Genomic DNA, 114,631 nt, shown 5'->3' on the forward strand with positions numbered 1-114,631 from the left:
GGCGGAGGCAACAGCGCCGGAGGCGGCGGAGGCAACAGAAGCGCGGGTGGTGGAAGCGCGGAAGCAGGGGAAGTGGAGGCGGCGATGGCGGTGAGGGCTCAGCGACTTGGTTAGGCGGGCTCGGTTACAGCCAACGCACCCTGATCAGCTTGCGAGGGCTGGGCGAGGGTTTGCGTCCTCCTCGAGGGCGCCGGCTCGGTTGAGGACCTCGGCCGCCCAGCGCCAGCGCTTGCAGGGCCAGGGCGGCGCCGAGGGGCCCACCGCGCAGGTGAGGTACGTGCACTCGCCCCGATGATCGGGCCGGTGCAGCTCCCGGAAGAGCCGCGCCGTCTCGATCTGCTCATCGGTCGGATTCTCGGGCAGAGAAAAGCCAGCACTATCCATGCCGCCGATCATACGACAGGTCATACCCACGTGTCGACGAGATGTCGTAGAAACGACTGCCGATACCGTCCGCCGCATGATCGATCCGCACGGCGACCGGGCCGTCTACCGTCAGCTGGCCGATCAGCTGCGCGCGGACATCAACAGCGGCGAGTACGGGCCGGGGGCCGCGATCCCGTCCGAAGCCACGTTGATGCAGCGCTACGGCGTCGCCCGCAACACCGTGCGGCTGGCGATGGTGATGCTCCGCGAGGAGGGCCTGGTGGTCACCCACCACGGCCGCGGTACGTTCGTCCGCGAATCGCTCCCGATCCGCACGATCTCCTCCGACCGGTACCGGGCGGCGCTGGCGTCACCGGAGCTCGGCGAGTACCGCACCGAGGTCACCCACCAGGAAGTCCCGGCCACCGCCCAGGTCGCGGCCCTGCTCGGCGTCGCAGTCGGCACGCCGGTGCTGGAGCGGCGGATTCTCTTCCTCGACGGCAGCCTGCCGCAGCAGTTGAGCACCTCGTACATCCCGGCGGAGCTGGTGGCCGGCACGCCGGTGGCCGATCCGCAGCGCGAGCCGTGGGCCGGCGGCACGATCGGCGCGCTGGCCGGCATCGACGTGCGGGTCACGTCGGTGCGCGAGGTGGTCCGCGCCCGGATGCCGCTGCCCGACGAGACGCGTTCGCTCGCGGTCGCGGTCGGCACGCCGATGCTCACGGTCACCCGCACGATGTTCGCGGGCGACCGGCCGGTCGAGGCCGCGGTGGACATCGTCGTGCCTGGTGACCGGGGCGAGTTGGAGTACCGAATCGACCTCGACGGTTGAATTTCCGGCGAACGGGCAGTGTCGCTGGCATGACCGCCGATCAGCTCACCGACCGGGACCTGGGTGACCCTCCGCGCAACGAGTCGGAGGCCCAGCGGCTCGACCGCAACCTGAACGAACTGCTGCAGGAACTGCGGGTGGCGCAGACCGGCGTGCAGATCCTGTTCGCGTTCTTACTCACGCTGGCGTTCCAGCAGCGTTTCACCGAGGTCGACGCGTTCGGCCGATCGGTCTACATCGGCGCACTCGGCTGCGCCTTACTCTCCAGCGGTTTCCTGATCGCGCCGGTCGGCTACCACCGGCTCGTGTTCCGGCGCGCGATGAAGGGTGAGGTCGTCCGCACCGCGAACGTGTTCGCGCTGATCGGGCTGGCGTTCCTGTCCGTCGCGCTGGGCGGCGCGCTGACCGTCATCCTCGACGTGATGTTCAGCAAGGAGACCGCGATGGTCGGCGGGGTCGTCGCCCTGGTGTTCCTGGCCATCCTGTGGTTCGCGGTCCCGTGGATCCGGGTGCGCGCCAAACGCGGCGACTCGGGCGCCGAAGGCCACTAGTCCTCGGGCGGAGTCTCGATCTCGCCGCGTTCGTCGGCGGCTAAGACGGCCACGGCCCAGCGGTGGCGGGCGCACGGCCACAGCGCGGGTGTGTAGTGCGTGGCGCTGGCGCAGTACGAGCGATCGTGGGCGTCCGGCGCCGAGGGCTGGTGCATCGTCAGCAGCCGGTGTGCAGTTTCGACGTCCTCCTGCACCAGTGGCCGGTGGTAATGCACTACCCCTCCCCTTCGCACGCGATCTCGCGGACCATGACACATTTCCACGTCCATTGAGAACGCATTCGTCGCCGCCGTCCACCCTTTGGGGTCAGATTCTGACGGATCGGTGGGCTGCCTCGCGTCCGCTGTGTCCCAAGCGTCCCTCCTCGTAAATCAACGAACGCCGGTCACCTCCCGACGGAGGCGACCGGCGTTCGGCGGACGGTCAGGACCGGCGCAGCTTGATCCGCGTCCGGTACTGCGCGGCCAGCACCAGGAACAGCGCCAGGAAGAACATGATCGAGCCGATCACGTTGATCTGCGGCGGCACCCCACGCTGGTTGGCTCCGAACACGAACATCGGGAACGTCACGAGGTTGCCCGAGTTGAAGTTCGTGACGATGAAGTCGTCGAAGCTCAACGAGAACGACAGCAGCGCGGCCGCGACGATGCCCGGCAGCACCAGCGGCAGCGTCACCCGCCGGAACACCTGGTACGGCGTCGCGTAGAGGTCGGCCGCGGCCTGTTCCAGCCGCGGGTCCATGCCCTGCAACCGCGCCTTCACGGTGACGACGACGAAGCTCATGCAGAACAGCACGTGCGAGATGAACAGCGTGGTGAACCCGCGGTCGACGCCGCCCTGCACGAACAGCGCGAGCAGCGAGGAGCCCATGACCACCTCGGGGGTGGCCATCGGGAGGAACACCAGCAGGTTCGTCGGCTGGCGTCCACGGAAGCGGTGACGGACCAGCGCGAACGCCAGCAGCGTCCCGAGCACGACGGCGCCGAGCGTCGCGACCAGCGCGAGCCGGATCGAGAGCCAGAGGCTGTCGCACATGCCGCCGATGCCGCAGACGTCGGTCCACGCGTCGAGCGAGAACTCGTGCCAGGCGAAGTTGAAGCGCCCGGCCGGCTTGTTGAACGAGAAGACGAACACGACCAGGACGGGCAGCAGCAGGTAGCCCAGCGCGGCGAGCCCGGCGAACGTCACCAGGTGCTCGCGCACCCAGCTCAGCGCGGCCGAGCCCCGGGACCGCGGCGGTGCGGCGCGGTGGCCGCCCCGGTTCTGCGTGAGGGTCGCCATCAGACCAGCTCCTCCGTCCCGGCCCGGCGCACGTAGACGAGCACCATGGAGATGATCACGACCATCAGGATCACCGAGAGCGCGGCCGCGCCCGGGTAGTCCAGCGAAACCAGGAACTTGCTCTGGACGACGTTGCCGATCATCGACGTCTGCGGTGTTCCGAGGAACTCCACGTTGACGTAGTCGCCGGCCGCCGGGATGAACGTCAGCAGCGTTCCGCCGACCACGCCCGGCAGCGACAGCGGGAACGTCACCTTGCGGAACGTCGTGAACGAGTTCGCGTAGAGGTCACCGGCCGCCTCGAGCAACCGGCCGTCGAGGCGCTCCAGGCTGGTGTAGAGCGGGAGCGTCATGAACGGCAGGAAGTTGTAGGTCAGACCACAGACCACCGCGATCGGCGTGGCGAGCAGCCGGTCGTCGGTGAAGCTGAGCAGGCCGACCGCACGCAGCACGTCGGCGACCCAGCCCTCGTCGGCCAGGATGATCTTCCAGGCCAGCGTCCGCACCAGGAAGCTGGTGAAGAACGGCGCGACGACCAGGATCAGCAGCACGTTGCGCCAGCGCCCGGCCTTGAACGCGATCGTGTACGCCAGCGGGTACGCGATGATCAGCGCGGCGAGCGTCGCCAGGCCGGCGTAGACCAGCGAGCGCAGGAACTGGGGCGCGTAGTCGCTGATCACCTGGCCGTAGATGCCGAAGTTCCAGGTCAGCGAGTAGCCGAGCTCGAGCGAGCCCTCCTGGAGCGACTGGCTGATCAGCGTGATCGTCGGGACGACGAAGAACACGGCCAGCCAGAGCAGCCCCGGCAGCACCAGCAGGTACGCCGTCGACTTCTTCGACGTCATGACACGGATCCCGCGGGCACCCCGCCCAGCTCGGGGTCGATGATCTCGCCGGCGTGGATGTCCTGGCTGCCGTCCAGCCCGAACGCGGACGCCGGGTCCCAGTGGATCTGCACCTCGTGGCCCGGCCGCGGGCCGAGGTCGGAGGTGAGGTTCTGCGCGAAGACCGAGAGCGTCTGCCCCCAGCGGGTGCGCACCTGGTACTGCGTGCTCACGCCGATGAAGCTGGAGTCGACGACCTGGACGTCGATGCGGTTGTGCCGGTCGGGCACCGGTGCCCCGTTCGGGCTCAGGTGCAGCTTCTCCGGGCGCACCCCGACGTAGAGCCGGCTCGCGTTGGACGCCGACCGGTTCGCCGGCAGCGCCACCCGGTAGCCGGAGACGTCGAGCAGGAGGTCGCCGCCCGACCGGCCGTTGACCGTGCCGGCGAGCAGGTTGGACTGACCGAGGAAGTTGGCGACGAACACCGTGGCCGGCGTCTCGTAGAGCTCGACCGGGCCGCCGAGCTGCTCGACCCGGCCCTTGTTCATCACCGCGATCGTGTCGGCCATCGACATGGCCTCTTCCTGGTCGTGCGTGACGTGCACGAACGTCGACCGGACGCCGGTCTGGATCTGCTTGAGCTCGAGCTGCATCTGGCGGCGCAGCTTGAGGTCGAGCGCGCCGAGCGGCTCGTCGAGCAGCAGCACCTGCGGGCGGTTGACCAGTGCGCGGGCCAGCGCGACACGCTGCTGCTGGCCACCGGAGAGCTGGGTGGGCTTGCGCTGGGCCAGGTCGCCCAGCTCCACCATCGCCAGCGCCTCGCTGACCTTGTTCCGCACGTCGGACTGGCGGCGCCGGCGCAGGCCGAACGCGACGTTCTCGAAGATCGTCAGGTGCGGGAAGAGCGCGTAGCTCTGGAACACCGTGTTGACCGGCCGCTGGTACGGCTTCTTCGTCGTGATGTCGTCCTGGCCGAGCAGGATCCGGCCCTCGGTGGGCTCCTCGAGCCCGCCGATCATCCGCAGCGTGGTCGTCTTCCCGCAGCCCGACGGGCCGAGCAGCGCGAAGAACGACCCCTCCGGGATCGTCAGCGACAGGTTGTCGACCGCCGTCATCGGCCCGAAGCGCTTCGAGACCTCGAGCAGCCGGAGGTCCCGCCCCGTCCCCGGCGCGGTCACGCTCCGATGACCTTCGCGAACTTGTCCGCGAACGAACGCTCGGTGGCGTCGTCCAACGCCTTGAACGTGTGCAGTTTGGACAGCGTGGCTTCGGTCGGGAAGATCAGCTCGTTCTTCGCCAGCTCGGGCTGGGTCTGCTCGACGATCTCCTTCGCGCCGACGACCGGGCAGATGTAGTTGACGTAAGCGGCGAGCTCGGCCGCGACCTTGGGGTCGTAGTAGTAGTTCATCAGCAGCTCGGCGTTCTTCTTGTGAGCCGCTTTGTTCGGGATCATCATGTTGTCGTTCGCCCTGGTCGCACCGGCGTCGGGCGTCACGAACTTGATCTTCGGGTTGTCGGCCTGGAGCTGGACGATGTCGCCCGACCACGCGACGCAGGCCGCGACGTTCCCGGCCGCCAGGTCCTGGGTGTAGTCGTTACCGGTGAAGCGGCGGATCTGGCCGCTCTTCACGGCGGCTTCCAGCGTCGCCAGCGCCTCGTCGAACTGGGCCTCGGTGACCGACGCCGGGTCGGCCCCGTTCTCCAGCAGGATCAGCCCCATCGTGTCGCGCATCTCGGTGAGCGCGGTGACCTTGCCCTTGAGCTCGGGCTTGGTGAGCAGCTCGGTGATCGAGTTGACCGGCGCCGTGACGTCGGTGTTGTACGCGATGCCGGCCATGACGCCGGCCCAGGGCAGCGAGTACTCGCGGGCGGAGTCGAACTCGACCTCGGTGAGCGAGGGCTGGATGTTCTTCTTGTTCGGGACGTTCGCGGCGTCCATCTTCTGGACCCACTTGAGCCGGATGAGGCGGGCGGCCATCCAGTCGGTGAGCACCATGACGTCGCGCTTGATGTCGTTGCCGGCCGCGAGGTCGGCGCGGACCTTCCCGAAGAACTGGTCGTTGTCGTTGATGTCCTCGACGTAGTTGACCTTGATGCCGGTCTGCTTGGTGAACGCGTCGAGGGTCGGGTGGACCTTCTCGTCGTTCTCCGCGACGTCGATGTACAGCGGCCAGTTGGAGAAGTTGACGATCTTGTCCTTGTCGGACAGGTCGGCGGCGGCGGCCTGGTCGGCCTCGGTCTTCTGGGCACCCTTCGTGCCGCACGCCGCGAGCAGCGGTCCGCCGGCAGCCAGTAAGCCGGCGGCACCGGCGCTACGGAGCACCGACCGACGCGACAGCAGCTGGCGCAGCGACCGCATTACGTCCGGGTCGACATCCGTCATCGGAGCTGCTCCTTCAGATACTTCTGGGGCCGCCGGTAGCGGACCGTGATTAGTTGAGTGTGCCGGGTTAATGCTGCCGCTAACGGTGCGGCTGTGGCCAGCGGGTCGGAAAATTACGCATCCCGGAACACGGTCCGGTGCCACGGTTTGGCCGCTTTTGCCGTCAAGTCGTACATGACGTGCTTGACGGCGGTGTATTCCTCGAACGAATACGTCGACATGTCCTTACCGAAGCCGGACGCTTTGACGCCGCCGTGCGGCATCTCGCTGATGATCGGGATGTGGTCGTTGACCCAGACGCAGCCGGAGCGGATCGCGCGGGTCGCGTGCAGGGCACGGTGGACATCCCGGGTCCAGACCGAAGCGGCCAGACCGTAGGGCGTGTCGTTGGCAAGCGCGATCGCCTCGTCCAGGTCGGAGTCGTCTCCACCCTGGTGGGCCGAACCACCCCCGAACGGCACGGCGACCAGAACCGGACCGAAAATCTCCTTCTGAACTATCTCCGAGTCTTGCTCGACATCGACGATCAGCGTCGGCGCATAGTACGAACCTCTGATCAGATCGTCGGTCTTCGGGATCTCACCGCCGACGACGACGCGCGCGCCGTATCCGCGGGCCCGGTCGACGAAGCCCGCGACCCGCTCCTGCTGGGCGCGGTGGATGAGCGGACCCTGGTCGGTCGCGGGGTCGAGCGGCGCGCCCAGCCGGACCGCGGACATCAGCGCGGCGACCCGGTCGACGAACTCGGCGAAGCGGGAGCGGTGGACGTACGCGCGGGTGGCGGCGGTGCAGTCCTGGCCGGTGTTGATCAGCGCGCCGGCCACGGCACCGTGCGCGGCGGCCTCGAGGTCGGCGTCGTCGAGCACGACGAACGGCGCCTTGCCGCCGAGCTCGAGGTGGATGCGCTTGGGCCCCGCGCTCGCCAGCTCCATCACCCGGCGGCCGACCGCCGACGAGCCGGTGAACGACACCATGCTCACGTCCGTGTGGGAGATGAGCGCCTCGCCCGCCTCCCGCCCGACCCCCGTGATCACGTTGACGACCCCCGCCGGTGCACCCGCCTCGGTGGCCAGTTCCGCGAGGCGCAGTGACGTCAGCGGCGTGTTCTCGGCCGGCTTGAGGACGATCGTGTTGCCGGCGGCGATGGCGGGCAGGATCTTCCAGGCCGCCATCTGCAGCGGGTAGTTCCACGGGGCGATCGAGCCGACGACGCCGATCGGTTCCCGGCGCACCATCGAGGTGTGGTCGGGCGAGTACTCGGCGGCGGCCTTGCCGGCCAGTTCGCGGGCGGCGCCGGCGAAGAACGCGGTGTTGTCGACAGTGCCCGGCACGTCAAACTCGGTCGAGAGCCGGATCGGCTTGCCGGTCTGCCTGCTCTCGAGCTCGGCGATCTCGGCGGCTTCGGCGTCCAGCAGGGTGGCCAGCTTGGTGAGCACGGCCGACCGCTCGCCGGGGGTGGCCCGCGACCACTCCTCGAACGCGACCCCGGCCGCCGCGACGGCCCGATCGACGTCGTCGGCGTTCGCGAGCTCCACCGACTCGACGGTCTCCCCCGTGGCGGGGTCGATCACGTCGTAGGGGGTTCCGCTCGAACCGCGTGCCCGTTTCCCGGCGATGTACTGGTGCACCCGTTAGACCGTCCTCTTCTCGCGCCGCGAGATTACAACCGATCCAGGCCCTGGAAACGGTCGGATGGGCTGAGAATGACAGGCACGGCCGTAATCGGGCAAGGAATCCGTGAAACAATACGGTCTCAGATGATGAATCCGTTGTGGAACCTCGGAAACGTCTTGGTAACCGGGGTTCACGAAGGTCCGTTTTAGGGGTATCCGCATGGCCGAATCAGCTCTCAGCCTCTGGCTCGACGGGCGGACGCCCGCACCGGCGGACCGCCGGGCCGGGTTGGCGGGCGATCTGGACGTCGACGTCGTGATCGTCGGCGCCGGCTTCACCGGCCTGTGGACGGCCTACTACCTGGCCGCCGCCGATCCCGCGCTGCGCATCGCGGTGTTGGAGGCCGAGTTCGCCGGATTCGGCGCCTCCGGACGCAACGGCGGTTGGTGCTCGGCGCTGTTCCCGGCGTCCACCGCGCGGGTCGCCCGCGACCACGGCCGGGACGCGGCGATCGCGCTGCGCCGCGCGCTGTTCGACACGGTCGACGAGGTGGGGCGCGTCGCCGTGGCCGAGAACCTGGACATCGACTGGGCCAAGGGCGGCACGCTGACGCTCGCGGCCGGCGCGGCCCAGGAGTCCCGGCTGCGTGCGGAACTCGAGGACGAGCGGCAGTGGGGCTTCGGTGACGCCGACTACCGCTGGCTGAACGCCGACGAGGCGCGGGCGCGGGTGGAGGTCGCGACCGACGTCCGCGGCGCGCTGTACACGCCGCACTGCGCGGCGATCCATCCGGCGAAGCTCGCCCGGGGGCTGGCCGCGCTCGTCGTCGCCCGGGGCGTGCAGCTGTTCGAGGGCACCCGGGTCACCCGCCTGGAGGCGCGGCGTGCGGTGACGGACGCCGGCACGGTCACGGCCGACGTGGTGATCCGGGCGACCGAGGGTTACACGCCGTCGTTGCCGGGCCACCGGCGCGCGGTGGCGCCGCTGTACTCGCTGATGATCGCCACCGAGCCGCTGCCGGCCTGGTTCTTCGACAGCGTCGGCTGGCGGTCGCGCGAGACCCTCACCGACGGCAGGCACCTGATCATCTACGCGCAGCGCACCGCCGACGACCGGATCGCGCTGGGCGGGCGGGGCGCGCCGTACCCGTACGGGTCTCGCCTGCGGCCCGAGGCCGAGCGGGACCAGGAGGTCTTCTCGGCGCTGCACCGGACGCTGCTGGAGATGTTCCCGGGGGCCAGCGGGGCCTCGATCACCCATACCTGGGGCGGGCCGCTCGGGGTGCCGCGTGACTGGCACGCGTCGGTGGGGCTCGACCGTTCCACCGGCATCGGCTGGGCCGGCGGGTACGTCGGGGACGGCGTCGCGACGACGAACCTCGCCGGGCGCACGCTCACCGACCTGGTGCTCCAGCGGGACACCGACCTGACCCGCCTGCCCTGGGTGGGCCACCGGTCACCCCGCTGGGAACCGGAGCCACTCCGCTGGCTCGGCATGAGCGGCGGCCTGTGGGCCATGACCAGTGCGGACCGCGTCGAGGCCCGCACCGGCCAACCCGCCCGCCGAGCGTCGCTCATGCAAGGGCTGTTAGGCGGTTAAGGCGGCGCAGCCGCCGTTGTAGTGACCTGGAGCCCGCCCAGGGCAACGCTGCCAGTCGAGCGCGAATCCGCCGCGTATAGCTGATACTCAAGGGTTCGCGCTCGCCTGGCAGCGTTGTTCTGGGCGGGCCGCCCCCTAGCCTTCGATGTTGGACATGACGTGCTTGACGCGGGTGTAGTCCTCGAGGCCGTACATGGAGAGGTCCTTGCCGTAGCCGGAGTGTTTGAAGCCCCCGTGCGGCATCTCGGCGACCAGCGGGATGTGCGTGTTGATCCACACGCACCCGAAGTCGAGCTTCTTGGCCATCCGCATCGCCCGGCCGTGGTCCTTCGTCCAGACGCTGCTGGCCAGCCCGTACTTGACGCCGTTGGCCCAGCGCAGCGCCTCGGCCTCGTCGGAGAACTTCTGCACGGTGATGACCGGACCGAACACCTCGTTCTGCACGATCTCGTCGTCCTGGTTGAGGCCGGACACGACGGTGGGCGCGTAGAAGAAGCCGCGGTCACCGACGCGGGCGCCGCCGGCGTCGAGCGACGCGTGGTCGGGCAGCCGGTCGATGAAGCCGGTGACCTTCTCCAGCTGCGCGGCGGAGTTCACCGGCCCGTAGAGCGCGTCTTCGTTCGACGGCGCGCCGGTGACCGTGCCCCGCGCCTGCTCGGCGAGCGCGGCGACGAAGTCGTTGTGCAGGTGCGGCGCGACGAGCACCCGGGTGGCCGCGGTGCAGTCCTGCCCGGCGTTGAAGTACCCGGCGACCGCGATCGCCTCGGCCGCCGCCTCGAGGTCGGCGTCGTCGAACACGATGACCGGCGCTTTGCCGCCCAGCTCGAGGTGGACCCGCTTGAGGTCCTTGGCCGCGCTCCCCGCGACCTCCATGCCGGCACGCACGCTTCCGGTGATCGAGACCATGTCGACGTCCGGGTGGTCGACGAGCGCGCGGCCGGTGTCGCGGTCGCCGGTGATCACGTTGAACACACCCTCGGGCAGGAACTCGGCCGCGATCTCGGCCAGCAGCAGCGTCGACGCCGGCGTGGTGTCCGACGGCTTCAGCACCACGGTGTTGCCCGCCGCGATCGCCGGCGCGAACTTCCACACGGCCATCATCATCGGGTAGTTCCACGGCGCGACCTGCCCGCAGACGCCGACCGGCTCACGACGGATGAACGAGGTGTGCCCGGCCATGTACTCACCGGCCGACTTGCCCTCCAGCACCCGCGCCGCCCCGGCGAAGAACCGGATCTGGTCGACCATCGGCGGGATTTCTTCCTCGGCCGTCAACTGGAGCGGCTTGCCGGTGTTCTCCGACTCGACCTTCACCAGTTCGTCGGCGCGCGCCTCGATCGCGTCGGCGATCTTCAGCAGGGCCTTCTGCCGTTCGCTGGGGGTCGAGTCGCGCCACGACTCGAACGCGGCCCGCGCGGTCTTGACGGCCGTGTCCACGTCCGCCGCACCGGAGAGCGGGGCGCTCGTGTACACCTCGCCCGTGCTCGGGTCCACCACGTCCGTCGTCCGTCCGTCGGTGGCGGCCGTCTGCTTGCCACCGACGAAGTTCTGCAGCGTCATCGTCTCTCCGTAAGTTCGACTGAGCATGCACCTCCTATCTCATTGCATCCGTAACGGAATCCGCAAGAAGAAGGCGAAGATTCAACGGATTCACTTGCCTCAGGCAGTGGGTCTCAGCAACCATGAGCAGGTGCAGCCCACCTCCTCGAGCCGCTCCGCCGGCCCGCCCGTCGTCCTGGACGACATCGCGAAACGGATCATCGAGCAGCTCCAGAAGGACGGCCGACGTTCCTACGCGGCGATCGCGAAGGACGTCGGGCTCTCCGAAGCCGCCGTTCGCCAGCGGATCCAGCGCCTCCTCGAGGCCGGGGTCATGCAGATCGTCGCGGTGACCGACCCGTTGATGCTGGGGTTCCGGCGTCAGGCGATGGTCGGGGTCCGCGCCGAGGGTGACCTGCGTGAGGTGGCCGAGCGGCTCGGCAAGTTGGACGAGATCGATTACGTCGTGCTGACCGCCGGGTCGTACGACGTACTGCTCGAAGTGGTCGCCGAGGACGACGACCACCTGCTGCGCGTCGTCAATGAGCTGATCCGGCAGGTACCGGGTGTGCGGAGCACCGAGATCTTCATGTACCTGCGCCTGGTGAAGCAGACCTATTCCTGGGGGACCAGATGACCACCACCCCGATCGAGACCGCCGGGGCAGGCGGGAACGACAAACTCTCCCGAACCGCGTACGACCACTTGTGGATGCACTTCACCCGCATGTCGACGTACCGGGACGAGCCCGTCCCGACGATCGCTCGCGGCGACGGCATGTACATCTACGACACCAACGGCAAGAAGTACCTCGACGGGCTGGCCGGCCTGTTCGTGGTGCAGGCCGGCCACGGCCGCGTCGAGCTGGCCGAGGCGGCCTACAAGCAGGCGCAGGAGCTCGCGTTCTTCCCGCTCTGGGGGCACGCGCACCCGGCCGCGATCGAGCTGGCCGAGCGGCTGGCGCACTACGCGCCCGGCGACCTGAACCGGGTGTTCTTCACGACCGGCGGCGGCGAGGCCGTCGAGACCGCGTGGAAGGCCGCGAAGCAGTACTTCAAGCTGACCGGCAAGCCGTTAAAGCACAAGGTCATCAGCCGCTCGATCGCGTACCACGGCACCCCGCAGGGCGCGCTGTCGATCACCGGCATCCCGGACGCCAAGAAGTACTTCGAGCCGCTGGTACCGGGCGCGTTCAAGGCCCCGAACACGAACTTCTACCGCGCCCCCGAGCACGGTGACGACATCGAGGCGTTCGGGCGCTGGGCCGCCGACCAGATCGAGCAGGCCATCGTCATGGAGGGCCCCGACACCGTCGCCGCGGTGTTCGTCGAGCCCGTGCAGAACTCCGGCGGCTGTTTCCCGCCGCCGCCCGGGTACTTCCAGCGGCTGCGCGAGATCTGCGACCGCCACGACGTGCTGCTCGTCTCCGACGAGGTGATCTGCGCGTTCGGCCGGCTCGGGACGATGTTCGCCTGCGACAAGTTCGACTACGTGCCCGACATCATCACCTGCGCGAAGGGCATGACGTCCGGCTACTCGCCGATCGGCGCGGCGATCTTCTCCGACCGCCTGATGGAGCCGTTCCTCGAGGGCGCGAACTACTTCCCGCACGGCTACACGTTCGGCGGGCACCCGGTGTCGGCGCGCGTCGGCCTGGCCAACCTCGACCTGTTCGAGCGGGAGAACCTCAACGGCCACGTGCTGGCCAACGAGGACGCGTTCCGCGCGACCCTGGAGAAGCTCCACGACCTGCCGATCGTCGGTGACGTGCGCGGGAACGGGTACTTCTACGGCATCGAGATGGTCAAGGACAAGACCACCAAGGAAACGTTCGACGCCGACGAGAGCGAGCGGCTGCTGCGCGGGTTCCTGTCCAAGGCGCTCTTCGACGCCGGCCTGTACTGCCGGGCCGACGACCGGGGCGACCCGGTGATCCAGCTGTCGCCGCCGCTGATCGCCGACCAGTCGCACTTCGACGAGATGGAGCAGATCCTGCGCTCGGTTCTCACCGAGGCGTGGTCGCGGATCTAAGTTCTACAGCGTGTGGAAGAATGCGGCTCAACGAGGCCGGACGAGGAGGAAACCGTGGCCGAGGACGAGCCGGTAATCGCACCTGACCAGCTCAGGGAGGGGCACCCGAAGCTCTGGCGTGGGCTGGCGATCGCTTCGCTCATCTCGTTGCTGATCATGATCGTCGGCAACCACGAGGGACACGTCGAGGACCTGTTCCTGGCCGGTTTCGCGGTACTCATCGCGGTCGCGCTGGCCTGGGACGCCATCCAGCGGCGCTACGGCGTCAAGCGCTGAGTTCTCACGCACGAAAAAGCCCCCGGTCTCCCGGGGGCTTTTTCGTGCGAACGACTAGCCGACGCGGCGGCTGTAGAGGCCGCGGACCTGGCGCAGGGCCTCGTCCACGTCGTCCTCGAAGTACCCGCCCTGCACGAGGCCGAACTGGCCGGGCATCAGGTCGCTGTCGGAGACCTGGCCGCCGCTGCGGCCCTCCATCATCGCCTGGATGGCGTCGAACAAACGCTCGACCTGGCCCGGGTCGTACCCGGAGCCGAACCGACGCGGCCGGAAGCTCGACCGGAGCTCCGCGACGACGGCCTTGTCCTCGTTGGTGAACGGGGAGACGAGGCCGGGAACGGCGCCCATCTCCATCGTCATCTCCTTGCCGTACCGGCCCGCGTACTCCGGCTCGGCACCGCCCCGACCGGCCGGGAGCTCCCGGAAGCCGGACTCCTGACCGAACTGGCGACCACCCCGGGGCGGCGGCACCGACCCGGAGACCGGCACCCCGGACACCACCGGGTGCGGACCGGTGCCCTCGGGCTCCGGGTAGCCGCCCCGACCGGCGGTGCGGTACTCGCCGGTGTTGCCACCGCGGTACCCACCGGCGAACTCGCGCGCCGGCACGTCACCGTAGGACGGCTGCTCCTGGTACGGCTCCGGGTACCCGCCGCCGTTACGCGGACGCGGGCCACCGCCGCCGTAGGGACCACCGGAGTACGGCTGGTTCTCGGAGTAGGACGGGCCTTCGCGGTACGGCGCGCCCTCGGCGTACGAGGGGCCCTCGCGGTACCCGCCGGCCGACCCGTAGGGCGGGATCTCGGCGTAGGCCGTCTGGTCCATGTACTGCGACTGGTCGGCGTAGGGAGCCTGCTCCGCGTAGGACGGGCCCTCCTGGTACCGGCCGTTGCGGTCCGCGTAGGCGGCCTGGTCGGCGTATTGCGCGCCCTCCGCGTACGACGGCTGCTCGACGTACGGCGGCGCGTTGTCGTAGCGGTCGTTGCCGCCGCGGTAGCCACCGCCGTACGAGGGCTCCTCGCGGTACCGGTCGCCGCCGGGGCCGCCGCCGTAGGGCGCCTGCTCCGGGTACGGGGCGTTGTCGCGGTACCGGTCGTCGCCACGGTACGGGTCGTTCGGCTCGTTCCAGCCGCCGCCGCTGACCGGCGCGCCCCGGTACTCGTTGGGCTCACGCATCTGCGCGGCCTCACGCATCGGGCCGGGCTGGTGGATGGTCGGGGCCTCGCCGGGGGCGCCGCGGTAGCCACCGCCGTAGGACGGCTCCTCGCGGTAACCGCCACCGCCACCGCCGTAGACGCCCGGCTGCTCGCGGTAGTCGGGCTCGTCGCGGTACGGGGCCTGGCCACCGTAGGACGGCTCCTCACGGAAGCCAGGACGGCCGTAGGTGCCCGACGGCTCGTTGCGGAAACCGCCGCCGTAGGTGGCCGGCTCGGGCTGCATGCCCGGCGACCCCATCGCGCCGTACGACGGCACCTCTTCGCGGTCCTGGTAGGCCGAGGGACCGGCCTCCAGCGCGCGGAAGCCGTTGGAGCCGCGCGGCGGCAGGCCCGAGGCCAGCTCGTCGAGCTCCTTCTCGAGCCGGTCGAGGTGGAGGTCCACCTGCCACTCGTCGTAACCGCCGAAGCGCGTGCGGAACACCACGTCGCGGATGTCCGCGGCGGTCAGCGGGTCACCGATCGGCCGCCGCGCCAGCGTCGCCTCGGCCCGGTCGAGGAACTCGTCGACCTCGTCGACCTTGTAGCCCCGCTTCAGTGCCTTCCGGCGAAACCTGTCGCCCTGAGCCATTGTCCTCATACCTCCGCTGCCGCGAGCTGGCCGCATGCGCCGTCGATCTCTCGACCGCGTGTGTCCCGGACCGTCGTCGGGACGCCAGCGGCCCGCAACCGGTGCACGAACTCCCGCTCCACTGCCTTCGGGCTGGCGTCCCAATCACTGCCCGGAGTGGGGTTGAGCGGTATCAGGTTCACGTGCGCAAGCCTCCCGGCCAGCAGCCGACCCAGCAGGTCTGCTCGCCACGGCTGGTCGTTCACGTCCTTGATCATGGCGTACTCGATGGAAACGCGTCGCCCGGTTCGCTCGGCGTACTGCCATGCGGCCCCGAGCACCTCAGCGACCTTCCATCGGGAGTTCACCGGCACCAACGTGTCTCGTAGTTCGTCGTCAGGCGCGTGCAGGGACACCGCGAGAGTGGCGTTAATGCCCTCGGCTGTCAACCGGTTGATGGCAGGTACGAGACCAACGGTGGAAATGGTGACCGAACGTTGGGAGAGACCCAGTCCGTCCGGTGCAGCATCGGTGATCCGGCGGAACGACGAGAGCACCCGCTTGTAATTCGCGAGCGGCTCACCCATGCCCATGAAGACGACGTTGGACAACCGGTCCCCCGTCTTCGCCATCTCCCGCGCCGCAACCATCACCTGCTCGACGATCTCCGCGGTCGAGAGGTTCCGCTTGAGGCCGCCCTGTCCGGTGGCGCAGAACGGGCACGCCATTCCGCAGCCGGCCTGACTGGAGATGCAGACCGTCGCCCGGTCGGGGTAACGCATCAACACGCTCTCGACCAGAGAACCGTCGAACGTGCGCCAGAGCCATTTCCGGGTCTCGCCGTCGTCCGTGGTCACCGAGCGGACCGAGGTCAGCAGCGTCGGCAGGAACGCCTCGGCGAGCGCCTCACGGTCGGCGGCGGGCAGGTCGGTCATCGCGTCCGGATCGGTCGTCAGCCGCCCGAAGTAATGGGTCGAGAGCTGCTTGGCCCGGAAGGCGGGACGACCGAGGGCGGACACGGCTTCGCGGCGCTCCGCCGGGTCGAGATCCGCCAGATGGCGGGGCGGGGCGGTCCGGCGGGGCGCGTCAAGCACCAGAGGGAGTGTCGTCGTCATCGCTTGTTCATTGTCACACGCCGCAGCGGGCCTGCGGCCGGTCTCGGACAGAGGCGTCCGCCACGAAGACGTCTCTCACAGTGATATTCCACCGATTTACTGCCGTGGGTGATCGGACGAACACCTGACGTGATTTGTTCGCACCATTTCTCGACGTCAGGCCGGGGGTGCGAACGCCGTCAACAGGAGGTACGCCACTGGCGCCGCGAACAGCAACGAGTCCAGCCGGTCCATCAGTCCGCCGTGCCCGGGCAGCAGCGAACTCATGTCCTTGACCCCGAGATCACGTTTGATCATCGATTCGGTGAGATCCCCGAGCGTGGCCGCGACCGCGATCGCGAGGCCGTAGATCACGCCCTCCCACCACGCTCCGTTGTCGAAGCCCAGTTCCAGGAACGCCGCGCCCCCGATCGCGCACGCGATCAGCGAGCCGGCCATGCCCTCCCAGGACTTCTTCGGGCTCACCGTCGGGGCCATCGGATGCCGTCCGGCCAGCACGCCCGCCGCGTAGCCGCCGATGTCGCTGCAGGCCACGGTCGCGATGAACGCGATGATCCGCATCACGCCGTCGTCGGCGACCTCGAGCAGCACCGCGAAGCCGCCCAGGAACGGCACGTAGGTGGCCACCAGCACGGCCGCGGTGACGTCACGCTGGAAGCCGACCGGCCCGTCGGGGATGCGCCAGATCACCACCGCGACGACCGTCAGCAGCAACCCGAGCAGGAGCGCTTCGGGACCGCTGACGTACGTGATGGCGATCGTGCCGACGCCGCCGACCACCAGCGGGATCATCGGCGGGCGCGCCTCGACCGGCCGGATCGCCCGCACCAGTTCCCAGATTCCGACGCCCATCGCGGCCGCGATCACGGCGGCGAACGCGATCTTCGACGTGAACAGCGTCACCAGAACGAGCGCGGCGAGCCCGACCCCCACACCGATCGCCGCCGGCAGGTTGCGCCCGGCGCGACCGGCTCGGGCAGCGCTCGCCACTGCTGCCCCCAGCGGTGGCCCGACGACTTCTCCGGGTGCTTGCCCGGCGTCGCCAGAAGCGTTGTTCTCCACCGGCGGCGCGTCCTCACTCATGCCCGTGTCGGGCCCTCCCGGCGGGTGCGCCGGGAGGGCAGTTGTCGTTCAGACTTCGAGGAGCTCGGCTTCCTTGTGCTTCATCAGCTCGTCGACCTGGTGGACGTACTTGCCGGTGGTGTCGTCGAGTTCCTTCTCGGCGCGACGCACGTCGTCCTCGCCGGCCTCGCCGTCCTTGCCGATCTTGTCCAGCGCTTCCTTGGCCCGCCGCCGGATGTTGCGGATCGAGACCTTGGCGTCCTCACCCTTGGAGCGGGCGACCTTCACCAGGTCGCGCCGGCGCTCCTCGGTGAGCTGCGGGAAGATCACGCGGATGATCGAGCCGTCGTTGCTCGGGTTGACGCCGAGGTCGGAGTCGCGGATCGCGCGCTCGAGCGCGCCCAGCTGGGAGGCGTCGTAGGGCTTGATGACCGCCATCCGCGCCTCCGGGATCGTGATGGAGGCGAGCTGGGGCAGCGGCGTCATCGCGCCGTAGTAGTCGACGAAGATCTTGCCGAACATCGCCGGAGCCGCCCGGCCGGTGCGCACCGAGCCGAAGTCCTCCTTGGCGACCTCGACGGCTTTCTCCATCTTCTCTTCGGCTTCGAAGAGAGTTTCGTCGATCACTGGTGTCGCCTCCTGGGCTCGGTCTCTTGCCGGCGTGCAGATTATTTCAGTCCGTCGAAGCCGTGGTGACCGCCTCCGTGGTCACCAACGTTCCAATCCGGTCACCGCGCACCGCACGCGTGATGTTGCCGGGAACGAGCAGGTCGAAGACGACCAGCGGGAGATCGTTCTCCATGCAGAGACTAATCGCGGCGGCGTCGGCCACGCCGAGGCCGCGGGTGAGCACCTCGGTGTAGCTGATCCGGTCGAACCGGACGGCCGCCGGGTTCTTCTTCGGGTCGTCGTCGTAGACGCCGTCGACCTGGGTGGCCTTGAGCAGCACGTCCGCGCCGATCTCCAGCGCACGCTGCGCGGCGACGGTGTCGGTGGTGAAGTACGGCATGCCCGCGCCGGCGCCGAAGATCACGACGCGGCCCTTCTCCAGGTGACGCATCGCGCGCCGCGGGATGTACGGCTCGGCGACCTGCGCCATGTTGATGGCGGTCTGGACGCGGGTGTCGATGCCCTGCTTCTCCAGGAAGTCCTGCAGCGCGAGGCAGTTCATCACCGTGCCGAGCATGCCCATGTAGTCCGAGCGCGCCCGGTCCATGCCGCGCTGCTGCAACTCGGCGCCACGGAAGTAGTTGCCGCCACCGACGACGACCGCGACCTGCAGCCCCTGGCGGACGACGTCGGCGATCTGGACGGCGATCGCCTGGACGACATCGGGATCGACACCGAACTGGCGGCCGCCGCCGAACACCTCACCCGAGAGCTTGAGCATCACGCGTGACCACGGACGGTCGCGGCCGACCGGCTTCGTGTCAGGGACTGGTTGGGTCTGCAGTGTCATCGCTGGCCTCCTGGATGATCATGCGAAAGCCGCCGGTGGCGGGTATGCCACCGGCGGCTTTCGTGCGTCGTCTGGACACGCGAGCCGGCCCCGGTGGGCCGGCCTCGTCAGGCCTGTCCGACCTCGAACCGGACGAACCGGCTCACCGAGACACCGGCTCCGTCGAGCTGGGCCTTCACGGTCTTCTTGCTGTCCTGCACCGAGGACTGCTCGAGCAGCACGTTCTCCTTGAAGAAGCCGTTCACCCGGCCCTCGACGATCTTCGGGAGCGCCTGCTCCGGCTTGCCCTCTTCGCGGGCCGTGGCCTCGGCGATACGACGCTCGTTCTCGACGACGTCGCTGGGAACCTCGTCGCGGGTGACGTACTGCGGGCGCATCGCGGCGACCTGCATCGCGGCACCGCGGGCGACCTCGACGTCCCCACCGCTGAACTCGACGAGCACGCCGACCTGCGGCGGCAGCGACGGGTCCTTGCGGTGCATGTAGGTGGCGACCTGGCCGTCGAGCACCGCGACGCGGCGGAGCTCCAGCTTCTCGCCGATCTTGATCGAGGCGGCCTCGATGTTCTCGGCGACGGTCTTGCCGTCCTTGAGCTTCTCGGCGAGCAGCGCGTCCAGGTCGCTCACCTTCGCCGCGGCGGCGTGCGCCACGATGTCGGCGGCGAGAGTCTGGAACTCGTCGTTCTTGGCGACGAAGTCCGTCTCGGAGTTGAGCTCGATGATCGCGCCCTCGGCGGCGGCGATGAGGCCGTTCGCCGCGGTGCGCTCGCCACCGCGCTTGGCGGCCTTGGCCGCACCCTTGATGCGCAGCACCTCGACGGCCTTGTCGAAGTCGCCATCGGCCTCGGTGAGCGCCTTCTTGGCGTCCATCATGCCCGCGCCCGTCTGGTCGCGGAGCTTCTTCACGTCGGCGGCGGAAATGTTCGCCATTGTCCGTTCTCTCAGATCCGTAGTCTGTGGCCCGGCGTTGGGCCTGGGGTGTTCGCGGGCTCCGGCGGTTCCCCGCTGGGCGTCTTGACCGACGCGCGGCGTTCGGGGCGGTTCACCGACGGAACCGATGCGCGGGGGCCGGGCGGGTTGCCGTCCGGACCCGAGGCTCGGATCCGGGCGGGTAGCCGCCCGGATCCGCGCGTGATCAGGACTCGGTGCTGGCCGGAGCCGGCTCGGCGGCGACCGGGGCCTCAGCGGCCTCGGCGGCCGGAGCCTCGGCGGCCGCGGGCTCCTCGGTCTTCGACTCGAGCAGCTCGCGCTCCCACTCGGGCAGCGGCTCGTTCTCGGCCGGGGCGTCCGGCTTCGCGTCGGCCTTGCTGCCACCGGCGCGGGCGATCAGACCCTCGGCGACGGCGTCGGCGACGACCCGGGTGAGCAGAGCGGCGCTACGGATCGCGTCGTCGTTGCCCGGGATCTTGTAGTCGACCTCGTCCGGGTCGCAGTTGGTGTCGAGGATCGCGACGATCGGGATGTGCAGCTTGCGCGACTCGTCGACCGCGATGTGCTCCTTCTTGGTGTCGACGATCCACACCGCGGAAGGCACCTTCTGCATGTCGCGAAGACCGCCGAGCGTGCGCTCGAGCTTGTCCTTCTCGCGCTTGAGGACGAGGGCTTCCTTCTTCGTGAGCACGTTGTCGCCACCGGTCTGCTCGATGATCTCGAGCTCCTTGAGGCGCTGCAGGCGCTTGTACACGGTCTGGAAGTTCGTGAGCATGCCACCCAGCCAGCGCTGGTTGACGTACGGCATGCCGACCCGGCGGGCCTGCTCGGCGATGGCCTCCTGGGCCTGCTTCTTGGTGCCGATGAACAGGATCGTTCCGCCGTGCGCGACCGTCTGCTTGACGAACTCGTACGCGTTGTCGATGTACGTGAGCGTCTGCTGCAGGTCGATGATGTAGATGCCGTTGCGCTCCGTCAGGATGAAGCGCTTCATCTTCGGGTTCCAGCGTCGGGTCTGGTGCCCGAAGTGCACGCCGCTCTCGAGGAGCTGGCGCATTCCGACGACGGCCATGAGTGTGGCGCGTCCTTCCGTTTGTAGGCGGCGCACGTGTTCGGCGCACCGCGGTTTCCTCGGTTGTCGCTCCGGGGTGCTGCGCTGCGGCAGACCCGGCGCCCTGGTGCCCCACGGTCGATGGCCCCCAGCAGGGGACCGAGGAGACCGCCGCGCGTTCGTCACCTCCTCGCCGGAGCGGGAAGGCCGCCCTGCCGCCGGAGCGGAGGAGCAGGACGCGCAGTGGGCACGCGAAGTCGACCCGCTGATGCGGGTCGCCGCCCAGAAGTCTACGCGGAGTAGGGGCCGAACGCCGAACCCGGTCGTCGACGCGGGTCAGCGGGGGTGTCGTGGGGGTGGGTCCGGTTGCGAGCCGTGGGGGTGGCCGGCGCTCCGGGACCGGGTGTCCGAGGAGTGCTGGGCGGGTCAGCCGACGGCGATGGCCGCGCAGAGCAGAACGGCGATGCCGACGATCACGGAAAGCGCACCGGGCCGGGCCAGAAGAGCGGGCAGCGACTGGGTGCTCCCGGCGACACCCGACCGCGCACCCTTGAGCACACCGACAGCCAGCAGCACCAGCCCGACCACCCCGAGACCACCGCCGAGCGCACCCCCGGCATCCGGCACCTCCGCCAACGCCGAGCGCCAGCTCACCACCGCCGCCGGCACCGCGGTAGCCACCACCATCACCAGCACGAGCGCAGTACGCGCACCCGACCGCCACTGCGCAGGCGTCGGCCGCCGCCGCGGCGCCTTCTTCGCGGGGACGGAGCGGGAGGTCGAATCGACCGGCGCGGGCGCGGATCCACCCGGGTAGGGCCGCGCGGCAGCCACCTCGAGCGGCACCGGCCCCCCAGCACCGGAGATCTCACCCTGCGTGCCGCGGTCTCCTGCCTCCGGGAGGGCTGATTCGCTCATCTCGGACCCCACCTGCGTGTTCACGAGCTCCGAACCGGTCGAACCATCTCCGGGGGCGTCCTCCGCCCGCTCCACCGTCCGCCCGACCGCCCGCGCGGGCAGGAACCGCCGCACAGCCTCCCGAGACGGAAGCATCGCCACCAACCGCGCCCCGAACGAGGGCGTAGCTGCCGCCGAGTCCGACACCTCCGGCCCAGGCCCGAGCGGCCCGGGCGGCGACATCCGCTGCGTGTCGTCCCCCGACTTCACCCGAGCCCGCGTGCGAGCGACGAGCGCATCGAACGTCGGAACCGGCTCCGCGATCGTGATCGGATGCGGCACCGACCCGATCGGAAACGCCCCACCCGGTTCGTCGTCGGGGTCGGCCGCCTCACCCGCCTCGACCGGCCGAGAAGCCTCCAAGACGCGCCCGTCCTTGTCGACCAGCCCGAGCCGGACCAGGACCGACTCGGTCTCCGGCCAGTGCGAACGCCCCTCAACTCCACCCGAGGCCAGGTCGACTCCACCCGCAGTCACGTCGTCCGTCACTTCCTCTGCGCCGTCCATGCTCGAGCGCGCGCTATTTTCGGCCGAGGTCGCACCGTTCCCGTGCGAGGTCGCACCATTCCCGCCCGAGCGCGCACCGTTCCCGTCCGAGCGCGCACCGACCCCGTCCCAGGACGCACCCCGTCCGCTCGGGTCGACCTGAGGTTCCTCCAACTGGATCGGCGCCAACGAAACAGTTGTCGCTTCCCCGGCCTTCACTCCCCCGTCGGCGCTGGCGATCTCCCCGACCGACTTTCCGGCCCCATCCGTCGGAGCACTGGACCGCGCACCCGCCGCAGCCTTCGAGGACGCGTCCACAGAAGCCGCATCACCCGAAGCAGCGTCCCTGGGGGCAATGCTTCGCGGCGCAACGCTGGCCGGGGCCGTATTCGCCGGCGCAACATTCGCCGAGGTCCCTATCGCCGGGGCAGCACTCACTGGGGCAGCGTCCGAGCCGACCCGCGATGCATCCGCCGAAGCCACAGGCCCGGCACCTCCCACCGCCGACCCACCCTCAACGGCCGCCGAGCCACTCCCCGCTAGCGCCCCCTCCCCAGCCGATGCCCCCGAGACCGCGCTAGCCGCCGCAGAGCTCACCTCGGTAGAGACGTCCCCAGCCCGCGCGCCCTCGCCGACCGCCGCAGACGCAGCAGGACTACCAGGCGCGCCACCAGCCGCCTTGGCCTTCGCCGCAATGGCCTTGGGCACCGCCAGCGTCCGATAAGCCTGAATCAACTCCAACGCAGCCGGATGCTGAACCCCACCACCCGACGCGCCATCCGTCCCCGACCCACCCTCGGCCTCTCCACCGACCGAGCCGCCCACCGTCGAGGCCCCTCGACTGCCCGAGCCACCCCGACCCTCGGAGCCACCCCGACCCTCCGAGCCACCAGGTCGCGCCGAGCCCTCGGGAAGCTCCGAGCCCTCGGGAAGCTCCGAGCCCTCAGGAAGCTCCGAACCATCAAGCCGCTCCGAGCCGACCCGCGACTCCGACAAGCGCTCACCCGGAGCACCCGACGCATCCACCGATCCCCGCTCACCAGCGGAGGCCGCTAGACGGCGCTCACCCGAGACCGAACCCGTATCCGCCGAGCCACGCTCACCAGAAGCTGCCCCCGCACCCGACGAACGACGCCTACCCGGGACACCCGGCTCATCCGATGAACCACCAGCACCAGCGGCCCCGGCAGAAGCCCCCGACAACGAACTCCGAGCCGCTCGCGGCCTCCGCGCCGGAGGAACCGCAGGCGCCTCCTTCGAGGCCTCCGCCTCAGCAGCCCCAGCCCCACCCCGAGACCGCCCCGGCGCCGCCTTCCGCACGGCCTTCCGAGGCTCCGCCGACGCCGTACTCACACTCCGCCGCGCAGGCCGAGCCGCCGCAGCCGAAGCCCGCGCCCCACGCCCCGCCGCTTTCCCGTCCCCACCCTCACCGCGCGGGGCCACCCCATCTGACCCCTCGGAAGCCCGAGCGGCACTCTCAGCGCCAATTCCCGAAGCCCCCGGCGCGTCACCCCGGTCCCCCGGCCCGGGCACCCGGGAAGACCCCCGATCCGACTCGTCCGCCAACGACGGGTTCTCGACCATCGGAGCTCCTCCCGCTGCGACGCGACCCGCGATTCGCGCCTTAGCAGACGTTACCGAGGTGACAGCCACAACCCGATGACCGACCCGGCGTCCCCGAAAAGCCCCACCACCAACCAGCCATACGGTTCGTCCGATTAACACCTTTCATGATGGCCGATTCCTGCTTTAGGAGGACCTTAAGTCAAGATATGGTGGGCCAAAAACCCCGCCCGATGTGCTGAACAGGAAAGACAGCGCCTATGGTCTGGGGTCATGACCCCTGCCGGCAACGCTGGTTCCGAACTCACGTCGCACAGTGAGGCTTCCCGCTCGCAGGAGACCCGTCGCGGCATCGCACGCATGCGCGGCTTCGGCACCACGATCTTCACCGAAATGACGTCGCTCGCCGTCCGCACCGGCGCGATCAACCTCGGCCAGGGCTTCCCCGACACCGACGGCCCCGGAGCGATGCTGCGCGCCGCCGTCAAGGCGATCCAGTCCGGGCAGAACCAGTACGCGCCGGGCTCCGGAACCCCCGACCTGCGCAGCGCGATCGCCCGCCACCAGGGCGACTGGTACGGCCTCGACTACAACCCCGACACCGAAGTGCTGGTCACCGCCGGTGCCACCGAGGCGATCGCCGCCACCCTGCTCGGCCTCTGCGAGCCCGGCGACGAGGTGCTCTGCGTCGAGCCGTACTACGACTCCTACGCCGCCGTCATCGCGCTCGCCGGCGCCGTCCGCCGCCCGGTGACCCTCCGCCCGCCGGACTACCGCCTCGACACCGCCGCGCTCGCCGCCTCGATCACGCCGCGCACCCGCGTCATCCTGATCAACTCGCCGCACAACCCCACCGGCGCGGTGTTCGACCGCGAGGAGCTCACCGAGGTCGCACGCCTCTGCGTGGAGCACGACCTGATCGCGGTCACCGACGAGGTCTACGAGCACATCGTCTTTCACGGTGAGCACGTCCCCCTGGCCACGCTGCCGGGCATGCGCGACCGCACCGTGACGATCTCGTCCGCCGGCAAGACGTTCAGCGCCACCGGCTGGAAGGTCGGCTGGATCTGCGCATCACCCGATCTGGTCGCCGCCGTCGCCCGGGTGAAGCAGTTCCTCACCTTCACCAACGCCGCCCCGTTCCAACCTGCCGTCGCCACCGCGCTCTCCCTCCCCCGCGACTACTTCTCGGCCCTCGCCGCCGACCTGCGCGCCAAGCGGGACCTACTCTGCCAGGGTCTGGTGGCCGCCGGTTTCGATGTCCACATCCCTGCCGGCACCTACTTCGTCACCGCCGACGCGGCTCCGCTGGGCGGCGTCGACGGCATCGCGTTCTGCCGCGCGCTCCCCGAACGGGCCGGTGTGGTGGCCGTTCCGGTCGGCGTCTTCTACGACCAAGAGGCCCACGACGTGGTCCCCGGCGCGTCCCTGGTGCGCTTCGCGTTCTGCAAGCAGGACGACGTCCTCCACGAGGCCGTCCGCCGCCTCGAGCGGCTCCGCGACGGCGGCCCGGTCGTCGAACCGGCTCCGCGACGCATGCCCGGCACCGCCGAACAGCCCGGCGCCTGGGCGCGCTGACCGGGTTTTCCACAGGCTGCCGACGGCAGCTGGCGAGGGCGGGCGAAAGCGACCACCCTCGCCTTCATGCCTTATCAGATCGACGCCGACCCAGCCGGCCGCCGCCCGCATGATGTCCTCCCCGTGGCATCCCTGCTCGCGTGCCTGCTCCTAGCCGCCACCTTGATCGCCCCCACGTCCACGCGGCCCCTCACACCCACCAGCGCGATATCCGCACGAGCCGCCCCCCAGCACCATCCACCAACTGCCCACCAGCCGTCACGAGCCGCACCCACCCTCCTCTCGGCGGCAGCGAGAGCAGCGGCACCCGAGCACCGCCAGGCCGCACTGGCGGCCGCACCTGACACCGAGGTCAGTTGGCGCTGGCCCCTGGACGGACCGGTGCGGGTCGTCCGCCGATTCGACCCTCCAGCCGGCCCGTACGCAGCTGGCCACCGCGGCGTGGACCTGGCCGCGAACCCCGGAGCCCTGGTGCGCGCCGCCGGTCCGGGCGTGGTCCGTTTCGCAGGCCCAGTGGGCGGCCGGGGTGTCGTAAGCATCACGCACGACGCCGGCCACCGCACGACCTACGAGCCGGTACGCGCCTCCGTCCACCCAGGCGATCGAGTGGCCCCCGGAGCTCCCCTAGGGCGACTGGACGGAACCCACCTGGCCTGCCCCGCCGAGTCATGCCTGCACTGGGGCCTGATCCTCGCCGACCAGTACGTCGATCCCCTGACCCTCCTCCGCCCCACCGCCGTACGCCTCTACCCCGACCCCTGACCGACCGCCGCGCATCGGCATGACGCTCCCGCGCCGGGCGGAACGCGATGCCAGGTCGAACGGGGTGTCAGCCCGTGATGATCTGGTCAGTGCTCAGCGGGGCGTAGCGGGCCTGGGAGCCGGTGCTGTAGGCCCAGTACCGCTCGCCGAACGACCAGTGCCACCACTCGGTCGGGTAGTTCACCAGCCCGGCGCGGGTCAAGGCGTCCACGAGTAGGCGTCGGTTCGCCGCCGCCTCGGCCGGGATGTCGGGCGCACCCGTGTAGCAGCGGTTCGCACTGGCGACCGGACTCGCGTTCACCTCGGTACCCATGTCGAGCTCGACACCGTCGTCCGAACACAGCGTCAGGTCGATCGCCCCGCCGGTGCAGTGCGGAGCCACCTCGGGCGGCGAGATGAAGCGCGACGCCTCGCGCCGGAGCAACTCGGCCGTCCAGTCGGGGTGACGCCCACGCAGAACGTCGACGTAGGCCATGAACTGCTGCAGCTGCACCGCAGGCGGCCGATACCCCTCCACGAGCAACAGGCGCACACCGTTCGGCAGGCCCTCCTCGGCGCGCAGCAGGCGCTCGTACAGCCCGGAGCGGACAAAATGCAGAAGCGGGTTGTACCGCGCCTCGCGCCGGTCGACACGAAGCCCGGCAGCGTCGACCGCGGGTTCGCCGCACTCGGAGGTCTCGACCGCCGCGATCACCGGGTCGCTCAGCAGCACGAAGTCACTGGTCACGCCCCCACACTAATCCGACCCTCGCAGCCCTCACCGCACGAGGGCCAGGCCCCGCGCACATCCACCCGACCCATAGCCAACCCCGCCTCGCAGCCAACTCTTTTTCAGCCCGGTCGGTCTCACAGCTCAGGGCCTGACCCCACAGCACAGGCCAACCCGCCCAACACGCCAGCCACAGAGGCAGCCCGCCTCAAAATCCAGCCACCGCATAGCCCAGTCCGGTCACCGGCCAACCCCGCCCCTCGAACCGCCCCCTCGCCGGGCAAGCCACCACGGAGGTCGACTGCCTCGTGCCCGGCCGAGCCGGAAGAGCTAGCTGCCTCCCGGACACGCCACAAAGGCCAGGGCGGCACCGCCGCGCCACCCGCCCTCAACGCCGCCCCCTCCGAGCACGGTCAGGCCCCGCAGCATGAGCCCACACTGCGGCAAGGGCACGACGCACAGCGCCGGAGTGCTTCGCGGGATGGAGGGCGCTACGCGCGGGGGTGGGCCTGGCGGTAGGCGGTGCGTAGGCGGTCGACGGTGACGTGGGTGTAGATCTGGGTGGTCGCGAGGGTGGCGTGGCCGAGTAGTTCCTGGACGGTGCGGAGGTCGGCGCCGCCGGCGAGGAGGTGTGTGGCCGCGGTGTGGCGGAGGCCGTGCGGGCCCAGGTCGGGTGCGCCGGGCACGTCGCGAAGGCGGTCGTGGACGATCTGGCGTGCGGTGCGGGGGTCCAGGCGCCCGCCGCGGACTCCGAGGAGCAGGGCGGGGCCACTTCGGGGGGTGGCGAGTGCTGGTCGGCCGTGTGCGAGCCAGGTCGAGATCGCTCGTTCGGCCGGGACTCCGTACGGGACGGTGCGTTCCCGGTTGCCCTTGCCGACGACGCGGAGCAGGCGACGTTCGCGGTCGATGTCGTCCACATCGAGTCCGCAGAGCTCGCTGACTCGCACGCCGGTGGCGTAGAGCAACTCGAGCACTACCGCGTCTCGGATCAGTGCGGCATCCACCTTGGTCTCGGTCGCACCCTTGGTTCCGGCGGGGCCGATGGGGTTCGAGAGAGCAGAGGTACCCGCGGGACCGATGGGGTCGGAGAAAGCTGCTGCGTCCGCAGTGCCGGTGGAGTCCAGAAGGGCGGCGTGCGCAGGGTCGGTGGCGCCCGCATCCCCGGGGCCAGAGGAGTCCGAGTTCGCAGAGCCCACGGAGCCCGAGTTCGCAGAGCCCGAGTTCGCAGAGCCCGAGTTCGCACGGCGCGCAGAGCCCACGTCCGCACGGCCCGCGGAGCCCGCGTTCGCACGGCCCGTGGAAGCCGCGGTTGCAGCGCTCGTGGAAGCCGCGGTCGCAGCGCTCATGGAAGCCGCGGTCGCAGCGCTCATGGAAGCCGCGGTCGCAGCGCCCGTGGAAGCCGCGGTCGCAGCGCCCGTGGAAGCCGCGGTCGCAGCGCTCGTGGAAGTTGCACCCGCGAGACCGCTGGGACCTGCGTCTGCAGGGCCGGTGGGGCTCGCGTTCGCCGGGTCTGTTGAGCCGGTTCGGGCGGCGGATTGATCGGGGGTGGCTCGGTCTAGGAGGGCGGCGGCTTGGGCTACGTCCAGGACTCGGGGTAGGTGGGCCGGGAGTTTGGGGCTGGCTAGGTCGCGGCCGGGGTCGTCGGGGCGGCGGCCGGTGCGTTGGGCCCAGGCGGTGAGGGCTCTGGCGGCGGCTGCGCGACGGGCGAGGGTGCGGGGCGCGGCGCCGGTGCTGCGCTGGCGGGCCAGCCAGCTGCGGAGTAACGAGAGGTCGAGTGCGTCGAAGCGGTCGTGGCCCGAGCGGGTCAGGTGGTCCAGGAGGAGTACCGCGTCGGCTACGTAGGCCCGCAGGGTGGTGGGTGGGTGGCTCCGCTCGTGCTCCAAGTAGGTCTCGAACGCGTCGACCGTTTCTGCCAGCGCGGGTGGGAGGGCTGTGCGGAGTGCCGCTACCCGCGGTCGGGATCGAGCCACGCTTCGACCGTGCCCGCTCGGGTGCTGCGGGGCAAGCCGCCCCGCCGTGCCTTGGCCGGCTTTCGCCCCGGCCGAGCGACCCACCCAACCAAGCCCCTCGAACGAGCCCACCCGACCAAGCCCCTCGAACGAGCCCGCTGACCGGCGCTACTGCGCCCAGCGGGCGCCACTACCAAAGCCAACCAGCGTCACCACGACCAAGTGCGCTATCCCAACCAAGTGCGCACCCCAACCAAGTGCGCACCCCAACCAAGTGCGCACCCCAACCAAGTGCGCACCCCAACTAGGCCCACCTCCCGATCGGACCCACCGGCATCACTCCCGCCAGGCACCCACCCGATCGGCATCACCTAACCGACCGCCCCAACCAACCGGCACAATCCCAACCATCCAGCCGGCCCAACCATCCAGCCCGCCCAACCAGCGCCGCCCGCCCAACCAGCGCAACCAGCGCACCCAGGCCCACCTAGCGGCGCCAGGCCCAATTGGCGGCCCTCGACCCAACCAGCGTCCTCACGCCCACTGGCGGCCCTCCTCAGCCCAACTAACGGTTCCAGCCCAACTAGCGCCTGCCCACCCGGTGCCACCCCAACCCGACCAGCGCCTGCCCATCGACCGGCGCGGCTCCACAACCCGGCGTTACCTCACCGACCGGGCGCGGCCCCACCACCCACCCAACGTCACCGGGACTGGCGGCACCGAGCCGATGCGCTTGGAGGTCAGGTGAAGCCTGGTGGTGCCGGATCGATGAATGTGGGGACATCCTCCGGGTGGTGGAGGTCGGCGAACGTCGGTGGGCCCAGGCCGGCCTCGGTGAGGCGGTATCCGCCCTCCACCGCTCGGACGAAACCGCGCATTCGCAGGTCGGGTAGGGCGCGTCTGACCTCCGTCGGGGGTAGGCGGGCGGCTAGGGCGACGTCCTCGATCGTGACCACGCGGCCGGCTGGGACGGCCTCCAGCACCGATCGCAGCGCGGTCGGGAGCGCCTCCCGGCTCGGGTGGTCGCTCCCGCCGGGCAGCGACGCATCCCACTCCGCCGGGTCCCGGCCGGCCCGGTACCCGCCGGCGGCCAGGGCCTGCACGGCCGAGGGACTCACGCCGATCGGGCCGATCGTTTCGAGGACGTCGTCGGCGCTGGTGGCCAGCGTCGCGCCGAAGTCGCGGATCAGCCGGTGCGTGCCCACGGAGAGGGCGGACGTCACCGGGCCGGGTACGGCCAGCAGGGGCCGGTCGAGCTGGTGCGCGCGCTCGGCGGTGACGCTGGTGCCGGACCGGGCGCCGGCCTCCACCACCACCAGGCCGGCGCCGAGCGCCGCGATCAGCCGGTTGCGTGAGAGGAAGCGGTGCCGTTGCGGCGACTCGCCCAGCGGGACCTCGCTGACCAGCAGACCCTCCTCGGCGATGCGGTCGAGGAGCCCGGCGTGGGCGAGCGGGTAGGGCACGTCGACGCCGCCGGCCACGACCGCGACCGTCGGCCCGCCGCCGGCCAGAGCCCCGCGGTGGGCCGCGCCGTCGATGCCGTGGGCGCCGCCGGACACCACGACCCACCCGCGTTCGGCCAGCCCGTAGCCGATCTCGCCGGCGACGTGCTTGCCGTACGACGTCGCCGCCCGCGCCCCGACGATCGACACCGCGTGGGCGGCCGCGTGCGTCAACGCCAGTGGCCCCCGCAACCAGAGGCACGGCGGCGGGGCCACGTCGATGCGCTCGGCCTCGGCCAGCGGCGCGAGCCCGGCGAACGCCTCGGTCGGCCACTCGGCGTCCACCGGGGTGACGGCCCTCGCTCCGGCGCGCGCGGCCGCGGCGAGGTCGGCCTCGGCGCGCTCCCACGGATCGACGCCGGCCAGCCGCTGGCGGATGCTCCGGTGCACCGGGCCGGGCGCACCGGCGAGCACCTTCTCCAGCAGGGCCCGCGCGCCCTCGGTGATCGCCGCCAGCACCGAGCGACGACCCGGTTCGACGAGGCGCCCCAGCGCCACCCAGGCGAGCCGCTCGGCGGCGATCCACTCGGTGTCGTCGCTCATACCGTCACCAGCCCACGACGCAGCTCCAGGGCCTCGTTGACGTCGCCGTGGTCGGGCGCGGACCGGCCGGCCAGGTCGGCCAGCGTCCAGGCGATGCGCAGCACGCGGTCGTAGCCGCGGGCGGAGAGCTCGCCGGTGTCGATGGCGCGGGCCGCGGCCGCGGTGACCGGCCGGGGCAGCCGCCACTCGGGCGCGCGGAGCGTCGAGCCGGGCACGGTGGCGTTCGACGACCACCCGACCGTGCCCCAGCGCTCGACCGCGGCGGTGCGGGCCGCAACGACCCGCTGGGCGACGACCGCGGTGGAGTCGGGCTGGTCGTGGGAGGCGTACAGCGCGGCCGACGCGACGGGCAGCAACACGACACGCAGGTCGATGCGGTCGAGCAGCGGGCCGGAGATCCGGCCGAGGTACCGGCGACGCGCGCTCGGGGTGCAGGTGCAGGCGCGATCGCCGGCCGCCGAGGCACAAGGGCACGGGTTCGCCGCGAGGACGAGCTGGACCCGGGCCGGGTAGCGGACGGCACCGCCGGTGCGCGCCAGCAGCACCTCGCCGCGCTCCACCGGCTGGCGCAGCGCGTCCAGGGCTCGTGGGGAGAACTCCGGGCTCTCGTCGAGGAAGAGGACCCCGTGGTGGGCGAGCGAGATCGCGCCCGGCCGGGCCAGGCCGGTGCCCCCGCCGACCAGCGCGGCCACGGTGGCGGTGTGGTGCGGCGCCTGGTACGGGGCCCGGCGCACCAGCCCGGTGCCGACCGGGAGCACACCGGCCACCGAGTGAACGGCGGTCACCTCCACCGCCGACCGATCGTCGAGCGGCGGCAGGACGCCCGGCAGCCGCTCCGCGAGCATCGTCTTGCCCGCGCCGGGCGGCCCGAACAGCGCCAGGTGGTGGCCGCCGGCGGCGGCGACCTCGACCGCGCGCCGCCCGATCTCCTGCCCGACCACCTCGGCCAGATCACCCTCGGAGTCACCGGGTGTCACCGCCGCGCGCGGTGGTGGTGGCGCGGACGCCGCGTCGTCGATCGGGGGTTCCTCGCCACGCAGCAGCGCGATGACCCCGCGCAGCGTGCGGCGCCCGACGACCTCGGCGCCGGGCGCCAGCGCGGCCTCCGACCAGTTGCCGGCCGGCACCACGTACCGGCGCAACCCGCTCTTCGTCCCGGCCACCACCGACGGGAAGATGCCGCGCACCGGACGGAGCCCCCCGTCGAGGCCCAGCTCGCCGATCAGCACCAGCCCCTCGAGCGCGACTCTCGGCGTGGCCCCGGCCGCGGTGAGGATCGCCGCGGCGACCGCCAGATCGAAGCTCGTGCCGTGTTTGGGCAGCCAGGCCGGCCCGAGGCCGACCGTGATCCGCTGGTCGGGCCACCGCTGGCCGGAGTTGAGCACGGCGGCGCGCACCCGGTCGCGCGCCTGGGTGACGGCGGCGTCGGGCAGGCCGGTGATGACCAGGCCGGGCAGGCCTTGGGCGAGATGGGCCTCGACCTCCACGACACGCCCGTGGACGCCCTGCAGACCGACGGCCAGCGCCCGTGCGAACCCCGCCATCAGAACGCCCCGCGCAGATGGTCGACCCGAGCGGGGCCGGAGCGCTGCGGCCGGACGCTCACCACGTCGAACCGCACCGTGGCCGGGTGGACGCCGCTCGCTTGGATCCAGTGCATGGCCAGCCGGCGTAATCGCGCGGCCTTGGCCGCGATCACCGCCTCGGCCGGGGTTCCGTGCCGTTCGCCGCGCCGGGTCTTGACCTCGCAGACGACGAGCGCGTCGCCCTCGCGGGCGACGATGTCGAGCTCGCCGGCGGCGCACCGCCAGTTCCGGTCGAGCACGACCAGGCCGGCCTGCTCGAGGTAACGCAGGGCGACCCGTTCGCCGTACGCACCGACCGCTTGTTTCGCGCTCATCCGCCGCCTCCTGATCGCCAGGTGAGGAGGCCAGAATGGCGCGGGAGTCGGACGCCGAACCGCCGGAAAACGCGGCGCTGGGGACAACCCGACGACCTGTGGACGACGGCACGCCACCCCGGGCGGTGGTACGGACACCGAACATACAGATCCGACTTATTACTCTTACCGACTATGACGGACGAATGGGTCTCACTCGGCACCGTCGCCGGGGTGTGCCTCCTGGTGGCAGTGCTAGGTGCGGCGACCGCGATCGGTATCGCACGCCGTGGCCATCGTCAGATCTCGGAGGTGATCACCGCCGGGCACCGGCAGGCCGTGCTGCTGGCCCGCGAGGACGAACGGCGCGACGCCTACACCGCCGCGCTGGAGTACGCCGACTCGGCCCGGCTGGAGTACGGCAAGGTCGGCCGAGGGGAGAACGCGGAGTTCCTGCCGCCGGACATCGAACGCTCGGCGCCGCTGCTGGCCGCCGTGTCGGCCCACGGCGGCCCCGAAGCCTCCCGGCGGCTCTCCGACCTGCTCATGCACGTGCCGACGGTGAACTACTACGCGGCGCGGCTCTCGCGCGCGCCGCGTGACTCCGAGCGCGAACAGGAGTTCGTCTCCGCGCTGCTCCGGTTCGAAGAGCTGTACGAGTCGTTCGCCACGTACGCCCACGCCGACCTGGCGACCCCGCTGGAGATGCCGGCGGACTGAATCAGCGCGCGGCCTCCGGCCGCTGGGTCAGCGGCGGGGAGTCGGTGTCGAACTGCTCCCCGCCGGGCCCGACGTCCGGCGTGTGCACGCCGTCCACCGGCGCCATCGACTCGGACGTGCCCAGTGCGGGCTCGACCTCCGGCGCGGTGCCGGCCGGCACGCCGCCCTCGCCGGAGGCCGGGTAGTCCTCCGGCGCCGGCTTCTCGTCGCACCCGGTGCGGGCCTCCGCGGGCATCGTCGGCGGAAGATCCCCGACCCGCACACGCGCGGCCGGGTCCAGCGGATCCGCCACCGGGTTGCGGTCGGGCACGTTCTCGTCCGGAGCCTGCCGGTCCGTACTCGAATGATCCATGGGCCAGACCTACCCCGGACGACCCGTCACGAACCGAACGAGCCGTTCCCGGGCAGCGAGATGTCGGGCTTGTCGAGCTCCTCGACGTTGACGTCCTTGAACGTCACGACCCGGACGTTCTTCACGAACCGGGCCGGCCGGTACATGTCCCAGACCCACGCGTCGGACATCGCGACCTCGAAGTACACCTCGCCGTCGGCGTTGCGGACCTGCAGGTCGACCGAGTTCGCCAGGTAGAAGCGACGCTCGGTCTCCACGACGTAGGAGAACTGCCGGACGATGTCCCGGTACTCGCGATAGAGCTGCAGCTCCATCTCGGTCTCGTACTTTTCGAGATCCTCAGCGCTCATACCTCGTCCTCCACCTGACCATTGTGGCTCACCGCCACCGGCACCAAGGCCTCAGCCCCACTTCGGGGCGCCACCGCCGCCGCCACGTTCGCGTACGACATCCGGTGCTCCGGGCAGGGACCGTGCGCGGCCAGCGCCTCGGCGTGCGCCGCGGTCACATATCCCTTGTGCTGGGCGAAGTCGTAACACGGATAAGTTTCGTGCAGGGTGGTCATGATCCGGTCCCTGGTGACTTTCGCCAATACCGAGGCGGCCGCGATGCACGCCGCCACCCGGTCTCCCTTCCAGACCGCCAGTCCGGGCAGGCCCAGGCCGGCGACACCGAAACCGTCGGTGAGCATGTAATCCGGTCGTACCGTCAGCTGCTCGAGGGCCCGGCGCATCGCGTCGACGTTGCTGCGGTGCAGTCCGCGGGCGTCCACCTCGGCCGCCGGCACGATCACCACCGAGTACGCCTCGGCCCGCTTGATCACCTCGTCGTAGACGCGGTCGCGGGCGGCCGCGGTGAGCAGCTTGGAGTCGGCCAGGCCGGGTACCTCACCGCGCGGACTCGCCGGCAGCACGGCCGCCGCGACCACGAGCGGACCGGCGCAGGCACCGCGTCCGGCCTCGTCGGCGCCGGCGACACGCGCGAAACCGCGGCGGCGCAGCGTCCGTTCGAGGGCGTACAGACCACCGTCGCGGCGGACCACCGCGCGCGGGGGGACGAGCACGTCACGCCTCCTTCACGAGGTCGTCGAGCAGGTCGGCAAGGTTCGGAGGGTAGACCGTCTCGGTCGCGGCGCGCAGTTCCGTGCTGCTCCACCACCGCGCCTCCCCCATGAACTGCCGTTCCCAGTCGGTCTGGGCGTGGCGGTCGATCTCGAACCCGCCCCGCCGGAGCACCAGGTACTGCTGGGTCTGACGCTGGGTGCCGGTCGAGGTGGGGTACTCGACCACTTCCTCGAAGACCGGACCCTCGAAGTCGGCCGGGGCCACGACCAGACCGGTCTCCTCGGCGAGTTCGCGCACCGCGCCGGCACGCAGGTCCTCGTCGGCCTCCAGGCCACCGCCCGGCGTGATCCACCAGGGCCCGTCCTCGGGACGGTGTGCGCTGCTGCAGCGGAACAACAGCACCGTGCTGCCGTCGAGTACCAGAACCCGGGCGGCCCGCCGTGCGCTCACTTCAGTCATCGGTTGCCGAGCGTATCCGCTGCCGGCGCTTCCCTGCGGCCGAGGCCTCAGCACCAGACCGCGAAGCCGGTGTCGACGTGGTCTCCGGCCCGCAGACGAGGCAGCGTCTGGGCGAGTCCGTCAGGAAATGTCCGCGGAAGCTGGTCCAGCTCCGAGACCGGGATCCAGTCGGCCCCGAGGAACGTGGCGCCCTCGTCGGGCGTGTACTCGAGTTCGGCGACCACGTCCGGCGTGACCGTCGGGCAGGCGAGGTGGACCGCCTGGCGCGACCAGCGCCGCTGCCCGAGCCACAGGTACGTCACTTCCGACCACCACACCGCGGCCGGGACCACGGCCGACCCCGCGACCACCACACCGGTCTCTTCGCGCACCTCGCGCAACGCCGCCGCGACCGTGTCCTCGCCCGGGTCGACACCGCCGCCCGGAACCTCCCACCACTCCCCGAGCTCCGGGTACTCCGGATCCCGGGCGCGGATGAGCAGCAGCCGGTCGGCGGGGTCGAGGACCAGCAGCCGCCCGGAGAGCCGCCACGGACGCGGTGGCGCACCGGGCGGTTCCTCACGGCCCGGCGCGAGCGGCGACTCCCAGGAGGCGTCAGCCACCCGACGACGGCGCCGGGATCGCCTCGTACCCCTTCGGCACCGACAGCGTTCCGACGTGACTGAACGGCCAGAAGATCACGAAGGCCCGGCCGACGACGGCGTCGACGGGGATCGTGCCGAACTGGTAGTCGGTGTGGTACCGCGAGTCCGCGGACGACGACCGGTGGTCGCCCATCACGAACAGCCGGCCGGTGGGGACGGAGACGTCGAACGGCTGCGCGGACGGGACGTCGTCCTCGAAGAGGTAGTCCTCCTCCAGCACCTTGCCGTTGATCGTGATCCGCCCGGCGGAGTCGCAGCAGACGACGTTGTCGCCACCCACACCGACGACGCGCTTGATGTAGTCGTCCTTGGCCGGGCCGGCGTCCCACTGCTTGGGCGGCACGAAGACGACCACCTCGCCCCGGCGTGGCTCCCGGAAGCGATAGACCATCTTGTTGACCAGCACGCGGTCGTTGATGAGGAGCGTGGTCTCCATCGACCCGGACGGGATGTAGAACGTCTGTACCAGGAACGTCCGAACCAGCACGGCGACGATGACCGCTACGAGGAGGAGGATCGGGAGCTCGACCCAGAAGGATCGCTGTTTCCGACGGGAGGTCTCGGGCATCACCAGCGCAGCCTACGGCGTCGACGCGAATCTGGGCGCAACAGCCACCTGGGGGCACGTCGGGACCAGAGCAACCCGAAGGGCCCGAACAGGACGGGAAGCACCACAATCGCGGTCGCCCCGGCCGGGCTCGCCCGGATGTGGGGTTTCTCACCCAATGCAGTCGGCACGTTGCTGAACGTATCCGGTTCCGGCAGCAGACCCCATCGCGACACCGGCCACGCCGTCGCGTAGGCCTGGCCGATCACGGCCTCGACCGGGATGGTTCCCCGCCACTGGTCGTTGAGGTACACCCGCGAGTCCGCCGACCGGGACCGGTGGTCGCCCATCATGAACAGGCGACCCTCGGGCACCGTCACCGGGCCGAACGGGCGCTCGTTGATCGGGTCGTCCTCGAAGATGTACGGCTCGACGAGCGGCGTGCCGTTGACCTCGACCCGGCCGTCCTTGTCGCAGCACTGCACCACGTCACCGCCGACGCCGATGATGCGCTTGACGAAGTCCTTCTCGTCCGGCGGAGCGGCGCCGATCAGGCCGCCGAGCATCCGGCCGGCGGTGGCGAGCGTGCCGGTGTTCTGCTGGACGCCGTTCTCGGGGACCCACGAGTCGGTGCCGCGGAAGACCACGACCTCGCCGCGGCGGGGGTCACGCGTGTCGTAGACGAACTTGTTGACCAGGACGCGGTCACTGACCAGCAGCGTCTGTTCCATCGACCCGGAGGGGATGTAGAACGCCTGGACGACGAAGGTCTTGATCACGGTCGCGAGGACGAACGCGATGATCAGCAGGAGGGGGATCTCCTGCCAGAGGGGCAGGGTGCGGCGGCGCGAGCTGGTGGAGGCGCGTGCGTAGGGGCGGGCGCCGGCGCGGTGGCGGCCGGCGGAGCGGTCGGTGCTCGACGCCCGGTCGCTGCCGTAGGTCTTGCGGTAGTAGGCCGAGTCGTCCTCGGCGGCGTAGCGCTGTTCCTCGGCGTACCGCGTTCCGGGGTCGCCGTAGGCGTCGCGGGGATCCGCGCTCCGGGGGTCGACCGACCGTGGGCCCACGGTCCGCGGATCGGCGTAACCGCCCTCGGCGTACCGGGAGTCGCCGTACGGCGCCCGAGCCTCCGCCGCACGCATCTCCGCCGCACGCAACTCAGCCGCACGCAACTCAGCCGCACGCAACTCAGCCGCACGAGCCTGTGCCGCACGCATCTCCGCCGCACGGGCCTTGGCCGCACGCGCCTCGGCCGCGCGCATCTCCGCCGCACGCATCTCAGCCGCGCGCAACTCAGCCGCGCGAGCCTCCGCCGCCCGGATATCCGCGGCGCGAATCTCCCCCGCCCGAGTCTCCGCAGCACGCGGATCGACAAAGCGCGGTTCGGCGAACCGGGGATCAGCAGAACGCGGATCGCGGCGCTCCCCCGCCGGAGGGCGCGGCTCCCCGTCCGTCGGGAGCAACCGACCCCGAACCGGCCGACCGTAACGGTCGACGGGTACCTGTTCGACGCCACCCATTCGTGCCACACCGGAATCACGGCCCGAACCGTCGTAAAGTTCGCCGCTCTCCGCGCCGCCGTCCGCGGGAGGACGCGCAGACGGCACTGGACGGCCGGGCAGGATGAGCGAGCCCGAGCCGTCCAGAGGTGAAGCAGATGCCGACGCCGGATCAGCGCGCTGCCGACGTGCGAGCCGGCGACGCGCCAACTCGTCGAGACCCGTCGGTTCAGCCGCTCCCTGATCGGAGCGACCGAACCTCTCGGGTGCTGTCACGCGCTAAGCGTAGACGCAGCCGGCTCAGCCGGCCGTGGTCTCACGCTTCTCCTTGATCTTGGCGGCCTTGCCGCGCAGACCACGGAGGTAGTAGAGCTTGGCGCGACGCACGTCACCGCGGGTCACGACCTCGATCTTCTCGATCACCGGCGTGTGCACCGGGAACGTCCGCTCGACGCCGACGCCGAAGCTCACCTTGCGGACCGTGAAGGTCTCGCGGGAGCCGGTGCCCTGCCGACGGATGACCGCACCCTGGAAGACCTGGATGCGGGACCGGTTGCCCTCGACGACCCGGACGTGCACCTTCAGGGTGTCGCCGGGCCGGAAGGCCGGGATGTCGGAACGCAGGCTAGCGGCGTCCAGCTCATCCAGGGTGTTCATCGCGGTCTTCACTTTCCTCGTCGTCGGACCGCCTGCCTGCACCCGCGTGGCGGGAACGTAGGCGGTAAGAAATCAGGCACGCTGAACACGTCAGCGGCAACTCTCCTACTGTGCCACATCTTTCGGAGTAACCGGAAACCCGGCCTCCGCGAGCACCTTCGCATCGGCCTTGTCCAGCGCCACCGTGGAAAGCAATTCCGGACGCCGGGCCAGCGTGCGGCGCAGCGACTCGTCCCGCCGCCACCGCGCGATCGCCGCGTGGTGCCCGGACAGCAGGACGTCGGGCACCGGACGGTCCCGCCACACCTCCGGACGCGTGTAGGCCGGACCCTCCAGCAGGCCGTCGGAGAACGAGTCCTGCTCGTGCGAGGCCACGTTCCCGAGCACGCCCGGCAGCAGCCGGCCGACCGCTTCCACGATCACCAGCACGGCCACCTCGCCGCCGGCCAGCACGTAGTCGCCGAGGCTGACCTCGTCGACCACCATCCGGTCGGCCGCGTCGTCGACGACCCGCGAATCGATGCCCTCGTAGCGTCCGCACGCGAACATCAACCACGGCTCACGAGCGAGCTCGTGCGCGAGCGCCTGCGTGAACGGGCGCCCGGCCGGGGTCGGCACCACCAGCCGCGGCTGGGCCCCGGACGCCGGCGCCAACGTGTCCAGCGCCTGCCCCCACGGTTCCGGCCGCATGAGCATGCCCGGGCCACCCCCGTACGGGGAGTCGTCCACCGTGCGGTGGACGTCGTGCGTCCACTGCCGCAGGTCGTGCACACCGAGCTCGATGAGACCCCGGTCGACGGCCTTGCCGATCAGCGACTCGCGCAGCGGGGCGAGGTAGGCCGGGAAGATCGAAACCACGTCGATCCTCACAGCTCGAACAGCCCCTCCGGCGGATCGATGACGACCCGGCCACCGGCCACGTCGACGGTCGGCACGAACTCACGGACGAACGGCACCAGCCGCTCGGCGCCCTGGTACTTGAACACCAGGAGCTCTCCGGCGGCGGAGTGCACCACGTCGACCACCGACCCGAACGACGCCCCGTCCGTGCCGACCACCGCCAGCCCCACGAGCTCGTAGTCGTGAAACTCGTCGGGATCGTCGGACGGCGGGAGGTCGTCGGAGTCGACGACGAGCAGCAACCCGCGCAGCTTCTCGGCGTCGTTGCGGTCCTGGACCGACGCGAAGCGGACGACGAGCTTGCCGGAGTGCCAGCGCGCGTCGTCCACCGTGAGCGGACCGGCGTCGGCAGGGTCGGTGACCAGCACCGACCCCACCGCGAACCGCTCGTCCGGCTCGTCCGTCCGTACCTCGACCAGGACGTCCCCACGGATGCCGTGGGCACGCCCGATCCGCCCCACTACGAGCTGCATGGTGTCAGCGCACGTCGGTTTCGACCACGTCGACCCGGACGCCGCGGCCACCGATACCGGTGACCACCTGACGCAGGGCCTTCGCGGTGCGGCCGCCCCGGCCGATCACCTTGCCGAGATCCTCCGGGTGGACCCGGACCTCGAGCACCTTGCCGCGACGGCCGTGCACCAGGTCGACCCGGACGTCGTCCGGGTTGTCCACGATGCCGCGGACGAGGTGTTCCAGCGCTGCGGGCAAGACCACGTCAGGACTCCGACGCGGCCGGGGCCTCGGTGGCGTCGGCCTTCTTCGCGGCCTTCTTCTTCGGGGTGGTCGCGTCCGCGACCGGCGCACCGTCGGCGGAGGCGCGAGCAACCTCGTTGAAGAGCTCCTTCTTGTCGCGCTTGGGCGCCGCGACCTTCATGGGAGGCGGAGCCGGCTCGCCCTTGTGCTTCTGCCAGTCACCGGTGACGCGGAGGATCGCCGCGACCGCCTCGGTGGGCTGGGCGCCGACGCCGAGCCAGTACTGCGCCCGCTCGCCGTCGACCTCGATGAAGCTCGGGTCTTCCTTCGGGTGGTACTTGCCGATCGTCTCGATGACGCGCCCGTCACGCTTGGTGCGGGCGTCGGCGACGACGATGCGGTAGTGCGGCGCGCGAATCTTGCCGAGACGCAGCAACTTGATCTTGGTGGCCACTGGTGTGGATGCTCCTGGGTTTCGGTACGAAGTGGGCCGCCGACGCCACGTGGGGACGATGGTGCGCCGACCCGGCGGACCGAACACCGTGGGTGGGATAGAGGGCCCACACGGTGGTCAGTTCAGCCGCCTATTCTGCCAGACCCGACGCCGAAGCTACTAACTGCGGGTCAGCAACGACTCGGCCGGGGTGGAGACGACAGGCGCGTCCCATTCGTCCAGGAGCGTCGGAAGCGCCCAGGACGGGTGGGGAACGAAGTCCGTGAGCCGGCCGTCGAACGGCGGCCGGCCCGCCGTGGCGGCGTCGATCGCCTTCGCCGCCTCCAGCCGGGTGCGGTCGGCCACCCGCGTCGGGATGTCACCGGCCTCGACCGCCGCTTCGAGCTCGTCCTCGTCCTTCAGCACGCACGAACGGTCCGGCGCGATGACGACGTCGAGCTCCAGGTCGTCGGAGTCGAACCCCGACGACCAGCGCACCGGGGGCGTCTCCACGTTCACGTACCAGTTGCGGAACCGCCCGGCGCCGTCGAAGAACCAGTACACGGTGTGCCAGGGCGCGCCCGGCGGGATCCACTCCAGCGCGCTGGTGCCGGTCCAGACGCCCGGGCCGGTGTGCCAGGGCGCGGTGAACCGCTCGGCCAGCGGCACGTCGCGTACCGGCCGGTCGTCGGCGAACAGCGACACCCGGGTCGGGGTGTTCCGCGGCAGCCACAACAGGGTTCCGGACGCGTCGTCGGAGACCACGACCGACGGCCGGACGCCCTGCACGATGCCACCACGACAGTGCCGGACCAGCGCGGTCCGGCCGGTCTCGAAGTACATCAGTACGACCGGCCGACGATCGCGATCACACCGGGCTCGTCGTCGGACTCCGGCACCGACCCGTCGGGGCGGATCAGGCAGCGCACGGTGACCGCGTCCTGGGCCAGCCGGGCCTCGCCGCCGTCGACCAGCGACGCCCACGGGATGCGTGCCCACCCGGTCGCGGCCGCGGCGAGCGCGTCCTCGATCGTGGTCACGTCGGTGGTGCGCGACTCGCGGCGGGCCAGCGCCTCGTCGTGGAGGGCCTGCTGGTCCTCGACCAGCGCGGTGGTGACCGCAGCGGCGGCAGCGCCGAGCGCCGTCGGGGTCTTCGTCCCGACGATCCGGCGGACGACGGTCACGTTGCCCTCGGCCAGGTCGCGCGGGCCCAGCTCGACCCGGACCGGGATGCCCTTGAGCTCGGCGTCGATCGCGCGGCGGCCGAACGGGGTGTCGGTGCGGTCGTCCAGGACCACCCGGACGCCGGCTCCGCGCAGTTCCGCGACGAGCTTCGCGGCCGCCTCCCCGACGCCCTCGCCGTCCTTCACGACCATGACGAGCGCCTGGGTGGGCGCCAGCCGGGGCGGCAGCCGCAGCCCGTTGTCGTCGCCGTGGCCCATGATCAGGCCGCCGACCATGCGGGTCGAGACGCCCCAGGACGTCTGCCAGACGTACTCCCGCTGCCCCTCGGCCGACAGGTACTGGACGTCGAACGCCTTGGCGAAGTTCTGGCCCAGCTCGTGGCTGGTGCCCATCTGCAGCGCCTTGCCGTCACGCATCATGCCCTCGAGCGTCAGCGTGTTGATCGCGCCGGCGAACCGCTCCTTCGGGCTCTTGCGGCCGACGACGACCGGCATCGCCAGCACGTTGACCATGAAGTCCTCGTACGCCTCGTGCAGGATCTGCCGCGCGTAGGAGCGGGCGTCGGCCTGGGTGGCGTGGCAGGTGTGGCCCTCCTGCCAGAGGAACTCGGTGGTGCGCAGGAACACCCGCGGGCGCATCTCCCAGCGCACGACGTTCGCCCAGGCGTTCACGAGCAGGGGCAGGTCACGGTAGGACTGCACCCACTTGGAGAACGAGGCGTTGATGATCGTCTCGGACGTGGGGCGGACCACGACCGGCTCCTCGAGCTGCTTGCCGCCCGCGTGCGTGACGACGGCCAGCTCGGGGCTGAAGCCCTCGACGTGCTCGGCCTCCTTGCGGAGGTAGGACTCCGGGATGAACAGCGGGAAGTACGCGTTCTGCGCGCCGGCGACCTTGATCCGGTCGTCCATCTCGCGCTGCATCCGCTCCCACAGCGCGTACCCGGTCGGTCGGATCACCATCGTGCCGCGGACCGGCCCGTTGTCGGCCAGCTCGGCCTTGGCGATCACGTCCTGGTACCAGCGGGGAAAGTCCTCAGCCTGCGGCGTGAGAACAGGAGCCTTTGCCATGGCCGTTGATCTTAGAGCGTGGCGCCACCCGGTATTTCAGGCGATGACCCGGCCGCGCAGCACGATGCGGCTGGGCGCTTTCAGGACACGCAGGTCCTCGCGGGGGTCGGCCCCGTAGACCGTGACGTCGGCGAGGGCGCCCTCTTCGAGGCCGGGCAGACCCAGCCACCGGCGGGCACCCCAGGAACCGGCGGCGAGGACGTCGCCCGGCGCCATCCCGGCGTCGGCGAGCAGCAGCATCTCCCCCGCAGCCAGGCCGTGCTCCACTCCCCCGCCCGCGTCGGTGCCGACGTAGATCGGCACCCCGGCCTCGTACGCGGCCCGCACGACCGCGGGGAAGCCGGCCTGGAGGCGACGCATGTGGTCGGCGTAGCCCGGGAACTTCGGCTCGGCTTTCTCGGCGATGCCGCCGAACGTCAGGATGTTCGTCATCGTCGGGACCAGGGCGGTGCCGGCACGCGCCATCGTGTCGATCAGGTCGAGCGACAGGCCGGTGCCGTGTTCGATCGAGTCGACGCCGGCCGCGATCAGCCCGGGCAGCGCGTCCTCGCTGAACGTGTGCACGGCCACCCGGGCGCCCGCGTCGTGGGCGGCGGCGACCGCGGCGGCGAACGTCGCGTCGTCGTAGGTGGGGCCCAGGTCACCGGCGCCGCGGTCGATCCAGTCGCCGACCAGCTTGATCCAGCCGTTCCCGGCCTTGGCCTGCACGGCCGCCTGGGTGACGAACTCCTCGGGCGTGCACTCGATCGCGAGCCCCGGTATGTACCGGCGCGGCGGCGCGAGGTGACGCCCGGCACGGATCAGCCGCGGCATGTCCGGGTCGTCGTCGAGTTCGCGGTAGTCGATCGGCGAGCCCGCGTCGCGGATCGTCAGCACGCCGGCGTCCCGGTCGATCAGCGCGAGGCGCCTGGCCTCGGCGACCTCGGTGACCGCCCCGTCGGGCGCGATCCCCGGGTGGCAGTGCGCGTCGACCAGGCCCGGCAGCAGGAAGCCGCCGGTCGAGACCGTCGTCGCGTCCGCGACCGGCTCGAACGTCAGCCGGTCCCCGACGATCCAGACGTCCCGCTCGACGTCGTCCGGAAGTACCACGCCCCGCAGATGAAGTGCCACGGCAGTGATTCTGCCCGCCCGCCCTCCGCCGCCGAAGGGCTACCGGTTGACCATCGCCGACAGCAGGACCGCGCCGATGTCCGCCGGATCGCGGGAGACGAACGTGCGACCGCCGGTCACCTCGGTCACCCGCTGCAGTGCCTGCACGTCGGCGCCCGAGCCGTAGGCGATCGCCAGCACCGTCACCGGCTTGGCCGGGTTCTTCGCGGCACGCAGCCGGCCGAGGAGCTCGTCCAGGCCGAACCCGTCCTCGTCCTCGTTCCGGCCGTCGGTCATGACGACCAGGATGTTCTGCTGGTCGGCGCGCCAGATGCCCTGCACGGCGCGGTAGGCGGCGTCGATGGTGTCGTACAGGCCGGTCGCGGAGTGCGGGCGTAACCGGTTGGTGGCCGCGATGATCGTCTCCCGCTGCGAGACCGGCCCGACCTGGTCGGCCATCGTCCGGACCGGCACCACCACCCGGTAGTCACGGCTACCGGAGAGGTCCGAGGAGAACTCCCAGAGCCCCAGGCGCGACCGGTCGTTGAACAGCCGGACCGCCTGGATGCCGGCCTGGCGGAACGCCGCCAGCTTGGAGATCGGCAGCCCCGGCACCTTCTCGGTCATCGAGCCGGACGTGTCGACCGCGGCGATGACGTTCGCCGGGCGGCGCAGCGCACGCCAGCGCACCAGCACCTCGGTGAGCGCCGCCGTGCCCGGCAGCGGCCGGCCCCGGTACGCGGCGTCGAGCGCTCCGCTGGCCGACGTCAGCCCGGCGAGCGTCCCGTCCCGGTCGCGGAAACCGGCCGCGGCGTAGGCCGTGCGCCCGGCGGTGCCGAGGACGACGTCCAGGAACGCGGTGGCGACGGCGCGCTGCCGGGCGGAGACCCAGCCGGCGTTCAGGACGTAGTACGGGTGATCGGCCGGTGCCACGCCCTCGGCCGGGTAGAGCGGGACGAGCGGCGGGGCGTCACCGCTCGCGGAGAGCCGCAGCACCTCCTGCTCGGTGGCCGGGAACAGCGAGACCCGCGCGCCGGGAGCGCTGCCCGCGGAGTCACCCGGGCTCATCTGCGCCGCCAGCACGTCGACGCTCCCGGCGTACACGCGGGCCGTGCGCTCCAACGCGAGCGGGCCGGCGATCTCGGCCGCGGTGGGCTTGCCGTCGCCGTCGGTGTCGGCGAGCGACATCAGCGTCAGCAACGCCGCTGTCGACGCGGTGGGGTCGGTCGTGCCCAGCACCAGCGGCGCTCGGCCGGTGGCGATCTGGCGGAGCACGTCGGGCCAGGTGATGCGTCCCTCCAACGCACCGGCCCGGTCCGGCGTCGTGGCCATCACGATCGGCGTGAGCGCGACGCTGGGCGCGCCGGGTGCCAGCAGCGACGCGGCTTCCGGGCGGGTACCGGCGAGCCCGGCCCAGGCGCGGGAGTCCGGCGCCCACACCGTCGGCCGCCTCGACGCGTCCGAGACCGCGCTGGCCGCGGCGGCGGCCGACTCCGACGGTGACAGCGGCGCCGTCGGCGAGATGGACGGAGCCGCCGAGCCACCGGCTGCCCGAGCGTCACCGAGGTTGGCGGCCACGTCGGCCGACCGGGCGGCGACGATCCGGATGTCCGGGCAGCGCCCGTCGACTCTCGGGTCGGTACGCAGCCACCCGTCGGCGATCGTCTGCAGTACCGGGGCGTGGTCGAGCGAGGCCGCGATCGTGATCGTGGTGCGTTCGCACCCCGACCCCGGATCGGAACCGCGCACCGACCAGATCACGCCGGCTCCGGCGACGAGCGCCAGGCCCGTCGCACCGGCGATCCACGGCCGCCAACTCCTGGTCACGCGTGCGCCTCCGTTCGCGTCGCGAGACGAACCGGATGCCCCGGCCGGAGACAAGTTACCCATGGGTCACGAAGACTCCCCGCAGTGGGGTGACCGCTGACGGCGACATCGGCCACCGGTCGCCGGCCGTTGCGCCGGCCGTCGTCCGCGGTTCACGTCCGGGGCACCGACCGTGGTCCGAGGACGTCGGCACCGAGAGCGGTGACCCGGTCGCGCAGGGCCCGGTCGGCGGTGACCACCCAGACCGGTGGCTCCGCCGCGGCGACGACCTCGACGATCGTGTCGTCACCGCTGCCCGGGGCGGACACCACCTCGACGCCGGCGACGCTCGGCACACCCCGCGCGGCGCCCTCGACGACGAGCACGACACGCACCGGCCCGGCGATCGCGTCCGGACCGGCGGCGGCGACCCCGACGAGCGCGTCGCGGAGCCGCTCGGCCGCTCCGCGACGGTCCTTCCACCAGCCGTCCGGCACCGACCCGACGACGTTCGCGCCGTCGACGACCAGCGTGGGCAAGACCTACTTCTTCGGCAGCTTCGAGAAGTCGATCTTCGGCATCTCGAAACCGCCCGGCAGCGCGTCGGGCTGCTGCTGCGGGGCCTCCTGCGGCGCGCCGGGGAACCCCGGCGGCAGCGCGGGCATGCCCCCGGGGAGCTGCTGCCGCGGCCGGCCACCGCCGCCGCCACCCTTGCGCCCCTTCTTGCCCTTGCCCTTCTTGTTGTTCGAACGACGCATCCCGCCGCCGCCGAACCCGAACCGGCTCGACATCTGGCGCATCATCTTGCGCGCCTCGAAGAATCGCTCGACCAGCTGGTTCACGTCGGTGACGGTCGTTCCCGAACCGTTGGCGATACGCAGCCGGCGGGACCCGTTGATGAGCTTGGGATCCTGACGCTCGAGCGGGGTCATCGACCGGATGACCGCGGTGATGCGGTCGAAGTGCTTGTCGTCGAGCTGGTCGAGCTGGCCCTTCATCTGGTTCATGCCGGGCAGCATCCCGAGCACGTTCTGGATCGGGCCCATCTTCTTGACCGCGAGCATCTGCTCGAGGAAGTCGTCGAGCGTGAAATCACCCTCGCCGAGCATCTTGTCGGTCATCCGAGCCTGCTGCTCGGCGTCGAAGACGGTCTCGGCCTGCTCGATCAGCGTGAGCATGTCGCCCATGCCGAGGATGCGCGACGCCATCCGGTCGGGGTGGAAGACGTCGAAGTCCTCGAGCTTCTCGCCCGAGGAGGCGAACATGATCGGCTCGCCGGTGATGTGGCGCACCGAGAGCGCGGCACCACCGCGGGCGTCACCGTCCAGCTTGGTCAGCACGACGCCGTCGAAACCGACGCCGTCCTTGAAGGCCTGGGCCGTGGTGACCGCGTCCTGACCGATCATGGCGTCGACGACGAACAGGATCTCGTCCGGGTTGACCGCGTCCCGGATGGCCGCGGCCTGGGCCATCATGTCCGCGTCGATACCGAGGCGACCGGCGGTGTCGACCACGACGATGTCGTGCTGCTGGCGCTTCGCGAACTCGATCGAGTCACGCGCGACCTTCACCGGGTCACCGACGCCGCTGCCGGGCTCGGGCGCGAACACCTCGACGCCGGCCCGCTGGCCGACGACCTGCAGCTGCTGCACGGCGTTGGGGCGCTGGAGGTCGGCGGCGACGAGCATCGGCGTGTGGCCCTGCTTGCGCAGCCACAGCGCGAGCTTGCCGGCGAGCGTCGTCTTACCGGCACCCTGCAGACCCGCGAGCAGGATGACCGTCGGCGGGTTCTTGGCGAACCGCAGCCGACGCGTCTCGCCGCCGAGGATGCCGATGAGCTCCTCGTTGACGATCTTGATGATCTGCTGGGCCGGGTTGAGCGCCTGGTGCACCTCGGACCCGCGCGCCCGGTTCTTGACCGACTGGGTGAACGCCTTCACGACCGTCAGCGCGACGTCCGCCTCGAGCAGCGCCACGCGGATCTCCCGCATGGACTTGTCGAGATCGGCGTCGGTGAGACGCCCCTTCGACCGGAGCGAAGTGAAGACGGCGGAGAGCCGGTCGGAAAGCGTGTCGAACATCGGTCCTCACGAGGGTCAACTAGCGGCGGCCAGTGAAGGCACAGTCCCCTTGAGCGTAGCCGCCCGACTACCCCGGCCGACGCCGACCGACAGGGTCGCGGCGAGAAGGCACAGCGCGCCGGCCGCGTACCAGGCCGGGGTGTAGGTGCCGAACGTGTCGCGGATCCAGCCGGCACCGGTCGCCATCAGGGCCGCGCCGAGCTGGTGGGAGGCGAACACCCAGCCGAACACGACCGGCGCGCGGTCGCCGAACGCCTGCCGGCAGAGCGCGACGGTCGGCGGCACGGTGGCCACCCAGTCCAACCCGTAGAACACGATGAACACCAGCATCGAGGGCCCCACGCCGTGCCCGAGCGACGGCAGCAGCGCCGGGAGCAGCAGCAGCGACGCACCGCGCAGCCCGTAGTAGGCCAGCAGGAGCAGCCGCGGGTCGTAGCGGTCGGTGAGCCAGCCCGACGCGATCGTCCCGACGATGTCGAAGATGCCGATCACGGCCAGCAGGCCCGCCGCGGCCGTGGTGGGCAGCCCGTGGTCGTGCGCGGCCGGCACGAGGTGGGTGCCGACCAACCCGTTGGACGACGCGCCGCAGATCGCGAACCCCCCCACCAACAGCCAGAACGTGCCGCTGCGGACGCCGAGCGCGAGACCGCTGAACGCGGAGCGGGCCGCCCCTCCGGCCGGACGGGCCGGGCTGGGTTCGTCGGTGCCGTACCGGGTGAGCCCGACGTCCTCGGGCTGGTCGCGCAGGAACAGGATGACCAGGGGCACCACCGCGAGGGCACAGGCGGCGACCGCCAGGGAGGCCACCCGCCAGCCCTGGGAGTCGGCCAGCGCGGCCACCGGCGGCAGGAAGATCAGCTGGCCGGTGGCGCTGCCCGCGGTGAGGATGCCCACCACCAGGCCGCGGCGGGCGACGAACCAGCGGTCGGCGACCGACGCGGCGAACACCAGCGCCATCGACCCGGTGCCGAGCCCGACGAGCACACCCCAGCAGAGCACCAGCTGCCAGCGGGCGGTCATCCCCACGGTGGCCGCGGCACCGGCCGCGACCAGCAGCAACGCGGCCGTGGTGACCCAGCGCAGGCCGAGGCGCTGGATGAGCGCGGCGGCGAACGGGGCGGTGAGGCCGAAGAGCACCAGGTTCACCGTGACGGCGAGCGAGATGTCGGCCGTCGACCAGCCGAACTCCTCCTGCAGGGGCAGGATCAGGACGCTCGGGGCCGCGCGGAACGCGGCCGCGCCGACCAGTGCGACGAACGCGACGCCGGCGACGATCCAGGCGCGATGGAGCCGTCGCTTCGACGGCACAGCAGTGTTGACCACGGCAACCAGCTTCGCCGACGGTCCGCGCCCGAACCAGTGGCTCGAAGGACACCATGTGCAAAAATCCGGCCATGCCTTTCGCTGATTCGGGCCGTCACCGCATCGCCGTCCTCGCCCTCGACGACGCGGTCCCGTTCGACGTCGGGATCCCGGGCCAGGTGTTCGGCGCGGCCGAGCGCGACGGCGGGAAGCTGTACAGCGTCCACGTGTGCTCACCCGGCGGGGCGCCGGTGGAGACGACCGCCGGGTACGCGATCGCGCCGAAGTACGGGCTCGAGGAGCTCGAGACCGCGGACACCGTGCTCGTCCCGGGTATCCGCGGGCTCACCGCCGGCACGCGGGAGTTCCCGGCCGAGGTGCTCGGCGCGATCCGGGCCGCCGCCGCACGCGGCGCGCGCGTGGCGTCGATCTGTACCGGCGCCTTCGTCGTGGCCGCCACCGGGCTGCTCGACGGGCGGCGGGCCACCACGCACTGGATGTGGGCGGACTCGTTCCGCGCGCGGTACCCCGAGGTCACGCTCGACCCGGACGTCCTGTTCATCGACGAGGGGCCGATCGCGTCGTCGGCCGGGGTCGCCGCCGGGATCGACCTGTGCCTGCACCTGGTCCGGCGCGACTTCGGCAGCGAGGTCGCGAACCGGGCCGCCCGGCGCTGCGTGGCGCCGCCGTGGCGCGACGGCGGCCAGGCGCAGTTCGTCGAGCGGCCGATGCCCGCGGTCTCCGACGCCTCGACCGGCCCCACCCGGGCCTGGGCGCTCGAGCACCTGGACGAGCCGCTCGACCTGGCGACGATGGCCGCGCACGCCGGCATGAGCGTGCGGACGTTCACCCGGCGGTTCCGCCAGGAGACCGGCCGGGCGCCGGGGCCGTGGCTCACCGCGCACCGGCTCGAGCGGGCCCGGCACCTGCTCGAGGAGACCGACCTGCCGGTCGAGCGGGTGGCCGTCCGCGCCGGGTTCGGCACCACCGCGTCGCTGCGTCAGCACTTCGCGACGTCGGTGGGCACGTCCCCCGGCGCGTACCGCCGCACGTTCCGGGCTAGCTGACCGCCGCGGCCAGCACCGCCTTGCCGATCGCGTCCTGGGCCAGGTCGCTCCCGGTCAGGTAGAACGCGTCGACCACGGCGGAGCCGAACGTGCTGATCCGGGCACCGCGCACGGACGCGCCGGACTCCTCCAGCGCCGCCGTGACGTCGTGCAGCAGACCGCGCCGGTCCTCGGCCCGCAGTTCGAGCACCGTCGCGTCGGTCGAGGCGTCCGGGAGCCAGCTGACCTGCGGCGGCGCCGGGTCCCGGCCCTCGCGGGCCTCGGCCTCCCGCTTGGCCAGCGCACCGGACACGTCGTAGTTGCCGGCCACGGCCCGGCGCAGGTCGGCGGTGAGCAGCGCCGGATCCGGCAGGCGGCCGAACCGCGGCGCGGCACGCACCACGACGACCGGGTGGCCGTCGAACGTGCCCGCGTCGGCGGCGTAGACGTCGAGCCGGTGCAGCGCGCAGATGCCGGCCGTACGGCTGAGCAAATGCTGCACGTCGACGCCGCCGACGACCGCCACCTCGTCCCCGTGCACGCTGACCGTGCACCCGGTGGGGTCCGGTAGCGGCGACGTGGCCGCGAACACCTCCGCCGGGCGCGGACGCGCCACCGGGGCCGCTCCCTGCCCGATCAGCACGTGCACGCGCTTCACCAGGTCGCTGACCAGCCCGGCCTTCCAGCTGCTCCAGGCCGCCGGGCCGGTCGCCGAGGCGTCGGACTCGGTGAGCGCGTGGAGCACGTCGAGCAGGACGCCGTCGTACCCGACCGCGTCGGCCACCACCTCGAGCGTCGCCGGGTCGTCCAGGTCGCGCCGGGTCGCGGTGTCGGGGAGCAGCAGGTGGTGGCGCACCAGCCGGACCAGCCGGTCGGTGTCCTCGGCCGACAGCCCGAGCCGCACCGCGATGCCACCGGCGATCTCGGCGCCCACCTCGGAGTGGTCACCCGGCAGCCCCTTGCCGATGTCGTGCAGGAGCGCGCCGATCAGCAGCAGGTCCGGACGCGCGACCCGCCGGGCCAGCGGTGCGGCCGCGACGGCCGCGGCCACCAGGTGCCGGTCGACGGTGTAGCGGTGCAGGGCGTTGCGCTGCGGCAGCGAGCGGACCCGCCCCCACTCGGGCAGCCACTTCTCGACCAGGCCGTGCCGGTCGCACGCCTCCCAGACGTTGATCGCCGGTTCGCCCGCACCCAGCAGCGCGACCAGCGCCTGCAGCGCGGACTCCGGCCACACGTCGGGCAGCGGTGGTGCCGCGGACGCGAGCCGTTCCAACGCCGACCGGGCCGGCGGGATGTTCGCGACCGCCGACGACGCCGCGAACCGCAGCGGGAGCACGGCGTCCAGCGCCGGGTCGACGCCCCTGGCCAGCACGACCTCGCCGTTCTGCTCGACGACGCCGTCGGCCAGCGGACGCCGGTTGACCGTGTTGCGACGACGGATCGGCCACCGCCGCCGTTTGCTCAACAGCCCGTCGACCTGACGCCAGGCCGTGTCACCGGCGTAGGCGACGGTGCGCGCCGCGTCCGCGACGGCGTGCAGCAGGGCGTCGGCGTCGGCGTAGTTCAAGGCCGCCGCGACCGTGTCCTGCTCGGCCAGCAGCAGCCGGTCGAGCGCACGGTCGGCCGAGCGGTGCAGCGCGTCGCGGGTGTCCAGCAGCAGCCGGTAGGCGTCGCGCACGCTGCCCCGGGGCGCGTCGACCAGCTGCGCGTAGGCCAGCGCGCGGAGCGTCACCGCGTCGCGGATGCCGCCGCGGGCTTCCTTCAGATCGGGCTCGAGGAGGAACGCGAGTTCGCCCGCGGTGTGCCAGCGGGCCTCGGTGAGGTCGCGCAGTTCGCCCAGCCACCCGGCCGGACTGGCCCGCCAGGCCGCACGCACGGTGGCCGCCAGCTCGTCGGCAAGTGCACGGTCCCCCGCCACGTACCTGGCGTCGAGCAGGCCCAGCGCCGCTTTGACGTCGCTGCGTGCCACCGCGACCGCCTCGTCGACGGTGCGGACGGCGTGATCGAGGCCGACCGGTGAATCCCAGATCGGGTACCAGACCGACTCCGCGATCTCGGCGATCCGCGGGTGTCCGGTGTGGAGCAGAACGAGGTCGACGTCGCTGTGCGCGACGACCTCGCGGCGCCCCAGGCTGCCGACGGCAACCAGGGCCACCCCCGCGACCGGCGGCAGCAGGCCGGCCAGCCAGCGGTCGAGCGCGTCGGGGAGCTGGGTTCGGGACGGGGGCCCGGCGGGCCCCCACGGAGCCGGACGGCCGGCCGGGTCGTGCGACCCGGCCGGACCGTTCAGATTCCCAGCGTGCCGGTCAGAGGGCATCGAGTCCGCGCTCGCCGGTACGGACCCGGATCACCTCGTCGACCGAGGTGACCCACACTTTGCCGTCACCGATCTTGCCGGTGCGGGCGGCCGCGACCAGCGAGTCGACGACCTTGGCGGCGTCGATGTCGTCGACCAGGACCTCGATGCGCACCTTCGGCACGAAGTCGACCTGGTACTCGGCGCCACGGTAGACCTCGGTGTGGCCTTTCTGCCGCCCGTAGCCCTGGACCTCGGAGACCGTGAGGCCGGCGATGCCCAGCGCGGAGAGGGCGCCCTTGACGTCCTCCAGCTTGAACGGCTTGATGACTGCGGTGACCAGCTTGGCCATCGGGCTCTACTCCTTACCGGCCGGGGCCGCTTCGCGGACGCTCTGGTCGTTGATACCAGCCGGAGCCGGACCACCGACCGCGCTCGAGCGGATGCTGCTACCCGAGACGAAGTCGTACGCGGACTCGGCGTGAACGGCCGTGTCGATGCCGGTGACCTCCGCTTCCTCGTCCACCCGGAAGCCCATCGTCTTGTTGATGATGAAGCCGATGATGTACGTGAGGATGAAGGAGTAGGCCAGCACCGCGAAGGAGGCGACGAACTGCTTACCGAGCAGTCCGAGGCCGCCGCCGTAGAAGAGGCCGTTGGTGTCGGCCACGACGGTGTCGGTGGCGAGCAGACCGATCAGGAGCGAACCGGCCAGACCGCCGACCAGGTGCACCCCGACGACGTCGAGCGAGTCGTCGAAGCCGAGGCGGTACTTGAGACCGACGGCGAGGGCACAGACCGCACCGGCGAGCAGACCGACGATCAGCGCGCCCACCGGGTTGACCGAGCCACAGGCGGGGGTGATGGCGACCAGACCGGCCACCGCACCCGACGCCGCACCCAGCGTGGTGGCGTGCTTGTCGCGGACCTTCTCCACGACCAGCCAGGACAGCACCGCGGCGGCGGTGGCGACCTGCGTGTTGATGAACGCGATGCCCGCGGTGTTGTTGGCGGCGACGGCCGAACCGGCGTTGAAGCCGAACCAGCCGAACCACAGCATGCCCGCGCCGAGCAGCACCAACGGCAGGTTGTGGGGCTTGAAGCTCTCCCGCGGCCAGCCCTTGCGCTTGCCGAGCACCAGCGCGAGCGCCAGGCCGGCGGCACCGGCGTTGATGTGGACCGCGGTTCCACCGGCGAAGTCCAGCGCGCCGAGCTGGTTGGCGATCCAGCCGCCCTTGGTGGTGTCGCTGTCGAACGCGAACACCCAGTGCGCGACCGGGAAGTAGACCAGCGTGGCCCACACGCCGGCGAACACCATCCAGGCGCCGAACTTCGCCCGGTCCGCGATGGCACCCGAGACCAGCGCGACGGTGATGACGGCGAACATCAGCTGGAAGGAGGCGAACACGGTCTCCGGCAGCGTGCCGGAGACCCCGGTCAGCGTGCCCTTCAGGCCGATCTTGCCCAGGCCGCCGACCAGGCCGCCGAAGGCGTCGTCGTCGAACGCGAGGGAGTACCCGTAGAGCATCCACAGGACCGAGACGAGCCCGAGCGCACCGAAGCTCATCATCATCATGTTGAGCACGCTCTTCGCGCGGGTCATCCCGCCGTAGAAGAGCGCAAGACCCGGCGTCATGAGCAGGACGAGGGCGCTGCTGGCGAGGATCCAGGCGGTATCGCCGGAGTTGATTTCCATGCCCCTCCTTCCGAGGAACAAAGATGTGGGGGGTCACCGCGCGGCGGTGAGGGCCGGGTAACCCTTCGCCGTGCGTCGGGGCCAGCGTGCTGCGATGACGTTTCGACGGCCGTTCAGACGAGTTTCTGGTTCGTGACGCTGTGTTTCTTCGCAGTTAACTCTTCCTCATGCCGATTTCACGCCGCGGCACGCTGACCTGCAGAAATCCGTACCATCCCGGGCATGACGCCCACTGTTCCCAGGTAGGGGTCCCCTCGATGAGCCAGCCGGCGTCAGCCCGCTCACACCCTCCGATCGTCCTCGTCGGGTCCGACGCGCTGGCCGCCCGGCTGGTCGGGGAACTCGCCAAACTGGACGACGTCGACACCGGGAGCGTGGCCCGGCGCACGCGGCGTCCGCCGGGGAACCCGTCGTCCTGGGTGACGGTCGTCGTGCCCGACCTGGACGGCCCGTTCGTGCCGCACCTGAAGCGCTCCGGCGCCGCCGTGCACATCGGCTCCGGGCGCGACAAGACGGTGCTCGAGGCGGCCGGCGTCGCCACCGCGTCCGCGCTGGTGCTGCTCACCGACGACGACGTCGCCAACCTGCACGCCGCGCTGGCCGCCCGTGAGCTGCAGCCCGGTATCCGGTTGGTGATCCGGATGTTCGACGAGAAGCTCGCCGCCCGCGTCGAGGAACTGTTCGGGCGCGACTGCACGGTGCTCTCGTCGTCGTTGATCGCCGCGCCGTCGTTCGTCGACGCCGCGCTCGGCGACGGCCAGCAGCTGATCGAGATCGGCGGCCGGACGCTCAACGCCGGCCCACCCGCGACGATCGCCGGCCACCCGCTCGTCGTCCTCGCCCGGGCCGACGCGCGCCGGCCCGACGGCACCGTGCTGCTCCCCGCCCGCGGCGCACCCGACGCGGAGCTGGTACTCGGCGAACCCGCGGTGCCGGTCCCCGGCGCGGGCCTCCGCCGGCGACGGATGCGCTGGCCCGGAGGGGTCACCCGGTGGGCGAGCGCGCGCCTGCGCTGGACGCTCGCCGGCCTCTCGGCGCTGGTCGCGGTCGGCTCGATCGTGCTGCGTCAGGACCTGGGGCTGAGCTGGCTCGACTCGTTCTACGGCATGGTGTCGACGCTCACCACCGGCGCACCCGACGGCATCGAGCGGGCCGGCACCGCGGTGACCTTGTTCGTGGCCGGTTCGATGCTGGCCGGCGTCGTCCTGATCGCACTGATCACCGCGTTCGCGGTCGACGACCTGTTGGGCAGCCGCCTGTCCGGCGTGCTCGGCCCCTCGGTCGGGCGCACGTCGGACCACGTCGTGGTGTGCGGGCTGGGCACGGTCGGCCTGCGCATGGTGGAGCAGCTGCGTGCCGCCGACATCCCGGTCGTGGGCATCGACACCGACCCGGACGCCGCGGTGGCCGCGGTCGCCCGCCGGCTCGGCGTCCCCGTGCTGCGTGGCGACGCCAGCGACGAGCACACGCTGCGTGCCGCCCGCGCCCACCGGGCCCGCAGCGTCGTCGCCGCGACCGACGACGACGTGGCGAACGTCGAGGTGGGCCTCGCGGTCTGGGCGATGGACCAGAACCTGCGGATCGTGCTGCGGCTGTTCGACCAGGACCTGTCCGACCGCATCACCGGCGCGCTGCCGCAGGCGGTCTCGCTGTCGGTCTCGGCGGCGGCCGCGCCGGTGTTCCTCGCCGCGATCCTCGGGCGCGAGGTGAAGGCCGCGATCGGGCACGGCCGCAACGTGCTGCTGGTCGCCGAGGTGCCGGTCGGGCCCGGTAGCCCGGCCGCGGAGCAGCCACTGGGCGAGCTCGAGCAGGCCGGTCGGGTGCGGGTGTTCGGGCACGTCCGGGAGGGCGCGGGCCGGCGGGTCCGCACGTGGAACCCGGACCTGGACGACGCGGTGCGGGCCGGCGACACGCTCCTGCTGGTCGCCACGCGCTCCGGCCTCGCCGACGTCCTGCTGCGCACCGGCGCCACCAGCGACGTGCCGGTGAGCCCCGGCGTCCGGCCCGGGCTCCGCGGTGCGCCGGCCCGGCGTCGCTTCGGTCCGGTGGCGGCTCCGCGGGCCGGTCGGTGGAACACCGGGCACGTCGCGGTGCCGACATGGTGGAACGGCTTGTCGGCGCTGCGTGCGATCCTCGACCGCCGAGGCGTGGAGCTCCGCGACAAGGATGATCGCCGCTGGTGACACCGGGGGTGTGCCCGCCCCCGTTTCGCCGGGGCCTGGTGGCCGCGGCCCGGGACGCGCCGCGGACCCCGCGTTCGCGGCGGACGCCGGCGTCGGCGTGTTCGCGCGGGTCGGGCTGCGGCGGCTGACGGCTGTCAATACCGCGACACGGACGCGCGGATTGTCGGTGGGGCCTGCGATTCTCAGGATCGAGACGGACGAGGAGGTGCCCGATGCGCGGTATCGCTGCCCCTGGTGACACTTGGGGCATTCCTGGCCCGACGTTCCTGATCGGATACGTCGTGCTCGCCGGTGTGGTGATCTGGATGACGATCCTGCTGCGCCGCGGTGTGGCGCGCGGTCCGGCCACCGAGAACCTGCTGCCGCAGTCCGACCCGTTCGCGCTGGCGTTGCTCGCCGGCGGCCCGCAGCTGGTCGTGCAGTCGGCGATCGCCGGGCTCCGCTCGCGGCACCTGGTCACCGCGGCGTCCGGCGGCGGCGTCAAGGCGAACGGCGCCACGGCCAAGGGCCTGCACCCGGTGGAGAACGCGGTGTTCCGCACGATCACCGGCCGCAAGCGCCACGTGTACCAGATCGCGGCCGACCGTCGCGTGAAGGCCGCGCTCACCGACGTCCGCAAAGGCCTCCAGCGCGACGGGCTGATGCTCGACGAGGCGCAGCGCACGCTCTACCGGCTGCTGGGCCTGCTGCCCGTCACGGTGATCGCGCTCGGCTCGGCGCGGTGGTGGAACGGCGTCGAGAACAACCGGCCGGTCGGGTACCTCACGCTGTTGCTGATCGTGCTGGTCGTCGTCCAGATCGTGTTCGCGGTGCGGAGCGCGCCGCAGAAGTCCGGTGCGGGCAAGCTCGCGCTGCAGCAGGAGATCACGCGTCACGACCACCTCAAGCCCGAGTACAGCCCGTCCTGGGGCGCGTACGGCGCGGGTGGCGCGGCGATGGGCGTCGCGTTGTTCGGGGTGGCGTCGCTGTACGCGGCCGACCCGGCGTTCGCGGCCGAGGCCGAGCTGCGCCGCCAGGCGGCCGCGTCGTCCGGGGGTGGCGGCGACAGTTCGTCCACGTCGTCGTCGTGCAGCAGTTCCTCGTCGTGCAGCAGTTCGTCGTCGTGCGGCGGCGGTTCGTCGTGCGGTGGCGGTGGTGGGTGCGGCGGATGATCGGTTCCGGGGCTGATGACGTCGGCGCACGGCCGTCGCCCGGCGCGGTGGTAGCGGTGGGGCGTGGTGGGTTGCCCGAGTTGGGGGTCGGGGTCGGGTGGCGGCCGGAGATCGCCGGGGTGGTCGCGGACGTGCCGGGGTTGCGGTTCTGCGAGGTCGTAGCGGAAGGCATCCACACGCACGTGCCGCTGTCCGGCCCGCTGGCGGTCCTGCGCGAGCGTGGCGTGACGCTGGTGCCGCACGGGGTCCGGCTCTCGCTCGGCGGCGCCGAACCGGTGGAGGCCGCGCGCGTGGCCCACCTCGCCGCGTGCGCGGAACTGCTCGACGCGCCGCTGGTCAGCGAACACATCGCGTTCGTCCGGGCCGGCGACGTGGAGGCCGGGCACCTCCTGCCGGTGCCCCGCACCCGCGCGGCGGTGAACGCGCTGGCCGCGAACTACCGTCGCACGATCGACGGACTCGGCGGCGTGCCGCTGGCCCTGGAACCGATCGCGGCGCTCTTCGACTGGCCCGACGACGAGTACGACGAGGCCGACTTCCTCAACGCCGTACTCGACCGCACCGGCGCGATGCTGCTGCTCGACGTCGCGAACGTCTACGCGAACGCACGCAACCGGGGGCAGGACCCGGTCGCGCTGCTCGACCGGTTGCCGCTCGACCGGGTCGCGTACGTGCACGTCGCGGGCGGACGGGAACACGAAGGGCTCTACCACGACACCCACACGGACGCCGTGCCGCAGCCGGTGCTCGACCTGGTGACGGCGCTGGCCGAGCGCGCGACCCCCGCCGGTTGGCTCCTGGAACGCGACGGCGACTATCCCCCGGCCGAGGTCCTGCGCGCCGAACTGGCGTCCATCACCGCCGCGGTCGAGGCCGGCACGAGAGCGGCCAGCCTCCGATGACCGAGGGGTCGGGTCTTCCCGCGGCCGTCGCCGGGGTTGCCGGCGAGCAGGGTTTGGTGGCCGCAGGTGTCCCGAGGGCCGCAGCAGATCTTTCGGCCGCTCCAGGCCCGCGTGGCATGCCGGCAGCAGAGGTAGCACCGACGGCGGAGGCCACTCCCTCTGCGGAGGCGGTGGTTCCGGTGACCCCGTCGGTTCCAGGCGCGTTGGTTCTGGGCGCCGTGTCAGCCGCTGGCTCGGCGGGCCCGGCTATGCGGGTTTCGGCAGTGCGAGCTGACGCCGCGGCGACTACGGACGCTGCGATGGACCTGGCGCGGGGTGCACCGGCTCCCCCGGAGGCCACGGAGGCCACGGAGGCCTCAGACAACCCGGAGGCTGCAGAGAGCCCGGAAGCTGCAGAGAGCCCGGAAGCTGCGGCGCTGGCTGAGGCCGGGGCGGCTGCGGAGCTGGCTGACACCGAGGCGGCTGCAGTGCTGGCTGACGCCGAGGCGGCTGCGGAGCTGAGGGCTCGGCAAGCTGCCTTGGTGGCGGCGCTGGTGGCGGGTGGGGAGTTGCCGGCCGGGTTCGACAGTGAGCGGGTGGGTGCGACCCGGCGGGCGCTGCTGCGCAAGCGGGCGGGTGAGGTGGCCAAGGCTTGGCCGCTTCTAGCTGCCTCCCTGGGGGCGAAGTTCACGCCGCTATTCGTGCAGTGGGCTGCCGGTCGCCCACCGGCTGGATCCCGCGCGGACGGGTTGGCGTTCGCCCGGCACCTTCGCGACTCGGGTGAGCTTCCCCCGCTCGCCGCGCAGGAACTGGCCGCCCACGAGCCCACACCCAAGCGCCGCTGGTTCCGCCGCACCTGAGTCCGCACGCGCATCGCCACCCAAACGCCGCCAGTCCCGGCGCACCCGAACCCACACCTGCACCGCCACCCAAACGCCGCCGGTCCCAGCGCGCGCTTGAACCCGCGCGCCGCCTATCAAGCGCTGTTGGGTTCGCCGGACCTGAATCCGCCTGTGCATCGGCACCCGAGCGCCGCTAGTCCCGCCGCACCTGGACCCGCGCGCACCGCCAGCGGAAGGCCGCTGGCTCGGACGCCCCCACACCCACCGAACGACCGGATGTGCGCCGCTCAAGCCGGCACGCTGAGCTCAACAGGAACCATCGGCCGAGCGCGGGCTTCGGGTTCCTGGATCGGGCACGACTTACCGACCTAGGGGTGCGGGTTCGGTCCAGCGGGGCCTGATGCCAACCACTGGTCGAGGGCCCCCTTCCGGCGCGCGCCGCGCATCCTGCCCCGCCAGCGGGAAAACGCTGCTGGTTCGGCGCCACCGATCGTGCGCCGCTGGTTCCAGCGCCCCTGGTTCGGCACAGCCCAAGGAGCGCAATTCCAGCGCCGAGCCCGCCACCAATCAGCACTCCAACGGCCCTGAACCCGACAGCAGCCCCAGGACCCCAGCGCCCCCGGCCACCCCGGCCACCCCGGCCACCTCAGCGTTCCCGGCCACCCCCGCCACCTCAGCACTCCCGGCCACCCCGGCCGCCGAAGCCGAGCACCGAGCACCGAGCACCGAGCACCGAGCACCGAGCACCGAGCACCGAGCACCGAGCACCGAGCCACCATTTCAGCGCTGCGCGCCGACGCCGAAACCATCCGCCCCGCGCTCCGGCCGACACGACGCCGAGGAAGACCGACGCCGAGAAAGACCGACGCCAACCAAAGACTCAGCGCAGGGCGTGCTCCAGCAGATGGCGCTCGTGGTCGATCAAGCGCAGATCACGCACCGGGCGCTTCAAATGCCCCTTCTGCACGATCCGAACGAACGCCGGTTCGCCGGCCTCGGCCATGCGGCGGATGCCCTCGATGTGGTCGACGATCCGGGTGCGGATGGTACGCACCAGACGAGCCCGGTCGCGGGGGGTCAGGCCGTACGCGTCGGCGAACAGGCGTAGCCGGCGGGGGCGGTCGGGGTGGCGCCAGCCGAGCGTGCGCGAGTCCCGGTCGGAGAAGAGCGGCACCCACGTCCACGCCGAGTACGCCACGTCGTAGATGCGCGCTCCGGGCGACGACAGGTCGAAGTCGATCATCGCGAGCGTGCCGTCGGGCCGCCAGACCACGTTGTGGGGGGCGGCGTCGTGGTGGCAGATGACCTCGGTGTCGGGCGGCGGCGGGCCGAACGACCGCCAGCGGGTGCCCGGCGGTGGCACGAAACCGGCCTGGGCGTCGTGGAACAGCCGCAGCATGGTGGCTACGGTGACCAGCGCCTCGTCCGTGGTCCAGTGCGGTTTGAGAGGGTACTCGCCGGTCTCGCCGTCGAGGTACGAGAGGACCTCGCGCCCCTTCTCGTCGATGCCGAACGCGCGGGGTGCACCGGTGAACCCCACCGCCTCGAGGTGACGCAGCAGCGCGTGCACGGCCGGTGTCCACGGCCCGGCCGTGCGGCGGACGGTGTCACCGACCCGCACGACCGTGCTGACGCTGCCGCCCTCGAGCGGGATCTCCTGTTGGGTCACGCCGCCTCGCCGAGTAGCGCGTCGACGAACGCCGCCGGCTCGAACGGAGCCAGGTCGTCCGGGCCCTCACCGAGGCCGATGAGCTTCACCGGGATGCCGAGTTCGCGCTGGACGGCGATGACGATGCCGCCCTTGGCGGTGCCGTCGAGCTTGGTGAGCACCACCCCGGTGACGTCGACGACCTCGGTGAACACCCGGGCCTGTATCAGGCCGTTCTGACCGGTCGTGGCGTCGAGGACGAGCAGGGTCTCGTCGACCGGCCCGTTCTTCTCGATCACCCGCTTGACCTTGCCGAGCTCATCCATGAGGCCCACCTTGTTCTGCAACCGGCCAGCGGTGTCTACCAGCACGGTATCCACCTTCGACGCAATTCCCTGCCGAACGGCGTCGAACGCCACCGAAGCGGGGTCGGCTCCCTCCGGCCCCCGCACGGTTTCCGCACCGACCCGCTCGCCCCAGGTCTGCAGCTGGTCGGCGGCGGCGGCGCGGAACGTGTCGGCCGCGCCGAGCAGCACCGTCCGGCCGTCGGCGACCAGGACGCGAGCGACCTTTCCGCAGGTCGTGGTCTTTCCGACGCCGTTGACGCCGACCATCATGACGACGGCGGGGCGGTCGTCGTGGGGCAGCGTGCGCAGCGAGCGGTCGACGTCGGCCCCGATCGCGGCCACCAGCTCCTCGGAGAGGAGTTTGCGCAGGTCGTCGGGGGTGCGCGTGCCCAGTACCCGGGTACGTTCACGCAGCCGCTCGACGATCTCGGTGGTGGCCGCCACCCCGACGTCGGCGGTGATCAGCGCGTCCTCGACCTCTTCCCAGTCGTCCTCGTCGAGGTGGTCGCGGGAGAGCAGCGTCAGCAGGCCGCGCCCGAGCGCGTTCGAGCGGGCCAGGCGCCCCCGCAACCGCACCAGCCGCCCGGCGGTCGGCTCCGGCACGTCGAGCGCCGGTGCCGCCGGTTCGACGACCTGCGGTTGCGCCGGCTCGGGTGGGGCCAGCGTGTCGGTGCCGCCCCGCGCCTCGTCGGCCACCTCACCGGCGACCTGGCCCGGGGTCACCGGCGGCAGATCGATCCGGCCACGGCGGCGGGGAACGAGCAACCCGACGCCCGCGCCGATGAGCACGACGAGCAGGATCGCTCCGAGGATCAGGTACTCCATGACACGAATCCTGTCAGACCCGTGCTTCCCGCGGCATCGTGGCTCCACAGCAAGGCCGTGTCCGGCTCCCGGCGGGCACCGTCTTGGTACGCGTGCGGACGTTCGAGATGATGGACTAGAGGGGAATGTCAGAGCCTGCACGCTGCATCGACGACAGGATTGACACACATGGCTGAGCTCGTACTGGGCCCCGTCCTCCGGCACGTCACCGAAACGAGCGTCACCCTGTGGGTGGAGACCGATGTGGCCTGCGAGGTGGACGTCCTGGGCCGCACCGCCCGGACGTTCTGCGTCCATGGGCACCACTACGCCCTGGTGGTCGTCGACGGCCTCGAGCCCGGTTCGCAGCAGCAGTACGAGGTCAGACTCGACGACACCGTGGTGTGGCCGGAGCGGGAGTCGGTCTACCCGCCGTCCCTGCTCCGCACGCTGGCGCCCGACCGTCCGCAGCGGCTGATCTTCGGTTCCTGCCGTCACGCGACGCCGAACGCGCTGGAGAAGCTCGGGTACGAGCCCGACGCGCTCGACACGTACGCGCAGCGGATGGCCACCGAGGAGCCCTCCCGGTGGCCGGACGCCGTCCTGCTGCTCGGTGACCAGGTGTACGCCGACGACACGTCGCCCAAGACGCAGGAATTCATCCGCGACCGCCGGCCGGTCGACGCTCCGCCGTTCCTCGAGGTCGCCGACTTCGAGGAGTACACGGTGCTCTACCACGAGTCGTGGAGCGACCCGGACATCCGCTGGCTGCTGGCCAACGTGCCGAGCGCGATGATCTTCGACGACCACGACGTTCGTGACGACTGGAACACCTCGTACGAGTGGCGGCGAGACATCGAGCAGACGTCGTGGTGGCGTTCACGCATCATCGGCGGGCTCACCAGCTACTGGGTCTACCAACACTTAGGGAATCTCGCCCCGGACGATCTGGTGACCGACTCGATGTGGCTGGCGGTCCGCGCGGCCGGCGACGCCGGGGTGGACGCGGGCCCGCTGCTGGAACGGCTGGCCGCGACGGCGGACGCCGAGGTGGACGGCGATCAGGACGCCGCCGGCATGCGGTGGAGCTACAAGATCGACTACGGACGCACCCGGGTCCTGGTCGTCGACACCCGCTGCGGGCGGATCCTCACCGAGACCGAGCGGGCGATGATCAGCGACGCCGAGTTCGACTGGCTCGCCGAGCAGCTCGACGGGGACTACGACCACCTGCTCATCGCGTCGTCGTTGCCGTGGTTGTTGCCGTGGGCGATCCACCACGTGGAGAACTGGAACGAGGCGCTGTGCGCGGGCTCGCGCGGACCGCGGCTGGCGAAGTTCGGCGAGGTGGTGCGGCGGGCCGCCGACCTGGAGCACTGGGCCGCGTTCTCCGACTCGTTCGAGCGGCTCGGGAAGCTGCTGGCGTCGGTGTCGCGGGGTGAGCGCGGGCCGAAACCCGCGAGCATCAGCGTGCTCTCCGGCGACGTGCACCACGCGTACGTCGCGAAGGCGTCGTTCGATCCGCCGGGGTCGGTGCCGGTGTACCAGCTCGTGGTGTCGCCGGTGCACCAGACCGTGCCGGGCGCGATCAAGATCGGGTTCACCGTGGGGTGGAGCCGCACGGCGGCGGCGATCGCACGGCCGCTGGCGCGGTGGGCGAAGGTGCCGAAGTCGCCGGTGCGGTGGGAGCGCCTGGCCGGTCCGTTCTACGGCAACGAGCTCGGCACGCTGGTGATCGACGGGCGGGTGGCCCGGTTCAGCCTCGAACGCGCACTCCGGACGCCGGGCAGCGCACCGCGGCTGGCCACGGTGAACCAGACCCCGCTCTCCTGGCGCGACGACACCACCGCCGACCCGGTGGCCCCGTTCCCGGCACGGGCGCAATTGAGCTGAGTCCCGCGCGCAGCTGAGCTAACACTTCGGGCGTCCGGAACGCGAATGACCCCGCCGCGCGGCGGGGTCATTCTGGGTTCACCGACGAACCGAGGAGGAAGTCATGAGCTACGGAACCGAAAGCTACGAGGAGTCCGGCTCGGCCGGCACCGACTACTACTGCTACGAGAACGGCTACTACTACCGCGCCTCGCGCTAAGCCGTCACCTGGTCCTTGAGGCGCTGGCTGATCACCTGGGTGATCCCGTCACCGCGCATGCTGACGCCGTACAGCGCGTCCGCGATCTCCATCGTGCGCTTCTGGTGCGTGATGATGATCAGCTGGCTGGACTCCTGCAACTGCTCCAGCAACGTGATCAGACGCCCGAGGTTGGTGTCGTCCAGCGCGGCCTCGACCTCGTCCATGACGTAGAACGGCGACGGCCGCGCCCGGAAGATCGCCACCAGCAGTGCCACCGCGGTCAGCGACCGCTCGCCCCCGGAGAGCAGCGACAGGCGCTTGACCTTCTTGCCCGGTGGCCGCGCCTCCACCTCGACGCCGGTCGTCAGCAGGTCGTCCGGATCGGTGAGGAAGATCCGGCCCTCCCCGCCCGGGAACAGCGTGCGGAACACCACCTCGAACTCGCGCTGGGTGTCCTCGAAGGCGCTCTTGAACACCTCGTGGATCCGGTCGTCGACCTCCTTCACCACGGTCAGCAGGTCGCGCCGGGTGTCCTTGAGGTCCTCGAGCTGGGTCGAGAGGAACTTGAACCGCTCCTCGAGCGCCGCGAACTCCTCCAGCGCCAGCGGGTTGACCTTGCCGAGCAGCTGCAGGTCCCGTTCGGCCTTCGCGGCCCGCTTCTCCTGCGTCGGCCGGTGGTAGGGCAGCGCGGGTGGCGGTGGCTCGCCGTTCTTCTCGGCCTCGGCGATCTCGGCCTGCGTCGGCGGCACCGGCATCTGCGGCCCGTACTCGTTGGCCAGCGTCTCGACGTCGATCGCGAAGTCGTCGGCCGCCTTGGACTCCAGCTGCTCGATGCGCATCCGCTGTTCGGCCCGGGCCACCTCGTCGCGGTGCATCGCGTCGGTGAGGCGGTCCATCTCGCCGGCCAGCTCACGCACCCGGGCCCGGACGCCGGTGAGCTCGGCCTCCCGCGCGACCCGGGCCTCGGCCACGGCGTCGCGCTCGTCGGCCGCCGCCACCAGCGACGTCTCGATGCGGGTCAGCGCCGTCCGGGCGCCCTGCGAGACCGCGCGGGCCACCGCGGCGCCCCGGGCCCTGGCCGCGCGTGCGGCTTTGGCCCGTGCCTGCGCGGCCCGCTCCGACGCCGCCGCCCGTTCCAGCGACTCGGCCCGGCCGGCCAGTGAACGCACCCGCTCCTCGGCGGTGCGGACCGCGAGCCGCACCTCCATCTCGTTCTGCCGGGCCTGGCTCGCCAGCGCGTTGAACTCGTCGCGCTCGTCGGTGGACGGCTCGTCGTCGAGCGGCGTCTCCTCGGCGGCGACGAGACGCTCCTCGAGCGCCGCCAGCCCCTCCAGGTCCTTGTCGCGGGCCGCCTCGGCGCGCTGGCGGCCCTGGGCGAGCCGGTCGGCCTCACCGCGGGCCGAGCGGGCCGCGGCCGACAGCTCGGCGATCCGCCGGGCGGCCTGGTGCCGGGCACCCTCGGCCTCCTTCTGGGCCGCGGCGACGACACGCACGGTCTCCTTGCGGGTGTCGACCTCGGCGCGGGCGGCCTCGAGCTGCGCGCGGAGCCGTTCACCGCGACGCTCGGCCTCGGCGCGGTGGTCGCGGGCGTCGTCGACGGCGGCCTGGATCTCCAGCGTGCTCTGGGCCTTGGCACCACCGCCGGCGGCCTCGGTCGCGCCGAGGACGTCGCCCTCCGGGGTGATGGCCCGGACGCCCGGCTCCCGCGACACCAGCGCGCGCCCGGCCTCGACCGAGGGCACGAACGCGACCTGGTGCAGCGCGCGGCGCACCGCCGGACGCAGGTCGTCGCCGACCTTCACCAGGTCGATGGCCCACCGGACGCCGTCCGGCAGCACCGGCCACGGCCCGTCGGAACCGTCGGAACCACCGGCGACGAACAGTGTGGCGCGGCCCGCGTCGGCCGAGCGGAGCCAGCCGATCGCGTCGGCCGCGCTGCCCACCGACGCCACCGCGACCGCGTCGGCCAGCCCGCCGAGCGCCGCGGCCAGCGCCGCTTCGTACCCGGCCTCGACCGACAGCAGCCCGGCGACGCTCCCGAGCAGCCCCGGCACCTGGTCGCCCGCGGCCAGCAGCGCGCCGGCACCGTCCTTACGCGACAGACCGAGCGCCAGCGCCTCCTGGCGTGCCTTCCACTCCGAGGCCTCGCGCTCGGCGACCCGCTCGGACTGCGTCAGTTCGCGCACCCGCGCCTCGGCGGCCTCGAGTTCCTCGCGGGCGGCGGCGTGCCGGGCGAACAGATCGGTGTCGCCCTCGTCGAGGCCCTCGGCGGCCTCCTGGGCGACGTCGAGCTCGCCCTGCGCCTCGTCGGCGCGGCCACGGGCCTCGGCCAGCGACGCGGAGAGGCGGGCGATCTCGTCCTCGGCCGCGGTCGCCCGGGTGCGCAGCGCGTTGACCTGGCCGGTGAGCCGGGCCAGCCCTTCACGGCGGTCGGCGACGGCCTTCATCGCGGCGACGTGGGCGCGCTCGGCGTCGTAGGCGCGGCGCTCGTACTCGGTGCGCGCCTCGGTGGCCTCGGCCAGCCGGTCCTGATCGGCTTCGAGCGCCTCGGTGAGCGCCTCGTGCTGCTCGCGGACGACGGCGGCCTCACGCTCGAGGGCTTCGGGGTCGCGGCTGGGGCGGCTGTCCTCCGGCTCGGCCGAGAGGTAACGCAGCCGCTCGTCGGCGAGCTGCGCCAGGCCGCGGAGACGTTCCTGCAACGCGGACAGGCGGTACCAGGTGTCCTGGGCGCGGGCCAGCACCGGGGCGTCGGCCGCCATCTCGGTGTCGAGCTGGGCCTCGCGGGCCCGGGACGCTTCGAGGTCGGTCTCGACCTGCGCGCGGCGGGTACGGACCGCGGCCTCGTCGGCGACGTCCTGCTCCAGCGCGGTGCGCAGCGTGACCAGGTCGTCGGCGAGCAGGCGCAGCCGGGAGTCACGCAGCGCGGACTGCACGCCGGCCGCACGCCGGGCCACCTCGGCCTGGCGCCCCAGCGGCTTGAGCTGGCGACGCAGCTCGGTGGTGAGGTCGGTGAGGCGCGTGAGGTTCGCCTGCATGGCGTCGAGCTTGCGCAGCGCTTTTTCTTTGCGCTTGCGGTGCTTCAGGACGCCGGCGGCTTCCTCGATGAAACCGCGGCGGTCTTCCGGGCGCGACTGCAGGACGCTGTCGAGCTGACCCTGACCGACGATGACGTGCATCTCGCGCCCGATACCGGAATCCGAGAGGAGTTCCTGGATATCGAGAAGACGGCACGGGTCACCGTTGATCTCGTACTCGGAGTCACCGGTACGAAACAACCGCCGAGTGATCGACACCTCGGCGTACTCGATCGGCAACGCACCATCGTGGTTGTCGATCGTCAGAGTTACTTCCGCGCGACCGAGCGGCGCACGCCCCGCTGTCCCGGCGAAGATGACGTCTTCCATCTTGCCGCCACGCAGCGCCTTGGCCCCCTGCTCACCGAGCACCCACGAGATGCCGTCGACGACGTTCGACTTACCCGATCCGTTGGGACCCACCACGCAGGTGATGCCCGGTTCGAACCGCAGGGTCGTCGACGACGCGAAGGACTTGAAGCCCCTCAGCGTGAGGCTCTTCAGATGCACGGGACTCTGCCTGGGTGGGGGAAGGTGTCTTCAGACCATACCTTCCCCACCAGCGACGATCTGCGCAGACGGGGCCGTGTCGGAGCGGGCCGGTGCGGCGGCCCGGCTCGGGACCCGGGTGCCTCAGACGGGCTGGTGCTCCAGCTCGGCCACCCGGCTCAGCTCCGTGTCGCGGTCGGCCAGTTCGGCAGCGAGCCGGTCGTTCTCGGCGCGGAGTCGAGCCACCTCGAACTCCAACGTCCGTACCGTCCCGCGCAGCCGCACAACCTCGTCGCGCAGTCGACCGTCGGCAACGTTGCCGACATGGCCGAAGAGGGCCTTCGCCATTGGTGTCTCCTCGTATGGGCGTTCGAACGCCGTGGTTATGTGACCCATGGACGCGCGAAACACCGACCCCTGACGCGATGCCGACCCGAACGATCAGGCAGGGCATCGCAGGGCCGGTGCGTGTAGGGCGGCCGTTAACCCCTGGTCACGCAGTCCACTGAAATGGTCCGCTATACAGCTTACGGGGTCAGGCGTCCAAGGTCACGCCAGGCGTGGGGATGGGCTCCGCCACATTCGCCCATACCCTCGTCAGCGCTCGGAAAAACCCGTCAGTCCACCCTTCGCCGGACTGAATCGCTCAGCGACGTGATCAACCCGTCCGGGCGTACCACCTCCGCGCAGCAGGTTGAGGAGTACCTCACACTCCGCCCTGGTGCCCTCGGCCACCACTTCCACGCGTCCGTCGGCGGTGTTTCTGGCCCAGCCGACCAGGTCGTGCTCCAGTGCCCGACTCCGCGTCCACCACCGGAACCCGACGCCCTGCACCCGTCCACGAACCCACGCGGTCAGTCGAACCGGATCCGACGGCGGCGCGTCTAGGGGTTGACGAGTCTCCGAAGGGGTCACTTGACGAGGTACGCCATCCTCGGAGAGTTCACCCGCGTTCACGGCTGCCAACTGTAACCGTGCATTAAACCGACCTTGTGGTTGCGACGTGGGTCTGGTGTGCCGGTCTCACGCATTCCTAATGTTGCCGCCGATGGAGCACCAACGGAGTAGTTACCGACCCCGCCACCGGCAGGCCGACAAAGTCGGCCCGGCCCCGTGGCGATCCGCCGGGGGACGCGGCCGAACGCGTCAACGAGCCGGATTCAGCACCCGCAGCGTTCTGACCCTCGTGGTGCTCGCGTCGGTAGCCGTCGGGGCCTGGCTCCCCTTCTATCTGGGACGCGCCGGCGCCGACACGCTCGAGACCGCCGGAGGCGCGCCGGTCTCCGTCGACACCACCGAGACCGAGCCGGTCGAGGCCGCGAGCACCGAGGCGAACTCGTCCAGCGGGCAGGCCGCGAGCCGATCGAAGCGTCCCGCCGCGGCCGCGCCGAGCGCGGCGTCCGAATCGCCGTCGGCGTCACCCGCGGAGTCGGACGCGTCGCCGAGCGGCGAGGCCTCCGCGCCGAGCGAGTCCGAGGACACCGGCGAGCAGTCCGCGACGACGCTCTCGGCCCCGAACGAGACCGAAGAGGTCGTCGCGCTGGTCAACACCGCGCGCGCCCAGGCCGGGTGCGACCCGGTGCACGCCGACCCGAAGCTGACCTCGGCCTCGCTGCTGCACAGCCAGGACATGATCGCCCGCGGGTACTTCTCCCACAACACGCCGGACGGGGCGTCACCGTGGGACCGGGCCAAGGAAGCCGGCTACGAGGTGCCGACCGGCGAGAACATCGCGCAAGGCCAGAAGACGGCCGACGCCGTGATGGACGCGTGGATGAACAGCGAGGGCCACCGCGCGAACATCCTGAACTGCTCGTCCAAGGCGATCGGTGTCGGCGTGGCCGTCGACTCCGGCGGCACCGTCTACTGGACCCAGATGTTCGGCGCCGAGTAGTGGGCGGCCCGCTCAGAACGACGCTGACAGGCGAGCGGGCCTCCTTGAGACGCTAGGCAAATGTCGCGGCGTCGGCCCGCTCGACTGCCAGCGCCGCCCTGAGCGGGCTCCAGGTCAGAACAAATGCGCTCGGCGCTTCAGGCGTCTGCTAGGCGGGTGAGGTTGAGGGCCGCTACCGCGTAGGCGGTGCGGCGGTCGGTCGAGCCGGCGCGGCCCAGTTCCTCGAGCGCGGTGCGGCTGACCGGACCCAGCGCCAGCAGCGCCAGTGCGGCGGCGTCGGCCACCGCGAGCATCGGGTCACCGAGCAGGAGAACCAGCGTCGGCACCGCCCGGGCCGAGCCGAGCTCCCCCAGCGCCGTCGTCGCCACCGAGCGCAGCGCGGCCGGCTGGCCCCGGCCCACCGCGGTGACCAACGGCCCCAGCGCCGCCGGATGGCCCAGCAGCCCCAGCGTTCGCGCGGCACGCACGCGGACGTCGACCCGCTGGTCGGTCGCGAGCATGCGGATCAGCCGCCGGATCCCCTCGTCGCGCACCGCGGTTCAGGCCCGGGCCCGGCTGAGCATCGCGGTCACCCGGCTCTGCAGCTCACGCGGGCTGAACGGCTTGACGAGATAGTCGTCGGCCCCGACGTCGAAGCCGGCCTCGACATCGGACTCCTGACCCCTGGCGGTGAGCAGGACGACCGGGATCGCACTGGTCACCGGATCGGCCCGCAGCTCACGGCACACGTCCAACCCGGACATCCCCGGCATCGCCACGTCGAGCACGATGACGTCGGGCACCGCGCGCCGCGCCTCGGTGAGCGCCGTCGCGCCGTCGGTCACCGTGATCAGCTCGTGCCCCGCCGCACTCAGCTTGAAAGCGACCAGATCGAGGATGTCACGGTCGTCGTCCGCGACCAGGATCGTGCTCATGGGGGCATAGTCGCATACGAAATGTGACTTATGCCTCGATTACCACCGGGCGCGGCGAGGCTTCGGCTGACACGTCGGGCAGCTGTACGACGAGCGGTTCATGAACGCGTCGCGCCGGATCGGCGTACCGCACCGCGGGCACGCCTTGTCCTCCTGCCCGTACGCGGCCAGCGACCGGTCGAAGTACCCGCTCTCGCCGTTCACGTTCACGTACAGCGCGTCGAACGACGTCCCGCCCTGGTCCAGCGCCTCACGCATGACGTCCTGCACGGCGGTGAGCAAGCGTTGGATCTGCGGCCCGGTCAGCGTCTCGGTGGGCCGTGCGTAGTGCAGCCGCGCCCGCCAGAGCGCCTCGTCGGCGTAGATGTTCCCGACGCCGGAGATCAACGTCTGGTCCAACAGCGCCCGTTTGACGCCGGTGCGCTTGCGTCGCAGCGCGGCGGCGAACGTCGTCGGGTCGAACAGTGGATCGAGCGGGTCACGGGCGATGTGCGCGATGCTCGGCGGAACGTTCTCGCGGTCGCTGCCGGGCGCGGGCAGCGGCTCCACCGAGAGCCCGCCGAACGTGCGCTGGTCGACGAAACGCAGCTCCCGCTCGTGGTCGGTGAACGTCAGGCGCACCCGCAGGTGGGTCTCGTCGGGGGCGTCGGACGGCTGGACCAGCATCTGCCCGCTCATCCCGAGGTGGCCGACGAGCGCGTCACCACCGTCGGTGGGCAGCCACAGGTACTTGCCCCGGCGGTGCGCGGCGAGCAGCGTCCGGCCGGTCAGCACCTCGGCGAAGTGCAGCGGGCCGGCGGTGTGACGTCGGATCGCGCGGGGGTTGTAGACCTCGACCGACTCGATCGGGCGGCCGAGCACCCACCGGTCGAGACCGCTCCGGACGACCTCGACCTCGGGAAGTTCCGGCATCGCTCAGCCGGCGGAATCTGCGTCGGGACCGTCGATCGTGTCCGCCGCGCCCGGGTCGGCGAGCTGCGGGTTGATCGCGCTCGCGGGCGGGGCGGCGCCCGGCGTCGCTCCCGAGCGTGCGTCGATGCGGTTGCGCAGCGTGCGCCAGGCCAGCTCGGCCGCCTTCTGCTCGGCTTCCTTCTTGCTGCGCCCCTCGCCGCTGCCCAGTTCCTCGCCGCCGACGACCGCGGTCGCGGTGAACGTCTTGGCGTGGTCGGGACCGGCCTCGGTGACCCGGTACTCCGGGACGCCGAACGCGTTGCTCGCCGTCAGCTCCTGCAGGCTGGTCTTCCAGTCCAGCCCGGCGCCGCGCTGCGCCACGTCCAGCATCAGGTCGTCGAACAGCCGGTGGATCACCTTGGCCGCGGTCTCCAGACCGTGCTCCAGGTACACCGAGCCGAGCAGCGCCTCGAGCGTGTCGGCCAGGATGCTGGCCTTGTTCCGGCCCCCGGTGGCCTCCTCGCCCTTGCCGAGCAGGAGGTGCGCCCCGAGCCCACCGGGGCCCAGGTCACGCGCCACCCCGGCCAGCGCGCGCATGTTGACGACCGACGCACGCAACTTGGCCAGCTGCCCCTCGGGCAGGTCGGGGTAACTCAGGTAGAGCGAGGACGTGATCACCAGCCCGAGCACGGCGTCCCCGAGGAACTCCAGCCGCTCGTTGGTCGGCAGACCGCCGTTCTCGTACGCGTACGACCGGTGCGTCAGCGCGCGTTCGAGCAGCTCCGCGCCCAGTTCGACGCCGATCGCTTCCTCCAGCAGCGCTGCAGGGGGTCGCTCCCTCATCGCCGTGCCTTCTCTCAGGTCGCCGCCGGTGCGGCGGTCGTTCGGGCCTGCAAGCGGTTCTCGGACCGGCCGGCGCGCGCCGACGCGGTCTCGATCGGGGCCCCGTCCCGTGGCTGCGCCGCCGGGGTGTCCGCGGCGGGTTCCGACGGAGCCGGGTCGGGGGTCGATCCGGGGTTCTCGAGCATCGTGCGGAGCCGGGCCAGGTGGTTCTCCCGCGCCGCGCGCGTGGCCACCGCGATGCAGTCGGCGACGTCGGCCGGCGACGCGGCCCCGTGCCCGACGACCACGTGCCCGGCGACGCCGAGCAGGGTGGCGGCCCGGGGCGAGGTGGCACCGCGCTCGGTGAGGGCCAGCGCGCCTTCCAGCGTCTTGAGCACCACGTTGCCGGTGAAGCCGTCGGTGACGACCACGTCGGCGCGGCCGCCGAGCGGCACGTCGTACCCCTCGACCAGGCCGATGTAGTTCAGCCCGCTGCCGGCCAGGCCGCGGTCGGCCTTGCGGCGCAGCGCGTCGCCCTTGCCGGGCTCGGTGCCCACCGACAACAGCCCCACCCGGGGCCGGTCGAGGCCGAGCACGGTGCGCGCGAACGCGGCACCGAGACGGCCGTGCCGGACCAGGTCGGCGTCGGACGCGCCGGCGTGGGCACCCACGTCGACGAGCACCACCGGGTGCGCGACCGCGGGCAACACCGCCGCCAGCGCGGGGCGCCGGAAACCCGACAACTTGCCCAGTTCGGTGACGGCGGCGGCGACCAGCGCGCCGGTCGAACCGACGCTGACCACCGCCTCGGCAGCACCGTGCCGGACCGCTTCGACCGCCAGCCGCACCGAGGTGCGGCGGGAGCGGACGGCGCGGACCGGAGCGTCCGCCATCCCGACGCTCTCGTCGGTGGGGAGCAGCGTCACCCGATCGGCGACCGCAGCCCAGCGTTGGCGCAACTCGGCCGGCCCCGCGAGAACCAGGTGGAGCTCTGGATCCGTGGAAAGCGCGGCGAGCGCACCGTCGACGACGGCGTCGGGAGCACGATCTCCGCCGAGGAGGTCGAGCGCTACCCGCACCGGGCGCACGGCAGCGACCCGGGCGTACGTCGCCGCGGCGTCCTCGGACGCCGCGGCGGAGACGTGCGCCGGGTCACCGGCCGAGCGTCTCCTCGGGCTCAGACCGCGACGACCTGACGGCCGTTGTAGTAGCCGCAGTTCGAGCACGCCGCGTGCGGCAGCTTCGGCGACCGGCAACGGTCGCACGGCTGCGTGTTGACCGCGGTGGTCTTCCACTGGGCGCGACGCGAGCGGGTGTTGCTGCGCGACATCTTCCGCTTCGGAACGGCCACGGCTCTAGCTCCTGAGTTCTTCGATGGGTGTTACTTGGGCTGGCTGCCGCGGCCCGGGTCTTGCAGCGACTGCAGTGCGGCCCACCGGGGGTCGGCTACGTCGTGCGAGTGCTCGGGCGGCAGATCGTCCCAGTGGACCCCGCAATCGGGGCACAGTCCGGGACAGTCGTCGCGGCACAGCGGGTTGCTCGGCAGTGCCAGCACCACCGCGTCCCGCAACGCCGGCTCCAGGTCGAGAAAATCTCCCTGCAGCCGACTGACCTCGTCCTCGTCGGTCGTTTCGTCCGTTTCGCTGTCCGGGTAGGCGTACAGCTCCTGGATGTCCACGTCGACGGTGTCCTGGAACGGTTCGAGGCAGCGACCGCACTCGCCCTCGATCGGAACCGAGACGGTGCTGGAGACGAGTACGCCTTCCAGTACCGACTCGAGTCTGACGTCGAGTTCGAGCGTGGTCCCGACCGGGACCCGGACCAGGTCCAGACCGAGATCCTCCGGCACGGGGACGGGGCGGCGTAGGCGCTTCATCGACCCTGGACGGCGACCGACCTCGCGTGTATCGAACACGAGGGGTTTCCGGGGGTCGAGTCGCTCCTGCGTCTTCCTGTTCTCGGGCATGATGATCTTTCGGCGCTGGTGAGGCCGTCGGGGAACTCTACCTGAGTACGACGGCCGGAATCGAATCGGGCCGTGTGCGACCCGACGTACAAGCGTACTGCTCTTTGCTCAGAACGGGAGCGGCCGCTCCTCCGCAGTGGTGTCGAAGCCGCCGATCTCGGAGAGCGCACGCATCTTGTCACGCCCGCGCTCCACCGTCGCCAGCGTGCGGTTGAGCATCTGCTCGAAGTTCGCCAGCGTGGTGTCGACGTACTCCTCGACCTCGTCACGCAGGCGCTGGGCCTCCGCGCGGGCCTCCCCGACGATGCGCGCGGCCTCGTGCTCGGCCGAGACCGTGACCTCCGCCACCGACACCAGCCGCTGGTGTTCGACCTCACCCTCGCCGACGATGCGATCGGCCTCGCGCTGGCCGGCCGCGATCACCTTGTCGCGCTCGTCGAGCAGGGCCTGCGCCCGCCGGATCTCGGTCGGGAGGTCAGCGCGGAGTTCGTCGAGCATCCCGAGCAGTTCGTTGCGGTTGACGATCGCGTTCGACGACATCGGCATCGAGCGTGCGGACTCCACGAACGCGCTGATCTCATCGATTCGGTCGAGTGGGTCCACAGCACGGCTCCGGTCGGTAGCTCGAAGGTCTCGTCATCCTGCCGCGTCCGGCATACTCCGGCGACCTCGGAGGGGTGCCATGGCCCTAACTATTGAGTATCGAGCCGATCGACCAGACGACGTCGCACCGCTTCCGGTACGTGCGCGGACACGTCGCCACCGTACTTGGCCACCTCTTTGATCAGGCTGGACGACAAGAACGAGAACAGGGGGTTAGTAGCCATGAACAGCGTTTCCACACCGGCCAGGCCGTGGTTCATCTGCGCCTGCTGCAGTTCGTAGTCGAAGTCGCTGACCGCGCGCAGCCCCTTGACGACGACCGGGATGTCGTTGGCCTTGCAGTAGTCGACGAGCAGGCCGCTGAACGTGTCCACGCGGACGTTGCCGTAGGAGGCGGTCACCTCCTCGAGCAGCTCGATGCGCTCGTCGACCGTGAACAGACCGGCCTTGCGCGGGTTGATCAGAACCGCCGCCACGACCTCGTCGTAGAGGCGACTCGCCCGTCCGATGATGTCGAGATGACCATTCGTCACCGGGTCGAAAGATCCCGGACACACAGCGCGTCTCACGAACGGCGACCGTACCAAAGCGTGCCCTCGCCGTAACGGCGCTCACGTACCGCGACCAGTGGTTTCGGCCACACCCAGGGCTCGCCGCGAGTAGCTCTCTCGACGATGACGACGGCGTCTGAACCGAGCCAACCAGAGGAATCGAGGTCGGCCAGCACCGCCGAGAGCGCTTCCGCGGAGACCGCGTAGGGCGGATCGGCGAAGACCAGGTCGAATCGGTGGGTAGCGGGTGCGGCGGCGAACCGCTCGGCCGGGCCGGCCCAGATCTCCGCGCCCGGAAGTTTCAGCGAGCCGGCGTTCGCCCGTAGCGTCCGTACCGCCTTCGGGTCGGATTCGACCAGCACCGCGTGGGCGGCCCCCCGCGAGAGCGCCTCGAAGCCGACCGCGCCGGACCCGGCGTACAGGTCGAGCACGGCCGCACCGTCCAGCGGGAGCAGCGCCTGCACCGCGCTGAACAGCGCTTCCCGGGCCCGATCCGACGTCGGGCGCGTGCCCCGCCCCGGCGGGACGTCGATCCGCCGCCCCCCGGCACTCCCCGCGACGATGCGTGTCACGTTTTTTCCAGGTAGTCGGCCGCGTCCGGGTCGACCAGTGCGTCGACGGCCGCGGCCAGGCCGGGGTAGGCACGCAGCTCGGGGTCCTCGGCGATGAGCGCGGTGGCCTCCGTGCGTGCGTCGTGGATGACGTCCTCGTCACGCATCAGCGAGAGCAGCTTGAGACGCGAGCGGCGGCCGGACTGCGCGACGCCGAGCACGTCGCCCTCGCGACGCTGTTCGAGGTCGAGCTGGGCCAGCTCGAACCCGTCGGTGGTGCTGGCCACCGCGTCCAGCCGCTCGCGGGCCTTCGTGCCGGCCGGTGCGTCGGTGACCAGCAGGCACAGCCCGGCCGCGCTCCCCCGGCCGACCCGGCCGCGCAGCTGGTGGAGCTGGCTGACGCCGAAGCGGTCGGCGTCCATGATCACCATCGCGGTGGAGTTCGGCACGTCCACGCCGACCTCGATCACGGTGGTGGCCACCAGGACGTCGAGCCGGTGGGCGGCGAAATCGCCCATCACCGCGTCTTTCTCGTCCGGCGGCAGCTTGCCGTGCAGGATGCCGATCCGCAGCTCGGAGAGCGGCCCCTCGGCGAGTTTCGGCGCGACCTCGAGCACGGCCAGCGGCGGGCGCTTGGACGTTCCCTCGTCCTCGGGGGGCGGCTCGAGAGTCGGGTCTCCAGCCCTACGCCCCCCACCCGCCCGCCCGGAATCGGAATCAAAATTCATGCCGTCGAGCTCGTCCTCCTCATCGGCCGCGGCCTCCCCGATTCGCGGGCAGACGATGTAGGCCTGGTGCCCGGCGGCGACCTCCTCGTTCACCCGCTGCCAGGCGCGGGCCAGCCAGCCCGGTTTCTCGGCGACCGGCACCACCGAGGTGGCGATCGGCGACCGGCCGCTGGGCAGCTGGGTGAGCGCCGAGGTCTCCAGATCGCCGAAGACCGTCATCGCGACCGTGCGCGGGATCGGGGTGGCGGTCATGACCAGCACGTGCGGCGGTGTCTCGCCGCCCTTGGCGCGCAGCGCGTCACGCTGTTCGACGCCGAAGCGGTGCTGCTCGTCGACGACGACCAGGCCGAGGTCGGCGAACTCGACGCCCTCGGAGAGCAGCGCGTGGGTGCCGACGACGATGCCCGCGGAACCGTCGGCGGCCTCGGCCAGCGCGGCCCGGCGGGCGGCGGCCGGCAGCGAACCGGTGAGCAGCGCGACCCGGGTCGAGACGTCCGCGGCGTCGAGCTCGCCGGCGCGGGCCATCGGGCCGAGCATCGCGCGGATCGAGCGGGCGTGCTGCGCGGCCAGCACCTCGGTGGGGGCCAGCAGCGCGGCCTGGCCGCCGGAGTCGACGATCTGGAGCATCGCCCGGATGGCCACCACCGTCTTGCCCGAGCCGACCTCACCCTGGAGGAGCCGGTGCATCGGGTGCTCGGCGGCCAGGTCGTCGGCGATCTCGTCGCCGATTCGGGCCTGACCGTCGGTGAGCGCGAACGGCAGAGCGGCGTCGAACGCCTCGAGCAGGCCGCCGAGGCGCGGCGGGCGCGCGGTGGCCGGACGGGCGGCGGCGGCCAGCCGGCGCTGGGCCAGCGTGGCCTGCAGCCCGAACGCCTCGTCCCACTTCAGGCGGTGCCTGGCCCGGTAGAGGTCCTCCTTGGAGGCCGGCTGGTGGATCGCGCGCAGCGCGCTGTCGAGATCGGGCAGGTGGCGCCGCCGCCGGATGCCCTCCGGCATCGGGTCGTCGACCTCGGCGAGGATGTCGAGCGTCGCACGCACGGCCCTGGCGATCGTCCAGGTGGGCACGTTCGCCGCCGCCGGGTAGACCGGGATCAGCGCGTTGGCGAACTCGGCCAGTACGTCGGCGCCCTGGCCCTCGGCGAGCTCGCCGGGCTCGGCGAGCAGCTGGTAATCGGGCTGGTTGAGCTGGAGCTTGTCGCGGAACTGGCCGACCTTGCCGGAGAACAGGCCCCAGCGGCCGATCGTCAGCTGCCGCTCGCGCCAGGCCTGGTTGAAGAACGTCAGCTGCAGCTGACGCCGACCGTCGGTGACCGTGACCTCGAGCATCTTGCTGCGCGGCTTCTGACGCATCGGGCGCACGGAGATCTTCTCGATCTTGGCCGCGACCGTGACGTGCTCGCCGATCTCCAGCGCCCCCAGGTCGGAGACCTCGCCGCGTTCGGCGTAGCGGCGGGGGTAGTGGTGCAGCAGATCGCCGACCGTGTGCAGGTCGAGCTTCTCGATCAGCGCCTTCGCGGTCTTCTCTCCGACCGCGTCGCGCAGCGGCGAAGCGAGGGTGGGCTGCACCGAGGGGTCACCTCTCCAAGCTGTCGATGGCTGACCAACTCCTACCACCCGCCACCGACAAGTCGGTCACTCGACGCCGATCAGCAGCGCGGCCCGCGGCTGGCCGCCGGCCAGCACGTGCACCTCGCAGAACGGCCAGCGGGTACGCAGGCCGGCCGCCAGCGCGTCGCCGAGCGTGGGCGGGGCCGCGGCCCCGAGCACCAGCGTGACCAGCTCCCCGCCGGCGTTCAGGAGGCGGTCGAGCAGGTCGGCGGCCACGTCGGCCAGCTCCGTCCCGATCGCCACCACGTCGCCGTCGACGAGCGCGAGCACGTCGCCCGCTCGGCACGGCCCGACGATCGTCAGACCCGCCCGGTCGGCGACCACGATCTCGGCCGACCGGGTCGCGGCGGCCGCCTCGGCCATCGCGACGACGTCCTCGCGGAACGGCCGGGCCGGGTCGGCGACGGCCAGCGCCGCGATGCCCTGGACCGGGGACCGGGTGTGCAGCACCGAGACCGTGCGCTCCTGGCCGGCGACCGCCGACGCGGCCTCGGCCACCGCGGCGTGCGCCCCGTCGTTCGGCAGCAGCACGACCTCGGCCGCGCCGGCGCGCTCCACCGCGTCGACGAGCGCCTCGACCGTCAGCCCGGCCTCGTCGACCGGCACCGCGCCGGCCGCGGCGAACAGCTCGGCCAGGCCGGCCCCCGGTACCAGCGCGACCACCGCGCGGTCCGCGCCCGGCGCCACGGTCGGTACCGCCGGTACCGCGTCGACGATCAGCGGGGTGACCACCACCCGGTGCGGGCGACCGGCGTCCAGACCGGCCTCCAGCGCGGCGCCGATGTCGTCGGCGTGGACGTGCACGGTCCACACCGACTTCGCCCCGCCGGTCGTCCCGTCGCCGCTGTCGACGCAGGCCACGACCACCGAGTCCCCCACCGCGGCCAGTCGCGAGCGCAGCCCGTCGATCCGCACGTCGGCGTCGGTCTCCACGTCGAGGAGGTACTGCACCTCCCACCCCGTCTGCTCGCCGGCGCCGGCGAGCGGCCGGTGCGCCGCCGGGGCCGACAGGTCGAGCGCTCCGCCGCGCACCACGGTGTCGAGGACGTCGAGCATCACGACCAGGCCGCGCCCACCGGCGTCGACCACGCCGGGCAGCCCCAGCGCCGCCAGCTGGGCCGGAGTGCCCTCCAGCGCGAGCCGGGCCGCACGCAGCGCCGCCGACGTCACCACCGCCGTCTCGTCGGAGTCCGCGCCCACCGCGCCACCGGCCGCGGCGGCGGCCACCGAGAGCACGGTGCCCTCGACCGGCTCGACGACCGCCGCGTACCCGGCGGCGACGGCGGCCTCCAGCGCCGCGGCGAGCGCACGCCCCCGGACCGGCGCGTCGCCCGGCAGCGCGTCGGCCGCGCCGGCCAGCAGCTGCGACACGATCATCCCGGAGTTGCCCCGCGCCCCCAGCAACGCGCCCCGGGCCAGCGCGGCCCAGACGTCCCGCGCGGTCGTGCCGCCGGTGTCGGCGTCCACGGCCGCACGGAAGGTCAGCACCAGGTTCGTGCCGGTGTCGGAGTCGGCCACCGGGAACACGTTCAGCGCGTCGATCTCGGGCTGTTGACGCCGCAGTGCCGCCAGCGTGCCGACGAACCACCGCCGCACCGCGTCGGCGTCGAGGTGGTCGCGCACGGCAGCACCCTCCGAGGGTTCGGGTCCGCCCCGTATCGTGGCCCATCAGGGCGGCCGGACACCCGGCGGCCCCGGCCGGTTTGGCGCCGCTCAGCGGAGTAGGTAGGCTGTTCGGGTGTCCCGCGCCTTCGCGGGCGCCTCCCCGTGTTTCACACACGGTGGCTTTTGACCATCTAGTGCAGGAGTGTTTCCGTGGCGAGCGTGTGCGACGTCTGTGGCAAGGGGCCGGGCTTCGGCATGTCGGTCTCGCACTCCCACCGGCGCACTCACCGCCGGTGGAACCCGAACATCCAGACCGTTCGGGTCCCGGCGGGTGGCGGCACGACCGTGCGCAAGCAGGTCTGCACCTCCTGCATCAAGGCCGGCAAGGTCGTCCGGGGCTGACGCCCCGGCCCACCAGCTTCATCACTGAAGGCGTAGCCCAGCGGGCTGCGCCTTCAGTGGCGTAGGTCCTTCTCGAGGTGGATCGAGCCGTCCTCGTCGGCGTAGAGCCCGAACGGCGTGGTCGGCCGGTAACCCGCCGCGCGGTACAGCGCGGTCGCCTCGGGCTGCTGGTCACCGGACTCGAGGATCATCCGGGCGTAACCGGCGGCCGCGGCGGTCTGCTCCAGCTCGGCCAGGATCAGCCGGGCGACGCCCCGGCGCCGGGCGGTGACGGCCACGAACATCCGCTTGATCTCCGCGGTGCGCCCCGGATCGGCCTGGTCGTCGCGCCAGCCACCGCAGCCGACCGGCGCGTCACCGAGCCAGGCGACTAAGAACCGCCCGCTCGGCGGCGAGAACTCCGCCGGGTCGACCGGCGTCTCGTCGTGACCGCCGTAGCGAACCAGGTACTCCCCCTGGAGCGCGGAGATCAGTGTCGTGGCTTCGGGCGAGTCGTACGCGGTGGGCCGCAGCGCGACCCGGGTGGCGGCAGAAGTCACGTCCTCCACGGTGCCACAGTCAGCTGGCGCGGGCTTCCGTGCCGGCGGTACGGCCGCGCGGCGACCAGAGCCCGGCACCGCGCCGACGCCGGTGCGCACCGGTGCTGCGCCGCCGGGACGCGTCCGCACCGGCCCCCTCCAGCTGCCCGGTCTCGACATCGACCGCGTCGTCGTCGACCGCATCGTCGGCCATCACGTCGACGTCGACGGGCTCGGCGTCCCCGATGGGCGGTGCCACGTCGTCGACCGGCGCGTCCTCGATCGGGAGTTCCGCGGCGACCGGGGGGATCACGACCGCGACCGTCGGCAGGTCCGCGGAGTCCGGCAGCGCCTGGGCCGTCGGCATCATGAACGCCGGGCGCTCGATCTCCGCCGCGATCTGCGGGTCGTGCACCGCCAGCAGTTTCCGGCACTGCAGCGCGGTCGGGCGCTGACGCGGGTCGAGCGCGGTCATCGAGCGGATCAGACGGCCGAGCGGCGCCGGCGTGTGTTCGGGCACCACCGGCTCGCGGTGCAGCCGGGCCATCGCCGCCTCCAGCTGCCCACCGGGGTACTCGCGCTTGCCGGTGAGGCACTCCAGCAGCACCAGACCCAGCGCGTACACGTCACAGGGCGGCCCGACCGGACCGCCCTGTACCTGCTCGGGCGCCAGGTAGGGAGCCGTTCCGACCACCACGCCCGAGCAGTCGGTCTCCTCCGCGCCGGCGGGATGGGATATCCCGAAGTCGGCGAGGAACACCGTGCCCTCGTCGGCGCACAGCACGTTCGACGGTTTCACGTCACGGTGGACGATGCCCCGGGCGTGCACGTGGTGCAGGACGTCGGAGAGCGCCGCGCCGACCCGGACGACGTCACGCGGCGACAGCGGCCCGGCGGCGATGCGACGGCCCAGCGTGCGGCCCTCCACCAGCTGCATGACCAGGTACTCGTGGTCCTCGTACCAGCCCACGTCGTAGAGCGCGACGAGGCCGGGGTGGTTGAGCGCGGCCAGCAGGCGGGCTTCGTCACCGCAGCGCCGGTCGGAGTGGGCGCCGGCGCGGGTGCGGAACATCTTCACCGCGACGTGACGCCCCAGCCGGAGATCACGGGCCTGGTAGACGTCCGAGGCGCCGCCGCCACCGAGACGCTCCTCGATTTCGTACCGGCCGTCGAGCACGACGGGTGGGTCGGAAACAAGGGAGGTCTCGGTCGCCTTCACAAATCCGCCCTGCCCCTCGTCACCACGTCGACCCGCTGGAGGAATCGGCTCGCTGAAGGCGGGTTAGCCTCCGAACAGGGGGACGAAACGCCGGTCCCGACGCGCGCCACCCCGTTGCCGATATGGCCATTTGCCCCAAATCACCCATCGGCGACCATAGCGGTTCCTTGAGCTGAAGCTCACCCTGGGGTCACCGAAAGTGGTCGAATCCCTGGTCATCGCTGGGTTGCCCGTTGACGTACACCCCTCGGCCGCGGACCACCCGGCCGAGCGTCAACCACGGCTCAGGAAGTTCAATTTTTCCGGGGAACGTCGCGATCAACGCGTGATCCTCGCCCCCATCCAGGAGCCAGCGCACCGGATCGACACCGAGCGCCGCGGCCGCGTCACGCATCTGCGGGGTCACCTCGAGCACGTCGGAGGTGATCTCGATCGAGACGCCGCTGGCGACCGCGATCGAGCGCAGATCGGCGACCAGACCGTCCGACACGTCGGTCATCGCGGTGGCGCCCAACTCGGCCGCGACCGGGCCGGCCGCGTACGGCACCGACGGGAAGCGGTGGGCGTCGACGAGCGCCCTGGGCGTCCGGAAACCGCGGGAGAGCACCGCGAGCCCGGCGGCCGACCAGCCCACCCGCCCGGCGATCGCGACGACGTCACCCGGCTTGGCCCCGCCCCTGGTGACCGGCTCGCGTCCGTCCATCGAACCCAGCGCGGTCACCGCGATCGTGATGCCGTGCTCCGAGCGCACGAGGTCACCCCCGACGACACCGGCCCCCACCGGTCCGCACTCCTCGCGCACCCCGTCGTAGAACGCCTCCACCCAGGCCAGCTCGGTGTCGCCGGGCAACGCGAGCCCGATCAGCAGCGCGGTGCCGACGCCGCCCATCGCCGCGACGTCCGCGAGATTCTGGGCCGCCGCCTTGCGCCCGACGTCACGGGGGCTCGACCAGTCCTGCCGGAAGTGGCGCCCCTCGACCAGCACGTCCGTGGTGGCGACCACCCGGCCACCGCCGACGGCGAGCACCGCGGCGTCGTCACCGGGCCCCACGACGGTGGCCCGGCTCTCCGGCAAGCGCGGGAACACCCGCTCCAGCAGGCCGGGCTCTCCGATCTCCGACACGGTCACGCCGCTCACTCCTCCCCTGCCCCCGCTCTGAGCTGCCACGGCCTGCGGTAGCGTGCATCCGTCCTACCATCCGTCGTTCCGGTACGGACGGTGTCGAATGGCCTTACAGGGAGCGTGTCCGTGGTCCAGGCATACATCCTCATCCAGACCGAGGTCGGCAAGGCCCGGGATGTTGCCGCCACGGTCAGCGACCTGCCCGGCGTCGTCCAGGTCGACGCGGTGACCGGCCCGTACGACGTCATCGTGCTCACCCAGGCCGAGACCGTGGACGAGCTCGGTTCGCTCGTCGTCAGCAAGGTGCAGAGCGTCACCGGCATCACGCGGACGCTGACCTGCTCGGTCGTGCACCTCTGACCGTGTCCGACGAAGCCACGGCCCTCGCGCCTCGAGCGACCAGGTCCCAACGCATCAGCGCCGCGTTCACCGCGACGCTGATCGCCGTACCGTTCGCGCTGCTGGTCGGCGTCGGCTGGTTCTGGGCGGCCGGCGGGTTCGCCGGCGACCAGGAGCCGGCGACCGGCCCGGTCACCGTCGACCTGTCGGTGAACAACCAGCCGTCGATGATCGACGCGAAGACCGAGACCGTCTGCCGGGCGCTGCTGGCGAACCTGCCGGTCACGGTCGACGAACACGGGAGCCGGCCGGTCGAGCCGGCGTCCGCGTCGGAGCGGGCCGCGGCCTGGGGCGATCCGGCGATCGTGCTGCGCTGCGGCGTCGGGCCGGCGGCCACCACCGCGGGCAGCACCGGTCAGGTGGTCGACTTCAACGGCCTGTCCTGGCTGGTCACCGAAGGCAAGGACGTCACGTTCCTGCGCGCGCTCAACCGGAGCGTGGCCGTGGACCTGCGGCTGCCCGCGCCCTACAACGTCGGGCGCTTCGGCTCGCTGCTGCGGCCGCTCTCGAAACCGATAGTGGACTCGGTGCCGCCCGCGGCGTGACGCGGGCGGCATCCGCCGCTCAACGCAGGCCGGAACCACGGGCGACCGCGGTGCGCACCAGCCGCCCGACCAGCTCGTCGAAGGGCAGCCCGGTGGCCGCCCACATGCGGGGGAACATCGAGATCGGGGTGAAGCCCGGCATCGTGTTGACCTCGTTGACGACCAGCCCGCCGTCCGGCGTCACGAAGAAGTCGACGCGGGCCAGGCCGGCGCAGCCGAGCGCGGTGAACGCACGGCAGGCGGCCTCGCGCAGCTGCTCCTCCACGCCCTCGGGGAGCACGGCCGGGATGTCGAACTCGCACGCGTCGTCGAGGTACTTGGCCTCGAAGTCGTACCAGTCGTGATCGGGGCTGACCAGGCGGATCTCGGCAGGCAGGCTGGCCTCCGGCGGGCCGCCGCGCTCGCCCTCGAGCACGCCGCACTCCACCTCGCGGCCCACCACCGCGGCCTCGACCAGCACCTTCGGGTCGACGGCGCGCGCCATCTCGAGTGCCTGGTCGAGCTGCGACCAGTCGGTGACGCGGGTGATGCCGATGCTCGACCCGGCCCGCGCCGGCTTCACGAACACCGGCAGGCCGAGGCGCTCGCGCTGCTCGAACGTGAGCGTCGCGCCGTTCCGCAGCACGACGTAGTCGCCGACCGCGAGCCCTTCGGCCGCGAGCAGCTTCTTCGTGTACTCCTTGTCCATCGCCGCGGCCGAGGCGAACACGCCCGACCCGACGTAGGGCAGGCCGGCCATCTCGAGCAGGCCCTGGATCGTGCCGTCCTCGCCGTAGGGGCCGTGCAGCACCGGGAAGACGACGTCAACGCCCTCGAGCGCGCCGACGCCCTCCGCGGGTGAGGAGACCACCAGGCCGCCACGCGTCGGGTCACCCGGCAGGACCACCTCGGTGCCGTCCTTGACGGTCGGCAGCTCGCGGCCGACCGCACGCAGCAGCGCCGGGTCGTCGGGCGCGAGCACCCAGCGGCCCTCCGCGGTGATACCGACCGGGATCACGTCGAACTCGTCCCGGTCGAGGCCGGCCAACACCGCGCCCCCGCTGACACAGGAGATCGCGTGCTCGGTGCTGCGTCCGCCGAAGATCACGGCGACGCGGAGTCTCTTCGACCCGGGGGTTGGATCGCTCGTCACGCGCCAGACCCTACAGTCCGCTGCCTACCCGGCGTTATCCGCGAGGGCCGCGGTGAGGTCCGCCACCAAGTCCGCAGTGTCCTCGATTCCACAGGAGATGCGGACGAATCCGTCCGGAACGTCGTCGCCGCCCCACTGCGCACGCCGATCGATCCCGGTGCGGACGTCACCGAAACTCGTCACCGCCGACGCGAGCCGGGACGCCGAGAGCATCCGCTCGACGGCCGCCGCGTCCGGCAGCACCGCGGCGAGCACACCACCGAAGCGGCGCATCTGCTTCACGGCCACCGGGTACGCGGGGTCACCCGGCAGCCCCGGGTAGCGCACCCCGCTGACCCCCGGGTGCCCCACCAGCAGTTCCGCGACCGCCAACGCGTTGGTGGCCTGCCGCTCCAGCCGGACGTCGAGCGTCGCCAGCGACCGCAGCGCCAGCCAGGCCTCGAACGGGCCGGGGATCGCGCCGGCCCAGGTGCGCCAGTTCCGCACGCGTGTCGCGAGCCCGTCGTCGCGCGTGCTGACGTGGCCGAGCAGCAGGTCACCGTGGCCGGAGAGCGCCTTGGTGTCGCTGGCCACGACAAAATCGGCCCCGAGCTCGAGTGGACGCTGGCCGAGGGGCGTCGCGGTGGTGTTGTCTACCGCGACCAGCGCACCGGCGGCGTGGGCGTCGGCGCACACCGCCGCCAGGTCGCAGACGTCCATCCCGGGGTTGCTCGGCGTCTCCAGCAGCACGAGCGACGCGCCCTCGAGCGGATACGGGCCGAGCGTCGGCGCCTCCCGCACGGTGACCCCGAACGCGGCCAGCCGGTCGGCGGCCAGCGATCGGGTGGCGTAGTAACCGTCGGACGGGATGACGACGGTGTCACCGGCCTTCAGGGTTCCGAACAGGACCGCCGAGATCGCCGCCATCCCGGACGCGAACGCGGTGACCGTCGAGCCGCCCTCGAGCTCGCTCAGCGCCCGCTCCAAGTCGCGATACGTCGGGTTGTCGGGGCGGCCGTAGAAGTCCGGAGCGCCCGGCAGGTGCCACGCCGTGGAGAGCACCGGACCCGGCCGGTGGGGCTCACCGGGGACCGCGGGTCGCTCCCCCGCGTGCGCCGCCGTCGTGCCGTCCCCGGTCACGACCGGTGCTCCGGCTTCGGCTCGCGCCGCATCAGGTACTTCATCGCGACGCTCGGCGCGATGCCCTCGTGGCACACCTGCACGACCTGCTCGGTGATCGGCATCTCCACGCCCGCCGCGGCGGCGAGTTCGAGGATCGAGAGGCACGACTTCACACCCTCGGCGGTCTGCCTGGTGTGCGCGATCGCCTGCTCCAGCGTCTCGCCGCGCCCCAGCCGCTCGCCGAACGTGCGGTTGCGCGAGAGCGGCGACGTGCACGTGGCGACCAGGTCACCGATGCCGGCCAGCCCGGCGAACGTCATCGGGTCGGCGCCCAGCGCCACGCCCAGGCGCGCGGTCTCGGCGAGCCCGCGCGTCATCAGCGACGCCTTGGTGTTGTCGCCGAAGCCCATGCCCTCGGCCATGCCGCAGGCCAGCGCGATCACGTTCTTGACCGCCCCGCCCAGCTCGACGCCCACCACGTCGGTGTTCGTGTAGACGCGCAGGTAGGACGTGGTGGACGCGCGCTGGAGCAACTCGGCCCGGCCCCGGTCGGTGGCGGCCACGACGGTGGCGGCGGGCTGCTCGGACGCGATCTCCTTGGCCAGGTTCGGCCCGGACACCACCGCCACCCGGTCGGCCGGGACGCCGGTGACCTCGACGATCACCTCGGTCATCCGCTTGTGGGTGCCGAGCTCGACGCCCTTGGCCAGGCTGACCAGCGTCGCGTCGTCGCCCAGCGCGCCGGCCCAGTGCCGCAGGTTGGCCCGCATCGTCTGCGACGGCACCGCCAGGATCACCAGGTCGGCGCCGGTGAGCGCCGCCTCGTGGTCGTCGGTCGCGGTCAGCCGGTCGGGCAGCTCGACGCCGGGCAGGTAGTCGCCGTTCTCCCGGCGGGCGTTGATCGCGGCGGCCAGCTCGGCCCGCCGGGCCCAGAGCGCGACCTCGCAGCCCGCGTCGGCCAGGACCTTGGCGTACGCCGTGCCCCAGGAACCCGCACCCAGCACCGCGGCGCGCACGGTGTCAGAACCACTCACGACGCCAGCCCCCGCGGTTTCTCGTCGAGCACGTAGAGCGGGCCGGTCGGCGCCGGTTCCCCGCGGACTTCGGCCAGGTCGTTACGCAACCGGCGCATGATCACGTCGGTGATCTCCTTGAGCACGGTCCCGGTCGGCGGCGCCCCGGCGTAGGCCGAGAGGTCCACCGGCTCGCCGGCCGACACCGTGACCGGCGTCCGCGCACGCAACCGCACCTTGCCGGTGCGGTAGTCGTGGAGGCCGTGCGCCCCCCATTGCACGATCGGGATCACCGGCGCGCCGGTGTCGAGGAACAGCCGGGCGGCTCCGGTTTTGCCCTGCATGGGCCAGAGATCGGGGTCGCGAGTAACAGTGCCCTCCGGGTAGATGAGCGGGGCCTCCCCCGCACGGATACGGGCCGTGGCGGTGCGGAGCGCGTCCCCCGCGGTGCGGGTGGACCGGTGGACCGGGATCTGACCGGACGACCGGAGCACGGTGCCGACCAGCGGAACCGTGAACAGATCCGATTTGACGAGAAAGCGCATCTCACGCGGCCGGTCGTAGAGGAAATGGGCGATGACCAGCGGGTCGGCTATCGACGTGTGGTTCGCGACGAAGATCGCGGGCCCGCTGACCGGAATGTTCTCCCATCCACGCCACGTCCGCTTCGTGAAGACGGTCAACAGCGGACGCAGGACGAACTCTGCGAACCGAAGCCAGAATCCCCGGCGCACCGCGGTGCCGCCTCCTCGCCGTACGGGGGTCCGGCGGGCCCCAACCTGCAGGAAACCTCACCCTACGCCGACGCGTGGACGAAACGCGCTGGAACAGTGTGAGGATGGAGGCGTGACGGGATGGTCGATCGTGACGCCGGTCAAACGACTGGGGCAGGCGAAGAGCCGGCTGCGCGCGACGCTGCCGGCGTCCGCCGCGCTGTTCACCTACACCGCCAGCGGGCCGGATCCGCTCGGCGCGCTCGATCCGCCGGACGAGCCCGACGACTGGCACGCCGACGTCGCGCTGGCGATGGCGCTGGACACGGTCGCGGCGGTGCTCGCCACCCCGGCCGTGGACCGGGTCGTGGTCGTGACCGACGACCGGGTGGCGGTCGCGGCACTCAGCTCGCTCGGCGCGGTGTGCGTTCCCGACACCCCGCGCTCCGGGCTCAACCCGGCGCTGCGTCACGGTGCGGCGATGGCCGCCCTGCTGAGCGGCTCGGACGGCCGCGGTGGGTGCGGAACGGCCACCCTCGGCGCCGACCTGCCCGCACTGCAGAGCACCCATCTCGACGCCGTGCTGCGCGCCGTCGAGCGGCTGGGGGTCCGCGGCTTCGTGCCGGACGCCGCCGGTACCGGCACGACGCTGCTCGCGGCGCCCCGGGGCGTGCCGCTCGAGCCCGACTACGGGCCCGGTTCGGCGCTGTCGCACGCCCGGGCCGGCGCGGTCGATCTGACGGCGGCCGGCGAGGTGGGCGTCTCGCTGCGCCAGGACGTCGACACCGCGGCCGACCTCGACGCGGCCCGCCGGCTCGGGCTGGGCCCACGGACGACCGCCCTCTTCGATCCCATCCGCTGCGCCTGCTGAATCCCCCAGGCCAAGGCCTAGAGTGAACACCGTGACGAGCGTTCAGGGCACCGTGCGGCAGTTCGCCCCGGCGACCCGTGAGGGCAGCGTCCTGCTCGACGACGGCAGCGACGTTCCGTTCGGCCCGGCGGCGTTCGCGGCCGGCGGCCTTCGATTGTTGCGGCCCGGTCAGCGCGTCCGCCTCGAACGGGACGACTCGGGCGAGATCACGCTGGTAACGATCGTCACGTTCACCAGCCTCGGCTGACTGGCGTTCGTGCGTTGTGCACGTGAACGTCAGGTCAGGATTTCTGGACAGGAACTACCCGACGGCGGGAAGGATGGGACCGTGAGCGCCACGACCGACAGCACCGCGAGCACCGGTGGCAGCAGTACTCGGACCCCCAGAACCCGGGACGCCAGCGGCCGGTTCATCGCCCGCACCCGGGGCACCGTCGCCCCCGAGGACGCGACCGTCGGCGCGCCGGTGATCGCGGCCGCGCGCACCGGCAGCACCGCCGTCGTCGCGCCGGTCGGGTCACCGGCCGAGTCAGCCGCCGGTTCAACAGCCGGTTCACCAGCCGGTTCACCGGCGGCGAACGGCGCGCCGCGGACCCCGGCGGCCCCGATCGCGCCGACCGACCCGAAAGCGGCCGACGCCGCGGCCGGGGCACCGGCGGACGACATCCCGGCCAACGGCGTGGCCGCCACCGTCACCGTGGCCGACGCGGCCGGCGCGGCGGCGGTCGCCGGCGCCGCGACCACCGCGGGCGTGGAGTCGGTCGCCGACAGCGACACCGTGAACGAGCACGGAGCCCTCGTCGCGGACGCGGCCGGTGAAGCGGCCCCGGTCACCACCGAGGAGCTGATCGAGGAGATCGAGGAAGTCGAGGAGCTCGACGCCGACGACACCCCGCTCGAGGACCAGCCGCTGCCCGAGGGCCGCTTCCTCAACCGCGAGCTGTCCTGGCTCGACTTCAACGCCCGCGTACTCGCGCTCGCCGAGGACACCGCGGTCCCGCTGCTCGAGCGGGCCAAGTTCCTGGCGATCTTCGCCTCGAACCTCGACGAGTTCTACATGGTGCGGGTCGCGGGCCTGAAGCGGCGCCGGTCCACCGGTCTCTCGGTGCGCTCGGTGGACGGCCTGTCGACGGGCGACCAGCTGTCCCTGATCGCCCAGCGCGCCGCCGAGCTGGTCGAACGGCACGCCCGCTGCTTCTCCGACGACGTCCAGCCGTCGCTGGAGGCCACCGGGATCAAGATCCTGCACTGGGCCGAGCTCTCCGACGACGAGCAGCACCGGCTGCACCGGTTCTTCCGCGAACTGATCTTCCCGGTGCTGACGCCGCTGGCCGTCGACCCCGCGCACCCCTTCCCGTACATCAGCGGCCTCTCGCTGAACCTGGCGGTCGTGGTGCGCGACCCGGAGAGCGGCCAGGGCTCGGAGCGGTTCGCCCGGGTCAAGGTGCCCGACAACGTGCCGCGGTTCGTCGCCGTGGAGGGCGGTTTCCTCCCGGTCGAGGACCTGATCGCCGTGCACCTGAGTCAGCTGTTCCCCGGCATGCAGGTCGTCGAGCACCACCTGTTCCGGGTCACCCGCAACGCCGACCTCGAGGTCGAGGAGGACCGCGACGAGGACCTGCTGCAGGCGCTCGAGCGTGAGCTGGCCCGGCGCCGGTTCGGCCCGGTCGTCCGGCTGGAGGTCGCGTCGAACGTCAGCGAACACGTGCTCGAGCTGCTGGTCCGCGAGCTGGACGTGGCCGAGCAGGACGTGCTGCGGGTGCCGGGTCTGCTGGACCTGTCGGGGCTGTTCGCGCTGGCCGGCGTCGACCGGCCGGAGCTCAAGTACGAGCCGTTCGTCCCGGCGACCCACCCGCGCTTCTCCGAGGGCGAGACGCCGCGCAGCGTGTTCGCGACGCTGCGCGAAGGCGACGTGCTGGTGCACCACCCGTACCACTCGTTCGCCACCAGCGTGCAGCGCTTCATCGAGCAGGCCGCCGCCGACCCGAACGTGCTCGCGATCAAGCAGACGCTCTACCGGACGTCCGGCGACTCGCCGATCGTCGACGCGCTCATCGACGCGGCCAGCGCGGGCAAGCAGGTCGTCGTCCTGGTCGAGATCAAGGCGCGCTTCGACGAGCAGGCCAACATCTCCTGGGCGAAGGCGCTGGAGCGGGCGGGCTGCCACGTCGTCTACGGCCTGGTCGGGCTGAAGACGCACTGCAAGACGTCGCTGGTCGTGCGGAACGAGAACGGCCGCATCCGCCGCTACGCGCACATCGGCACCGGCAACTACAACCCGAAGACCGCGCGCCTCTACGAGGACCTCGGCCTGTTCACCGCCGACCCCGACGTGGGCCGCGACCTGACCGACCTGTTCAACGTGCTCACCGGCTACTCGCGCCAGACCGACTACCGCACGCTGATGGTGGCGCCGTACGGCGTCCGCCGGGGCATCGTGGAGCGCGTCGAGCGCGAGATCGAACACGTGCGTGCCGGCCGGCCCGGCCTGGTGCAGCTCAAGGCGAACTCCATCGTCGACGAGGGCATCATCGACGCGCTGTACCGGGCCTCCCGCGCCGGTGTCCGCGTCGACCTGGTGATCCGGGGCATCTGCGCGCTCCGGCCGGGCGTTCCCGGCCTCTCCGAGAACATCCGGGTGCGGTCGATCCTCGGCCGGTTCCTGGAGCACTCCCGGGTGCTCCGGTTCGGCAACGGCGCGCCCGGCACCGAGGCCGAGGAGTTCTGGATCGGCTCGGCCGACATGATGCACCGCAACCTCGACCGCCGGGTCGAGGCGATGGTGCGGGTCACCGACGACCAGGCCCGCCGGGCTCTGCGCTCGACGCTCGACACCTCGCTGGCCGCGTCCGCCGCCGCGTTCGAGCTCGGCCCGGACGGGGGCTGGACGCGTCGGCAGGGCACGCCGGACCGGCCGCTGCGTGACGTCCAGGAGACGCTTTTGACCCGGATCATCGGCTGAGAAGGCGGGACAGGCTTTGCGTGAAGAGGAACTGAAGTTCGGCGTCCACGGCAAGTTCGTCCTTCCTGACCTCTCCGGGGTCGCCGAACGGGTCGAGCCGCGGGGTCGGCAGGTGCTCACCGCGGTCTACTACGACACCGCTGACCTGCGGCTGGCCCGCCTCGGCATCACGCTGCGCCACCGCACCGGCGAGGACGGCCCCCCGTGGCACCTCAAGCTGCCCAAGGGTGCGACCGCGGCCGGTGCGACGGTCCGCGAGGAGATCGCGATCGACGGCCCGCCCGACGCTCCCCCGCTGGAGCTTTCCGCGCTGGTCACCGCCTGGGTGCGCACCGCGCAGCTGGTGGCGGTGGCGACGCTGCGCACCGACCGCGACCGGTACCTGCTCCGGGCCGGGAAGAAGACGCTGGCCGAACTGGTCGACGACACCGTCGAGGTCTCGGAGGGGCGCGGGCTGCTGACCGACGGGTCCGGCGTCCGCACCAGCTTCCGGGAGATCGAGGTCGAGCGGAAGGCCGACGGGAAGAAGGCCGACAAGGCGCTGACCGCCGCGGCGGCCGTGCTGGTCGAGGCGGGTGCGGCGGCCGGCGCGACGACGCCGAAGCTGGTGCGCGCGCTCGGTCGCCGCGCCACCGCGCCGCCGGACGTCCCGGTCGCCGGCGAGGTCAACAGCTTCTCGTCGGCCGCCGACGCGATCGCGTTCGTGCTGCGCCGGTCGGCGCGCCGGCTGCTCGACTACGACGTGCGGGTCCGCCGGGGCGAACCGGACGCGGTGCACCAGGCCCGCGTGTGCTGCCGTCGGCTGCGCAGCGACCTGCGGACGTTCGGTCCGCTCGTCGACGCGGAGTGGGCCGCGCCGATCGACGCCGAGCTGCGGTGGCTCGCGGCCGCGCTCGGCGGCCCCCGGGACGCCGAAGTGCTGCGCGCCCGGCTACGGTCGACCGCTGACACCGACCCCCTCGCGCCGTTGGATCCCGCGGTCGTCGCCCGGATCGACTCGATCCTCGCTGACCGGCAGCGGCGCGCGCTGAAGAACCTGGACGCCGCTTTGAGTTCGGACCGTTACCCCGCCCTGTTGGACCTGCTGATCGAGACCGTCCGCGCCCCGGAGACCGTCGACCTCGCCGACCAGCGAGCCGTCTGGGTGCTGCCCGCGATGGTCGAGACGGTCTGGGACAAGCTGGCGCGGAAGGCGGGCAAGCTGACGCTCGACGACCCCGACGACACCTGGCACGCCTCGCGGATCCGGGCCAAGCGCGCCCGGTACGCGTCCGAGGCGGTGGCGCCGGTGATCGGGGCACCGGCCACCCGGCTGGCCAAGGCCTGCGCCGAGGTGCAGGAGGTGCTCGGCGAGCACCAGGACGCGGCGATCGCCGCCGACGAGTGGCGTGACATCGCGCTGGCCCACTCCGACGACCCCGAGCTGGTCATCACCTGCGGGCGGCTGTACGAGCGCGAGCGCGCCGCGGTGCACGCGTCACGCAACCGGTTCGCTCCGGTGTGGGAACGCACCTCTCGGCCCAAGCTGACCAGCTGGCTGCCGGGATGAGTGCCGACAACGGGGTCGTCGTCCGGGCCGCCGGCGGCGTCGTGTGGCGGCACGGGGCGGAGGGCGTCGAGGTCGCCGTCGTGCACCGGCCCCGCTACGACGACTGGTCGCTGCCGAAAGGCAAGCTCGACCCGGACGAGCACGTGCTGGCCGCGGCCTGCCGCGAGGTGATCGAGGAGACCGGGTTGCAGCCGGTGGTGGGCCCGCGCCTGCCCTCGACGTCCTACCAGGTCGAGCCGCACGGACGGCACCGCACCACCGGTGGCCCCGGGCTGGTGCCCAAGGTCGTCGACTACTGGGCGATGCGTGCCGCCGAGGGCGAGTTCACGCACAACGAAGAGGTCGACGGCCTGGCCTGGCTCACGCCGGAGCGCGCGGCGACGCGGGTCACCCACGCCCACGACGCCGGCGTGATCCGCACGTTCGACGCGCTGCCCGAGATCACCGCGACCGTGCTGCTCGTCCGGCACGGCAAGGCCGGTGACAAGAACACCTGGACCGGGCCCGACGCCGAGCGCCCGCTCGAACCCAGCGGGCAGGCGCAGGCGGTCTGGCTGGCCGAGCTGCTGCCGTGGTTCCGGCCGGAGCGCGTGCTGTCGGCCACCAAACTGCGCTGCCAGCAGACGATCGAGCCGCTGGCCTCCGCGCTCGGACAGAAGGTCGTCACCGACGCCGAGTTCGACGAGGAGTCGTTCGACGACCCCGACGCCGTCGTCGCGCGGTTCCGCGCGCTGGCCGCGGAGGGAGGGGTGTCGGTGGTGTGCAGCCAGGGTGGTCTGATCCCCGGCGTCATCACCGAGCTGGCCGAGGCCGACGACTCGATCGTCGACATCAACCCGGCGGCCCACCGGCGGAGTGCGCTGCGTAGCCGCAAGGGCAGCGTGTGGGTGCTCCACTTCGCCGGTGAGCGGCTGGTGCAGGCCGACTACCTGGCCACGATCCGCCCGGAGAGCAACCCGTAAAACCGCGGACGGCCGCGGGACCTGGGAGAACGTCGCTTCCCCGCGACGTCTCGTTGGTCCCGCGGCCGGCAGCCCGGTCGAACGGTCCTACTTCTTCTTCTTGCCCGCCGGCTTGGCCTTCTTGCCCGCCGACTTGGACGCGGTGGCCGCCTTCGCCGGAGCCGCCTTCGCGGTCGCGGTCTTCGCCGGGGCCGTCTTGGTGGCCGCGGACTTGGCGGGCGCGCTCTTGGCGGCCGCGGTCTTCGCCGGCGCGCTCTTGGCGGCCGCGGTCTTCGCCGGGGCCGTCTTGGTGGCCACGGTCTTGGCCGGAGCCGACTTGGTGGCCTTGACCGGAGACGCCTTGGCGGTGGCCTTGGCCGGAGCGGTCTTCGCGGCGACCTTCGTCGCGGTGTTCTTGGCCGCCGTCGCCTTGGTGGCCGCCACCCGCGTGGTCGCCTTGGTGGTGGCGGCCTTCGTCGCGGCGGTCCGCGTCGCGGTGGTGGCCTTGGCCGCGGTCTTGGCCGGGGCCTTGGTCGCCGCGGTGGTCTTGGTCGCCGTCGCCGTCGCCTTGGCCGCGGTCTTCGCCGGAGCCTTGGCCGCGGTGGCGCGCGACGCGGTGGTCTTGGTCGCCGTCGCCTTGGTGGCCGCCGTCTTCGCCGGGGCCTTCGTAGCGGTGGCGCGCGACGGCGTGCTCTTGGCGGCGGTCGCGGTGCTCTTCGTCGCACGCGTCGGGGTGCCGTTGACCGAGCGGGTGGACGCGCTGCGTGCCGACGCCGGACGTGCGGCACCGTTACGCGACGCGGTCGTCGTGCGGGCCGTCGTGCCGGTGCTGCGGGTCGCGGCCGCGACCGGAGCGGACGTGGAGCCCGACACCGCCGCGATCGACGCCACCGGAGCCTTCGCCAGCTTCTTGGTGCCGGTGACGACATCCTTGAAGCCCTGCCCCGCCTTGAACGCCGGGGTGAACGACTTCTTCACCTTCACGGTCTCACCGGTGCGCGGGTTACGCGCGGTCCGTGCGTTGCGGATGCGCTTCTCGAAAGTGCCGAAGCCGGTGATGCCGACGCGCTCGCCGCGAGCGACGGCCCGCTGGATCTCTTCGAGCACTCCGTCGAGGGCCTCGGTAGCGGCGCGTTTGTCACCGAGCCGCTGCACGAGTGCCTCGATCAGTTCGGTCTTGTTCACTAGTTCCCCCTCAAAGTGCGCATCCAGGTACGAATGCGCGCAGGCCGGACGCCTCGGCGCGAACGTTAGGCCCGCTTTCGAGAATGCACAATGACCAAAGGAGGACGAATTTCGTTGTGTCGTAACGGTTTCGAGCGTTCTGGGCCCGATTTACGCGTGTAGCGGCCTCTCCGACGGTGAAAAACGAAGCGGCCGGAATCCGTTGGAGAGCAACGAATTCCGGCCGCTTCGTGGCGACGGAAGGCTTACTGCACGGCCGAGAGCGTGCGCGGCAACCAGCCCGGACGCTTCTTCTCGAACTCGTCGACGGCATCCGCGTGCCGGAGCGTCAGACCGATGTCGTCGAGGCCTTCCAGCAGGCGCCAACGGCTGTAGTCGTCGAACTCGAATTCCTCGACCCGGTCACCGAAACGCACCTCGCGGGCCTGCAGATCGACGGTGACCTCGGCGGCCGGATCGGCTTCGATCGCCTTCCAGAGCGACTCGACGGTCTCTTCCGGCAGAACAACCGTGAGTAGGCCGGCCTTGAGCGAGTTACCCCGGAAGATATCCGCGAACCGCGGCGAGATGACGACCTTGAAGCCGTAGTCCATCAACGCCCAGACCGCGTGTTCCCGCGAGGAACCGGTACCGAACTCCGGCCCCGCGACCAGGATCGTGGCGTTCGTGTATTCGGGCTGATTGAGCACGAACTCGGGATCGCTCCGCCAGGCCGAGAACAGCCCGTCCTCGAAACCAGTACGCGTGACCCGCTTGAGGTACACGGCCGGGATGATCTGATCCGTGTCGACGTTGGACCGGCGCAGCGGAACCGCCCGGCCGGTGTGCGTGGTGAATTGCTCCATCGTTCTCAGCTCCCCGCCGTCGTGGCCGGCGCCGGCGGCAGATCGGCCGGCGCGCTCAGGTGGCCGGTGATCGCGGTCGCGGCCGCCACCAGCGGCGAGACCAGGTGCGTGCGGCCGCCCTTGCCCTGACGGCCCTCGAAGTTGCGGTTCGAGGTGGAGGCCGAGCGCTCACCGGGCGAGAGCGTGTCGGGGTTCATGCCCAGGCACATCGAGCAGCCCGCCTGGCGCCACTCGGCCCCGGCCTCGCTGAAGACCTTGTCCAGGCCCTCGGCCTCGGCCTGCTGCTTGACCTGCATCGAACCCGGCACGACGAGCATGCGGACACCGTTGGCGACCCGCCGCCCGTCGAGCACCGCCGCGGCGGCACGCAGGTCCTCGATCCGGCCGTTGGTGCAGGAGCCGAGGAAGACCGTGTCGACCGTGATGTCGCGCAGCGGCGTACCGGCGGTGAGGCCCATGTACTCCAGCGCGCGCTCGGCCGCCGTGCGGGCGGCCGGGTCGGTGAACGACGCCGGGTCGGGGACGCTCTCGCCCAGCGGCAGGCCCTGGCCCGGGTTCGTGCCCCAGGTGACGAACGGCGTCAGCGCGTTCGCGTCGATGTCCACCTCGACGTCGAAGCTTGCGCCCTCGTCGGTGGGCAGCGTGTTCCAGTACTCGACCGCGGCGTCCCAGTCCTGGCCCTTCGGCGCGTGGTCGCGCCCCTTCAGGTACTCGAACGTGGTCTCGTCCGGCGCGATCATGCCGGCGCGGGCACCGGCCTCGATCGACATGTTGCAGATCGTCATCCGGCCCTCCATGGAGAGCGCCCGGATCGCCTCGCCCCGGTACTCCAGGACGTAGCCCTGGCCACCGCCGGTGCCGATCTTGGCGATCACCGCCAGGATGATGTCCTTCGGCGTGACGCCGTCCCCGAGTGCGCCGTTGACGTTGATCGCCATCGTCTTGAACGGCTTGAGCGGCAGCGTCTGGGTGGCGAGCACGTGCTCGACCTCGCTGGTGCCGATGCCGAACGCCAGCGCGCCGAACGCGCCGTGCGTGGACGTGTGGCTGTCGCCGCAGACCACGGTCATGCCCGGCTGGGTGAGCCCCAGCTGCGGGCCGATGACGTGCACGATGCCCTGGCTGGCGTCGCCCATCGGGTGCAGGCGGACGCCGAACTCGGCACAGTTCTTGCGCAGCGTCTCGACCTGGGTGCGGCTGACCGGGTCGGCGATCGGCTTGTCGATGTCGACGGTGGGGACGTTGTGGTCCTCGGTCGCGATCGTCAGATCGGGACGGCGGACCGGCCGGCCGGCGATTCGAAGCCCTTCGAACGCCTGCGGGCTGGTGACCTCGTGTACGAGGTGCAGATCGATGTAGAGCAGATCCGGTTCACCCGGCTGCGAACGCACGACGTGTGCGTCCCAGACTTTCTCCGCGAGCGTTCGGCCCATGTCAGGCTCCCAACCTCATGACTTCCTGCGATGTGGGATGGTAGTTTCGTCTTGTGGGACAGACTATCAGCGGGGTCGGGGTACTCGACAAGGCCGTGGCGATCCTCGAAGCCACGGTCGACGGCGCCAGCCTGGCCGAGCTCGTCGAGCGTTCCGGTTTGCCGCGGGCCACCGCGCACCGGCTCGCGCAGGCACTCGAGGCGCACCGGTTGCTCGTCCGGGACGAGGCCGGGCGCTGGCGGCCCGGCCCACGGCTGGCCGAACTCGCGAACGCCGCCCCCGACGCACTGCTGACCGCCTCCGCGCCGGTTCTCGCCCAGCTGCGTGACGCGACCGGCGAGAGCGCGCAGCTCTATCTGCGCCGGGCCGACGAGCGGATCTGCGTCGCGGCCGCCGAGCGCTCCAGCGGGCTGCGTGACACCGTGCCGGTGGGCACCGGGCTGCCGATCACGGCCGGGTCCGGTGCGCAGGTGCTGCTGGCCTGGGAGCCGCCGGAGTCGGTGCTGCCGCTGCTGCCGCGGTGCCGGTTCAGCGGGCGGACGCTCGCCGAGGTGCGCCGGCGGGGCTGGGCCTCCAGCGTCGCGGAGCGCGAGCCCGGCGTCGCGTCGGTGTCGGCGCCGGTCCGCGACCGGCAGGGGCGGGTCATCGCCGCGATCTCGATCTCCGGCCCGATCGAGCGGCTGGGCCGCCGTCCCGGCGAACGTCATGCCGTGCAGGTGATCCGAGCCGGGCAGCGTCTCTCCGGCCTGTGAACGACGGCTGGTGAACGACGGCTGGTGAACGACGGCTGGTGAACGACGAAGCCCCGGGCCTACTCGGCCCGGGGCTTCGTGGTTACCGCGTCAGCTGCGGCGGCGCTTGCGTGCCGCCACGACCAGCGCGGCTCCGGCGGCCAGGATGCCGGCGCCGAGGCCGGCGGCCTTCGCGCCCTCGTCGCGGCCGGTGACCGGAAGTTCCGGCTGGTTCTGGCCGGTCTCGGGTTGCTGCGGCTGCCCCGGCGGGGTGGACTCCTCGGGCTGCTGCGGCTGACCGGGCGGGGTGGACTCCGCCGGCTGCTGCGGCTGACCCGGAGGCGTCGTCTCCTCACCCGGGGGCGTGGTCTCGGGAACCTCGGGCGGCGTCGAGGCCTGCGGCTGCACGGGCTGGTTCTCCGGCACCTCGGGACCCGTGGACGCACCCGGCTGCACCGCGCCGCCCTCGTTCTCCTCGGCCGGTGGGCTGGCCACGTTCGGGGTCTCGGCCAGCCGCACACCCGACCGCGCCTCGATCGCCGTGCCCGCCTGCGCCTCCGACACGCACTCGACGGCGAGCGGCTGGGTCACCGCGCCCTCGCACTGCTCCGCGTGCGCGGAGGGTCCCCCCGCGAGGACGAACGCCGTCACCGCTGTTCCCACGGTCGCTGCTCCCGCGTACGCGAGGCGGCGGAACCTGGGCTTCATATCAACACCTACCTGTCCACAATCGGGTCGACCCGGCTGAGTCCCTCAAACCTGTACAGAGCTCTGTCACGGGTCATTTAACAGGATGAATGGGACACAGGTGATGTCTGAGCGTCGAGTGGGGCGCGAAACCACGGTTGGGGCGAAGGTGGGTCAATCCTCGCGGCGTGTCACGAATCGACACGCACGCCGGTACTCGCCGGCACCGAGTGCGGGAGCGGCGCCGCTGGCGGACCGCGAGAAATGACGAAGGGCAGGTCCGCAGCGGTTTCCCGGTGCTGACCTGCCCTTCGTACTACGTAGCCCCGACCGGATTCGAACCGGCGCTACCGCCTTGAGAGGGCGGCGTCCTAGGCCGCTAGACGACGGGGCCCTAGGACAACGTCTGGCGACGAACCAAACGTTGCTGAGCTGGGGTACCAGGACTCGAACCTAGACTAACGGAACCAGAAACCGTCGGGCTGCCAATTACCCCATACCCCAATAAAGCTGGTTACTTCTAAGCGCTGCGTTGCTTGCGTCTGCTTGGCGGTCATCCGCTCGCAACGTGGGTAACTCTAGCCGAGAGTGCGGGCCGGTCCCAAATCGGCCCCCGACCCGCCTCTCGTCCACCTCAGGCCGGCACCAGCTCGCGGGCCGCACGCAGTCGCGCCAGCGAGCTCTCGCGCCCCAGCAGCTCCATCGACTCGTACAGCGGCGGCGACACCGTCCGGCCGGTGATTGCCGCTCGGACCGGCGCAAACGCCTTCCGCGGCTTGAGGCCCAGCCCGTCGACGAGCGCCGATTTCAGGGCGTTCTCGATGTCGGATGCCGTCCACGACGGCGCCTCGGACAGCGCGGAAATCGTCGCGTCCAGCACCGGCCCGGCGTCCGCTCCGAGCACCTTCGCCTGCACGTCGGCGTCGACAGTGATGTCTTTCACGAACAGGAACCCGAGCATGCCGGGAGCCTGCCCGAGAACCGGCATCCGCTCCTGGATCAGCGGCGCGGCCGCCGCCAGCAGCCCCTGCTCGGAGGGCGTCGGCTCGGGAGCGATCAGCCCGGCGCCGGCCAGGTACGGCACCAGCCGGTTCGCGAAGTCGTCCGGAGCCAGCAGCCGCAGGTGCGCGCCGTTGATCGCCTCGCACTTCTTGCCGTCGAAGCGCGCCGGGTTCGGGCTCACGCGCGTGACGTCGAACGCCTCGGCCATCTCGTGGAGCGTGAAGATGTCGCGGTCCTCGGCGATCGACCAGCCGAGCAGCGCCAGGTAGTTCAGCAGCCCCTCGGGCAGGTAGCCCTGCTCGCGGTAGTGCAGCAGGTTGGCCTGCGGGTCACGCTTGGAGAGCTTCTTGTTGCCCTCCCCCATGACGTACGGCAGGTGACCGAACTCGGGCACGCGCTCGGCCACGCCGACGTCGATCAGCGCGCGGTACAGCGCGATCTGGCGGGGCGTGCTCGGCAGCAGGTCCTCGCCGCGGAGCACGTGGGTGATCCGCATCAGCGCGTCGTCGACCGGGTTCACCAGCGGGTACAACGGGTCGCCGTTGCCGCGCACGACGACGTAGTCCGGCACCGTGCCCGGGGCGAACGTCACGTCGCCACGCACCAGGTCGGTCCAGCCGATCGAGTCGTCGGGCATCCGGAACCGCAGCACCGGCACGCGGCCGGCCGCCCGGAACTCGTCCTTCTCGGCGTCGGTCATCGTGCGGTCGTAGTTGTCGTAGCCGAGCTTCGGATCGCGGCCGGCCGCGCGGTGGCGGGCCTCGATCTCCTCGCCGGACGAGAACGACTCGTACAGGTAACCCGCGTTACGCAGCTTGGCCACGACGTCGAGGTAGATCGAACGGCGCTCGGACTGCCGGTACGGGCCGTGATCGCCACCGACCTCCGGGCCCTCGTCCCAGTCCAGGCCCAGCCAGCGCAGCGAGTCCAGCAGCTGCTGGTACGACTCCTCGGAGTCGCGCGAGGCGTCGGTGTCCTCGATGCGGAAGACGAACGTGCCGCCGTGGTGCCGGGCGTAGGCCCAGTTGAACAGGCAGGTGCGGACGAGACCGACGTGCGGGTTACCGGTGGGCGACGGACAGAACCGCACCCGTACCGACGGATCGCGGGACACGCGAGTTCCTTTCATGCGCGGTTGGCGACAGGGTTGGTGAGGGTGCCCAGACCCTCGATGCGGACGCTCACCGAGTCACCGGCGACGATCGGGCCGACGCCCGCCGGGGTGCCGGTGAGGATCACGTCGCCGGGCAGCAGCGTCATCACGTGCGAGACGTAGGACACCAGCGTCGGGACGTCGAAGATCATGTCCTTGGTGCGGCCGTCCTGCTTGACGTCGTCGTTGACCAGGGCCTGGACGCCGACGTCGGCCCAGTTCAGGTCGGTCTCGATCCACGGGCCGAGCGGGCAGAACGAGTCGTAGCCCTTGGCCCGGGTGAACTGGACGTCGTTGCGCTGCTGGTCGCGCGCGGTGACGTCGTTCGCGCAGGTGTAGCCGAAGATCGACTTCAGCGCGTCCTCGCGGGAGACCTGCCGGGCGCCGCGGCCGCCGATCACGATCGCCAGCTCGGCCTCGTGCTCGACCTGCTTGGAGTCGATCGGGAGCCGGATCGGGGCGCCCGGGCCGATGATGCTCGTCGGCGGCTTGAGGAAGAGCAGCGGCGCGGACGGCACCTCGTTGCCGAGCTCACTGGCGTGGGCGGCGTAGTTGCGGCCGACACCGACGACCTTGCTGGGCAGGATCGGCGGGAGGAGTTCCACGTCGGCGAGCGCCCAGCGCTCACCGGTGTAGCGGATGCCGCTGAACGGCACTCCTTCGAGCTCGGCGATCGTCAGCGCTTCCGGATCGTCGGTCCCGGCCGGCCCTTCCACAGCGCCGAAAGCTCGGCCGCCGGGGTGAGCGAAGAGCGCGATGCGCACGGTAGAACTCCTGGGTGCGAGTGAGGTCGATTGATGCTCGCAACCCTAGGCCCTGCTCCGAAGGAGCAGGGCCTGACGCCGGGGCACACCGGTCCCGACCCACCGCCAAGGGGTCGGGACCGGTGCCCGGTGCGGCCGGGCACCGACCGCACCGTGACCGTCGCCGACGCTCACGGATCGCCCGCCCCCATAGCGAGGCGACCCGTGCAGCCGTGCGTCGGCGCGGCCGTTCGCGGCCGGTCCGGGGGCGGGGCGCACCCCGGACCGGCGCGGGCTCAGAGCGCCCGGTACTCGGCGTACTCGAAGTCGGCCGGTAGCCGGCCACCGGTCAGGTCCTGGGCCCACAGGCCGAAGAACGCGCCGGTGAAGCCCTGGGTGTGCTCGTTCTCGTCGAGGAGCTCGAGCGCGTACTCGTCGGAGAGCACGCTCGCGTCGTGCGTCTCCGGCCACCACTCCAGCTCGCCGCCCGGCAGCCCGTGGGCGAACCGCAGGGACGAACCCTCCAGCTCGATGCGCAGGACCACACCGGCGGCGGGGTCGGCCACCGGAACCGGCCGGCCGGTGTTGAGCAGCCGGCCCCGGTTGGAGGCCAGCACGTCGACGCTCGGCCCGTGCGCGTCGTGCCAGGTGAGCCGCGCGTACACCCAGTTGAGCGTGTTGTAGTACGCCACGACGCCGGCCATCTGCCGGAACGAGGTGGGCTCGAACCTCACCTGCGCCTCGAACGTGCTCGACGCGTGCTGCACACGCCGGGCCACCAGGCTGGGGTTACGCAGGGACGACGGCGATTCCCCGCCGTAGAGCCGCAGGTGACCGGGCCGGTCGGACAGGCTGAGCCACTCCGGCGACGGCGGCCGGCGCAGCGTGCTCCACGGCGTGCCCAGCGCCGGGGCATCGAAGTCGTCCCGCTCGGGCTGGTCGGGCCAGGGGTGCGGCGTCAGCGCCGGGGCGATCACCTGGTCGGCCGGGCGCGCACCCGCGACCCGCGGCCAGCCGTCGGCGCTCCACTCCACCCGCTGGATCGCGGTCTCCCGGCCCAGCACGCAGCGCCCGCGCTCGGTCAGCGGACGGCCGACCAGGTGCGCGAGGAACCACTCGTCGTCCGGGGTGGCGACCAGCGAGCCGTGACCCGCCCTCTGCATGGTCAGCGACGGGTCGGGCCAGGACGTCAGCGTCGGCCCGGCCGGGTCGACCTCGTAGGGGCCCTGGAGGTCACGCGAGCGGGCCACCGTCACCTGGTGCTTCCAGAACGTGCCACCTTCGGCGGTGACCAGGTAGTACCAGCCGTCGCGCCGGTACAGGTGCGGCGCCTCGGTCAGCCCGGCCGGCGTCCCGGTGAAGATGACGACCGGCTCGCCACGCAGCTGCCGGGCCGACCGGTCGTACTCCTGCAGGACGATGCCGGCGAACGTGTCCCGCCCCGGCCGGTAGTCGGCGGACATGCTGAGCATCCAGCTGCGGCCGTCGTCGTCGTGGAACATCGACGCGTCGAACCCGAGCCCGTGCAGCGCCACCGGCTCCGACCACGGCCCGGTGATGTCCGGCGCGGTCACCAGGTAGTTCGGGGTGTCCCAGAACCCGCCGCCGTACGTCCCGACGTTGGAGTAGACGAGGTGGAACAACCCGTCGGTGTACGAGAGGCACGGTGCCCACACCCCGCCCGAGTCGCGCACACCGCGCATCTGCAGGAACTCCTCGCTGGTGAGCGCACCGCCGAGCGGACGCCAGTTCACCAGGTCACGGGAGTGGTGCAGGGAGACGCCGGGGAACCATTCGAACGTGGAGGTCGCCAGGTAGTAGTCGTCGCCGACGCGGAGGATCGACGGATCCGGGTGGAATCCGGTGAGCACCGGGTTCTGGATCACGGTGGGCGGTGCTTCGACTTCGATGGCCATCTAGGAAGTCCTTTATTTACCGAAACCGGCCGACAGGCCGCTGAGCAGTTGGCGTCGTCCGAACAGGTAGAGGGCGAGCACCGGGAGCGCGGAGAGCACCACCGCGGCCAGCAGGCCGGGGACGTCGGTGCCGTACTGGCTCTGGAAGTTCCACAGGCCCAGCGGCAGCACCCGTTGGTCCGGGCTCTGCGTCAGGACCAGCGGGAACAGGATGCCGTTCCACGCGTTGAGGCCGGCGAAGATGCCGATGCTGGCCAGCGCCGGCCGCGACAGCGGCACGACGAGCCGGCGGAAGATCATCGCCGTCCCGGCGCCGTCCACGGTCATCGCCTCGTAGAGCTCGTTCGGCACGTCGCGCAACGCACTGGTCAGCACGAGCACGGCCATCGGCATCGTGAACGCCGCGGTCGGCAGCACGATCGCGGTGAGGCTGTCGTACAGGTTCATGCGCGTGATCAGCAGGTAGATCGGGATGATCACGGCCTGGGCCGGAATCGCCAGCCCCATCAGGAACAGCGTGAACGCGTACTGCACGACCCGGCTGCGCCCACGGGTGATCGCGTACGCGGCGGGCAACGCCAGCACGATCACGACCACGACCGTCGCGAGCGCGACGATCACGCTGTTGAGCAGGAACGTCCCGAAACCGAGGTCGATGACGTTCGTGTAGTTCTTCAGCGTGAACGTGGTCGGCAGGTCCAGCGGCCCGTCGCTGACGTACGCCTCCTGGGTGCGCACGCTCGTCACCACGATGAAGTAGAGCGGAATCGCGACGATCAGGAACCAGACGATCGCGGCGATACCACCGGGAACGTTGGGGTTGCGCCGCCGACGCCGGGGCCGCCGGCGCTCCGGACCGGTCGCGGTCGCCGTCTCGGGCCGGGAAATCACCGAGGTGCTCACAGGCCCTCCCGATCACTCGTCATCCGGTGGTAGCCGGTCGATCGCACGACGACGACCGAGAGCACGGTGCCGACGATCACCAGCAGCACGGCGAGCACGCTCGCGTAACCCATGTCGAACGCGATGAAGCCCTGCTGGTACATGTGCAGCGGCAGGACCTTCGTGTCGTTGCCGGGGCCGCCGTTGGTCAGCAGCAACACCGACTCGAACGCGGTCACCGAGCCGACCAGCATCATCACCGACGACGCGACGATCGTGTTGCGCAGCTGCGGCAGCGTGATCGAGAAGAACTGACGCACTCGGCCGGCGCCGTCGAGCTCCGCGGCCTCGTAGAGCATGCCCGGGATCTGCCGGGCCGCGGCCTGGTACAGCAGCGTGTGGAACGGGATGAACTGCCAGGCCACCACGAAGACGACGGCGGGCAGCGCCCGCGACGGGTCGCCGAGGAAGTTGCCGTCCGGGACACCGATGTATTTGCCCCAGATCGCCGCCAGCCCGAAGTTCGGGTCGAGCAGCGAGACGAACACGAGCGCGATCGCCGCGGTGGAGAGCAGCAGCGGCAGGAAGAAGATCGTCGACATCACCGCGCGGAAACGCTGGTGACCCGCCGCCCACACGCCGATCAGCAGGGCGAGCGGCGTCTGGACGAGCCAGGAGCCGACGGTGAGGTAGAGCGTCGTGCGTGCCGCCGACGGGAAGTCACCGTCGTCGAACAGCGCCGACCAGTTCTGGGTACCGACCCACTCCGGGGTGCCGAGCCCGTTCCACGACGTGAAGCTGAGGTACACCACCACGACGATCGGCACGATTCCGAACAGGCCGAAAAAAACTGCCGCAGGGGCGGCCCAGACGAATCCGGGCCGCTCCCGCACCAAAACGCTGGTCACTTCGCCTGCGCCATGTCGTCGACGAAGGCCTTCGGGGTGATCTTCTGCAGGAAGAGCTTCTGCAGGTTGTCGAGCAGCCGCTTCGCGATGTCCGGGGCGACCGCCTGGTCCCACGACTGCGCGAACGACGGCGCCGTCGAGACCATCTTGAACACGTCGCCGTTGAACTCGGCGTTGGGCTTGCCGGCGAGCTTGCTCTCCGCGTTCTTGGTGGCCGGCACCGCGCCGCTCTTGATCAGGTCGTCGATGTACGCGTCGGAGCTGACGGTGTCGACGACGTAGTCGACCGCGGCTTCCTTGTTCTTCGACGAGGCGTTGACCGAGAAGTAGTTGCTCGGGTTGCCGACCAGGTTGCCGGGCTCACCCTTGCCGCCGGGCAGCGACGGGAACTGGAACCAGCCGAGGTCCTTCTTGGCGAAGGCCGGGTTGTTCGTCAGCTGGGTCGGGTACTCCCACGTGCCCATCAGGAACATCGCGGACTTGCCGGTCGCGAGCAGCTTTCCGGCGCCGGCGTTGTCGTAGTTGATCGACGCGAAGTTGGTGCCGAACGCGCCCTTCTTGGCCAGGTCCTGGCAGTACTGCAGCGCCTGGACGACGGCCGGGTCCTGCCAGGCGGCGCCGCCGCTCTTGGCGATCGCTTCCCACTTCTCCGGGCCGCCGATGCGGTCGAGGAAGTACTCGGCGTACATCAGCTCGGTCCAACCCTGCGAACCGGGCAGCGCGATCGGCGTGACCTTCTTCGACTTGAACAGGTCGACGAGCTTCAGGAGATCGTCGTAGGTCGTCGGCGGCTGGGCACCGGCCGCGGCGAAGACCGCCTTGTTGTAGAAGAAGATCACCGGCTGGGTGCCGGTCATCGGCAGGCCGTACTGCTTGCCGTCGAGGTTGGCCGTCTCCAGGACGCTCGGCAGGAACGCGTCCTTCACTTCGGGCTTCTTCGCCAGCGCGGCGTCGAGCGACTCGACCTGCCCGGCCTTCACGAACTGGTCGAGGTTTCCGCCTCCCCAGTTGTAGAAGACGTCCGGCGCGTTGGGCGAACCCATCGCGACCTGGATCTTCTGCTTGTACGCGTCGTTGATGTACGTGCTCAACGTCGCCTTGGTGTCGCCGTCTTTGCTGAAGCGGTCGACCGAGGCCTTCACGACCGGGTTGAGGCCAGCGTCCTGTAGGGACCAGACCTGCAGCTTGCCGGGCGTCGAGCCCGGTCCGGAGCTACCGCAGCCGGTTAAGGCGAGTACGGCGGCGGTCCCGAGAGCAATTGCGGTTCGGCTGAAAAGCGCGCGTCGGCGCATCTCCGCACCAGTCCTTCCCCACGTCATTGGGTTCGAAAGGTTTCGAGCGGTATGAGGTGCACGGACGGTAGGAGGAAGCGCTTTCACGGTCAATGAGATTGCAAATCACGATCCGGTAACGTTGTGGTTATTTCGAAAAGTTTCGGCTCTACGCTGCGCAAATGCCAGCACGAACGACGATCGCGGAGATCGCTCGGTCCGCCGACGTCTCGGTCTCGACCGTCTCCAAAGTCCTCAATGGTCACAGTGACGTCGCCGAGGACACGCGCCGCCGCGTCCAGCGGCTGCTCGACGAACGCGGTTACCGCAAACGCCGGGCGGCCCACCACCGCGGCCACGGCGCCCTCGTCGATCTGGTGATCAACAACCTCGACAGCGCGTGGGGGCTGGAGATCCTCACCGGCGTCGAGGAGGTGGCCGAGTCGGCGGGGCTCGGGCTCGTCGTCAGCGCCGTGCACAGCCGGGCCGCGCTCACCCGTCGCTGGCTGGACTCGCTGCTGGCCCGCGGCTCGCAGGGCGCGATCCTGGTCCTCTCCGACCTCGATCCGGGCACCCGCGAGCAGTTACGCCGGCACGGGACGCCGATCGTCGTCATCGACGGGGTCAGCCAGCCGCCGCCGGACGTGGCGTCGGTGGGCGCGACGAACTTCGCCGGCGGTTACGCCGCGACCGAGCACCTGATCGGGCTGGGGCACCGGCGGATCGGGGTGATCGGCGGGCCGGAGCAGCTGGCCTGCACCCGCGCGCGCCTGGCCGGGTACCGGGCCGCGCACGAGGCCGCCGGGCTGCCGATACCGCGCGGGGTGCTGCGGTACGGGAACTTCTACCACGACGGCGGGCTGCGTGCCGCGCAGTCGATGCTCGAGCTCGACGAACCACCGACCGCCATCTTCGCCGGGAGCGACATGCACGCGATGGGGGTCTACGAGGCCGCGCGCCAGTTCGGGCGGCACGTACCCAGCGAGCTGAGCGTCGTCGGCTTCGACGACCTGAACTTCGCGTCCTGGACCGCACCGGCGCTCACCACCGTGCGTCAGCCGCTGCACGAGATGGGGGCCACCGCCGCGCGCACGCTGCTGCGTCTGATCGGCGGCGAGAGCCTCGACTCGGCCAGCCTCGAGCTCGCGACGAGCCTCGTCGTCCGCGACAGCACCGCTCCCCCGGAATCGGACTGACGCCTCGCTACCCTGGACCCATGCGGGTGATGGCGCGGGCCGAGTGGAGTGCGCGCGCCTCGTCCCACGCCGACACGGTGGACGCGCTCCTGCGCGACCACCTCGACCGGCGACGCCGCGGCGTCAAGCATCCCGTCGAGGACTTCCTGTTCGAGTACTACTCGTACCGCCCGGGGCAGCTCCGCCGCTGGTTCCCCGGCGCCGGCGTGGTCCTCGAGGGCGCGTCGCCGGACGAGTTCCCCGGCCACCGCGACGGGGCCCTCGACCTGCCCGCGTTCCTCGCCCGCCGGGGCGACACCGTGCGCTGGGTGCGGAACCTGCTCACCGCCACCGCGTCCCGGCCGGCCCAGCTGGGCTGCTTCGGGCTGCACGAGTGGGCGATGGTGTACCGGTCGCCGGAGACCCGGCACGCGTGGCCGCTGCGCCTGGGTGGGGCGGCCACCGACGCACTGGTCGAGGAGCGCGGTGTGCGCTGCAGCCACTTCGACGCGTTCCGGTTCTTCACGTCGCCGGCCCGGCCGTTGAACGTCCTCCAGCCGACCCGCGAAACCCAGGTGCGCAACGAGCAGCCGGGCTGCCTGCACGCCACGATGGATCTGTACAAGTGGGCGTACAAGCTGGCCCCGCTCACCCCGGCCGAGCTGATCCTCGACTGCTTCCGGCTGGCGCGCGAGGTCCGCGTGCTCGACATGCGCGCCAGCCCGTACGACTTCGCCGCGCTCGGCTACGACCCGGTGCGGATCGAGACCCCCGAGGGCCGCGCCGAGTACGCGGCCACCCAGCGGGGTTTCGCCGAACGCGGCCAGGAACTCCGCGCGCGGCTGCTCGAGGTCACAACGCAAAGATCGCTATCAGGATCCCGGTGATCACCAGGCTGATCAGGATCGAACCGAGGCAGCCGACGCGGTTGGAGAAGAAGAAAAACATGGGGCGGGTCCTACCCGCTTTCGGCGCGCCAATGCTCAGCCGACGGCCACGGCTTGGGCGCGGCGCACGCCGTACTCGATCGCGTCGATCAGTGCCCGGCAGGACGCTTCGATGACGTTCTCGTGCACGCCGACCGTCGTCCACTCGTTCTTGTGGTCGGTGGTGTCGATCAGCACCCGGGTGACCGCGTCGGTGCCGTGCCGCCCGTCGAGGATGCGGACCTTGTAGTCGGCCAGCTCGAGGTCGGCCAGCGACGGGTAGAACATGGTCAGCGCCTGACGCAGCGCGCGGTCGAGCGCGCTGACCGGGCCGTTGCCCTCGGCGGTGGCGATCACCCGCTCGTCGCCCACGGTGACGCGCACGGTGGCCTCGCTGACCACCGAGCCGGACTCCTGCTGCTCGGCCAGCACCCGGTAGGACTCCAGCCGGAAGAACAGCGGCGCGTCGTCGCCCTCCAGCTCCGACCGGACGAGCAGCTCGAACGACGCGTCCGCGGCCTCGAACGACGAGCCGGACGCCTCCAGCTCCTTGACCCGGTTGACGACCCGGCCCACCGCCTCCGGCTGACCGGTCAGGTCGATGCCGAGCTCCCGTGCCTTCAGCTCGATCGACGCCCGGCCGGCCATCTCGGTGACCAGGATGCGCATGTCGTTGCCGACGGCCGCGGGCTCCATGTGGTTGTAGAGCTCCGGTGCCACCTTGATCGCGCTGGCGTGCAGGCCGGCCTTGTGCGCGAACGCGCTCGCGCCGACGTAGGGCTGGTGGGTGTCGGGGGCGATGTTCGCGATCTCGGCGATCGCGTGCGACACCCGGACCAGCTCGGGCAGGCACTCGGCCGGGACCACCTGGCGGTCCATCTTCGTCACCAGGCCGCCGATGATCGCGAACAGGTCCGCGTTGCCCGCGCGCTCCCCGTACCCGTTGGCGGTGCCCTGCACGTGGGTGGCCCCGGCCTCGACCGCGGCCAGCGTGTTCGCCACCGCGCACGCGGTGTCGTCCTGGGCGTGCATGCCGACGCGGAACCCGGTGCGGGCGATCACCTCGGACACCACCCGGCCGACGCCCATCGGCAGCATGCCGCCGTTGGTGTCGCAGAGCACGCCCACGTCCGCACCGGCGCCGAACGCCGCCTCCAGCACCCGGACACCGTAGTCGCGGTCGTGCGCGTACCCGTCGAAGAAGTGCTCGCAGTCGACGAAGACCCGGCGGCCCTCGCCGACCAGGTACGCGACCGTGTCACGCACCATCGCGAGGTTCTCCTCGAACGTGGTGCGCAGCGCGTCGGTGACGTGCCGGACGTCGGACTTCGCGACCAGGCAGACCACCGGGGTGCGTGCCGCGAGCAGCGCCGCGACCTGGGGGTCGTCCTGCACCTTCGTGTTCGCCCGGCGGGTGGAGCCGAACGCGACCAGCTGCGCGTGCTTCAGCTCGAGCTCCTGGTGGGCCCGGGAGAAGAACTCGGTGTCGGTCGGCAGCGCACCCGGCCACCCGCCCTCGATGAACCCGACACCCACCTCGTCCAGCAGCCGCGCCACCGCGAGCTTGTCGGTGGCCGAGTACGAAATGCCCTCGCGCTGCCCACCGTCCCGGAGCGTGGTGTCGAAGACGTGGAAGGTGTCATCCATGGCGAAGGCCTCTCATCAGCGGGTTCCTGGGCAAACAAAAAGACCCCCCACTGGAGTGGGAGGTCTGCGCGTCAGCGTGGTGCGTGCTGGCGCGCTAGCTGGTAATGCAGAACCCGGTCATGCGTCGATAGTTACACACGTGAGTCGGTCGCGGGAGCCCGACTCGCTCAGGCGTCCACATATTGGAAGGAGACCCGTGTCCCGGCGTCCGATCATCGGCATCACCTCCTACGTCGAACAAGCTCGCTGGGGCGTGTGGGACTTCCGCGCGTCCCTGATCCCGTACGCCTACGTCGAGGCGGTGCGGGCCGCCGGCGGCCGGGCGGTGCTGCTCCCACCCGACTCCGTCGACGACGACGTGCTCGACGCGGTGGACGGGCTGATCGTCTCCGGCGGCGTCGACGTGGATCCCGCGCGCTACGGGGCCGAGCCCCACCCGTCGACCGACGCCCCACAGGTCGACCGGGACGCCGGCGAGCTCCTGCTGATCCACGGTGCCTTCGAGCGTGACCTGCCGCTGCTCGGGGTGTGCCGGGGCGCGCAGCTGATGGCCGTCGCGCGCGGCGGGACGCTGATCCAGGACCTGCCGCTCGGCGTCCACCGCGAGGTGCTCGGCGTCTTCAACCAGCACCTGGTGAAGCCGGTCGGCGGCCTGGTCGCGCGCCTCCTCGGCGACGCGGAGTTCAAGGTCAACGCGCATCACCACCAGGCCGTCGACGACCCGGGCGCGCTCGTCGTCACCGCACGTGCCGAGGACGGGGTCGTCGAGGCGGTGGAGGACCCGACGAAGCCGTTCGCGGTCGGCGTGCAGTGGCACCCGGAGCTTCTCGACGACCGACGACTCTTCGTAGCCTTAGTGGAGTACTCTGGTTCGAGTATTCGAGATCGGGGGTGAGCGTGGCGCGGCGACGGGTGTCCAACCCCCTGGCCCTCGCGGCCCTGACGCTGCTCCAGGAGCGTCCGATGCACCCGTACGAGATGTCCGCGACCCTCCGCGAGCGGCGCAAGGACGAGAGCATCAAGCTCAACTACGGGTCGCTCTACTCGGTGATCGAGGCGCTGCAGCGCCACGGGCTGATCGAGGCGCAGGAGACCACGCGCGCGGGCCGCCGCCCGGAACGCACGGTCTACGCCATCACCGAGGCCGGCCACCGCGAGGCCGAAGACTGGCTGAGCGAGCTGGTGAGCCGCCCGGTGAAGGAGTTCACCCAGTTCGAGGCCGCGCTGTCGCTGCTCGGAGCCTTGCCGGTCGACGACGGCGTCCGGCTGCTCCGCCTGCGGCTGGCCTCGCTCACCATGGACGCCGCGAAGGCCGCCGCGATCCAGCAGGCGGTCGCCGGCTTCCCGCGCGTCTTCATGCTGGAGAACGAGTACGAGGCGGCGCTGCGCGACGCCGAGATCCGGTTCGTCACCGGCCTGCTGCGCGACATCGAGGACGGCACGCTGTCCGGCCTCGACGGCTGGCGGCGGATCCACGAGCTCCGGGCTTCCGGTCTGTCTCCCGAGGAGATCGACGCGAAGCTCCGGCAGGAGTTCCCGGTCCTGTCCCCGGAGGTGAACCCACCGAACTGACGATGACCCCCGGATCGGCGCGCCAACGCCGGGCCGAGGGCCACCCCCACTTACCCCGAGCCGAGCCCACCGGAGCGGACGCGGACCCCAGGTCGCACCTTTCAGGGTACCGTCGCCGCCACCGTCGGCTCGGCTACCGACCCCTGGAAGGGTTCGTCATGCCAGTCATCGAAGCGTCGGGGCTCACCAAGAGCTACCGGCGCGTCCGCGCGCTCGACGGCGTCAGCTTCGACGTGGCGTCCGGCACCGTGTTCGCGCTGCTGGGCCCGAACGGCGCCGGCAAGTCCACCACCGTGAGGATCCTCAGCACGCTGAGCAGGCCGGACGGGGGCACCGCGTCGGTCGCGGGCTTCGACGTGCTCCGGCAGCCGGCCGCGGTGCGTGCCGCGATCGGGTACGTCGCCCAGCGCCCGGGTTTCGACCCGATGGCCACCGGGCGCGAGAACCTCGTGCTCACCGCCCGGCTGCGCGGGGTCTCCCGCCGGGACGCCGGCCGCCGAGCCACCGAACTGCTCGACGCGTTCGACCTGTCCGGCCACGCCGACCGGCTCGCCCGCACCTGGTCGGGCGGGATGCAGCGCAAGCTCGACGTCGCGATGGGGCTGGTGCACGAGCCCCGGGTGCTCTACCTGGACGAGCCGACGACCGGGCTCGACCCGGAGGCGCGTACCCAGCTCTGGGCCACGGTGCTCCGGCTCGTGCGCGGCAGCGGGCTCACCGTCGTGCTCACCACGCACTACCTGGAGGAGGCCGATCAGATGGCCGACCGGCTGGTGATCGTCGACTCCGGACGGGTCGTCGCCGCCGGTGAGCCGGCCGCGCTCAAGGCCGACCTCGGCGGCGACACCGTCCAGGTCGACCTCCGCTCGGCCGACGACGGCGTCCGGGCCGAACGGGTGCTGGAGTCGCTGCCCGGTGTGGTGCACGTCCGCCGCGACGACGCCCGGCTGCGCGCCCGGGCCCGGGACGCCGCGGGCGTACTCCCCCGAGCCCTCGACGAGCTGCGCCGCGCGGACGTCCCGCTGCTCGGTGCCGCGATCGCGCGCGCGTCGCTCGACGACGTCTACCTGCGCTACGCGGGGCGGGCGTTCCAGGCGTCCGGGGACCCGTCGCCCGGCCGGACCATGGCGTCCGGAGCGGGGGTGCCGGCATGACGCTCGCGCTCACCCAGACCGGCCTGCTGACCGCCCGCTCGCTGCGGACCCTCGGCCGCCAACCCGTCTACCTCGCGTTCTCGCTGGTGCAGCCGTTGCTGTGGCTGCTGTTGTTCGGCCACGTGTTCACCGCGATCGGGCGGCTGCCCGGCTTCGGCGGCTCGTACCTGGAGTTCCTGACGCCCGGCATCGTCGCGATGACCGCGATGCTCACCGCGAACTGGGCCGGCACCACGTTCGTGCAGGACATCGACCGCGGCGTGATGGACCGCACGCTGAGCTCACCCACCCGGCGGGGAGCGATCGTCGCCGCGTCGATCGCGCACCAGGGCATCAGCGTGGTGATCCTCGGCGCGCTGGTGTTCGGTGTCGCCGGGCTGGCCGGGGTGCGGTTCCCGGGTAGCTGGGTGGGTGTTCCGGTGACGCTCGGCCTCGCCGTGCTGCTCGCCGCGGCGTTCACCGCGCTGTCGGACGCGCTGGCGGTGTTGGTGCGCTCGCAGGAGGCGCTGATCGGGTTGTCGCAGTTCCTCGCGCTGCCGCTGTCGTTCCTGTCGTCGGTGCTGATGGCGCCCGGCCTGATGCCGTCGTGGGTGGCGTCGGCGGCGCGCTGGAACCCGCTCGACTGGGCGGCGACCGGCAGCCGGGAAGCACTGTCCGCGTCGCCGGACTGGGGGCTGGTGACCCGGGACGCGGTCCAGCTGGCGGTGCTCGCACTGGTGCTCGCGGTGGGAGCGGTGGGCGCTTTCCGCGCTTACCAACGTTCGTCCTGATCGGCGGGACCCGGCGACTTGACCAACTCGATGGAACGAGTAATACGGTCATGGCGTCGGGTCCCCGGCTTCAGGCACAGTGACGTGTATGGCTGATGGGGACGAAATGCCGTCGGAAGGACGCGCTCGGATCTGATGCACATTCCTCAGGGCGAATGGACGGCGGACGACTTGGACCGCGTGCCCGAGGAGGCCGGCCGCTGCGTGAAAACGACGGTGGAGCGGAAACAACTCGTGCTCGACAAGCCGTTTCCGATGACGATCGACGTCGACCAGCTGTACCGGCGGGGCAAGCGATGAGCGCCGAGGCCTTTCCGGACTGGATGCGCATTCCCCAGGGCGAGTGGACGGCGGACGACCTCGACCAGTTCGCC

The 114,631-nt window shown here is 71.5% G+C and carries 110 protein-coding genes, 2 tRNA genes and 2 pseudogenes (1 of these 114 cut by a window edge); 34 read left to right on the plus strand and 80 right to left on the minus strand.

Features of this window, described 5'->3' with window-relative positions:
- Positions 1-460 precede the first annotated feature (460 nt).
- Both ABD437_RS39225 and ABD437_RS39230 read left to right on the plus strand, forming a co-directional pair.
- A complete protein-coding gene (locus ABD437_RS39225; protein ID WP_344654068.1) occupies positions 461-1,198 on the plus strand; it encodes a GntR family transcriptional regulator in 738 nt (245 codons plus the stop codon).
- 29 nt (positions 1,199-1,227) lie between these two features.
- Positions 1,228-1,749 carry a DUF6328 family protein gene (locus ABD437_RS39230; protein WP_344654069.1) on the plus strand — a complete coding sequence of 174 codons (522 nt, stop codon included), beginning with the start codon at positions 1,228-1,230 and terminating at the stop codon, positions 1,747-1,749.
- Here ABD437_RS39230 and ABD437_RS39235 read toward each other — a convergent pair.
- The 6 genes from ABD437_RS39235 to ABD437_RS39260 form a co-directional block, all read right to left on the minus strand.
- The gene (locus ABD437_RS39235) at positions 1,746-1,964 is read right to left on the minus strand and encodes a hypothetical protein (protein WP_035857093.1); all 219 of its coding nucleotides are present in this window, start codon (positions 1,962-1,964) and stop codon (positions 1,746-1,748) included. The two genes, ABD437_RS39230 and ABD437_RS39235, sit on opposite strands and share 4 nt — an antisense overlap.
- A gap of 208 nt (positions 1,965-2,172) precedes the next feature.
- Entirely contained in the window at positions 2,173-3,030 is an 858-nt protein-coding gene (locus ABD437_RS39240; protein ID WP_425558349.1) for an ABC transporter permease, read from the minus strand.
- Positions 3,030-3,875: an ABC transporter permease gene (locus tag ABD437_RS39245; RefSeq protein WP_344654070.1), complete on the minus strand. Its 846-nt coding sequence runs from the start codon at positions 3,873-3,875 to the stop codon at positions 3,030-3,032. Before ABD437_RS39245 ends, ABD437_RS39240 begins: the two co-directional genes overlap by 1 nt.
- The gene (locus ABD437_RS39250; protein ID WP_344654071.1) at positions 3,872-5,032 is read right to left on the minus strand and encodes an ABC transporter ATP-binding protein; all 1,161 of its coding nucleotides are present in this window, start codon (positions 5,030-5,032) and stop codon (positions 3,872-3,874) included. Before ABD437_RS39250 ends, ABD437_RS39245 begins: the two co-directional genes overlap by 4 nt.
- Entirely contained in the window at positions 5,029-6,213 is a 1,185-nt protein-coding gene (locus ABD437_RS39255) for a polyamine ABC transporter substrate-binding protein (protein WP_425558355.1), read from the minus strand. The genes ABD437_RS39250 and ABD437_RS39255 overlap by 4 nt, the downstream gene beginning before the upstream one ends.
- Positions 6,214-6,350: 137 nt before the next feature.
- Positions 6,351-7,865: a gamma-aminobutyraldehyde dehydrogenase gene (locus tag ABD437_RS39260; RefSeq protein WP_344654073.1), complete on the minus strand. Its 1,515-nt coding sequence runs from the start codon at positions 7,863-7,865 to the stop codon at positions 6,351-6,353.
- A gap of 205 nt (positions 7,866-8,070) precedes the next feature.
- On the opposite strand from ABD437_RS39260, the gene ABD437_RS39265 reads away from it, so the two are divergent.
- Positions 8,071-9,450 (plus strand): NAD(P)/FAD-dependent oxidoreductase, encoded by a 1,380-nt coding sequence (locus ABD437_RS39265; RefSeq protein WP_344654074.1) that lies wholly within the window; start codon positions 8,071-8,073, stop codon positions 9,448-9,450.
- A gap of 135 nt (positions 9,451-9,585) precedes the next feature.
- Here the strand turns inward: ABD437_RS39265 and ABD437_RS39270 are convergent, their stop codons facing one another.
- Entirely contained in the window at positions 9,586-11,010 is a 1,425-nt protein-coding gene (locus ABD437_RS39270; protein ID WP_344654075.1) for a gamma-aminobutyraldehyde dehydrogenase, read from the minus strand.
- Positions 11,011-11,140: 130 nt separating this feature from the next.
- Between ABD437_RS39270 and ABD437_RS39275 the strand changes: the two genes are divergently transcribed.
- From ABD437_RS39275 to ABD437_RS39285, 3 genes are read left to right on the plus strand one after another with little or no spacing between them, the layout of a single operon-like run.
- The gene (locus tag ABD437_RS39275; RefSeq protein ID WP_344654076.1) at positions 11,141-11,626 is read left to right on the plus strand and encodes an Lrp/AsnC family transcriptional regulator; all 486 of its coding nucleotides are present in this window, start codon (positions 11,141-11,143) and stop codon (positions 11,624-11,626) included.
- Positions 11,623-13,020: an aspartate aminotransferase family protein gene (locus ABD437_RS39280; protein ID WP_344654077.1), complete on the plus strand. Its 1,398-nt coding sequence runs from the start codon at positions 11,623-11,625 to the stop codon at positions 13,018-13,020. Before ABD437_RS39275 ends, ABD437_RS39280 begins: the two co-directional genes overlap by 4 nt.
- Positions 13,021-13,074: 54 nt before the next feature.
- Positions 13,075-13,296: a DUF2631 domain-containing protein gene (locus ABD437_RS39285; RefSeq protein ID WP_344654078.1), complete on the plus strand. Its 222-nt coding sequence runs from the start codon at positions 13,075-13,077 to the stop codon at positions 13,294-13,296.
- Between the two features lie 54 nt (positions 13,297-13,350).
- On the opposite strand, the gene ABD437_RS39290 is transcribed toward ABD437_RS39285, so the two are convergent.
- The 8 genes from ABD437_RS39290 to ABD437_RS39325 all read right to left on the minus strand — a co-directional run bounded on the left by ABD437_RS39290 (position 13,351) and on the right by ABD437_RS39325 (position 22,110).
- On the minus strand, positions 13,351-15,081 hold the full coding sequence (locus ABD437_RS39290) for a DivIVA domain-containing protein (RefSeq protein WP_344654079.1): 1,731 nt from the start codon (positions 15,079-15,081) through the stop codon (positions 13,351-13,353).
- Positions 15,082-15,086: 5 nt separating this feature from the next.
- Positions 15,087-16,175, minus strand: a complete 1,089-nt coding sequence (rlmN, locus tag ABD437_RS39295) for a dual-specificity RNA methyltransferase RlmN (protein WP_344654080.1) — start codon at positions 16,173-16,175, stop codon at positions 15,087-15,089.
- 156 nt (positions 16,176-16,331) lie between these two features.
- Positions 16,332-17,258, minus strand: a complete 927-nt coding sequence (locus ABD437_RS39300) for a phosphatidate cytidylyltransferase (RefSeq protein WP_425558350.1) — start codon at positions 17,256-17,258, stop codon at positions 16,332-16,334.
- A gap of 48 nt (positions 17,259-17,306) precedes the next feature.
- Positions 17,307-17,864 (minus strand): ribosome recycling factor, encoded by a 558-nt coding sequence (frr, locus tag ABD437_RS39305; protein ID WP_344654081.1) that lies wholly within the window; start codon positions 17,862-17,864, stop codon positions 17,307-17,309.
- A 46-nt stretch (positions 17,865-17,910) separates the two neighbouring features.
- Positions 17,911-18,696 (minus strand): UMP kinase, encoded by a 786-nt coding sequence (pyrH, locus tag ABD437_RS39310; RefSeq protein WP_344654082.1) that lies wholly within the window; start codon positions 18,694-18,696, stop codon positions 17,911-17,913.
- 107 nt (positions 18,697-18,803) lie between these two features.
- The gene (tsf, locus tag ABD437_RS39315) at positions 18,804-19,625 is read right to left on the minus strand and encodes a translation elongation factor Ts (RefSeq protein ID WP_344654083.1); all 822 of its coding nucleotides are present in this window, start codon (positions 19,623-19,625) and stop codon (positions 18,804-18,806) included.
- Between the two features lie 205 nt (positions 19,626-19,830).
- Positions 19,831-20,697, minus strand: coding sequence for a 30S ribosomal protein S2 (gene rpsB, locus ABD437_RS39320; RefSeq protein WP_344654084.1), 867 nt, complete (start codon positions 20,695-20,697; stop codon positions 19,831-19,833).
- Positions 20,698-21,102: 405 nt separating this feature from the next.
- The gene (locus ABD437_RS39325; RefSeq protein ID WP_344654085.1) at positions 21,103-22,110 is read right to left on the minus strand and encodes a hypothetical protein; all 1,008 of its coding nucleotides are present in this window, start codon (positions 22,108-22,110) and stop codon (positions 21,103-21,105) included.
- A gap of 1,932 nt (positions 22,111-24,042) precedes the next feature.
- Here ABD437_RS39325 and ABD437_RS39330 point away from each other — a divergent pair.
- Positions 24,043-25,260 carry a pyridoxal phosphate-dependent aminotransferase gene (locus ABD437_RS39330; RefSeq protein WP_344654208.1) on the plus strand — a complete coding sequence of 406 codons (1,218 nt, stop codon included), beginning with the start codon at positions 24,043-24,045 and terminating at the stop codon, positions 25,258-25,260.
- Positions 25,261-25,326: 66 nt separating this feature from the next.
- Positions 25,327-26,022 (plus strand): murein hydrolase activator EnvC family protein, encoded by a 696-nt coding sequence (locus ABD437_RS39335; RefSeq protein WP_344654086.1) that lies wholly within the window; start codon positions 25,327-25,329, stop codon positions 26,020-26,022.
- Positions 26,023-26,089: 67 nt separating this feature from the next.
- Here the strand turns inward: ABD437_RS39335 and ABD437_RS39340 are convergent, their stop codons facing one another.
- From ABD437_RS39340 to ABD437_RS39360, 6 genes and pseudogenes are all read right to left on the minus strand, one after another.
- Positions 26,090-26,749, minus strand: coding sequence for a M15 family metallopeptidase (locus ABD437_RS39340; RefSeq protein WP_344654087.1), 660 nt, complete (start codon positions 26,747-26,749; stop codon positions 26,090-26,092).
- Between the two features lie 473 nt (positions 26,750-27,222).
- A pseudogene (locus ABD437_RS39345) lies at positions 27,223-27,720 on the minus strand (tyrosine-type recombinase/integrase); the annotation flags it as partial.
- A 678-nt stretch (positions 27,721-28,398) separates the two neighbouring features.
- Positions 28,399-28,812: pseudogene (locus ABD437_RS43205) on the minus strand (site-specific integrase); the annotation flags it as partial.
- 608 nt (positions 28,813-29,420) lie between these two features.
- Complete coding sequence (gene dprA, locus ABD437_RS39350) at positions 29,421-30,725, minus strand: DNA-processing protein DprA (RefSeq protein WP_344654088.1); 1,305 nt, start codon at positions 30,723-30,725, stop codon at positions 29,421-29,423.
- Complete coding sequence (locus ABD437_RS39355; RefSeq protein WP_344654089.1) at positions 30,722-32,269, minus strand: YifB family Mg chelatase-like AAA ATPase; 1,548 nt, start codon at positions 32,267-32,269, stop codon at positions 30,722-30,724. Before ABD437_RS39355 ends, dprA begins: the two co-directional genes overlap by 4 nt.
- A complete protein-coding gene (locus ABD437_RS39360) occupies positions 32,269-32,625 on the minus strand; it encodes a YraN family protein (RefSeq protein WP_344654090.1) in 357 nt (118 codons plus the stop codon). Before ABD437_RS39360 ends, ABD437_RS39355 begins: the two co-directional genes overlap by 1 nt.
- Positions 32,626-32,799: 174 nt before the next feature.
- Between ABD437_RS39360 and ABD437_RS39365 the strand changes: the two genes are divergently transcribed.
- Positions 32,800-33,324 (plus strand): hypothetical protein, encoded by a 525-nt coding sequence (locus ABD437_RS39365; protein ID WP_344654091.1) that lies wholly within the window; start codon positions 32,800-32,802, stop codon positions 33,322-33,324.
- A 1-nt stretch (position 33,325) separates the two neighbouring features.
- Here ABD437_RS39365 and ABD437_RS39370 read toward each other — a convergent pair whose 3' ends face one another.
- Genes ABD437_RS39370 through lepB (ABD437_RS39400) form a run of 7 tightly spaced genes read right to left on the minus strand, consistent with a single transcriptional unit; the run spans position 33,326 to position 37,529 of the window.
- The gene (locus ABD437_RS39370) at positions 33,326-33,676 is read right to left on the minus strand and encodes a hypothetical protein (protein ID WP_344654092.1); all 351 of its coding nucleotides are present in this window, start codon (positions 33,674-33,676) and stop codon (positions 33,326-33,328) included.
- Between the two features lie 26 nt (positions 33,677-33,702).
- A complete protein-coding gene (locus ABD437_RS39375) occupies positions 33,703-34,026 on the minus strand; it encodes a DUF2469 domain-containing protein (RefSeq protein WP_035868667.1) in 324 nt (107 codons plus the stop codon).
- Complete coding sequence (locus ABD437_RS39380) at positions 34,023-34,739, minus strand: ribonuclease HII (RefSeq protein ID WP_344654093.1); 717 nt, start codon at positions 34,737-34,739, stop codon at positions 34,023-34,025. The genes ABD437_RS39375 and ABD437_RS39380 overlap by 4 nt, the downstream gene beginning before the upstream one ends.
- Position 34,740: 1 nt before the next feature.
- The gene (locus ABD437_RS39385; RefSeq protein ID WP_344654094.1) at positions 34,741-35,199 is read right to left on the minus strand and encodes an NUDIX hydrolase; all 459 of its coding nucleotides are present in this window, start codon (positions 35,197-35,199) and stop codon (positions 34,741-34,743) included.
- 47 nt (positions 35,200-35,246) lie between these two features.
- Positions 35,247-35,801: an NUDIX domain-containing protein gene (locus ABD437_RS39390; protein ID WP_344654095.1), complete on the minus strand. Its 555-nt coding sequence runs from the start codon at positions 35,799-35,801 to the stop codon at positions 35,247-35,249.
- Positions 35,794-36,414 carry a signal peptidase I gene (gene lepB, locus ABD437_RS39395; protein ID WP_344654096.1) on the minus strand — a complete coding sequence of 207 codons (621 nt, stop codon included), beginning with the start codon at positions 36,412-36,414 and terminating at the stop codon, positions 35,794-35,796. Before lepB (ABD437_RS39395) ends, ABD437_RS39390 begins: the two co-directional genes overlap by 8 nt.
- A complete protein-coding gene (lepB, locus tag ABD437_RS39400; protein WP_425558356.1) occupies positions 36,411-37,529 on the minus strand; it encodes a signal peptidase I in 1,119 nt (372 codons plus the stop codon). The genes lepB (ABD437_RS39395) and lepB (ABD437_RS39400) overlap by 4 nt, the downstream gene beginning before the upstream one ends.
- On the opposite strand from lepB (ABD437_RS39400), the gene ABD437_RS43210 reads away from it, so the two are divergent.
- Positions 37,464-38,039 carry a pentapeptide repeat-containing protein gene (locus ABD437_RS43210; protein ID WP_425558357.1) on the plus strand — a complete coding sequence of 192 codons (576 nt, stop codon included), beginning with the start codon at positions 37,464-37,466 and terminating at the stop codon, positions 38,037-38,039. The two genes, lepB (ABD437_RS39400) and ABD437_RS43210, sit on opposite strands and share 66 nt — an antisense overlap.
- 147 nt (positions 38,040-38,186) lie before the next feature.
- On the opposite strand, the gene rplS is transcribed toward ABD437_RS43210, so the two are convergent.
- From rplS to ABD437_RS39460, 12 genes are all read right to left on the minus strand, one after another.
- Positions 38,187-38,543, minus strand: coding sequence for a 50S ribosomal protein L19 (rplS, locus tag ABD437_RS39405; protein ID WP_035868675.1), 357 nt, complete (start codon positions 38,541-38,543; stop codon positions 38,187-38,189).
- A 105-nt stretch (positions 38,544-38,648) separates the two neighbouring features.
- Complete coding sequence (gene trmD / locus ABD437_RS39410; RefSeq protein ID WP_344654098.1) at positions 38,649-39,413, minus strand: tRNA (guanosine(37)-N1)-methyltransferase TrmD; 765 nt, start codon at positions 39,411-39,413, stop codon at positions 38,649-38,651.
- Complete coding sequence (gene rimM, locus ABD437_RS39415) at positions 39,410-39,916, minus strand: ribosome maturation factor RimM (RefSeq protein ID WP_344654099.1); 507 nt, start codon at positions 39,914-39,916, stop codon at positions 39,410-39,412. Before rimM ends, trmD begins: the two co-directional genes overlap by 4 nt.
- Before the next feature lie 4 nt (positions 39,917-39,920).
- The gene (locus ABD437_RS39420; protein ID WP_035857119.1) at positions 39,921-40,160 is read right to left on the minus strand and encodes an RNA-binding protein; all 240 of its coding nucleotides are present in this window, start codon (positions 40,158-40,160) and stop codon (positions 39,921-39,923) included.
- A gap of 1 nt (position 40,161) precedes the next feature.
- The gene (rpsP, locus tag ABD437_RS39425; protein WP_344654100.1) at positions 40,162-40,593 is read right to left on the minus strand and encodes a 30S ribosomal protein S16; all 432 of its coding nucleotides are present in this window, start codon (positions 40,591-40,593) and stop codon (positions 40,162-40,164) included.
- Between the two features lie 159 nt (positions 40,594-40,752).
- A complete protein-coding gene (locus ABD437_RS39430; protein ID WP_344654101.1) occupies positions 40,753-41,415 on the minus strand; it encodes a ribonuclease FAU-1 family protein in 663 nt (220 codons plus the stop codon).
- Entirely contained in the window at positions 41,415-42,827 is a 1,413-nt protein-coding gene (gene proS / locus ABD437_RS39435) for a proline--tRNA ligase (RefSeq protein ID WP_344654102.1), read from the minus strand. Before proS ends, ABD437_RS39430 begins: the two co-directional genes overlap by 1 nt.
- A gap of 36 nt (positions 42,828-42,863) precedes the next feature.
- Positions 42,864-43,937 (minus strand): amidohydrolase family protein, encoded by a 1,074-nt coding sequence (locus tag ABD437_RS39440; protein WP_344654103.1) that lies wholly within the window; start codon positions 43,935-43,937, stop codon positions 42,864-42,866.
- A gap of 39 nt (positions 43,938-43,976) precedes the next feature.
- On the minus strand, positions 43,977-45,743 hold the full coding sequence (locus ABD437_RS39445; protein WP_344654104.1) for a VWA domain-containing protein: 1,767 nt from the start codon (positions 45,741-45,743) through the stop codon (positions 43,977-43,979).
- 152 nt (positions 45,744-45,895) lie between these two features.
- On the minus strand, positions 45,896-46,261 hold the full coding sequence (locus ABD437_RS39450) for a PIN domain-containing protein (protein WP_344654105.1): 366 nt from the start codon (positions 46,259-46,261) through the stop codon (positions 45,896-45,898).
- A gap of 3 nt (positions 46,262-46,264) precedes the next feature.
- The gene (gene ffh / locus ABD437_RS39455) at positions 46,265-47,803 is read right to left on the minus strand and encodes a signal recognition particle protein (protein WP_344654106.1); all 1,539 of its coding nucleotides are present in this window, start codon (positions 47,801-47,803) and stop codon (positions 46,265-46,267) included.
- A gap of 15 nt (positions 47,804-47,818) precedes the next feature.
- Complete coding sequence (locus ABD437_RS39460) at positions 47,819-49,135, minus strand: MFS transporter (protein WP_344654209.1); 1,317 nt, start codon at positions 49,133-49,135, stop codon at positions 47,819-47,821.
- Between the two features lie 62 nt (positions 49,136-49,197).
- Here ABD437_RS39460 and ABD437_RS39465 point away from each other — a divergent pair, with 62 nt between their 5' ends.
- A complete protein-coding gene (locus ABD437_RS39465) occupies positions 49,198-50,172 on the plus strand; it encodes a GlxA family transcriptional regulator (RefSeq protein WP_344654107.1) in 975 nt (324 codons plus the stop codon).
- On the opposite strand, the gene ABD437_RS39470 is transcribed toward ABD437_RS39465, so the two are convergent.
- The 3 genes from ABD437_RS39470 to ABD437_RS39480 are packed head-to-tail and all read right to left on the minus strand — an operon-like array spanning position 50,165 to position 54,143.
- Positions 50,165-52,468, minus strand: a complete 2,304-nt coding sequence (locus ABD437_RS39470) for a [protein-PII] uridylyltransferase (RefSeq protein WP_344654108.1) — start codon at positions 52,466-52,468, stop codon at positions 50,165-50,167. The genes ABD437_RS39465 and ABD437_RS39470 overlap by 8 nt on opposite strands.
- Positions 52,458-52,799, minus strand: a complete 342-nt coding sequence (locus ABD437_RS39475) for a P-II family nitrogen regulator (protein ID WP_035857129.1) — start codon at positions 52,797-52,799, stop codon at positions 52,458-52,460. Before ABD437_RS39475 ends, ABD437_RS39470 begins: the two co-directional genes overlap by 11 nt.
- 6 nt (positions 52,800-52,805) lie before the next feature.
- Positions 52,806-54,143: an ammonium transporter gene (locus ABD437_RS39480; RefSeq protein ID WP_344654109.1), complete on the minus strand. Its 1,338-nt coding sequence runs from the start codon at positions 54,141-54,143 to the stop codon at positions 52,806-52,808.
- 257 nt (positions 54,144-54,400) lie between these two features.
- Between ABD437_RS39480 and ABD437_RS39485 the strand changes: the two genes are divergently transcribed.
- From ABD437_RS39485 to ABD437_RS43250, 4 genes are all read left to right on the plus strand, one after another.
- Positions 54,401-56,326 (plus strand): NAD-binding protein, encoded by a 1,926-nt coding sequence (locus tag ABD437_RS39485; protein WP_344654110.1) that lies wholly within the window; start codon positions 54,401-54,403, stop codon positions 56,324-56,326.
- A gap of 212 nt (positions 56,327-56,538) precedes the next feature.
- Positions 56,539-57,477, plus strand: coding sequence for a TIGR04222 domain-containing membrane protein (locus tag ABD437_RS39490; protein ID WP_344654111.1), 939 nt, complete (start codon positions 56,539-56,541; stop codon positions 57,475-57,477).
- A complete protein-coding gene (locus tag ABD437_RS39495) occupies positions 57,393-58,379 on the plus strand; it encodes an MbnB/TglH/ChrH family RiPP precursor modification enzyme (RefSeq protein WP_344654112.1) in 987 nt (328 codons plus the stop codon). The genes ABD437_RS39490 and ABD437_RS39495 overlap by 85 nt, the downstream gene beginning before the upstream one ends.
- Positions 58,380-58,678: 299 nt before the next feature.
- Positions 58,679-59,218, plus strand: a complete 540-nt coding sequence (locus tag ABD437_RS43250) for an SCO6045 C-terminal-like domain-containing protein (protein WP_486304013.1) — start codon at positions 58,679-58,681, stop codon at positions 59,216-59,218.
- Positions 59,219-60,080: 862 nt separating this feature from the next.
- Here ABD437_RS43250 and ABD437_RS39505 read toward each other — a convergent pair.
- Together ABD437_RS39505 and ftsY are read right to left on the minus strand one after the other, a co-directional pair.
- Positions 60,081-60,869 carry a phosphotransferase gene (locus tag ABD437_RS39505; RefSeq protein ID WP_035857132.1) on the minus strand — a complete coding sequence of 263 codons (789 nt, stop codon included), beginning with the start codon at positions 60,867-60,869 and terminating at the stop codon, positions 60,081-60,083.
- Entirely contained in the window at positions 60,866-62,020 is a 1,155-nt protein-coding gene (ftsY, locus tag ABD437_RS39510) for a signal recognition particle-docking protein FtsY (protein ID WP_344654113.1), read from the minus strand. Before ftsY ends, ABD437_RS39505 begins: the two co-directional genes overlap by 4 nt.
- Before the next feature lie 168 nt (positions 62,021-62,188).
- Between ftsY and ABD437_RS39515 the strand changes: the two genes are divergently transcribed.
- Positions 62,189-63,892, plus strand: coding sequence for an alkaline phosphatase D family protein (locus ABD437_RS39515; RefSeq protein ID WP_344654114.1), 1,704 nt, complete (start codon positions 62,189-62,191; stop codon positions 63,890-63,892).
- A 195-nt stretch (positions 63,893-64,087) separates the two neighbouring features.
- Here ABD437_RS39515 and smc read toward each other — a convergent pair whose 3' ends face one another.
- The 3 genes from smc to ABD437_RS39530 all read right to left on the minus strand — a co-directional run bounded on the left by smc (position 64,088) and on the right by ABD437_RS39530 (position 68,551).
- Positions 64,088-67,657, minus strand: coding sequence for a chromosome segregation protein SMC (gene smc / locus ABD437_RS39520; RefSeq protein WP_344654115.1), 3,570 nt, complete (start codon positions 67,655-67,657; stop codon positions 64,088-64,090).
- 123 nt (positions 67,658-67,780) lie between these two features.
- Complete coding sequence (locus tag ABD437_RS39525; protein ID WP_344654116.1) at positions 67,781-67,984, minus strand: hypothetical protein; 204 nt, start codon at positions 67,982-67,984, stop codon at positions 67,781-67,783.
- Between the two features lie 249 nt (positions 67,985-68,233).
- Positions 68,234-68,551, minus strand: coding sequence for an acylphosphatase (locus ABD437_RS39530; protein WP_344654210.1), 318 nt, complete (start codon positions 68,549-68,551; stop codon positions 68,234-68,236).
- Between the two features lie 271 nt (positions 68,552-68,822).
- Here ABD437_RS39530 and ABD437_RS39535 point away from each other — a divergent pair, with 271 nt between their 5' ends.
- Positions 68,823-69,530, plus strand: a complete 708-nt coding sequence (locus tag ABD437_RS39535) for a CAP domain-containing protein (protein WP_344654117.1) — start codon at positions 68,823-68,825, stop codon at positions 69,528-69,530.
- 137 nt (positions 69,531-69,667) lie between these two features.
- On the opposite strand, the gene ABD437_RS39540 is transcribed toward ABD437_RS39535, so the two are convergent.
- The 12 genes from ABD437_RS39540 to ABD437_RS39595 all read right to left on the minus strand — a co-directional run bounded on the left by ABD437_RS39540 (position 69,668) and on the right by ABD437_RS39595 (position 79,787).
- Entirely contained in the window at positions 69,668-70,063 is a 396-nt protein-coding gene (locus ABD437_RS39540; protein ID WP_344654118.1) for a HEAT repeat domain-containing protein, read from the minus strand.
- Positions 70,064-70,069: 6 nt separating this feature from the next.
- Positions 70,070-70,444 (minus strand): response regulator transcription factor, encoded by a 375-nt coding sequence (locus tag ABD437_RS39545; protein ID WP_344654119.1) that lies wholly within the window; start codon positions 70,442-70,444, stop codon positions 70,070-70,072.
- A gap of 39 nt (positions 70,445-70,483) precedes the next feature.
- Complete coding sequence (gene mutM / locus ABD437_RS39550; protein WP_344654120.1) at positions 70,484-71,356, minus strand: bifunctional DNA-formamidopyrimidine glycosylase/DNA-(apurinic or apyrimidinic site) lyase; 873 nt, start codon at positions 71,354-71,356, stop codon at positions 70,484-70,486.
- 3 nt (positions 71,357-71,359) lie between these two features.
- The gene (rnc, locus tag ABD437_RS39555) at positions 71,360-72,178 is read right to left on the minus strand and encodes a ribonuclease III (RefSeq protein WP_344654121.1); all 819 of its coding nucleotides are present in this window, start codon (positions 72,176-72,178) and stop codon (positions 71,360-71,362) included.
- 14 nt (positions 72,179-72,192) lie between these two features.
- On the minus strand, positions 72,193-73,236 hold the full coding sequence (locus tag ABD437_RS39560) for a phosphate acyltransferase PlsX (protein ID WP_425558358.1): 1,044 nt from the start codon (positions 73,234-73,236) through the stop codon (positions 72,193-72,195).
- 98 nt (positions 73,237-73,334) lie between these two features.
- Positions 73,335-73,508: a 50S ribosomal protein L32 gene (rpmF, locus tag ABD437_RS39565; protein WP_344654123.1), complete on the minus strand. Its 174-nt coding sequence runs from the start codon at positions 73,506-73,508 to the stop codon at positions 73,335-73,337.
- A 30-nt stretch (positions 73,509-73,538) separates the two neighbouring features.
- Positions 73,539-74,123: a YceD family protein gene (locus ABD437_RS39570; protein WP_344654124.1), complete on the minus strand. Its 585-nt coding sequence runs from the start codon at positions 74,121-74,123 to the stop codon at positions 73,539-73,541.
- A gap of 108 nt (positions 74,124-74,231) precedes the next feature.
- Positions 74,232-74,726, minus strand: coding sequence for a hypothetical protein (locus tag ABD437_RS39575; RefSeq protein WP_344654125.1), 495 nt, complete (start codon positions 74,724-74,726; stop codon positions 74,232-74,234).
- A gap of 89 nt (positions 74,727-74,815) precedes the next feature.
- Entirely contained in the window at positions 74,816-75,295 is a 480-nt protein-coding gene (gene coaD / locus ABD437_RS39580; RefSeq protein WP_344654126.1) for a pantetheine-phosphate adenylyltransferase, read from the minus strand.
- The gene (gene rsmD, locus ABD437_RS39585; RefSeq protein ID WP_344654127.1) at positions 75,292-75,849 is read right to left on the minus strand and encodes a 16S rRNA (guanine(966)-N(2))-methyltransferase RsmD; all 558 of its coding nucleotides are present in this window, start codon (positions 75,847-75,849) and stop codon (positions 75,292-75,294) included. The genes coaD and rsmD overlap by 4 nt, the downstream gene beginning before the upstream one ends.
- On the minus strand, positions 75,846-78,122 hold the full coding sequence (recG, locus tag ABD437_RS39590) for an ATP-dependent DNA helicase RecG (protein WP_344654128.1): 2,277 nt from the start codon (positions 78,120-78,122) through the stop codon (positions 75,846-75,848). The genes rsmD and recG overlap by 4 nt, the downstream gene beginning before the upstream one ends.
- A gap of 66 nt (positions 78,123-78,188) precedes the next feature.
- A complete protein-coding gene (locus ABD437_RS39595) occupies positions 78,189-79,787 on the minus strand; it encodes a DAK2 domain-containing protein (protein WP_344654129.1) in 1,599 nt (532 codons plus the stop codon).
- 192 nt (positions 79,788-79,979) lie between these two features.
- Between ABD437_RS39595 and rpmB the strand changes: the two genes are divergently transcribed.
- Positions 79,980-80,171, plus strand: coding sequence for a 50S ribosomal protein L28 (gene rpmB / locus ABD437_RS39600; protein ID WP_035857150.1), 192 nt, complete (start codon positions 79,980-79,982; stop codon positions 80,169-80,171).
- 53 nt (positions 80,172-80,224) lie between these two features.
- Here rpmB and ABD437_RS39605 read toward each other — a convergent pair whose 3' ends face one another.
- The 3 genes from ABD437_RS39605 to ABD437_RS39615 form a co-directional block, all read right to left on the minus strand.
- Positions 80,225-80,710, minus strand: a complete 486-nt coding sequence (locus ABD437_RS39605; RefSeq protein WP_344654130.1) for a GNAT family N-acetyltransferase — start codon at positions 80,708-80,710, stop codon at positions 80,225-80,227.
- A 19-nt stretch (positions 80,711-80,729) separates the two neighbouring features.
- Positions 80,730-81,908 carry a serine/threonine-protein kinase gene (locus tag ABD437_RS39610; protein WP_344654131.1) on the minus strand — a complete coding sequence of 393 codons (1,179 nt, stop codon included), beginning with the start codon at positions 81,906-81,908 and terminating at the stop codon, positions 80,730-80,732.
- Positions 81,909-82,098: 190 nt separating this feature from the next.
- Positions 82,099-83,037 (minus strand): thiamine-phosphate kinase, encoded by a 939-nt coding sequence (locus ABD437_RS39615; RefSeq protein ID WP_425558352.1) that lies wholly within the window; start codon positions 83,035-83,037, stop codon positions 82,099-82,101.
- Between the two features lie 120 nt (positions 83,038-83,157).
- Between ABD437_RS39615 and ABD437_RS39620 the strand changes: the two genes are divergently transcribed.
- Together ABD437_RS39620 and ABD437_RS39625 are read left to right on the plus strand one after the other, a co-directional pair.
- Positions 83,158-83,391, plus strand: a complete 234-nt coding sequence (locus tag ABD437_RS39620) for an Lrp/AsnC family transcriptional regulator (RefSeq protein WP_035868703.1) — start codon at positions 83,158-83,160, stop codon at positions 83,389-83,391.
- 2 nt (positions 83,392-83,393) lie between these two features.
- Positions 83,394-83,975 carry a DUF3515 family protein gene (locus ABD437_RS39625; protein WP_344654133.1) on the plus strand — a complete coding sequence of 194 codons (582 nt, stop codon included), beginning with the start codon at positions 83,394-83,396 and terminating at the stop codon, positions 83,973-83,975.
- 19 nt (positions 83,976-83,994) lie between these two features.
- Here ABD437_RS39625 and ABD437_RS39630 read toward each other — a convergent pair whose 3' ends face one another.
- The 4 genes from ABD437_RS39630 to ABD437_RS39645 are packed head-to-tail and all read right to left on the minus strand — an operon-like array spanning position 83,995 to position 87,955.
- The gene (locus tag ABD437_RS39630) at positions 83,995-85,107 is read right to left on the minus strand and encodes a D-alanine--D-alanine ligase family protein (RefSeq protein WP_344654134.1); all 1,113 of its coding nucleotides are present in this window, start codon (positions 85,105-85,107) and stop codon (positions 83,995-83,997) included.
- A gap of 24 nt (positions 85,108-85,131) precedes the next feature.
- Positions 85,132-86,226, minus strand: coding sequence for a cystathionine gamma-lyase (locus ABD437_RS39635; RefSeq protein ID WP_344654135.1), 1,095 nt, complete (start codon positions 86,224-86,226; stop codon positions 85,132-85,134).
- Positions 86,223-87,242, minus strand: a complete 1,020-nt coding sequence (locus tag ABD437_RS39640; RefSeq protein ID WP_344654136.1) for an NAD(P)H-dependent glycerol-3-phosphate dehydrogenase — start codon at positions 87,240-87,242, stop codon at positions 86,223-86,225. Before ABD437_RS39640 ends, ABD437_RS39635 begins: the two co-directional genes overlap by 4 nt.
- Positions 87,239-87,955, minus strand: coding sequence for a lysophospholipid acyltransferase family protein (locus ABD437_RS39645; protein WP_425558353.1), 717 nt, complete (start codon positions 87,953-87,955; stop codon positions 87,239-87,241). The genes ABD437_RS39640 and ABD437_RS39645 overlap by 4 nt, the downstream gene beginning before the upstream one ends.
- A 112-nt stretch (positions 87,956-88,067) precedes the next feature.
- Here ABD437_RS39645 and cofC point away from each other — a divergent pair, with 112 nt between their 5' ends.
- The 5 genes from cofC (at position 88,068) to ABD437_RS39670 (ending at position 94,278) form a co-directional block, all read left to right on the plus strand.
- Positions 88,068-88,805, plus strand: a complete 738-nt coding sequence (gene cofC / locus ABD437_RS39650; protein ID WP_344654138.1) for a 2-phospho-L-lactate guanylyltransferase — start codon at positions 88,068-88,070, stop codon at positions 88,803-88,805.
- A 31-nt stretch (positions 88,806-88,836) separates the two neighbouring features.
- Entirely contained in the window at positions 88,837-89,052 is a 216-nt protein-coding gene (locus ABD437_RS39655; RefSeq protein WP_344654139.1) for a hypothetical protein, read from the plus strand.
- Between the two features lie 417 nt (positions 89,053-89,469).
- Positions 89,470-91,767, plus strand: coding sequence for an RNA degradosome polyphosphate kinase (locus ABD437_RS39660; protein WP_425558359.1), 2,298 nt, complete (start codon positions 89,470-89,472; stop codon positions 91,765-91,767).
- Positions 91,768-91,783: 16 nt separating this feature from the next.
- On the plus strand, positions 91,784-93,316 hold the full coding sequence (locus tag ABD437_RS39665) for a CYTH and CHAD domain-containing protein (protein WP_344654140.1): 1,533 nt from the start codon (positions 91,784-91,786) through the stop codon (positions 93,314-93,316).
- Complete coding sequence (locus ABD437_RS39670) at positions 93,313-94,278, plus strand: NUDIX hydrolase (RefSeq protein ID WP_344654141.1); 966 nt, start codon at positions 93,313-93,315, stop codon at positions 94,276-94,278. The genes ABD437_RS39665 and ABD437_RS39670 overlap by 4 nt, the downstream gene beginning before the upstream one ends.
- Before the next feature lie 87 nt (positions 94,279-94,365).
- On the opposite strand, the gene ABD437_RS39675 is transcribed toward ABD437_RS39670, so the two are convergent.
- The 3 genes from ABD437_RS39675 to leuC all read right to left on the minus strand — a co-directional run bounded on the left by ABD437_RS39675 (position 94,366) and on the right by leuC (position 97,720).
- Entirely contained in the window at positions 94,366-95,442 is a 1,077-nt protein-coding gene (locus ABD437_RS39675; protein WP_344654142.1) for an HU family DNA-binding protein, read from the minus strand.
- 245 nt (positions 95,443-95,687) lie between these two features.
- Positions 95,688-96,287: a 3-isopropylmalate dehydratase small subunit gene (leuD, locus tag ABD437_RS39680; RefSeq protein ID WP_344654143.1), complete on the minus strand. Its 600-nt coding sequence runs from the start codon at positions 96,285-96,287 to the stop codon at positions 95,688-95,690.
- A gap of 5 nt (positions 96,288-96,292) precedes the next feature.
- The gene (gene leuC / locus ABD437_RS39685) at positions 96,293-97,720 is read right to left on the minus strand and encodes a 3-isopropylmalate dehydratase large subunit (RefSeq protein WP_344654144.1); all 1,428 of its coding nucleotides are present in this window, start codon (positions 97,718-97,720) and stop codon (positions 96,293-96,295) included.
- Positions 97,721-97,785: 65 nt separating this feature from the next.
- Here leuC and ABD437_RS39690 point away from each other — a divergent pair, with 65 nt between their 5' ends.
- Positions 97,786-98,472: an IclR family transcriptional regulator domain-containing protein gene (locus ABD437_RS39690; RefSeq protein WP_035868722.1), complete on the plus strand. Its 687-nt coding sequence runs from the start codon at positions 97,786-97,788 to the stop codon at positions 98,470-98,472.
- A gap of 90 nt (positions 98,473-98,562) precedes the next feature.
- On the opposite strand, the gene ABD437_RS39695 is transcribed toward ABD437_RS39690, so the two are convergent.
- The 9 genes from ABD437_RS39695 to ABD437_RS39735 form a co-directional block, all read right to left on the minus strand.
- A complete protein-coding gene (locus ABD437_RS39695; RefSeq protein WP_344654145.1) occupies positions 98,563-99,159 on the minus strand; it encodes an LPXTG cell wall anchor domain-containing protein in 597 nt (198 codons plus the stop codon).
- A 300-nt stretch (positions 99,160-99,459) separates the two neighbouring features.
- A tRNA-Glu gene (locus ABD437_RS39700) sits at positions 99,460-99,532 on the minus strand.
- A gap of 38 nt (positions 99,533-99,570) precedes the next feature.
- A tRNA-Gln gene (locus ABD437_RS39705) sits at positions 99,571-99,642 on the minus strand.
- 130 nt (positions 99,643-99,772) lie between these two features.
- A complete protein-coding gene (gltX, locus tag ABD437_RS39710; RefSeq protein WP_344654146.1) occupies positions 99,773-101,254 on the minus strand; it encodes a glutamate--tRNA ligase in 1,482 nt (493 codons plus the stop codon).
- 11 nt (positions 101,255-101,265) lie between these two features.
- Entirely contained in the window at positions 101,266-102,057 is a 792-nt protein-coding gene (locus ABD437_RS39715; RefSeq protein WP_344654147.1) for a fumarylacetoacetate hydrolase family protein, read from the minus strand.
- Between the two features lie 275 nt (positions 102,058-102,332).
- Positions 102,333-103,952: a glycoside hydrolase family 43 protein gene (locus ABD437_RS39720; protein WP_344654148.1), complete on the minus strand. Its 1,620-nt coding sequence runs from the start codon at positions 103,950-103,952 to the stop codon at positions 102,333-102,335.
- Between the two features lie 12 nt (positions 103,953-103,964).
- Positions 103,965-104,855 carry a carbohydrate ABC transporter permease gene (locus ABD437_RS39725; RefSeq protein WP_425558354.1) on the minus strand — a complete coding sequence of 297 codons (891 nt, stop codon included), beginning with the start codon at positions 104,853-104,855 and terminating at the stop codon, positions 103,965-103,967.
- Complete coding sequence (locus ABD437_RS39730) at positions 104,852-105,742, minus strand: carbohydrate ABC transporter permease (RefSeq protein WP_344654149.1); 891 nt, start codon at positions 105,740-105,742, stop codon at positions 104,852-104,854. Before ABD437_RS39730 ends, ABD437_RS39725 begins: the two co-directional genes overlap by 4 nt.
- Complete coding sequence (locus ABD437_RS39735) at positions 105,739-106,884, minus strand: extracellular solute-binding protein (RefSeq protein ID WP_344654150.1); 1,146 nt, start codon at positions 106,882-106,884, stop codon at positions 105,739-105,741. The genes ABD437_RS39730 and ABD437_RS39735 overlap by 4 nt, the downstream gene beginning before the upstream one ends.
- 311 nt (positions 106,885-107,195) lie before the next feature.
- On the opposite strand from ABD437_RS39735, the gene ABD437_RS39740 reads away from it, so the two are divergent.
- Entirely contained in the window at positions 107,196-108,209 is a 1,014-nt protein-coding gene (locus ABD437_RS39740) for a LacI family DNA-binding transcriptional regulator (RefSeq protein WP_344654151.1), read from the plus strand.
- Positions 108,206-109,075, plus strand: coding sequence for a 3-methyladenine DNA glycosylase (locus tag ABD437_RS39745; protein WP_425558360.1), 870 nt, complete (start codon positions 108,206-108,208; stop codon positions 109,073-109,075). Before ABD437_RS39740 ends, ABD437_RS39745 begins: the two co-directional genes overlap by 4 nt.
- Before the next feature lie 96 nt (positions 109,076-109,171).
- On the opposite strand, the gene cimA is transcribed toward ABD437_RS39745, so the two are convergent.
- A complete protein-coding gene (gene cimA, locus ABD437_RS39750; RefSeq protein WP_344654153.1) occupies positions 109,172-110,761 on the minus strand; it encodes a citramalate synthase in 1,590 nt (529 codons plus the stop codon).
- Positions 110,762-110,957: 196 nt separating this feature from the next.
- On the opposite strand from cimA, the gene ABD437_RS39755 reads away from it, so the two are divergent.
- The 6 genes from ABD437_RS39755 to ABD437_RS39780 form a co-directional block, all read left to right on the plus strand.
- Entirely contained in the window at positions 110,958-111,656 is a 699-nt protein-coding gene (locus tag ABD437_RS39755; protein WP_344654154.1) for a gamma-glutamyl-gamma-aminobutyrate hydrolase family protein, read from the plus strand.
- A 17-nt stretch (positions 111,657-111,673) separates the two neighbouring features.
- Positions 111,674-112,333 (plus strand): PadR family transcriptional regulator, encoded by a 660-nt coding sequence (locus ABD437_RS39760; protein ID WP_344654155.1) that lies wholly within the window; start codon positions 111,674-111,676, stop codon positions 112,331-112,333.
- Positions 112,334-112,491: 158 nt separating this feature from the next.
- A complete protein-coding gene (locus ABD437_RS39765) occupies positions 112,492-113,487 on the plus strand; it encodes an ABC transporter ATP-binding protein (RefSeq protein WP_344654156.1) in 996 nt (331 codons plus the stop codon).
- Complete coding sequence (locus ABD437_RS39770; RefSeq protein ID WP_344654157.1) at positions 113,484-114,257, plus strand: ABC transporter permease; 774 nt, start codon at positions 113,484-113,486, stop codon at positions 114,255-114,257. Before ABD437_RS39765 ends, ABD437_RS39770 begins: the two co-directional genes overlap by 4 nt.
- Before the next feature lie 135 nt (positions 114,258-114,392).
- Positions 114,393-114,557, plus strand: coding sequence for a hypothetical protein (locus tag ABD437_RS39775; protein ID WP_344654158.1), 165 nt, complete (start codon positions 114,393-114,395; stop codon positions 114,555-114,557).
- Positions 114,554-114,631, plus strand: the 5' end (the start) of a protein-coding gene (locus tag ABD437_RS39780) for a Uma2 family endonuclease (protein ID WP_344654159.1). Its footprint extends 384 nt past the window's final position; only the first 78 of its 462 coding nucleotides appear in the window; its start codon is at positions 114,554-114,556; its stop codon lies off the right edge, out of view. The genes ABD437_RS39775 and ABD437_RS39780 overlap by 4 nt, the downstream gene beginning before the upstream one ends.

It is taken from the genome of Cryptosporangium japonicum, assembly GCF_039524755.1.
GTDB classification, from domain to species: Bacteria; Actinomycetota; Actinomycetes; order Mycobacteriales; family Cryptosporangiaceae; genus Cryptosporangium; species Cryptosporangium japonicum.

Coding starts and splice junctions, on each gene's coding strand:
- ABD437_RS39330 (WP_344654208.1), top strand. CDS start 24,043: ATGCGCGGCTTCGGCACCACGATCTTCACCGAAATGACGTCGCTCGCC.
- mutM (WP_344654120.1), bottom strand. CDS start 71,356: ATGCCGGAACTTCCCGAGGTCGAGGTCGTCCGGAGCGGTCTCGACCGG.
- ABD437_RS39480 (WP_344654109.1), bottom strand. CDS start 54,143: ATGGAAATCAACTCCGGCGATACCGCCTGGATCCTCGCCAGCAGCGCC.
- ABD437_RS39355 (WP_344654089.1), bottom strand. CDS start 32,269: ATGGCGGGGTTCGCACGGGCGCTGGCCGTCGGTCTGCAGGGCGTCCAC.
- ABD437_RS39770 (WP_344654157.1), top strand. CDS start 113,484: ATGACGCTCGCGCTCACCCAGACCGGCCTGCTGACCGCCCGCTCGCTG.
- leuD (WP_344654143.1), bottom strand. CDS start 96,287: ATGGAGCAATTCACCACGCACACCGGCCGGGCGGTTCCGCTGCGCCGG.
- ABD437_RS39670 (WP_344654141.1), top strand. CDS start 93,313: ATGAGTGCCGACAACGGGGTCGTCGTCCGGGCCGCCGGCGGCGTCGTG.
- ABD437_RS39765 (WP_344654156.1), top strand. CDS start 112,492: ATGCCAGTCATCGAAGCGTCGGGGCTCACCAAGAGCTACCGGCGCGTC.
- ABD437_RS39245 (WP_344654070.1), bottom strand. CDS start 3,875: ATGACGTCGAAGAAGTCGACGGCGTACCTGCTGGTGCTGCCGGGGCTG.
- ABD437_RS39465 (WP_344654107.1), top strand. CDS start 49,198: ATGCCTTTCGCTGATTCGGGCCGTCACCGCATCGCCGTCCTCGCCCTC.
- ABD437_RS39695 (WP_344654145.1), bottom strand. CDS start 99,159: ATGAAGCCCAGGTTCCGCCGCCTCGCGTACGCGGGAGCAGCGACCGTG.
- rimM (WP_344654099.1), bottom strand. CDS start 39,916: ATGCAGCTCGTAGTGGGGCGGATCGGGCGTGCCCACGGCATCCGTGGG.
- lepB (WP_425558356.1), bottom strand. CDS start 37,529: ATGCGTGCGGCGGAGGCTCGGGCGCCGTACGGCGACTCCCGGTACGCC.
- ABD437_RS43250 (WP_486304013.1), top strand. CDS start 58,679: ATGGACCTGGCGCGGGGTGCACCGGCTCCCCCGGAGGCCACGGAGGCC.
- rpsB (WP_344654084.1), bottom strand. CDS start 20,697: ATGGCCGTCGTCGGAATGCGCCAGCTCCTCGAGAGCGGCGTGCACTTC.
- dprA (WP_344654088.1), bottom strand. CDS start 30,725: ATGAGCGACGACACCGAGTGGATCGCCGCCGAGCGGCTCGCCTGGGTG.
- tsf (WP_344654083.1), bottom strand. CDS start 19,625: ATGGCGAACATTTCCGCCGCCGACGTGAAGAAGCTCCGCGACCAGACG.
- ABD437_RS39720 (WP_344654148.1), bottom strand. CDS start 103,952: ATGGCCATCGAAGTCGAAGCACCGCCCACCGTGATCCAGAACCCGGTG.
- pyrH (WP_344654082.1), bottom strand. CDS start 18,696: ATGACACTGCAGACCCAACCAGTCCCTGACACGAAGCCGGTCGGCCGC.
- ABD437_RS39485 (WP_344654110.1), top strand. CDS start 54,401: ATGAGCCAGCCGGCGTCAGCCCGCTCACACCCTCCGATCGTCCTCGTC.
- rplS (WP_035868675.1), bottom strand. CDS start 38,543: ATGAACACCCTGGATGAGCTGGACGCCGCTAGCCTGCGTTCCGACATC.
- ABD437_RS39430 (WP_344654101.1), bottom strand. CDS start 41,415: ATGTACTTCGAGACCGGCCGGACCGCGCTGGTCCGGCACTGTCGTGGT.
- ABD437_RS39490 (WP_344654111.1), top strand. CDS start 56,539: ATGCGCGGTATCGCTGCCCCTGGTGACACTTGGGGCATTCCTGGCCCG.
- rlmN (WP_344654080.1), bottom strand. CDS start 16,175: ATGACGACGACACTCCCTCTGGTGCTTGACGCGCCCCGCCGGACCGCC.
- ffh (WP_344654106.1), bottom strand. CDS start 47,803: ATGTTCGACACGCTTTCCGACCGGCTCTCCGCCGTCTTCACTTCGCTC.
- ABD437_RS39570 (WP_344654124.1), bottom strand. CDS start 74,123: ATGCCCGAGAACAGGAAGACGCAGGAGCGACTCGACCCCCGGAAACCC.
- ABD437_RS39270 (WP_344654075.1), bottom strand. CDS start 11,010: ATGACGCTGCAGAACTTCGTCGGTGGCAAGCAGACGGCCGCCACCGAC.
- ABD437_RS39475 (WP_035857129.1), bottom strand. CDS start 52,799: ATGGCCAAGCTGGTCACCGCAGTCATCAAGCCGTTCAAGCTGGAGGAC.
- ABD437_RS39370 (WP_344654092.1), bottom strand. CDS start 33,676: ATGGATCATTCGAGTACGGACCGGCAGGCTCCGGACGAGAACGTGCCC.
- rnc (WP_344654121.1), bottom strand. CDS start 72,178: ATGAGGGAGCGACCCCCTGCAGCGCTGCTGGAGGAAGCGATCGGCGTC.
- ABD437_RS39280 (WP_344654077.1), top strand. CDS start 11,623: ATGACCACCACCCCGATCGAGACCGCCGGGGCAGGCGGGAACGACAAA.
- ABD437_RS39470 (WP_344654108.1), bottom strand. CDS start 52,468: ATGCCCTCTGACCGGCACGCTGGGAATCTGAACGGTCCGGCCGGGTCG.
- ABD437_RS39225 (WP_344654068.1), top strand. CDS start 461: ATGATCGATCCGCACGGCGACCGGGCCGTCTACCGTCAGCTGGCCGAT.
- ABD437_RS39230 (WP_344654069.1), top strand. CDS start 1,228: ATGACCGCCGATCAGCTCACCGACCGGGACCTGGGTGACCCTCCGCGC.
- ABD437_RS39775 (WP_344654158.1), top strand. CDS start 114,393: ATGCACATTCCTCAGGGCGAATGGACGGCGGACGACTTGGACCGCGTG.
- ABD437_RS39255 (WP_425558355.1), bottom strand. CDS start 6,213: ATGCGGTCGCTGCGCCAGCTGCTGTCGCGTCGGTCGGTGCTCCGTAGC.
- ftsY (WP_344654113.1), bottom strand. CDS start 62,020: ATGGAGTACCTGATCCTCGGAGCGATCCTGCTCGTCGTGCTCATCGGC.
- ABD437_RS39515 (WP_344654114.1), top strand. CDS start 62,189: ATGGCTGAGCTCGTACTGGGCCCCGTCCTCCGGCACGTCACCGAAACG.
- leuC (WP_344654144.1), bottom strand. CDS start 97,720: ATGGGCCGAACGCTCGCGGAGAAAGTCTGGGACGCACACGTCGTGCGT.
- ABD437_RS39375 (WP_035868667.1), bottom strand. CDS start 34,026: ATGAGCGCTGAGGATCTCGAAAAGTACGAGACCGAGATGGAGCTGCAG.
- ABD437_RS39740 (WP_344654151.1), top strand. CDS start 107,196: ATGCCAGCACGAACGACGATCGCGGAGATCGCTCGGTCCGCCGACGTC.
- ABD437_RS39335 (WP_344654086.1), top strand. CDS start 25,327: ATGCCTTATCAGATCGACGCCGACCCAGCCGGCCGCCGCCCGCATGAT.
- ABD437_RS39360 (WP_344654090.1), bottom strand. CDS start 32,625: ATGAGCGCGAAACAAGCGGTCGGTGCGTACGGCGAACGGGTCGCCCTG.
- ABD437_RS39525 (WP_344654116.1), bottom strand. CDS start 67,984: ATGGCGAAGGCCCTCTTCGGCCATGTCGGCAACGTTGCCGACGGTCGA.
- ABD437_RS39240 (WP_425558349.1), bottom strand. CDS start 3,030: ATGGCGACCCTCACGCAGAACCGGGGCGGCCACCGCGCCGCACCGCCG.
- ABD437_RS39300 (WP_425558350.1), bottom strand. CDS start 17,258: ATGAGTGAGGACGCGCCGCCGGTGGAGAACAACGCTTCTGGCGACGCC.
- ABD437_RS39385 (WP_344654094.1), bottom strand. CDS start 35,199: ATGACTGAAGTGAGCGCACGGCGGGCCGCCCGGGTTCTGGTACTCGAC.
- proS (WP_344654102.1), bottom strand. CDS start 42,827: ATGGCAAAGGCTCCTGTTCTCACGCCGCAGGCTGAGGACTTTCCCCGC.
- cimA (WP_344654153.1), bottom strand. CDS start 110,761: ATGGATGACACCTTCCACGTCTTCGACACCACGCTCCGGGACGGTGGG.
- ABD437_RS39545 (WP_344654119.1), bottom strand. CDS start 70,444: ATGAGCACGATCCTGGTCGCGGACGACGACCGTGACATCCTCGATCTG.
- ABD437_RS39365 (WP_344654091.1), top strand. CDS start 32,800: ATGACGGACGAATGGGTCTCACTCGGCACCGTCGCCGGGGTGTGCCTC.
- ABD437_RS39290 (WP_344654079.1), bottom strand. CDS start 15,081: ATGGCTCAGGGCGACAGGTTTCGCCGGAAGGCACTGAAGCGGGGCTAC.
- ABD437_RS39265 (WP_344654074.1), top strand. CDS start 8,071: ATGGCCGAATCAGCTCTCAGCCTCTGGCTCGACGGGCGGACGCCCGCA.